This is a genomic window from Frateuria sp. Soil773, assembly GCF_001428405.1.
Lineage (GTDB): Bacteria > Pseudomonadota > Gammaproteobacteria > Xanthomonadales > Rhodanobacteraceae > LMSL01.
The window spans coordinates 66481-179125 of the sequence record NZ_LMSL01000041.1; the positions used below are offsets into that span (position 1 = coordinate 66481).

The 112645-nt window shown below is 70.1% G+C and carries 107 protein-coding genes and 1 pseudogene (1 of these 108 cut by a window edge); 55 read left to right on the forward strand and 53 right to left on the reverse strand.

The genetic code is table 11. The annotated features are described in order from the left end of the window. Positions 1-250: 250 nt before the first annotated feature. The 3 genes and pseudogenes from fghA to ASG87_RS21260 form a co-directional block, all read right to left on the reverse strand. Positions 251-1099 (reverse strand): S-formylglutathione hydrolase, encoded by an 849-nt coding sequence (fghA, locus tag ASG87_RS16115; protein ID WP_056007560.1) that lies wholly within the window; start codon positions 1097-1099, stop codon positions 251-253. Positions 1100-1140: 41 nt separating this feature from the next. Beyond that, the coding region (locus ASG87_RS16120; RefSeq protein ID WP_235499673.1) for an SDR family NAD(P)-dependent oxidoreductase at positions 1141-1774 on the reverse strand (634 nt) is incomplete at its 5' end. A 1-nt stretch (position 1775) separates the two neighbouring features. Continuing rightward, a pseudogene (locus ASG87_RS21260) lies at positions 1776-2007 on the reverse strand (SDR family NAD(P)-dependent oxidoreductase); the annotation flags it as partial. On the opposite strand from ASG87_RS21260, the gene ASG87_RS16125 reads away from it, so the two are divergent. From ASG87_RS16125 to ASG87_RS16140, 4 genes are all read left to right on the forward strand, one after another. After that, on the forward strand, positions 2006-3829 hold the full coding sequence (locus tag ASG87_RS16125; RefSeq protein WP_056007565.1) for a DEAD/DEAH box helicase: 1824 nt from the start codon (positions 2006-2008) through the stop codon (positions 3827-3829). The pseudogene ASG87_RS21260 and the gene ASG87_RS16125 overlap by 2 nt on opposite strands. 104 nt (positions 3830-3933) lie before the next feature. Continuing rightward, entirely contained in the window at positions 3934-4800 is an 867-nt protein-coding gene (gene tesB / locus ASG87_RS16130) for an acyl-CoA thioesterase II (protein ID WP_056007568.1), read from the forward strand. 33 nt (positions 4801-4833) lie between these two features. Then, positions 4834-5226: a DUF2007 domain-containing protein gene (locus ASG87_RS16135; protein ID WP_056007571.1), complete on the forward strand. Its 393-nt coding sequence runs from the start codon at positions 4834-4836 to the stop codon at positions 5224-5226. Between the two features lie 58 nt (positions 5227-5284). Continuing rightward, entirely contained in the window at positions 5285-5989 is a 705-nt protein-coding gene (locus ASG87_RS16140; protein WP_056007573.1) for an arginyltransferase, read from the forward strand. Between the two features lie 8 nt (positions 5990-5997). Here the strand turns inward: ASG87_RS16140 and ASG87_RS16145 are convergent, their stop codons facing one another. After that, entirely contained in the window at positions 5998-7527 is a 1530-nt protein-coding gene (locus ASG87_RS16145) for an FMN-binding glutamate synthase family protein (RefSeq protein ID WP_056007576.1), read from the reverse strand. A 75-nt stretch (positions 7528-7602) separates the two neighbouring features. Then, positions 7603-8784 carry a formate-dependent phosphoribosylglycinamide formyltransferase gene (purT, locus tag ASG87_RS16150; protein WP_056007579.1) on the reverse strand — a complete coding sequence of 394 codons (1182 nt, stop codon included), beginning with the start codon at positions 8782-8784 and terminating at the stop codon, positions 7603-7605. Between the two features lie 113 nt (positions 8785-8897). On the opposite strand from purT, the gene ASG87_RS16155 reads away from it, so the two are divergent. From ASG87_RS16155 to ASG87_RS16170, 4 genes are all read left to right on the forward strand, one after another. Then, positions 8898-10409, forward strand: a complete 1512-nt coding sequence (locus ASG87_RS16155; RefSeq protein WP_056007582.1) for a transglutaminase-like domain-containing protein — start codon at positions 8898-8900, stop codon at positions 10407-10409. A gap of 76 nt (positions 10410-10485) precedes the next feature. Continuing rightward, positions 10486-11349, forward strand: a complete 864-nt coding sequence (locus ASG87_RS16160; RefSeq protein WP_056007585.1) for an SPFH domain-containing protein — start codon at positions 10486-10488, stop codon at positions 11347-11349. A gap of 9 nt (positions 11350-11358) precedes the next feature. Continuing rightward, complete coding sequence (locus ASG87_RS16165; protein ID WP_056007588.1) at positions 11359-11550, forward strand: hypothetical protein; 192 nt, start codon at positions 11359-11361, stop codon at positions 11548-11550. 25 nt (positions 11551-11575) lie between these two features. Next, a complete protein-coding gene (locus tag ASG87_RS16170) occupies positions 11576-12361 on the forward strand; it encodes a CPBP family glutamic-type intramembrane protease (RefSeq protein ID WP_056007591.1) in 786 nt (261 codons plus the stop codon). A 125-nt stretch (positions 12362-12486) separates the two neighbouring features. Here the strand turns inward: ASG87_RS16170 and ASG87_RS16175 are convergent, their stop codons facing one another. Continuing rightward, positions 12487-12900, reverse strand: coding sequence for a hypothetical protein (locus ASG87_RS16175; RefSeq protein WP_200949134.1), 414 nt, complete (start codon positions 12898-12900; stop codon positions 12487-12489). Positions 12901-12949: 49 nt separating this feature from the next. Then, positions 12950-13327 carry a DUF423 domain-containing protein gene (locus ASG87_RS16180; RefSeq protein ID WP_056007594.1) on the reverse strand — a complete coding sequence of 126 codons (378 nt, stop codon included), beginning with the start codon at positions 13325-13327 and terminating at the stop codon, positions 12950-12952. A gap of 61 nt (positions 13328-13388) precedes the next feature. On the opposite strand from ASG87_RS16180, the gene ASG87_RS16185 reads away from it, so the two are divergent. Continuing rightward, positions 13389-14027, forward strand: a complete 639-nt coding sequence (locus ASG87_RS16185; protein ID WP_056008995.1) for an SCO family protein — start codon at positions 13389-13391, stop codon at positions 14025-14027. Next, positions 14024-14506, forward strand: coding sequence for a copper chaperone PCu(A)C (locus ASG87_RS16190; protein WP_056007596.1), 483 nt, complete (start codon positions 14024-14026; stop codon positions 14504-14506). The genes ASG87_RS16185 and ASG87_RS16190 overlap by 4 nt, the downstream gene beginning before the upstream one ends. A 32-nt stretch (positions 14507-14538) precedes the next feature. On the opposite strand, the gene ASG87_RS16195 is transcribed toward ASG87_RS16190, so the two are convergent. From ASG87_RS16195 to ASG87_RS16225, 8 genes are all read right to left on the reverse strand, one after another. Next, on the reverse strand, positions 14539-15405 hold the full coding sequence (locus ASG87_RS16195) for a cytochrome c oxidase assembly protein (protein ID WP_056008998.1): 867 nt from the start codon (positions 15403-15405) through the stop codon (positions 14539-14541). Positions 15406-15532: 127 nt separating this feature from the next. Beyond that, entirely contained in the window at positions 15533-17437 is a 1905-nt protein-coding gene (locus ASG87_RS16200) for a Gldg family protein (RefSeq protein ID WP_056007598.1), read from the reverse strand. Then, positions 17434-18168, reverse strand: coding sequence for an ABC transporter permease subunit (locus ASG87_RS16205; protein WP_056007602.1), 735 nt, complete (start codon positions 18166-18168; stop codon positions 17434-17436). Before ASG87_RS16205 ends, ASG87_RS16200 begins: the two co-directional genes overlap by 4 nt. Beyond that, a complete protein-coding gene (locus ASG87_RS16210; RefSeq protein WP_056007605.1) occupies positions 18165-19106 on the reverse strand; it encodes an ABC transporter ATP-binding protein in 942 nt (313 codons plus the stop codon). Before ASG87_RS16210 ends, ASG87_RS16205 begins: the two co-directional genes overlap by 4 nt. A gap of 25 nt (positions 19107-19131) precedes the next feature. Next, a complete protein-coding gene (locus ASG87_RS20290) occupies positions 19132-19368 on the reverse strand; it encodes a hypothetical protein (protein ID WP_157511133.1) in 237 nt (78 codons plus the stop codon). 233 nt (positions 19369-19601) lie between these two features. Beyond that, positions 19602-20990 (reverse strand): hypothetical protein, encoded by a 1389-nt coding sequence (locus ASG87_RS16215; protein WP_056007608.1) that lies wholly within the window; start codon positions 20988-20990, stop codon positions 19602-19604. Positions 20991-21285: 295 nt separating this feature from the next. Then, positions 21286-21927, reverse strand: a complete 642-nt coding sequence (locus ASG87_RS16220; RefSeq protein WP_046970578.1) for a response regulator transcription factor — start codon at positions 21925-21927, stop codon at positions 21286-21288. Between the two features lie 130 nt (positions 21928-22057). Beyond that, a complete protein-coding gene (locus ASG87_RS16225; protein WP_056009001.1) occupies positions 22058-23281 on the reverse strand; it encodes a sensor histidine kinase in 1224 nt (407 codons plus the stop codon). A 218-nt stretch (positions 23282-23499) separates the two neighbouring features. On the opposite strand from ASG87_RS16225, the gene ASG87_RS16230 reads away from it, so the two are divergent. The 5 genes from ASG87_RS16230 to ASG87_RS16250 are packed head-to-tail and all read left to right on the forward strand — an operon-like array spanning position 23500 to position 26556. Further along, positions 23500-24120 carry a GNAT family N-acetyltransferase gene (locus ASG87_RS16230; protein WP_056007611.1) on the forward strand — a complete coding sequence of 207 codons (621 nt, stop codon included), beginning with the start codon at positions 23500-23502 and terminating at the stop codon, positions 24118-24120. Continuing rightward, positions 24117-24896 (forward strand): septum site-determining protein MinC, encoded by a 780-nt coding sequence (gene minC / locus ASG87_RS16235; RefSeq protein WP_056007614.1) that lies wholly within the window; start codon positions 24117-24119, stop codon positions 24894-24896. The genes ASG87_RS16230 and minC overlap by 4 nt, the downstream gene beginning before the upstream one ends. Positions 24897-24937: 41 nt before the next feature. After that, positions 24938-25753: a septum site-determining protein MinD gene (gene minD / locus ASG87_RS16240; protein WP_056007616.1), complete on the forward strand. Its 816-nt coding sequence runs from the start codon at positions 24938-24940 to the stop codon at positions 25751-25753. Positions 25754-25758: 5 nt separating this feature from the next. Continuing rightward, complete coding sequence (gene minE / locus ASG87_RS16245) at positions 25759-26034, forward strand: cell division topological specificity factor MinE (protein WP_056009003.1); 276 nt, start codon at positions 25759-25761, stop codon at positions 26032-26034. Positions 26035-26073: 39 nt separating this feature from the next. Next, the gene (locus tag ASG87_RS16250; RefSeq protein WP_056009006.1) at positions 26074-26556 is read left to right on the forward strand and encodes a hypothetical protein; all 483 of its coding nucleotides are present in this window, start codon (positions 26074-26076) and stop codon (positions 26554-26556) included. Between the two features lie 44 nt (positions 26557-26600). Here ASG87_RS16250 and ASG87_RS20295 read toward each other — a convergent pair whose 3' ends face one another. From ASG87_RS20295 to ASG87_RS16260, 3 genes are all read right to left on the reverse strand, one after another. Beyond that, positions 26601-26927 carry a hypothetical protein gene (locus tag ASG87_RS20295; RefSeq protein ID WP_157511135.1) on the reverse strand — a complete coding sequence of 109 codons (327 nt, stop codon included), beginning with the start codon at positions 26925-26927 and terminating at the stop codon, positions 26601-26603. 255 nt (positions 26928-27182) lie between these two features. Next, positions 27183-27926: an RHS repeat-associated core domain-containing protein gene (locus ASG87_RS19645; protein WP_162258384.1), complete on the reverse strand. Its 744-nt coding sequence runs from the start codon at positions 27924-27926 to the stop codon at positions 27183-27185. Positions 27927-28153: 227 nt separating this feature from the next. Then, positions 28154-29017, reverse strand: a complete 864-nt coding sequence (locus ASG87_RS16260; protein WP_056007622.1) for a neutral zinc metallopeptidase — start codon at positions 29015-29017, stop codon at positions 28154-28156. A gap of 119 nt (positions 29018-29136) precedes the next feature. Between ASG87_RS16260 and ASG87_RS16265 the strand changes: the two genes are divergently transcribed. Next, positions 29137-29532 carry an MAPEG family protein gene (locus ASG87_RS16265; RefSeq protein ID WP_056007625.1) on the forward strand — a complete coding sequence of 132 codons (396 nt, stop codon included), beginning with the start codon at positions 29137-29139 and terminating at the stop codon, positions 29530-29532. A gap of 13 nt (positions 29533-29545) precedes the next feature. On the opposite strand, the gene ASG87_RS16270 is transcribed toward ASG87_RS16265, so the two are convergent. Then, positions 29546-31093 (reverse strand): TerC family protein, encoded by a 1548-nt coding sequence (locus tag ASG87_RS16270; RefSeq protein ID WP_056007628.1) that lies wholly within the window; start codon positions 31091-31093, stop codon positions 29546-29548. A gap of 165 nt (positions 31094-31258) precedes the next feature. Between ASG87_RS16270 and ASG87_RS16275 the strand changes: the two genes are divergently transcribed. Next, positions 31259-32065, forward strand: coding sequence for a CPBP family intramembrane glutamic endopeptidase (locus ASG87_RS16275; RefSeq protein WP_056007631.1), 807 nt, complete (start codon positions 31259-31261; stop codon positions 32063-32065). A 43-nt stretch (positions 32066-32108) separates the two neighbouring features. Here the strand turns inward: ASG87_RS16275 and ASG87_RS16280 are convergent, their stop codons facing one another. From ASG87_RS16280 to ASG87_RS16310, 7 genes are all read right to left on the reverse strand, one after another. Next, positions 32109-32678: a Maf family protein gene (locus ASG87_RS16280; RefSeq protein WP_056007634.1), complete on the reverse strand. Its 570-nt coding sequence runs from the start codon at positions 32676-32678 to the stop codon at positions 32109-32111. A gap of 46 nt (positions 32679-32724) precedes the next feature. After that, on the reverse strand, positions 32725-33174 hold the full coding sequence (locus tag ASG87_RS16285; RefSeq protein WP_056007636.1) for a GNAT family N-acetyltransferase: 450 nt from the start codon (positions 33172-33174) through the stop codon (positions 32725-32727). A 73-nt stretch (positions 33175-33247) separates the two neighbouring features. Further along, positions 33248-33718, reverse strand: coding sequence for a 23S rRNA (pseudouridine(1915)-N(3))-methyltransferase RlmH (gene rlmH / locus ASG87_RS16290; RefSeq protein WP_056007637.1), 471 nt, complete (start codon positions 33716-33718; stop codon positions 33248-33250). 205 nt (positions 33719-33923) lie between these two features. Next, positions 33924-34310, reverse strand: a complete 387-nt coding sequence (gene rsfS / locus ASG87_RS16295; protein WP_056007640.1) for a ribosome silencing factor — start codon at positions 34308-34310, stop codon at positions 33924-33926. Positions 34311-34428: 118 nt separating this feature from the next. Continuing rightward, positions 34429-35511: a nitronate monooxygenase gene (locus tag ASG87_RS16300; protein ID WP_056007643.1), complete on the reverse strand. Its 1083-nt coding sequence runs from the start codon at positions 35509-35511 to the stop codon at positions 34429-34431. Positions 35512-35709: 198 nt separating this feature from the next. Beyond that, on the reverse strand, positions 35710-38775 hold the full coding sequence (locus ASG87_RS16305) for a TonB-dependent receptor (protein ID WP_056007646.1): 3066 nt from the start codon (positions 38773-38775) through the stop codon (positions 35710-35712). A 340-nt stretch (positions 38776-39115) separates the two neighbouring features. Next, positions 39116-39829 carry an AraC family transcriptional regulator gene (locus ASG87_RS16310; RefSeq protein WP_056007648.1) on the reverse strand — a complete coding sequence of 238 codons (714 nt, stop codon included), beginning with the start codon at positions 39827-39829 and terminating at the stop codon, positions 39116-39118. Between the two features lie 152 nt (positions 39830-39981). Here ASG87_RS16310 and ASG87_RS16315 point away from each other — a divergent pair, with 152 nt between their 5' ends. The 9 genes from ASG87_RS16315 to ASG87_RS16355 all read left to right on the forward strand — a co-directional run bounded on the left by ASG87_RS16315 (position 39982) and on the right by ASG87_RS16355 (position 50665). Next, the gene (locus ASG87_RS16315) at positions 39982-40923 is read left to right on the forward strand and encodes a proline racemase family protein (RefSeq protein WP_056007651.1); all 942 of its coding nucleotides are present in this window, start codon (positions 39982-39984) and stop codon (positions 40921-40923) included. Then, on the forward strand, positions 40920-42020 hold the full coding sequence (locus tag ASG87_RS16320) for an FAD-dependent oxidoreductase (protein ID WP_056007654.1): 1101 nt from the start codon (positions 40920-40922) through the stop codon (positions 42018-42020). Before ASG87_RS16315 ends, ASG87_RS16320 begins: the two co-directional genes overlap by 4 nt. Then, positions 42017-42268, forward strand: a complete 252-nt coding sequence (locus ASG87_RS16325) for a (2Fe-2S)-binding protein (protein ID WP_056007657.1) — start codon at positions 42017-42019, stop codon at positions 42266-42268. Before ASG87_RS16320 ends, ASG87_RS16325 begins: the two co-directional genes overlap by 4 nt. Beyond that, positions 42261-43559, forward strand: a complete 1299-nt coding sequence (locus ASG87_RS16330) for an FAD-dependent oxidoreductase (RefSeq protein ID WP_056007660.1) — start codon at positions 42261-42263, stop codon at positions 43557-43559. The genes ASG87_RS16325 and ASG87_RS16330 overlap by 8 nt, the downstream gene beginning before the upstream one ends. A gap of 21 nt (positions 43560-43580) precedes the next feature. Beyond that, on the forward strand, positions 43581-44486 hold the full coding sequence (locus tag ASG87_RS16335; protein ID WP_056007663.1) for a dihydrodipicolinate synthase family protein: 906 nt from the start codon (positions 43581-43583) through the stop codon (positions 44484-44486). A 1-nt stretch (position 44487) separates the two neighbouring features. After that, the gene (locus tag ASG87_RS16340) at positions 44488-46086 is read left to right on the forward strand and encodes an aldehyde dehydrogenase family protein (protein ID WP_056007666.1); all 1599 of its coding nucleotides are present in this window, start codon (positions 44488-44490) and stop codon (positions 46084-46086) included. After that, positions 46083-47300 (forward strand): Xaa-Pro peptidase family protein, encoded by a 1218-nt coding sequence (locus ASG87_RS16345; RefSeq protein WP_056009009.1) that lies wholly within the window; start codon positions 46083-46085, stop codon positions 47298-47300. Before ASG87_RS16340 ends, ASG87_RS16345 begins: the two co-directional genes overlap by 4 nt. Before the next feature lie 19 nt (positions 47301-47319). Continuing rightward, positions 47320-49083: a DUF885 family protein gene (locus ASG87_RS16350; RefSeq protein ID WP_056007669.1), complete on the forward strand. Its 1764-nt coding sequence runs from the start codon at positions 47320-47322 to the stop codon at positions 49081-49083. 169 nt (positions 49084-49252) lie between these two features. Further along, positions 49253-50665: an amino acid permease gene (locus ASG87_RS16355; RefSeq protein ID WP_056007673.1), complete on the forward strand. Its 1413-nt coding sequence runs from the start codon at positions 49253-49255 to the stop codon at positions 50663-50665. A 215-nt stretch (positions 50666-50880) separates the two neighbouring features. Here the strand turns inward: ASG87_RS16355 and ASG87_RS16360 are convergent, their stop codons facing one another. Beyond that, complete coding sequence (locus ASG87_RS16360) at positions 50881-51627, reverse strand: helix-turn-helix domain-containing protein (protein ID WP_056007676.1); 747 nt, start codon at positions 51625-51627, stop codon at positions 50881-50883. Between the two features lie 328 nt (positions 51628-51955). On the opposite strand from ASG87_RS16360, the gene ASG87_RS16365 reads away from it, so the two are divergent. Further along, entirely contained in the window at positions 51956-54094 is a 2139-nt protein-coding gene (locus tag ASG87_RS16365; protein WP_056007679.1) for a M9 family metallopeptidase, read from the forward strand. A 95-nt stretch (positions 54095-54189) separates the two neighbouring features. On the opposite strand, the gene ASG87_RS19650 is transcribed toward ASG87_RS16365, so the two are convergent. The 3 genes from ASG87_RS19650 to ASG87_RS16380 all read right to left on the reverse strand — a co-directional run bounded on the left by ASG87_RS19650 (position 54190) and on the right by ASG87_RS16380 (position 56212). After that, positions 54190-54570, reverse strand: coding sequence for a pentapeptide MXKDX repeat protein (locus ASG87_RS19650; protein ID WP_082583042.1), 381 nt, complete (start codon positions 54568-54570; stop codon positions 54190-54192). Positions 54571-54893: 323 nt separating this feature from the next. Continuing rightward, the gene (locus ASG87_RS16375; RefSeq protein ID WP_056007684.1) at positions 54894-55547 is read right to left on the reverse strand and encodes an NrsF family protein; all 654 of its coding nucleotides are present in this window, start codon (positions 55545-55547) and stop codon (positions 54894-54896) included. Between the two features lie 5 nt (positions 55548-55552). After that, positions 55553-56212: a sigma-70 family RNA polymerase sigma factor gene (locus ASG87_RS16380; protein WP_082583043.1), complete on the reverse strand. Its 660-nt coding sequence runs from the start codon at positions 56210-56212 to the stop codon at positions 55553-55555. 138 nt (positions 56213-56350) lie between these two features. Between ASG87_RS16380 and ASG87_RS16385 the strand changes: the two genes are divergently transcribed. From ASG87_RS16385 to ASG87_RS16395, 3 genes are all read left to right on the forward strand, one after another. Continuing rightward, entirely contained in the window at positions 56351-58075 is a 1725-nt protein-coding gene (locus tag ASG87_RS16385; protein ID WP_056007687.1) for a cytochrome c biogenesis protein DipZ, read from the forward strand. Positions 58076-58114: 39 nt separating this feature from the next. Then, positions 58115-58729, forward strand: coding sequence for a peptide-methionine (R)-S-oxide reductase MsrB (gene msrB, locus ASG87_RS16390; RefSeq protein ID WP_056007690.1), 615 nt, complete (start codon positions 58115-58117; stop codon positions 58727-58729). A gap of 273 nt (positions 58730-59002) precedes the next feature. Continuing rightward, positions 59003-59878: a hypothetical protein gene (locus ASG87_RS16395; RefSeq protein WP_056007692.1), complete on the forward strand. Its 876-nt coding sequence runs from the start codon at positions 59003-59005 to the stop codon at positions 59876-59878. A gap of 193 nt (positions 59879-60071) precedes the next feature. Here the strand turns inward: ASG87_RS16395 and ASG87_RS16400 are convergent, their stop codons facing one another. After that, positions 60072-60440 (reverse strand): nuclear transport factor 2 family protein, encoded by a 369-nt coding sequence (locus ASG87_RS16400; RefSeq protein WP_056007695.1) that lies wholly within the window; start codon positions 60438-60440, stop codon positions 60072-60074. Positions 60441-60628: 188 nt separating this feature from the next. Here ASG87_RS16400 and ASG87_RS16405 point away from each other — a divergent pair, with 188 nt between their 5' ends. Then, entirely contained in the window at positions 60629-61510 is an 882-nt protein-coding gene (locus tag ASG87_RS16405) for a LysR family transcriptional regulator (RefSeq protein WP_056007697.1), read from the forward strand. Between the two features lie 288 nt (positions 61511-61798). Then, positions 61799-62749: a PD40 domain-containing protein gene (locus ASG87_RS16410; protein ID WP_162258389.1), complete on the forward strand. Its 951-nt coding sequence runs from the start codon at positions 61799-61801 to the stop codon at positions 62747-62749. Between the two features lie 99 nt (positions 62750-62848). Here ASG87_RS16410 and ASG87_RS21265 read toward each other — a convergent pair whose 3' ends face one another. Continuing rightward, positions 62849-63178: a M24 family metallopeptidase gene (locus tag ASG87_RS21265; RefSeq protein ID WP_326937905.1), complete on the reverse strand. Its 330-nt coding sequence runs from the start codon at positions 63176-63178 to the stop codon at positions 62849-62851. A gap of 407 nt (positions 63179-63585) precedes the next feature. Between ASG87_RS21265 and ASG87_RS20305 the strand changes: the two genes are divergently transcribed. Together ASG87_RS20305 and ASG87_RS20310 are read left to right on the forward strand one after the other, a co-directional pair. Then, positions 63586-64107 carry a hypothetical protein gene (locus tag ASG87_RS20305; RefSeq protein WP_157511137.1) on the forward strand — a complete coding sequence of 174 codons (522 nt, stop codon included), beginning with the start codon at positions 63586-63588 and terminating at the stop codon, positions 64105-64107. A gap of 4 nt (positions 64108-64111) precedes the next feature. Next, complete coding sequence (locus ASG87_RS20310) at positions 64112-64447, forward strand: hypothetical protein (RefSeq protein WP_157511138.1); 336 nt, start codon at positions 64112-64114, stop codon at positions 64445-64447. A gap of 586 nt (positions 64448-65033) precedes the next feature. Here the strand turns inward: ASG87_RS20310 and nadD are convergent. The 8 genes from nadD to ASG87_RS16455 all read right to left on the reverse strand — a co-directional run bounded on the left by nadD (position 65034) and on the right by ASG87_RS16455 (position 73804). Continuing rightward, complete coding sequence (nadD, locus tag ASG87_RS16420; RefSeq protein ID WP_056007707.1) at positions 65034-65669, reverse strand: nicotinate-nucleotide adenylyltransferase; 636 nt, start codon at positions 65667-65669, stop codon at positions 65034-65036. Beyond that, positions 65666-66676 carry a DNA polymerase III subunit delta gene (gene holA, locus ASG87_RS16425; protein WP_056007711.1) on the reverse strand — a complete coding sequence of 337 codons (1011 nt, stop codon included), beginning with the start codon at positions 66674-66676 and terminating at the stop codon, positions 65666-65668. Before holA ends, nadD begins: the two co-directional genes overlap by 4 nt. A 3-nt stretch (positions 66677-66679) precedes the next feature. Continuing rightward, on the reverse strand, positions 66680-67219 hold the full coding sequence (gene lptE, locus ASG87_RS16430; protein WP_056007714.1) for an LPS assembly lipoprotein LptE: 540 nt from the start codon (positions 67217-67219) through the stop codon (positions 66680-66682). Between the two features lie 4 nt (positions 67220-67223). Beyond that, the gene (gene leuS, locus ASG87_RS16435) at positions 67224-69983 is read right to left on the reverse strand and encodes a leucine--tRNA ligase (RefSeq protein ID WP_056007717.1); all 2760 of its coding nucleotides are present in this window, start codon (positions 69981-69983) and stop codon (positions 67224-67226) included. 267 nt (positions 69984-70250) lie between these two features. Then, positions 70251-70865, reverse strand: coding sequence for a PqiC family protein (locus ASG87_RS16440; protein WP_056007720.1), 615 nt, complete (start codon positions 70863-70865; stop codon positions 70251-70253). Continuing rightward, the gene (locus ASG87_RS16445) at positions 70862-72529 is read right to left on the reverse strand and encodes an MlaD family protein (protein WP_056007723.1); all 1668 of its coding nucleotides are present in this window, start codon (positions 72527-72529) and stop codon (positions 70862-70864) included. Before ASG87_RS16445 ends, ASG87_RS16440 begins: the two co-directional genes overlap by 4 nt. Next, positions 72522-73145: a paraquat-inducible protein A gene (locus ASG87_RS16450; protein ID WP_056007726.1), complete on the reverse strand. Its 624-nt coding sequence runs from the start codon at positions 73143-73145 to the stop codon at positions 72522-72524. Before ASG87_RS16450 ends, ASG87_RS16445 begins: the two co-directional genes overlap by 8 nt. Further along, entirely contained in the window at positions 73142-73804 is a 663-nt protein-coding gene (locus ASG87_RS16455; RefSeq protein WP_082583045.1) for a paraquat-inducible protein A, read from the reverse strand. Before ASG87_RS16455 ends, ASG87_RS16450 begins: the two co-directional genes overlap by 4 nt. A gap of 119 nt (positions 73805-73923) precedes the next feature. Between ASG87_RS16455 and ASG87_RS16460 the strand changes: the two genes are divergently transcribed. Beyond that, positions 73924-74799, forward strand: a complete 876-nt coding sequence (locus ASG87_RS16460; protein ID WP_056007729.1) for a tetratricopeptide repeat protein — start codon at positions 73924-73926, stop codon at positions 74797-74799. 122 nt (positions 74800-74921) lie between these two features. Next, positions 74922-75377, forward strand: a complete 456-nt coding sequence (locus tag ASG87_RS16465; protein WP_056007732.1) for a DUF4442 domain-containing protein — start codon at positions 74922-74924, stop codon at positions 75375-75377. 339 nt (positions 75378-75716) lie between these two features. Here ASG87_RS16465 and ASG87_RS16470 read toward each other — a convergent pair whose 3' ends face one another. Next, positions 75717-76379, reverse strand: a complete 663-nt coding sequence (locus ASG87_RS16470; protein WP_056007735.1) for a hypothetical protein — start codon at positions 76377-76379, stop codon at positions 75717-75719. A 2-nt stretch (positions 76380-76381) separates the two neighbouring features. After that, a complete protein-coding gene (locus tag ASG87_RS16475) occupies positions 76382-76915 on the reverse strand; it encodes a sigma-70 family RNA polymerase sigma factor (protein ID WP_056007737.1) in 534 nt (177 codons plus the stop codon). A gap of 131 nt (positions 76916-77046) precedes the next feature. Here ASG87_RS16475 and ASG87_RS16480 point away from each other — a divergent pair, with 131 nt between their 5' ends. From ASG87_RS16480 to rapA, 5 genes are all read left to right on the forward strand, one after another. Continuing rightward, on the forward strand, positions 77047-77709 hold the full coding sequence (locus ASG87_RS16480) for a DUF502 domain-containing protein (protein WP_082583046.1): 663 nt from the start codon (positions 77047-77049) through the stop codon (positions 77707-77709). 454 nt (positions 77710-78163) lie between these two features. Next, positions 78164-80290: a M13 family metallopeptidase gene (locus ASG87_RS16485; RefSeq protein WP_056007743.1), complete on the forward strand. Its 2127-nt coding sequence runs from the start codon at positions 78164-78166 to the stop codon at positions 80288-80290. Between the two features lie 314 nt (positions 80291-80604). Next, entirely contained in the window at positions 80605-82923 is a 2319-nt protein-coding gene (locus ASG87_RS16490; protein WP_056007746.1) for a catecholate siderophore receptor Fiu, read from the forward strand. A 74-nt stretch (positions 82924-82997) separates the two neighbouring features. Then, the gene (locus ASG87_RS16495) at positions 82998-83675 is read left to right on the forward strand and encodes a Fe2+-dependent dioxygenase (protein WP_056007748.1); all 678 of its coding nucleotides are present in this window, start codon (positions 82998-83000) and stop codon (positions 83673-83675) included. A gap of 74 nt (positions 83676-83749) precedes the next feature. Then, entirely contained in the window at positions 83750-86590 is a 2841-nt protein-coding gene (gene rapA / locus ASG87_RS16500) for an RNA polymerase-associated protein RapA (protein ID WP_056007751.1), read from the forward strand. Between the two features lie 317 nt (positions 86591-86907). Here the strand turns inward: rapA and ASG87_RS16505 are convergent, their stop codons facing one another. Beyond that, entirely contained in the window at positions 86908-88275 is a 1368-nt protein-coding gene (locus ASG87_RS16505) for an amino acid permease (protein ID WP_056007754.1), read from the reverse strand. A 27-nt stretch (positions 88276-88302) separates the two neighbouring features. Continuing rightward, positions 88303-88953, reverse strand: coding sequence for a rhomboid family intramembrane serine protease (locus ASG87_RS16510; protein WP_056007757.1), 651 nt, complete (start codon positions 88951-88953; stop codon positions 88303-88305). Positions 88954-89628: 675 nt separating this feature from the next. Here ASG87_RS16510 and ASG87_RS16515 point away from each other — a divergent pair. Next, complete coding sequence (locus tag ASG87_RS16515) at positions 89629-89808, forward strand: hypothetical protein (protein ID WP_056007760.1); 180 nt, start codon at positions 89629-89631, stop codon at positions 89806-89808. 143 nt (positions 89809-89951) lie between these two features. Then, the gene (locus ASG87_RS16520; protein WP_082583047.1) at positions 89952-92744 is read left to right on the forward strand and encodes a TonB-dependent receptor; all 2793 of its coding nucleotides are present in this window, start codon (positions 89952-89954) and stop codon (positions 92742-92744) included. Between the two features lie 98 nt (positions 92745-92842). On the opposite strand, the gene ASG87_RS16525 is transcribed toward ASG87_RS16520, so the two are convergent. The 3 genes from ASG87_RS16525 to ASG87_RS16535 all read right to left on the reverse strand — a co-directional run bounded on the left by ASG87_RS16525 (position 92843) and on the right by ASG87_RS16535 (position 96312). Continuing rightward, positions 92843-93469, reverse strand: coding sequence for a C40 family peptidase (locus ASG87_RS16525; RefSeq protein ID WP_056009020.1), 627 nt, complete (start codon positions 93467-93469; stop codon positions 92843-92845). Positions 93470-93948: 479 nt separating this feature from the next. Then, complete coding sequence (locus tag ASG87_RS16530; RefSeq protein ID WP_056007763.1) at positions 93949-94656, reverse strand: YggS family pyridoxal phosphate-dependent enzyme; 708 nt, start codon at positions 94654-94656, stop codon at positions 93949-93951. 231 nt (positions 94657-94887) lie between these two features. After that, complete coding sequence (locus tag ASG87_RS16535; RefSeq protein ID WP_056007766.1) at positions 94888-96312, reverse strand: M20 family metallopeptidase; 1425 nt, start codon at positions 96310-96312, stop codon at positions 94888-94890. A 221-nt stretch (positions 96313-96533) separates the two neighbouring features. Here ASG87_RS16535 and ASG87_RS16540 point away from each other — a divergent pair, with 221 nt between their 5' ends. From ASG87_RS16540 to ASG87_RS16555, 4 genes are all read left to right on the forward strand, one after another. Next, on the forward strand, positions 96534-96890 hold the full coding sequence (locus tag ASG87_RS16540; RefSeq protein WP_056007769.1) for a ComEA family DNA-binding protein: 357 nt from the start codon (positions 96534-96536) through the stop codon (positions 96888-96890). Between the two features lie 84 nt (positions 96891-96974). Continuing rightward, the gene (locus ASG87_RS16545; RefSeq protein WP_056007772.1) at positions 96975-97436 is read left to right on the forward strand and encodes an SET domain-containing protein; all 462 of its coding nucleotides are present in this window, start codon (positions 96975-96977) and stop codon (positions 97434-97436) included. Between the two features lie 12 nt (positions 97437-97448). Further along, a complete protein-coding gene (locus tag ASG87_RS16550; RefSeq protein ID WP_056007774.1) occupies positions 97449-97988 on the forward strand; it encodes a GNAT family N-acetyltransferase in 540 nt (179 codons plus the stop codon). Further along, positions 97985-98551 (forward strand): HutD family protein, encoded by a 567-nt coding sequence (locus ASG87_RS16555; RefSeq protein WP_056007777.1) that lies wholly within the window; start codon positions 97985-97987, stop codon positions 98549-98551. The genes ASG87_RS16550 and ASG87_RS16555 overlap by 4 nt, the downstream gene beginning before the upstream one ends. 24 nt (positions 98552-98575) lie before the next feature. Here the strand turns inward: ASG87_RS16555 and ASG87_RS16560 are convergent, their stop codons facing one another. From ASG87_RS16560 to ASG87_RS16585, 6 genes are all read right to left on the reverse strand, one after another. Then, positions 98576-99493: a hypothetical protein gene (locus ASG87_RS16560; protein WP_056007779.1), complete on the reverse strand. Its 918-nt coding sequence runs from the start codon at positions 99491-99493 to the stop codon at positions 98576-98578. Further along, a complete protein-coding gene (locus ASG87_RS16565) occupies positions 99493-101721 on the reverse strand; it encodes a M1 family metallopeptidase (RefSeq protein ID WP_157511140.1) in 2229 nt (742 codons plus the stop codon). Before ASG87_RS16565 ends, ASG87_RS16560 begins: the two co-directional genes overlap by 1 nt. A 66-nt stretch (positions 101722-101787) precedes the next feature. Then, the gene (locus tag ASG87_RS16570; protein ID WP_082583083.1) at positions 101788-102750 is read right to left on the reverse strand and encodes an FAD:protein FMN transferase; all 963 of its coding nucleotides are present in this window, start codon (positions 102748-102750) and stop codon (positions 101788-101790) included. 107 nt (positions 102751-102857) lie between these two features. Continuing rightward, complete coding sequence (locus ASG87_RS16575; RefSeq protein ID WP_056007782.1) at positions 102858-103670, reverse strand: DUF4198 domain-containing protein; 813 nt, start codon at positions 103668-103670, stop codon at positions 102858-102860. 9 nt (positions 103671-103679) lie between these two features. Continuing rightward, the gene (locus ASG87_RS16580) at positions 103680-104201 is read right to left on the reverse strand and encodes a DUF2271 domain-containing protein (RefSeq protein WP_056009030.1); all 522 of its coding nucleotides are present in this window, start codon (positions 104199-104201) and stop codon (positions 103680-103682) included. Positions 104202-104212: 11 nt separating this feature from the next. After that, positions 104213-104863, reverse strand: a complete 651-nt coding sequence (locus tag ASG87_RS16585) for a PepSY-associated TM helix domain-containing protein (RefSeq protein WP_056007785.1) — start codon at positions 104861-104863, stop codon at positions 104213-104215. Positions 104864-105070: 207 nt separating this feature from the next. Between ASG87_RS16585 and ASG87_RS16590 the strand changes: the two genes are divergently transcribed. From ASG87_RS16590 to ASG87_RS16625, 8 genes are all read left to right on the forward strand, one after another. Beyond that, positions 105071-105745 (forward strand): response regulator transcription factor, encoded by a 675-nt coding sequence (locus tag ASG87_RS16590; RefSeq protein WP_056007787.1) that lies wholly within the window; start codon positions 105071-105073, stop codon positions 105743-105745. Then, positions 105738-107132 (forward strand): sensor histidine kinase, encoded by a 1395-nt coding sequence (locus ASG87_RS16595; RefSeq protein ID WP_056007790.1) that lies wholly within the window; start codon positions 105738-105740, stop codon positions 107130-107132. The genes ASG87_RS16590 and ASG87_RS16595 overlap by 8 nt, the downstream gene beginning before the upstream one ends. Before the next feature lie 124 nt (positions 107133-107256). Beyond that, the gene (locus ASG87_RS16600) at positions 107257-108660 is read left to right on the forward strand and encodes a TolC family protein (RefSeq protein ID WP_056007793.1); all 1404 of its coding nucleotides are present in this window, start codon (positions 107257-107259) and stop codon (positions 108658-108660) included. Further along, the gene (locus ASG87_RS16605) at positions 108660-109793 is read left to right on the forward strand and encodes an ABC transporter permease (protein WP_056007796.1); all 1134 of its coding nucleotides are present in this window, start codon (positions 108660-108662) and stop codon (positions 109791-109793) included. Before ASG87_RS16600 ends, ASG87_RS16605 begins: the two co-directional genes overlap by 1 nt. A gap of 20 nt (positions 109794-109813) precedes the next feature. Then, positions 109814-110554 (forward strand): ABC transporter ATP-binding protein, encoded by a 741-nt coding sequence (locus ASG87_RS16610; protein ID WP_056007799.1) that lies wholly within the window; start codon positions 109814-109816, stop codon positions 110552-110554. Then, on the forward strand, positions 110551-111483 hold the full coding sequence (locus tag ASG87_RS16615; RefSeq protein WP_056007801.1) for an HlyD family efflux transporter periplasmic adaptor subunit: 933 nt from the start codon (positions 110551-110553) through the stop codon (positions 111481-111483). Before ASG87_RS16610 ends, ASG87_RS16615 begins: the two co-directional genes overlap by 4 nt. Positions 111484-111544: 61 nt before the next feature. After that, entirely contained in the window at positions 111545-112381 is an 837-nt protein-coding gene (locus tag ASG87_RS16620) for an alpha/beta fold hydrolase (protein WP_056007804.1), read from the forward strand. 5 nt (positions 112382-112386) lie between these two features. Further along, positions 112387-112645, forward strand: the 5' portion of a protein-coding gene (locus ASG87_RS16625; protein WP_056007806.1) for an EamA family transporter. Its footprint extends 101 nt past the window's final position; 259 of the gene's 360 nt are visible here — the first part of the coding sequence; it begins with the start codon at positions 112387-112389; its stop codon lies off the right edge, out of view.

The following is a 112645-nucleotide window of genomic DNA, read 5'->3' on the forward strand; positions in this document are numbered from 1 at the left end:
CCAAGGCGCTGGACCCCGGCCTTCGCTGGGTGACGGCATGGTCGGCTGGAGGTTACGGTCTGGAATCCCGCGCGGACAGCGCGGGCAACTCGCATCGCCCCTCCGCCACCCGTCATTCCTGCGAAAGCAGGAATCCAGTNNTGCCGCGAAGGCATCGGCCCCGAAGGCGCTGGACCCCAGCTTCCGCCGGGGTGACGGCATGGTTGGCCCTGGTTCGCGGCGACGGTGATCCGGAAGGCGATCCTGAATATCACGCCAGGCCCAGCGCCCGCGCGTGATGGCGCAGGTGGTCGTCGATGAAGCTGGCGATGAAGTAGTAGCTGTGGTCGTAGCCGGCATGGCGGCGCAGCAGCAGCGGCTGCCCGGCCTCCGCGCAGGCCTGGTCGAACAGTTCCGGCTTGAGCTGGGCGTCGAGGAAGCGGTCGGCTTCGCCCTGGTCGACCAGGATGGTGCCGGGGAACGTGCCCTGCCGCACCAGCTCGCAGGCGTCGTGGCGGGCCCATGCGGCCTCGTCGTCGCCAAGGTAGCGCGGCAGCGCCTTGCGTCCCCACGGCACCTGGCTCGGCGCCACGATCGGCGCGAACGCCGACACCGAGCGGTAGCGCCGCGGATGCTTCAGGGCCAGCGTGAGGGCGCCGTGGCCACCCATCGAATGCCCGCAAATGCCGCTGCGCGACACGTCCACCGGGAAATGCGCGGCCAGCAGCGCGGGCAGTTCGTCCGCCACGTAGCTTTCCATGCGGAAGCGCGCCGACCACGGCGCCTGCGTGGCGTCGAGGTAGAAACCCGCGCCCTCGCCGAATTCCCAGTCGCCGGTGGCGCCGTCGATGCCGGTGTCGCGCGGGCTGGTGTCGGGCATCGCCAGCGCCAGGCCCAGCTCCGCGGCGAGGCGCTGCGCGCCGGCCTTGATGGTGGCGGTTTCCTCGGTGCAGGTGAGCCCGGCGAGGAAATACAGCAGCGGGCACGGGCCCGCCGCGGCCTGCGGCGGCAGGTACAGCGCGAAGCGCATCGGACCGCCGCAGGCGCCGGACTCGTGCCGGTAGAAACCCTGCACGCCGCCGAAGCAGCGTTGTTCGGAAACCGTCTCGATCGCGCCCATGGTCGCTCCCATTGCCTGCGGGGGCGCCAATGATAGCCCGCTCAACGTTCCTGGTCGGTCGGACGCATCAGCACTTCGTTCACGTTGACGTGCGGCGGCCGGCTTACGCAGAAGGCGATCGCCTCGGCCACGTCCTGGCTCTGCAACTGGCGCATGCCGCCGGCCCAGGCATTCAGCGCATCCTTCGTCGCGGCATGGCCGATGTGGTCGCGCAGCTCGGTCTCGACCACGCCCGGCTCGATCACGCTGACCCGGATGTTGTCCTTGTAGACCTCGCGGCGCAACGCCTCGGAGAACGCCACCACGCCGAACTTGGTAGCCGAATAGGCAGCCGCGTTCGGGTTGGCCACGCGCCCGGCGGTGGAGGCGATGTTGACGATGTGGCCGTCGCGCCGCGCGCGCATGCCGGCCAGCGCGGCCTGGGTGGAGGCGATCAGGCCGAGCACGTTCAGCTCCAGCATGTGCCGCCAGCGGCCGAGGTCGGCCTCGGCGACCGGCTCCAGGTACATCACGCCGGCATTGTTCACCAGGATGTCCAGACGTCCGAAGTGCGCCTCGGCCTCCTTCACGACGCGCTGCGCGGCGGCCTCGTCGGCGAGGTCGGCGGCCAGCACCAGCGGCTCGGCGCCGAGTCCGGCCAGCCGCTCCGCAAGCGCCTGCAGCCGCTCATGGCGGNGCGCGGCAACCGCCACCTTCGCGCCCTGCCGCGCCAGTTCCAGCGCGGTGGCCTCGCCGATGCCCGAGGAGGCGCCGGTCACCAGCGCGATGCGGCCGTTCAGTCGGTTCGACATGGTTGCTCCTTCGTGAAAGGGTATGGAACCCAGGGAGGGTGGGGGCGCCGCAAGCTGATACAATGGCCGCCACGATCCCGCACGCCGCTGCGCGTGCCACCCGAGGTTCTCCCCCATGTCCGCCCCCTCTCCCGACCACGTCCCGGCTGCCGCCGGCTTCGCCGCGCTTGCCCTTTCGCCGGAGGTATCGCGCGCGCTGGCCGACGTCGGCTACGAGTCGCCCTCGCCGATCCAGGCCGCTACCATCCCGCCGCTGCTGGAGGGACGCGACGTGCTGGGCCAGGCGCAGACCGGCACCGGCAAGACCGCCGCGTTCGCGCTGCCGATCCTGTCGCGCATCGACCTCAAGCCCGGCAAGCCGCAGGCGCTGGTGCTGGCACCGACGCGCGAGCTGGCGATCCAGGTGGCCGAGGCGTTCCAGCGCTACGCCGCGCACCTGCCCGGACTGCAGGTGCTGCCGATCTACGGCGGGCAGAGCTACGGCCCGCAGTTGCACGCGCTGCGCCGCGGCGTGCACGTCGTGGTCGGCACGCCGGGCCGGGTGATCGATCACCTGGACAAGGGCACGCTCGACCTGTCGGAGCTGAAGTACCTGGTGCTCGACGAGGCCGACGAGATGCTGCGGATGGGCTTCATCGACGACGTCGAGAAGGTGCTGGAAGCCACCCCGCCGACCCGCCAGGTGGCGCTGTTCTCCGCCACCATGCCGGCGCCGATCCGCAAGATCGCGCAGAAGCATCTCAAGGAGCCGGTGGAGGTCACCATCAAGGCGGCCACCACCACGGCGGCGAACATCCGCCAGCGCTACTGGTTCGTCAGCGGCCTGCACAAGCTCGACGCGATGACGCGCATCCTGGAAGCCGAACCGTTCGACGCGATGATCATCTTCGCGCGCACCAAGCAGGCCACCGAGGAGCTGGCCGAGAAGCTGCAGGCGCGCGGCCTGGCCGCCGCGGCGATCAACGGCGACATCGCCCAGCCGCAGCGCGAGCGGGTGATCCAGCAGCTCAAGGACGGCAAGCTCGACATCCTGGTCGCCACCGACGTCGCCGCGCGCGGCCTCGACGTGGAGCGGATCAGCCACGTGATGAACTACGACATCCCGTACGACACCGAAAGCTACGTGCACCGCATCGGCCGCACCGGCCGCGCCGGCCGCAGCGGCGAGGCGATCCTGTTCGTCACGCCGCGCGAGAAGGGCATGCTTCGCGCGATCGAGCGCGCCACCCGCCAGCCGATCGAGGAGATGAAGCTGCCGACCGTGGAAGCGGTCAACGACGTGCGCATCAACAAGTTCAAGCAGCGCATCAGCGACACCCTGGCGGTGGGCGAGCTTGGCCTGTTCCAGCAGTTGATCGAGCAGTACGAGCAGGAGCACAACATCCCCGCCATCGAGATCGCCGCCGCGCTGGCGCGCATCGCGCAGGGCGACCAGCCGCTGCTGCTGACGCCGCCGCCGAAGCGCGAGTTCGCGCCGCGCGAACCGGCCGCGCGCGAGCGCCATGCCTCGCCCGGCCGCGACGAGCGCCGTGCGCCGCGCGAGCACGCCCCGCGCGACGTCCCGCCGCCGCGCCCGGTGCGCGCGCACGCCACCGAGGAAGGCAAGCGCACCTACCGCATCGAGGTCGGCCATGACCATGGCGTGAAGCCGGGCAACATCATCGGCGCCATTGCCAACGAAGCCGGCCTGGAGAGCGGCTTCATCGGCCGGCTCAGCATCCGTGGCGAGTACAGCCTGATCGATCTGCCAGACGGCATGCCGAAGGAAGTGTTCGACCACCTGAAGAAGGTGTGGGTGAGCCAGCAGCAATTGCGCATCAGCGAATGGGACGGCAATGACAGCGGCGCGGGCAGCGCGCCGCCGCCGCGCAAGCCGGGCCACCGCCCCGGCGGCTTCAAGCCGCGCCCCGGTGGCGGCAAGCCGCCGCGCCGCAAGTAGGCCACGGCCTCTTCCAGGGCGACCGGCGCCGCCCGCGCGTCGGGGCGGGGCTGCCGTCCCGCGCCGTTATACTCGCGCCCACCATTACGCGCTGGATCACCGCCATGAGGGAAGAACACGTCAGCGAACTGGTCGAGCTGCTGCAGCTCGAACGGCTGGAGGACAACCTGTTCCGCGGCCAGAGCCGCGACATCGGCACGCGCTTCGTGTTCGGCGGCCAGGTGCTCGGGCAGGCGCTGGCGGCGGCCCAGCAGACGGTCGATCCCTCGCGCGAGGCGCATTCGCTGCACGCGTACTTCCTGCGCGCCGGCGACATCGAGGCGCCGATCGTGTACAGCGTGGAGCGCGCGCGCGACGGCGGCACGTTCTCCTCGCGCCGGGTACTGGCGATCCAGCACGGCCAGCCGATCCTCAACGGCTCGATCTCGTTCCAGGAACCGGAAAAGGGCTTCGAGCACCAGACCGCGATGCCCGAGGTGCCGGCGCCGGAAGACGTGGAGCCGATGCGCCACCTGCCGCCCGACGAACTGGCCCGGCTGCCGGTGAAGCTGCAACGCTGGCTGGGCATCGACGGCCCGTTCGAGTTCCGCCAGGTGTGGCCGCGCGACGAACTGCACCCGGTGAAGCGCCCGCCGATCCAGCACATCTGGTTCCGCCTGACCGCGCCGATCGGCGACTCGGCGATCCTGCACCGCGCCCTGCTCGCCTACGCCTCGGACTTCCACCTGATCGGCACCGCCACCCTGCCGCACGGCATCTCGTACATGACCCACAACGTGCAGATGGCCAGCCTCGACCATGCGCTTTGGTTCCACCGGCCGTTCCGCGTCGACGAATGGCTGCTGTACTCGTTCGACAGCCCGACCGCGCAGGGCGGCCGCGGCCTGGCGCGCGGGCAGATCTTCAGTCGCGACGGCCGCCTGGTCGCTTCCACCGCGCAGGAAGGCCTGATCCGCCTGCGCGAAGGCTGAGCGGCGCAAGGGCCGAACGGTTAGACTCGTCGCATGCGCCAGCTCTACACCTCGCCCCGCCAGGACAACATCGACCGCGTCGCCGCGCTGCTGGCCGAACACGGCATCGCGACCACGATCACCAACCGCTCCAACTGGAACCGGCCCAGCTACCAGCGCTTCAGCTACTCGCAGCGCCGGGAGAACCGCGAGGGCTGGCCGCAGGTGTGGGTCAACAGCGCCGACGACTACAGCCGCGCACGCGCCCTGCTGCGCGAGATCGGCATCGAGCCTGTGGTGCGCCACGGCGAGGAGCTGGCGCTGGCGCGCAATCCGTCGCCGGAGCTGCGCCGGCAGAGCGTGGCGGTGCGGGTGCGCCGCATCGTGCTGCTGGCGGTGGCCGGCGCCTTCGTGCTCCTGATGCTGCGCTACATGGGCGTGATCTGACGGCCTGGCCGCCCGGCCGACTTGCCATCGCGGCCGGCGCCGGTCATAGAATCGGTCCATGCGCTCCGACCGCGTCCGCCTGTTCCAGACCTTGCCGCACGCCTGCGGCTACTACGCCGAACGCACGGCGCAGAACCTGGTGATCGACCCGGCCGCGCCGCAGCTCGACCAGCTCTACGGCCCGGCGCTCGAACGCGGCTTCCGCCGCGCCGGCGGCCATCTGTACTTTCCGCACTGCCCGCAATGCCGCGCCTGCACGCCCTGCCGCATCGACGTGGCCAACTTCCGGCCGGACCGCTCGCAGCGGCGCTGCCTGAAGCGCAACGCCGACCTCGCCGTGAGCGAGTCGATGGCCGGCTACAACACCGAGCGCCACGCCCTGTACGAGCGCTACCTGCGCACCCGCCACGCCGGCGGCGGCATGGACGAGGCCGACGCCAGCGACTTCCGGCGCTTCCTCACCGCGCCGTGGAGCCCCACCCTGTTCCTGGAATTCCGGCTGGGCGCGCGCCTGCTCGGCGTCGCGGTGACCGACGTGTGCCTGCACGGCCTTTCGGCCGTCTATACCTTCTTCGACCCGGACGAGGCCGCCCGCGGCCTGGGCACCTTCGCCATCCTGCAGCAGGTGGAACTGGCGCGCCGCCGCGGCCTGCCCTGGCTCTACCTCGGATTCTGGATCGAGGGCCATCCCAAGATGGACTACAAGCGCCGCTTCCGGCCGCTCCAGGTGCGCACGACCGAGGGCTGGCAGGCCCTGGCCTGACCCGCCGCTCAGGCCGTGGCCGGCCGCTCCGGCACCGTTCCGGGCTGCGGGTACGGGAACAGCTTCACCAGCGGCACCGAGATGCCGTCGTCGCCCACCACGCGGCAATGCGTGCGGTCGAGCTGACGCGGGTCGTCCACGCCGCAACTGTGCGCGATGATGCCCACCTCGTGCATCACGTTGACGGCGTAGTGGTACACCTTCTCGCTCTTGTCGGTGACCACGAGGCCGCGCTGCAGCTTCGGGTTCTGCGTGGTGATGCCGGTGGGGCAGGTATTGCGGTTGCACTGCAGCGACTGGATGCAGCCCAGCGCCAGCATGAAGCCGCGCGCGGAATTGACGAAGTCCGCGCCCATCGACAGCGCCCAGGCCACGTCGTAGGCGGTGATCCGCTTGCCCGAGCAGACCACCTTGATGCGCTCGCGCAGGCCGCGCGCGATCAGCGTGTTGACCAGCGCCGGCAGGGCTTCGTGGAGCGGCAGGCCGACGCCTTCCATCAGGGTCTGCGGCGCCGCGCCGGTGCCGCCTTCCGAGCCGTCGACGATGATGAAGTCCGGCGCGCTCTCGATGCCGCGGCGGGCGACTTCGCTGCACAGGTCCTCGATCCACTCCATGTCGCCGAACACCGCCTTGAAGCCGGTCGGCTTGCCGGTGAGGTCGCGGATGTGGTTCACGCTGTCCAGCAGCTGCGACACGTTGGCGATGTCCAGGTGGCGGTTCGGGCTCTGCGAATCCTGCCCCACCGGGATGCCGCGGATCGCCGCGATCTCCGGCGTCACCTTGGCCGCCGGCAGCAGGCCGCCCATGCCCGGCTTGGCGCCCTGGCCGAGCTTGATGCTGACCATCTTCACCTGCTTGTGCGCGCAGATCGCCAGCAGCTTCTGGTCGTCGAGCCGGCCGTCCGGCGTGCGCACGCCGTACTTGGCGGTGCCGATCTCGAAGACGATGTCGCAGCCGCCTTCCAGGTGGTACGGCGCCAGCCCGCCCTCGCCGGTGTCCATCCAGATGCCGGCCTTGGCCGCGCCGATCGACAGCGCGCGCACCGCCGGCGCCGACAGCGCGCCGAAGCTCATCGCGGAGATGTTGAAGAACGCGGCATGATCGTACGGCTCGCGCGCGTACGGCCCGATACGCACCGGGCTCGGATCGACATGGTGCTCACCCAGCGAGGGGAACGCGGCGTTGACGAAGAACGGCACGCCCTCGGCGCGCAGGTCGCGGGTGGAGCCGAAGGCGTTGGTGTTCTCCGCGTTCTTGGCGGCGCGGTACACCCAGACGCGCTGGGCGCGGTTGAACGGCATCTCTTCGCGGTCGCTGGCGAACAGGTACTGCCGGAAGAACTCGCCCAGGCGCAGGAAGCCGTAGCGGAAATGGCCGATCACCGGGAAGTTGCGCAGCACCGAGTTGGACGTCTGGCTGCGGTCCACCAGCCACACCACCAGCACCATCGCCACCGCGATCGCCAGCAGCAACAGGAACAACCCGGCGAAAACCTCCACCAGCACGACCAGCCAATGCGAGAAACCCGACGCTTCCATAGTTCCCTCCGTCCGAAAGCCGGCGGGCGCCGCGCCGCGCCCGCCTCCGACCCCAAGCCTAGCCGATCGCCGCCGTCACAGCTCCACGCGCAGCTTCTGCGCCGCGCGCACCGCCCTGGCCCGCGCGGCGTCGAGGTCTTCGCCGCGCGCCAGCGTCACCGCCATGCGCCGGCGCCCCTTCACCTCCGGCTTGCCGAACAGGCGCAGTTGGGTATCCGGCTCGGCCAGCGCCTCGGCCACGCCGTGGTAGCGCGGCGCGCGGCCGTCGCCATCCACCAGCACGGCGCAGGAGGCGGCGGGACCGTACTGGCGGATCACCGGGATCGGCAGGCCGAGGATCGCCCGCGCATGCAGCGCGAACTCGGACAGCTCCTGCGAGATCAGGGTGACCAGCCCGGTGTCGTGCGGGCGGGGGCTGACCTCGGAAAAGATCACCGCGTCGCCCTTCACGAAGAACTCCATGCCGAACACGCCCCACCCACCCAGTGCGGCGGACACCGCGGCAGCCTGGCGCTGCGCCTCGGCCAGCGCCGCCGCGCTCATCGGCTGCGGCTGCCAGGATTCGCGGTAATCGCCATCCTCCTGCCGGTGCCCGATTGGCGCGCAGAAGCTGGTGCCGCCCTGATGGCGCACGGTGAGCAGGGTGATCTCGTAGTCGAAATCGACGAAGCCCTCGACGATCACCCGGCCCTGCCCGGCGCGGCCGCCGGACTGCGCGTAGTCCCACGCATGCTGCAGCCCGGAAGCATCGCGCACCGTGCTCTGGCCCTTGCCCGACGAGCTCATCACCGGCTTGATCACGAACGGCAGGCCGATCGCCGCGACCGCCTCGCGGTATTCGGCTTCGGTATCGCAGAAACGGTACGGCGAGGTCGGCAGGCCCAGTTCCTCGGCGGCCAGCCGGCGGATGCCTTCGCGGTCCATCGTCAGCCAGGCGGCGCGGGCGGTCGGGATCACCCGCAGCCCTTCCTTTTCCAGTTCCACCAGGGTCGGCGTGTGGATCGCCTCGATCTCGGGCACCACCAGGTCGGGCCGTTCCCGCTCGATCACGGCGCGCAGCGCGGCGCCGTCGAGCATGTCGATCACGTGGCTGCGGTGGGCCACCTGCATGGCCGGCGCATCGGCGTAGCGGTCCACCGCGATCACCTCGACCGCATAGCGCTGCAGCTCGATCGCCACCTCCTTGCCCAGCTCGCCGGAACCCAGCAGCAGCACCCGCAGGGCATGGTCGGAATAAGGCGTGCCGAACGGTTTCATCGGGTTCTCCGCGGGAGGCAAGCCGGCATTGTAAGTCACGCTGCAGTGCGGATTGACGCTAGGCCCGGGTTGGGATTCCACTGTGCGCGTCATCCCTTCCCCAGGATCGACCCATGCGCCGCCTGACCGCCCTGCTCGTGCTGGTGCCGACGCTTTGCCTTGCCTGGCCCGCAGGCCACGCCGGCGAAACGGCGGCGGACACTATCTGGATGAGCGTACTGCTCGGCGGCCGCAAGATCGGCTACCTCCAGGTGGAGCGCCGCTACGACGCCGACCGCATCACCACCGTCCAGACGCTGGCGCTGGAACTCAACCGCACCGGCAGGCCGCTGAAGCTGGGCAGCACGAGCCGCAGCGTGGAAAGCCTCGACGCCGAGCCGCTAGGCTTCGGCGCCAGCACCCGCCTGTCCGCGATCGACAGCACGGTCGACGGCCGGCGCCTGGAGGACGGCCGCTTCCAGGTGGACAGTTCGGTCGGCGGCCAGGACCGGCAGGAAATGCTCGAATGGCCGCGGGGCGCGCTGCTTGCCGAAGGGCAGCGCCGCGCCATGGCGGCGGCCAGCCGCAAGGCCGGCAGCAGCTACACGATGCGCGAATTCGATCCCGCCAGCCGCCACGTGATGGAGGTGCGGATGGACGTGCTCGGCGACGAGAAGGTCGTCCTGCCCGACGGCGTGCGCACCCTCAGCCACCAGCGTCAGGTGCTCGGCCTGGCCCACGGCGACCAGGTCATCGACCTGTGGCTGGACGAGCGCGGCATCCCGCGCAAGGGCCTGCTGAGCCTGGTCGGCCGGCCGCTGGAGATGCTCGCCTGCAGCCGCGAATGCGCACTGGCGCCGAACCAGGACGTGGACATGTTCCGCGCCGCCATGGTCGACTCGCCGCGCCGGCTGCCGGCCAACTGGCGGGCCACGCCGCTGCGCTACCGGGTACGCATCCTCGGCCCGGGCGACGACCGCCTGTTCATCGACACCGGCGAGCAGCGGGTGACCGCCCTGGGCAAGGGGCAGTGGCTGGTCGACGTCGGCGGCGCCCGCCCAGGCGGTCAGGCACCGCCCCAGCCGGAGGACAGCAAGGCCAATGCCTGGCTGCAGTCGGACGCGCCGGCGATCCGCCAGCTCGCCGCCCGCGTGGTCGGCAATGCGGGCAGCGACCGCGCCAAGATGCGCCGCCTGCGCAGCTTCGTCAGCGACTACATCACCGATCATGGGCTGGACGTCGGCTATGCCTCCGCGCTGGAGGTGCTGCACAGCCGCCAGGGCGATTGCACCGAGTACGCCGTGCTGCTGGCCGCGCTCGCCCGCGCCGAGGGCATCCCGGCGCGCATCGTCAGCGGCATGGTCTACGCCGACCGCTACGCCGGCATCTCGCGGGTGTTCGTGCCGCACGAATGGGTGCAGGCATGGGTGGGAGATCACTGGGAAAGCTACGACGCCGCCCTGCGCCGCTTCGACGCGACGCACCTGGCGCTGTCCAGCAGCGACGGCGACCCGTGGCACTTCTTCGCCGCCAGCCGACTGTTCGGCCGGATCCGCATCGATACCGCCATGTCGGGCTCCGACCTGATCGACACCCCCGCTCCCCTGGGGCCCATCGCACCGGCGACCGCGGGCGGGGAGCGCTGATCCAGGGCTGCCACCGGGGGTATTTACATTGATATCTTTTTGATATCTAATTCTCCCACCTCTGGGAGACAACGCCATGAACGAACGCAAGGGCTTTTCGGTCGCCGGCATTCCATTTGTCGGCGTGTGCCTGGTACTGGCGGCCATCGGTGTCGGCCTGCTGGTCACCGCCGATCCGTCGCGGTCAGGCAGCCAGTTCTTCGCCGGCATCGTAGTGATCGTCGTCACCGCCTTCCTGCTCAAGGGCTTCTTCCAGGTCGCCCCGAACGAAGGCCAGGTGATGCAGCTCTTCGGCAAGTACGCCGGCACCGTGCGCGCCGAGGGCCTGCGCTGGACCAACCCCTTCTATACCAAGCAGCGCCTGTCGCTGCGCGTGCGCAACTTCGAGAGCGGCAAGCTCAAGGTCAACGACAACGACGGCAACCCGATCGAGATCGGCGCCGTGGTGGTGTGGCAGGTGCTGGACACGGCCGAGGCGGTGTTCTGCGTGGACGACTACGAGAACTTCGTGCACATCCAGAGCGAGTCCGCCCTGCGGCAGATGGCGCAGAGCTACCCGTACGACGCGCACGACGACGGCAAGCCCTCGCTGCGCAGCCACGGCGAGGTGATCAACAACCACCTGCGCGACGAGATCCAGGCGCGGCTGGAAAAGGCCGGCGTGCAGGTGATCGAGGCGCGCATCAGCCACCTCGCCTACGCCCAGGAGATCGCCCAGGCGATGCTGCAGCGCCAGCAGGCAGGCGCCATCATCGCCGCCCGCACCAGGATCGTGGAAGGCGCGGTGAGCATGGTCGAGATGGCGCTGGCCCAGCTCAGCCAGCGCGGCGTGGTGGAGCTGGACGAGGAACGCAAGGCGGCCATGGTCAGCAACCTGCTGGTGGTGCTGTGCGGCGAGCGCGGCACCCAGCCGGTGGTCAATACCGGCACGCTGTACTGACGCGTCGCGATGGCCGGCGAGAAAAAAGCCTACCCCCTGCGCATCAGCGCCACCGTACTCGATGCGATGCAGCGCTGGTCGGACGACGACCTGCGCAGCCTCAACGCACAGATCGAGTACGTGCTGCGCGAGGCGCTGCGCAAGGCCGGCCGCCTGAAGGCCGGCCCGATCCAGCCGGCGGCCGACGACGAAACGAGCTGAACCATCCGCCATGGGACACACACGCATGTCCGCCTATCCGTCACAGCCTTATTTCCTCCTGCCATCCAGCGGCCCGCACCTGAAGCTCGCCGCCTGGCTCGGCGTGGCCGGCGCCCTGGCCATGCTGGCGCTGGTGCCGTACCTGATGCAGTTGATGCCGCAGAAATTCGCCGCGCATTCGTTGCCTTTGCCCATCGGCATACTGGCAACGGTGGCGCAGACCGGCGTGCTGTGCTGGCTGCTGGGCTGGATCGGCCTGTCCCTGGGCGCGCCCTACGGCCTCGATGCTCCCTGGCTGCGCGCCTGGGCCTATCGGCGCCCGCGCGACCCCGCGCGACCGTCGCGCTGGTGGCTCGCCGCCGTGCTTGGCGTGCTGGTGGGGCTGCTGGTGGTGGGCCTGTCGCTGCTCGGTCCGAACCCGGACGCCGGCAATGCCCCCATCGCGGCGTGGCGCGGCGCGCTGGCCTCGCCCTACGGCGGCATCGTGGAGGAAATCATGTGCCGGCTGCTGCCGATCAGCGCGCTGGTATGGCTGCTGGCACGCTGCAACCGGCGCGTGGCGCGACCGTGGATGTTCGTGCTGGCGATCGTGCTGGCCGCGCTGCTGTTCGGCGCCAGCCACCTGCCCGCCGCGCAGGCCGCCGGCCTGCTCGGCTCGCCGCTGCTGGTCGCGCGCATCGTGCTGCTCAACGCCGCGGTCGGCGTCGTCTCCGGCGGCCTGTTCTGGAAGTACGGGCTGGAGCACGCGATGCTGGCGCACTTCTGCGCCGACCTGATGCTGCACGTGGCGGCGCCGCTGGTCGGTTCTTAGAGTCTGTCCTAAGTCTCTCTGTCGGGCTGGAATCCCCTCACGCTCCCCGCTCGTTATTCCTGCGGCCGTTGAGAGCTGCTGGGATGACGCTTCGTAGGGATACCTGGGAGACTTTGAACAGGTCCTCAGCGGTCCGCCACGGCCACGGCGCGCAATTCCGGCAGCTTCAGCCAAAGCATCTGCGGCTGCCGCCCGCCCCGCACGAACAGCCACGATCCCTGCCGCGCGATCGACTGCACGTCCGGCAGGCCGTCGTCCGCCCCGAGCCGCTCCAGCGGGCGGCCGTCGGTGGCGTCGTAGACCACCAGCTCGCGGGTCGCGGGATCGACCACCATCAGCCAGTCGTGCTTCGCGTCCTGCCAGTGCACGAGCTGCTGGGCCAACGGCGGCTCGGTCGCGCGCTCCGCATTTCGTCCGCTGTCCCGCAGCAGGCCCGCCGACAGCACCGCCAGCAGCACGGCAAGGGACACGCCGCGGAAAAAGCGGCCCGGCGGCCACGCCGCGGCAGGCCGATGGCGAAGGGCGATCTGCGCGTTCATGCCGGCACCATCGCAACCGGCCATGACCGCGCGATGACGCGCGCAAGAACTATCCGTTACGCGCGCGCAGCGCCCAGCCGAGCGCGAGCCAGCCGGCCATGAAGGCCAGCCCGCCGAACGGCGTGACGATCCCGACCCAGCGCGGCGCGCCCAGCGCCAACGCATACAGGCTGCCGCTGAACAGCACGATGCCCAGCGCGAACGCGATCATCGCGCGCCGCTGCCAGCGCCCCGCCCCGGCGAACGCCGCCAGGGCCAGCGCCAGGGCATGCCAGAAGTGGTATTGCACGGCGGTATGCCACAGCTCGCTGGCCTGCGTATCGAGCACGCCGCGCAGGGCGTGCGCGCCGAAGGCGCCCAGCAGCACGGCGCTGGCGCCGGCCAGGCCGACCGGCAGCGCCGCGGGGGTATGGACAGGTTGTCGCATCGGAACGGTTTCCTCGCCGCGGCGGGCCGCGCCACACCGGCGGTGTCGTATGCTGGACGGCATGAGCCTTGGGAATTCTTGCACGAAGCCGGCCCGCCTCGCCCGCCTCTGCCTATGGCCGCTGCTGCTGGCGGGCATCCTGCTGCTGGCCGCCTGCCAGCGCGACGCCGCCATGCCCTGGCGGCTGACCGATATCGGCGGGCACATGCCCGACCTCGATTTTTCGCTGACCGACGACCACGGCAAGCCGGTGACCGGCGCCGACTACCGCGGCAAGGTGGTGCTGCTGTACTTCGGCTACACCCATTGCCCGGACGTCTGCCCGCTCACCCTGGCGCAGTTGCACGTGGTGATGCAACGGCTGGGGCCGCTCGCCGACGGCGCGCGCATCCTGTTCGTCAGCGTCGACCCGGCCCGCGACACGCCGCAGGTGATGCATGCCTACGTCAACGCCTTCGATCCGCGCGCGGTCGGCCTGAGCGGCACGCCGCGCGCCGTCGAGGCACTGAGCAAGCGCTACCGCTCGGCCTTCACCCGCGAGCCGGACAAGGGCGACGGCCAGTACGAAGTCAGCCACAGCTCGGCGATCTACCTGTTCGACCGCACCGGCAAGGCGCGCCTGCTGGCCACCCCGGCCACCTCGCAGGACGACCTCGTCCACGACCTGCACCTGCTGCTCGATCCCGGAATCCAGCCATGAAGCCACGCCTGCCGACCCTTTCCGCCCTGCTCGCCGGCCTGCTGCTCGCCGGCGGCCTGCACGCCACCGAAGCGGCCCGGGTGCACGCCAGCCAGGCGTGGATCCGCGTGCTGCCGGGCGACCTGCCCGCCGGCGGCTACGTCACGCTGGCCAACGGCGGCGACGAGCCGGCGACGTTGAACGGCGCCGCCAGCACGACCTACGCCGAGGTGATGCTGCATCGGAGTTCGCGCGAAACCGGCATGAGCCGGATGACCATGGTCGACACGCTGGCGATTCCCGCGCACGGCTCGGTGACGCTGGCTCCTGGCGGCTACCACCTCATGCTGATGCACGCGACGCATCCGGTGAAGGCCGGCGACACGGTGAAGATCGAGCTGCGCTTCGCCGACGGCAGCGCGCTCCCGGTCGACTTCCTCGCCCGCCCCGCCAACACGCTCGCCCCCGGAGACGCCGGCGGCATGCACCACGGCCACTGAGCCGCCGACGGCGGCGCCGCCACCGCCGTTCTTCAGTCCTGCATCAACGGCCGCACCGCCGCCTGCGCGGTGCGCGCACGGCGCCGGATCCGTCCGCTGCGCGACAGCCGCAGCCACTGGCGCAGCGCCAGCAACGCGCCGATCGATTCGATCAGCGCCGCCGGCACCCACATGATCACGCCGCCGACCAACTGGCCGGTCAGCACGTTGAAGGTGAAGGCGCGGCCGCACAGTTCGAAGATCGGATACAAGTCGGTCTTGGAGAACGTGACGATGGCGCCGGCGAGGATCTGCGGCGTCATCGTCACCGCCGGCGACAGCACGCGGGCGCCCGGCGTCATCCGCCCCGGCGGGCGCGGGCGATGGTCGAGCACCAGCCACCAGTAGACGAAGCCGCTGGCCAGCATCGACCAGTTCATGAAGCGGTAGATGCGCCAGTCCAGCATCGCCAGCGTCTGCATGTGCGGCACCAGCCAGATCAGGATGAAGCCGACGAAGACGATGGTCGCCACCGCCGGGTTCAGCAGCACGCCCGCGCACAGCCGCCAGGGCCACGAGCGCAGCGCGGGACGCAGCGCCCGCGCGCGCCACGACAGCGGCAGGCCGGCGCGCAGCACGCTGCCCGGATACGAGGCGACGATCAGCAGCGGCGCCAGGTGATGCAGCAGCACCTGCTGGATGCGGTGCATGAAGAACTCGTGCTCCGCGTAGTAATCGAGGTAGGTGTGCAGGGTGAGGTAGATCATCACCATGCCGATCCAGAACGTCAGCCGCCGGCCGAAGCTGACCCTAAGCTTGCGGCAGCCGCGCCAGTACAGGACGCAGGCCAGCAGGAAGGTCGCGAGGAATACCCACGAGAACTCCCACGGCACCACCCATTTCAGCAACAACGCCATCATCGATCCGTTCCGCGCCAGGCCGCCCGGGGCCACTCCTGCATCGGCAAGCCCAAGCCACGATACGCCAGCATAGCGGGCGGGCGGAGCCCGGCGGGCCGATGCGGCAGATTGCCGCCCCGGCCGCGCCCTACGTCGGGCGCATGCGGCTGCGCCGGGTACGCCGCCAGCCGTAGAGCAGGCCGGCCAGGGTCACCAGCGCCGGCACCAGCACGATGTTGATGAACTTCAGGCGCAGCCCGAGCGCGTCGATCTCGGCATTGAGCTGGTGCTGCACGTCGCGCAACTCCTTGTTGATCGCCAGCCGGCGCTGCTGGAACTGCTCCACCTCGCTCTTCTGCTCGGCGCTGGCGGCGGAGGAGCGGCCGCCCTTGGCCGGCTGCAGCTCGTCCAGGCGCCGGCGCGTCTCGGCCAGCTCGCGCTCCAGCTCCTGCTTCTTCAGCAGGAACTTTTGGTCGGCGGCGTTCTGCAGCGCGCGCACGCGGGTGAACGGACGCTGCGAGGTGGAGCGGCCGCGGATCGACAGCAGCGCCGAGGAGCCGCTGAGGTTGTCGGCGAGGTTGGTGATGAAGTCGCCGTTGTTGGCGAACGCGCTCAAGGCGGTCTGGCCGAGGAAATTCTGCGATTCCACCCACAGCCGGTCGCTGAGCAGGTCGGTATCGGCGATCAGGATCACCTCCGCGTTCGGCGCCGAATGCGCGAGGTGGCCGGGCTGGCCGGCACGCTGCGGGAAGGCGCTGGCGAACTCGCCGTGCAGCCGCGCGGCCAGCACGTAGTGGGTGCCGTCGGGCTTGTAGTTCTGCAGCAGCAGGCTCGGATCGCTGGCCGCTTCCAGCACGCGCTGGGCGGGCACGCGCTGGGCCTCGGCGGTGCTCTGCAGCAGCGGCTCCAGCCGGGTGCGGGCATCCGGCTTGAGGTCGAAGCTGCCGGCGGTGGATACGTTGATGCGCTGCAGGCTGGCGGTCACCACGTCGCTGTGGTTCAGCTCCTGCGTGCCCAGCCCGAGCATCGCCGGATGGTTGAGGGAACTGCCGCCCAGCTCGATCTGCAGCGCGCGCGAGCGGTCGAGCACGATCTGCCGCGGGTCGTAGTCCACGCCCCAGGCAGCGAACAGCGCCGGCAGGTTGGAGTCGTGGTCGTCGGTGACGCCGTTGCTGTCGACGTACGGCGTGGTGTCCAGCTCCGCGTCCGGATCGACGAAGACCACCAGGTGCCCGCCGCGCAGCACGTACTGGTCGATCGCGTACTGCGCGTCCGGCGGCAGCCGCTTCGGATGGATCAGCAGCAGCACCTGGATGTCGCCGTCGATGCGCACCAGCCCGGCCGGGTCGATCGTCTTCAGCTCGAACAACTGCTCCAACTGGCGGATCGCCGCCCAGGCCGGCTCGCCGATCACCGGGTTGCCGCTCACCGGCAGCGAGCTGATCACCCCGATGTGCGGCTTGTTCGGCTCATTCAGTTCGTACAGCAGCTTGGCGATGTCGTATTCGAGGAAGGTCTCCCGGCTCGGGTCGAAGAAGGGGATCGACAGCACGCGCTCCGTCCCCCGCTCGTCCGCCTCCGGTTCCGGCTCGCCCTCGCCCGCCGCCGGCACGACGTTGCCGACCAGGCCGAAGAACACCCGCTCGCCGTTGCTGCCGCCGTTGGCCGCGGTCAACCCGGCGCCCTCGGCGCTGGCCTCGTCGTCGGAATACGGCACCGGATCGATCATCTGCAGGCGGATGTGCCCGCGCGATCGGGCCACCATCTCCTGCAGCATTTCGCGCACGCGCTGCTGGTAGCTGCGCAGCTGCGGCAGGTCGCGCGTGGCGTGCTCGGAGAAATACAGCGTGAGCTTGATCGGGCGCCGCAGCCCATCGACGATGTGCACGGTGCCCGGCGCCAGGGTATAGAGCTTGTCCGCGGTGAGGTCCACCCGCGCCACCTGCAGCCAGCGGCTGCTGGCCAGGGCCAGCGCGGTGAACAGCAGGACCAGCAGGGCCAGCGCCGCGAACAGGCCCCGTCGCCGGGTCAGGTGGAATCGCCGGCGCATCATCGGGTCCGCTTCAGGTCGAGCACCAGCACGCCGGCGGCGAGCCAGGCGAGGATGGTGAGCAGGAAATACAGCAGGTCGCGCGCGTCCAGCACGCCGCGCGCGATCGCCTCGAAATGCCGCAGCATGCTCAGGTGCGCGACGCCGTTGATCAGCTTGCGCGGCAGCGCGCCCTGGAAGAAGTCCAGCACCTGCGGCTGGCCGGCCAGGATCAGCAGCACGCAGATCAGCGCGGTGAGGATGAACGCGACCACCTGGCTGCGCGTGAGGGTGGACAGGCAGGCGCCGATCGCCAGGAAGGCGCCCGCCATCAGCCAGCTGCCCAGGTAGCCGGCGAGGATCACGCCGTTGTCCGGCGAGCCGAGATAGTTCACGGTGATCCACAGCGGCGCCGTCAGCGCCAGCGCCAGGCCGAGGAACAGCCAGGCCGCGAAGAACTTGCCCAGCATCGCCTGGCGCAGGGTCAGCGGCAGGGTCAGCAGCAGCTCCAGCGTGCCGCCCTTCTCCTCCTCCGCCCACAGGCGCATCGACACCGCCGGCACCAGGATCAGGTACAGCCACGGGTGCATGGTGAAGAACGGTTGCAGGTCGGCCTGGCCGCGCTCGTAGAAGTCGCCGGTGTAGAACGTGAGGATGCCGGCCAACACCAGGAAGATCACCAGGAACACGTAGGCCACCGGCGTCACGAAGTAACTGCGCAGCTCGCGCCGCATCACCGCCATCGTCGGACTCATGCGGTGCGCTCCGCCGCCCCGGCGCCGGTGGTGATGTGCCGGAACACCTCGTCCAGCCGGCCGCGTTCGAGCTGGATCTCGGACACCTCCAGCCCCTGCTGGCGCAGCAGTTCCTCGACCGGCTCGAGGATGCGGACGCCGGGCTTCGGGAACACCGTGATGCGGCCGTCCAGCGGGTCCACCTCGATCGAGGCGACCTGCGGCAGCCGGCCCAGCATCTCCTGCGAGACGCCGCTGCCCGGCGCGCTGAACGACACCGCGCCGTGGTAGCGCGAACGCTGCTCGAGCTCCGCCGGCGTCGCGTCCGCCAGCAGCCGGCCGCGGGCGATGATCACCACGCGGTTGCACAGCGCATGCACTTCTTCGAGCAGGTGGGTGGAAATCAGGATGGTGCGCTCGCGTGCCATCGCATCGATCAACTGGCGCACGGCGTGCTTCTGGTTGGGGTCGAGGCCGTCGGTCGGCTCGTCCAGCATCAGCACCGGCGGATCGTGCAGGATCGCCTGGGCCAGCCCGACGCGCCGGCGCAGGCCCTTGGACAGGGTGTCGATGCATTGTTCGAGCACGTCTTCCAGTTGCAGCCGGCCCACCACCTCCTCGAAACGGCGGTAGCCCACCTCGGCGCGCAGGCCGCGCACGCGGGCGATGAAGACCAGGAACTCGCGTACGGTCATCTCGCCGTAGCTGGGCGCACCCTCCGGCAGGTAGCCCAGCGCGCGCTTCGCCCGCAGCGGCTCGCGCCGCACGTCGTGGCCGCAGACCCGCGCGGTGCCCGAGGTGGGCGCGAGGAAGCCGGCGATCATCCGCATCGCGGTGGACTTGCCGGCCCCGTTGGGCCCGAGCAGCCCGAGTACCTGGCCCGGCTCGGCGCGGATGCTCAGGGCATCCACCGCGGTCAGGTGGCCGTAGCGGCGGGTGAGCTGGTCGGTTTCGATCATGGTCGGTGAAACGGCATCGGCGGCGTCACGCCAGGCGACCGGCGCGGATGACAAACGCCTGCAATGTACCGCACGGCGCCGGGAAAAGTTCCTCAGCCGTGGCGATGGCACGGGGAAAAGCAGCGAAGAAGCGGCCGCGAAAGCGGCCATGCTCCCATGCCACTTGCGCCATTCCTGCGCCGCCCCCGTCATCCCTGCGGCTTTCAACGACCGCAGGGCCGGTCGGGCAGGAGGCGCTTTTCAACAGCCGAAGGCTGGTCATCCGGCGACTCCGAGCCGGCGAAGCCAAAGGCACCGCCCCCCGGCCCCCGGCCCCCGGCTCCCGCTCCCGTCCGGCGTCCGCCGGGATGACGGCAGAAGCTGAGCGATGCGGTACGCGCGGACCGGCCACGCCCAACCGCCAGGCACCGGCCGCCCCGGCGCTCCCGATACAGCACGCAAAAAACCCCGCCCGCTTGCGCGGACGGGGTTCGATGGAGCTGGCCGGACGTCGGCTTACTGGGCCGCGCTTTCGGCGCTGGCCGGGGCCGCCGCCGTGCCGGCCGCGGCCGGCGCGGAGGCCGACGAGGCCGGCGCCGCCTCGAGCGACGGCGGCTGGATGCCGGCCGCCTGTTCCGGCGTCTGCTCCGGTGCGTCGGTGACCGGCAGGTAGACGTCGAACTTGGCGTAGGTGGTGACGTTGCCGCCGGCGTCCTTCACTTCCGGCTGCACCTGGATGTCGTACAGGCGGTTGACCACCTCGTCGAACTTGTAGCCGTGGGTCTGCGCATAGGCCTTGAGCATGTCGCGGGTCTGCGGCACGCCGGCGGCGGTGCCGGACCAGGAGGCCTTCAGTGCCGGGCCGCCGAAGACCAGCGCGCCGCGCACGCTGCCGTCGACGACCAGGCGGCCGAAGCGGTCGCGGCTGCCCGGCGCGGTGGCGTCGGCAGGCGCCGCGCTGCTGCCGGCGCTGGCAGGAGCGGCGGTGCTGGCCGCGTCGGCCGGCTGGCCGGCGGCATCGAGCTTCGGCGGCTGCGGCGCGGTCAGTTCCTGGCTCTGGCCGGCCACGGTCAGGCTGGTGGCATCGATCGGCATGGCCACGTCGAAGGTGTAGTTCTGGTCGCCGTAGTTGGTGGTGAAGATGATGCGCGGGCCGACCACGTTCACGCCCAGCTTCTTGGCGGCGGCCTGGATTTCCTTCTCGGCGTTGGCCGTGGCCTCGTCGAGGCCGGCCAGACCCTCGCTGCGGGCGATCGAGCTGGACACCAGCAGCACCGGGGTGGGCTTGGTCTGCTCGATGTACGGGATCAGCTTGCCGTAGTCGATGTTCGGCACGGTGGCCAGCACGTTCTGCAGGCTGTTCAGGCTGAACTGGATGAACGCGTCCGGGTCGCCGTGGATGTAGAGGTTGGAATAGCGGTCGATCAGGTTGAAGCCGTAGGCGACGTCGTACGCCCAGGTCACCTTGGTCAACTGGCCGCGGCTGCCCTGGCGCTCGAGGTCGAGGGTGAAGTGCTTGTCCTGGCCGCGCCAGTTGTTGTCGAGGTTCCAGACGATCTTGGCGCTCTTGGCGGTGCTGTCGACCTTGTCGAACTCCGGCTCGGTGCTGGCGATGGTCAGCTTGCCGTCGCCGACCTTGTCGGCATTGCCGGTCCAGCTCAGCTCGGCGCCCGCGCCGTAGGCCTTGCCCGAGAAGCTGTACTTCACCTGCGGGTCGTACGAGCCCAGCACGGAGTACTCGGGGAAGCGGCGGAAGTTGGCCAGCACGTCGTAGACCTGGCGCATGTCCTTGCCGATGACGAGGGACCGTTCCACGTGGCCGCTGCCAGGCATGATCACGCCCACCACCACGCCGACGACGGCGACGATGACCAGGGCCACAATGAATTCAAGAACACGCATCATTACCAGGGTTCTCCGAGCGTTTTTAACGCAGCGCCAAGGGTTTCAGCCGTCGCTCCCGGTGCCGCGGGCAAGGCCCGAGGGATCGCACTTGGGAAGGGGCGGCACACCGAAGCTTCGGATGGTACTTGCTCGGGCGGTGGAACGCCATCGGCTGCGCAACATGCCCTGCGCACCGCCGCAAAGGGCGCCGTGGCGCCCTTTGCGGCCCGTCCGGCGCTGGCCGTAGGGACGGCCATACGCGCCGCGGGCGCCCGCCCGGACGGCCGCCGCCGGGTCCTGGCGGCCCGGCGGGAGATCAGACGATGCCCAGCTCCAGCGCCTTGAGCACGGCCCGGGTGCGGTCGCGCACGCCGAGCTTGGAGAGGATGTTGGACACATGGTTCTTCACCGTGCCCTCCGCCACCTTCAGCGAGTTGGCGATCTCCTTGTTGCTGTAGCCGCCGGACAGCAGGCGCAGGATCTCGGTCTCGCGCTCGGTCAGCGGGTCGGGCTGCTCCAGGCTGGTGAACTGGTTCTGCATGCGGCCGACGCCGGCGAGCAGGCGCTGGGTCACCATCGGCGCCACCAGCGAGCCGCCCGCGGCCACCGTGCGCACCGCCTCCACCAGTTGCTCCAGCGAGACGTCCTTCAGCAGGTAGCCGCGCGCGCCGGCCTTCAGGCCCTGCAGCACCAGCTGGTCGTCGTCGAAGGTGGTCAGGATGATCGTCGGCGGCAGCTCGTTGCGCGCGGACAGCGCCTGCAGCACCTCCAGCCCGCTCATGTTGGGCATGCGCAGGTCGAGCAGCACCACGTCGGGGCGGATCCGCGGGATGTCCTGCACCGCCTGCGCGCCGTCGGCGCATTCGGCCACCACGCGGATGTCCTCGGCCAGATCGAGCAGCGAGCGGACACCCTGGCGCACCAGGTTCTGGTCGTCGACGAGACAGACGGAAATCATCGCGGATCCTCGAAACGGTAAATGATCTTGCCCACCCGGCGCGCCGCATCCCAGGCACGCCAAGACATCCATTCTTGCACGCGCGTGCGGGTGCGCGGGAAGCCGGCCCGCCGACGCACGGCACGCATGCTCACGACACGCTCAACGCCGGCGGCTCCAGCCGGGACGGCGCGTGCGCCAGGGCCATCTCCTCGCCCAGCGGCAGCCGCACGGTGAGCGCGAAACCCTGGCTCGCACCGGACTCGATGGTGACCGTGCCGCCGAACTCGGACAGCCGCTCGCGCATCCCCGACAGGCCGTTGCCCGGCTTGAACTGCGCCGCGCCGCGCCCATCGTCGCGCGCATGCAGCCCGATCCGGTTGGCGTCGGCATAGGCGAAGGTGAGCCAGAGCTGGCGCGCGCCGGCATGGCGCGCGGTGTTGGTGATGATCTCCTGCGCGCAGCGCAGCAGCACCTGGGCGCGGCGCGGGTCTTCCACGCTGAAGCGCGGCGGCATGTCCACATGCACCTTCAGGCTCGGCACTCCCTCGATGAGGCTTTGCAAGGCCTGGGTCAGATCGATGGCATCGTCCTGGCGCAGCTCGCTCACCGCCTCGCGCACGTCCGACAGCAGATGCCTGGCAGTCGCCTGGGCCTTGTGCACGTGCACCGCGGCGGCCTCGTTGGTCAAATGGCTCGCCACCTCCAGGTTGAGGCTCAGCGCCGTCAAATGATGGCCGATCAGATCGTGCAGTTCGCGAGCGATGCGCATGCGCTCGGCGATACGGGTGGATTCGGCCAGCAGGGCGCGGGTGGCCCGCAGTTCCGAATTGAGCCGCCGCTGGATCTCGCGCTGCTCCGCCTGCTGACTCGCCACCAGCGAAGCCACGAAGGCGATCGCGGCAAAGCCGATATAGATGCTGGTCTGCATCAGCGCCAGCATCATGCTGTAATTGAACTCGGGAAAGGTCGCGAAGATCGGCGCCAGCGCCAGGTTGGACAGCACAAGCCACAGCACGCTCGGCCAGAAGGGCACCAGCCACGGCAACACCATCGCCATGACCGTGATCAGCATGGCCGAAAGCCCGCTGTGGCTGTACCAGCCGATGGCTATGGCGGCGCCACTCATCATCAGCAGGCCCACCAGCCGCAACGTCAAATAGCGACGCGAGCCCAGGTCCGTCGTCACCGCCCAATACAGCAGGCCGAAGAACAGATAGAACAACGTCCACAGCAACAACGCGAAATTGGGCTGGTTGAGCAGGCTCAGACGCGCCCTGGCCCACTCCGTCAGCAGCGGCATGCCGACGCAGAGATAGGTGAACAGCCCCGCATAGCGCAGCAGTCCGATATGGCTGGTATTCGTCCTCGACATGAAGCGCATCATAGGCGAGCCCGGCTTTCGCACAAATGCGCGAGAAGTCACCCCTCGCTTTACCGCGCCACCGTGCCAAAAGCCATGCTTTACCGCGTTTTACAAAGGTTTTACATGGCGCGGCGCGGGATGTACGGCCCGCGGCCCCATGCCATAATGCGCCATCACGCGGGCTGCCTGTCGGCCCATGGCCCCCGAACCACCATGCGGAGCAACGAATGGCCCTAGCCATCCGCGACGTGCGCGAGCACGACCTGGATGCCGTACTGGCGCTCAACAACGCCGCCGGCCGCTCCATCCTCGCCCTGGACGCCGCGCAGTTGCGCTACTTCTACGAGCACGCGGACTACTTCCGCGTGGCCGAGATCGACGGCCACATCGCGGGCTTCCTGATCGCCCTGCGCGAAGGCGGCGACTACGTCAGCACCAACTACCGCTGGTTCAATGCGCACTACCCCGCGTTCGTCTACATCGACCGCATCGTGATCGCCAACGCCTACCGCCGCCACGGCCTGGGCCGGATCTTCTATTGCGACGTGAACAGCTACGCCGAGGTGCGCGTGCCGCTGCTCACCTGCGAGGTGTTCCTGGAGCCGCGCGACGACGTGGTGGTGCTGTTCCACGGCACCTACGGCTTCCAGGAAGTGGGACAGCAGCGCATGGACGACAAGGGCCCCCAGGTCAGCCTGCTGGCCAAGGACCTGCCCAGCTACGCCTACGTGCGCGACACCTACCTCGACCACGGCGGCCTGCCCGCCGAGCCGTGGCTGGCCGAGCGCCAGCGCCCTTTCCACGATGACTCCTCCCAGCGCCGCCTCGCCGGAGAGCGGCGCCCATGAATGCAAAGATGGATACCACCGACGCCTGCGACCTGCGCTTCGGCCAGGTCGGCATTGCCTGCGTGCGCGTGCGCCGCGTCGACGCCGCCGCCCTCTGCGACGAGCTGGAGCGCCGCGTGCGCGCCGCGCCGCAACTGTTTTCCCGCGCCGCCGTGGTGCTGGACCTGAGCCACCTGCTCGACCTACCCGACGACGGCGCCGTCGACGCGCTGCTCGAAGCCGTGCGCAGCGCCGGCATGCTGCCGGTGGGCCTGGCCTACGGCACCAGCGCCACCGAGGCGCTGGCCCAGCGCATGGGGCTGCCGCTGATCGCCAAGTTCCGCGCCGCCTACGAGCCGGCCGACGGCGGCAGCATCGCACCGCCCGCACCCGCACCGGCCGCCCCGCCGGCACCGCGCGCGGCGCCCGCGCCCGAGCCGATCCTGTCCGCGCCTGCATCCGGCCAGCCGCTCGGCGCCCAGCGCCAGGACAGCCCGGTGCGCTCCGGCCAACAGATCTACGCGCGCGACCGCGACCTGGTGGTCACCGGCGCGATCGCCAACGGCGCCGAGGTGATCGCCGACGGCAGCATCCACGTCTACGGCAGCCTGCGCGGCCGCGCCATGGCCGGCGCGCAGGGCGACCTGAAGGCGCGCATCTTCGTATCCGACTTCCGCGCCGAACTGGTGGCCATCGCCGGCCACTACCGCGTGTTCGAACAGATTCCCAAAGACCTCGAAGGCCAGTCCGTGCAATGCTGGCTCGACGGGGAAAAACTGCTGATCGCCAAGCTGTGACGATCGCCCATTACAAGAAAATATAAAGTGGAGATGAGCCCTTGACTGCTGAGATTATCGTTGTCACCTCCGGCAAAGGCGGCGTCGGCAAGACGACGACCAGCGCCTCGCTCGCGACCGGCCTGGCCATCGCCGGCAAGAAAGTCGCGGTGATCGACTTCGACGTCGGCCTGCGCAACCTCGACCTGATCATGGGCTGCGAGCGCCGCGTGGTGTACGACTTCGTCAACGTCGTGCACGGCGAGGCCACGCTGAAGCAGGCGCTGATCAAGGACAAGCGCCACGAGAACCTCTACGTGCTCGCCGCCAGCCAGACCCGCGACAAGGACGCGCTGACCCAGGAAGGCGTGGAGAAGGTGCTCGACGGTATGTCCGAGGACGGCTTCGACTACGTCGTCTGCGACTCGCCCGCCGGCATCGAGAAGGGCGCCCACCTGGCGATGTACTTCGCCGACCACGCGGTGGTGGTGGTCAACCCGGAAGTGTCCTCGGTGCGCGACTCCGACCGCATCCTCGGCCTGCTCGCCAGCAAGACCCGCCGCGCCGAGCGCGGCGACGGCGCGATCAAGCAGCACCTGCTGCTGACCCGCTACAACCCGGCCCGCGTCGCCAACGGCGACATGCTCAGCGTGAAGGACGTCGAGGAGATCCTCGGCATCGACGTGGTCGGCGTCATCCCCGAGTCGGAGCAGGTGCTGGCCGCCTCCAACTCCGGCGTGCCGGTGATTCTGGACGCCGAATCGCCGGCCGGCCAGGCCTACAGCGACACCGTGGCGCGCATCCTCGGCGAGGAACGGCCGCTGCGCTTCACCGACGTAGCCAAGAAGGGCTTCTTCCAGCGCGTGTTCGGAGGTTGATCACGATGGGTATTCTCGATTTCCTGAAGCGCAAACCGGAGCCGACCGCGACCGTCGCCAAGGAACGCCTGCGCATCATCGTGGCGCAGGAGCGCTCCACCCGCGGCGCGCCGGACTACCTGCCGATGATGCGCAACGAGCTGCTCGAAGTGATCAAGAAATACGTCCACGTCGACATCGAGGCGATCAACATCAACGTCGAGCGCGACAGCGGCCACGAGGTGCTGGAGCTGTCGGTGGCGCTGCCGGACGGCAAGCCGGCGGCCACGCCGGCCACCTGAGCGACGCCGTTCCGGCCCGCCGGAATGGCGCATGCGCCCATGCAGGACCCCACGCCCGCCCCCAGCGTGCTGCGCCTGGCCGACATCGGCTACGACGCACCCGCCGCCCTGCTCGCCCGCTATGGGCTGCAACTGCACCGCGTCGCCGGCGACGAGCCGATCCCCGGCAGCTTCTGGGGCGACGAGGAAGCCGGCATCATCGGCACCGCGGTCTACGCCCGCGCCGACACCCCCGTGCACTCGCTGCTGCACGAGGCCGGCCACCTGATCGTGCTGCCGCCGGAACGGCGCCTGGCCGTCCACACCGACGCGACCGACTCGATCGAGGAAGAAGACGCCACCTGCTACCTGCAGATCGTGCTGGCCGACGCACTGCCCGGCGTCGGCCGCGACCGCCTGATGGCCGACATGGACGCTTGGGGCTACTCCTTCCGGCTCGGCTCCACCCGCGCCTGGTTCGAGCAGGATGCGGGCAATGCGAGGCAGTGGCTGCAAGAGCGCGGGCTACTGCCGCCCGGCTGACTCCGGCAAAGGGGGAAGGGAACGACCAAGAACGTTCCCAAGCATCAATCCGTCTGAAGAGTCTCGATCAAGGCCATAGCCCCGGCCTCGGTCAAGGCACCGTTTATTTCCGGATTGGCCAGCTCGAACAGCACGTTGTTGATGACGACATCTCCCGGCCCGTCGACGTTGACGCGTTCATTCATTTCAAGGGCATTCGCCAGATCGACCACGCTTTCAGTGGAAACCTGCCCAGCAAGATAACGCTGTAGCATGGCAACCAACGCGCATCGATCCAGCTTAAAAACCCACTCCGGATTAAATAGCCTCGCACACAAATCTGCAAAATCTTCTTTTCCTGAAATTGCCTGCAACCGCACTTTACTGGTCATGGGGAATGGTCACGTTATTAATTTTGTCTTTAATGTGAACGACAGAACCATCTGGCGCAAACATCGTCTTAAGATAACCTGTTGTTTGTCCCGCACTGTCCACTGTTTTCTGATAGACAGCCGATGAGCCAGGCACCTTTCCTGGAACTGTCGCCGAGAAAACAACCCCGCCTCCTAGGCTATCGACCTTTACCCCCAAGTTTCCAACAGGCACCCTTCTCTCAAAACGCGCCAAATTCGAGGATTGACTCGCAGTCAAAGAAACATCCGCTCCCAACGTCGTAGACAACGTTGACATGGGGCATTGACCCCATTAGCTGCCGCAACGCCTTCAGCTACCAATGCGCCACTTGTGACTACCGCTTGGCCATTCGCCATTACACCCGCAGCAAGGCTCCCTGCAGCAAGCGAGTCAGATGCGACAGCTATTGCAGTCTGCGCTACAAACCCTGCCGCAGGAGACGCTCCTGCAGCAGCAAGAGAGGTTGCAACAACCCGAGCTTGAGCAGCATTCTGTTCATTAAGATGCTGTACCTGCTGAGGACTCTGTTGGGCCATTACAGCCTGACCTGCCCACCACCCGGCACTCATCGTACTCTGCCGTCCATCCGGATCGACATTTGCAATCGGATTATTATTGGCGTAATCGTATCGATTGAATGCAAACAGATTACTCGCCACCGGCCCCAATGGATCCAAGGAAATAAACCGCCCCACCTCCGGGTCGTAATACCGAGCCTGCATATACACGAGCCCGGTATCCGGGTCGTTCACATGCCCCGTATAGCCTGGCCCCGTCGGGGGTGTCCCCAAGGCCAGAGCCCCATACGGCGCGTAATCGAACCGCGCTGTGATGTTGCCTTGTGCGTCCGCCTCCGCAAGCACGGTCCCCTGCGGGTCTGTATACACATAGGTAACTGTTCCCGCCTTGGCAGCACTCCATGCCAAGAGCAGGAATGCGCACACCCCCAGGAACTTCATCTTTCGTATCGCACGCATCCCAGCTCTCCGTTTGCGATTGGCGACTGTGTCGCGCGTCCTTTGGCAACTTGCCTGTATGCGTGAAACGCAACGCGAAAGCCCCGAGCTTTCATAACGCGCCATGCACCCGGCTTTACACCACATACCGATGGCAGGACTGTCCTATACCGACACAAACGGTTCCGTACCGTCGATATCACCCCAGCAACGACTATGACAGGAGAGGCCGGCTAGAAACGGAATCCTCAAGGCGTACCGGCAAACGTGTTGCACTGGTTGACGTCGCCGCCCTGGAAGCCGGTCTTGAACCACTTCACGCGCTGGGCCGAGGTGCCGTGGGTGAAGGAGTCGGGCACCACCGTGCCGCGCGCTTCGCGCTGCAGGGTGTCGTCGCCGATCTGGCTGGCGGCGTTGAGCGCGGATTCCACGTCGCCGTCCTGCAGCCATTGCAGGCGCTGCTGGCTGTGGTTGGCCCAGACGCCGGCGAAGCAATCGGCCTGCAGCTCCTGGCGCACCGACAGGCCGTTCGCGCCTTCCATCTCGGCACCCTGGCGGCGGGCCTGCTCGACCTTGTCGAACACGCCGAGCAGCTTCTGCACGTGGTGGCCGACCTCGTGGCCGATCACGTAGGCGCGGGCGAAGTCGCCCGCCGCGTGGAAGCGGGTCTGCAGCTCCTGGAAGAAGTCCAGGTCCAGGTAGACCTTCTGGTCGCCCGGACAGTAGAACGGGCCCACCGCGGTGGAGGCCGCGCCGCAGGCGGTGTCGACGCTGCCGCTGAACAGGTGCAGCTTGGGCTCGACGTAGGTCCGGCCGGCGGCGGCGAAAAGCTCGCCCCAGGTCTGCTCGGTGGAATGCAGGATCGCGCTGACGAACTGCTTCTGCTGCGGGTCCACCTGCACCGGCTGGCCGCTCGGCGCGGGGGCGCCGACCTGGCCGCCGCCCTGGTCGAGCAGGGCCATCGGGTTCTTGAAGAACACCCAGCCCAGGATCGCCATGATGATGATGCCGCCGATGCCCATGCCGCGGCCGCCGCCGAAGCGCATGCCGCCACCGCCGCGGCCGCTGTCGACTTCGACGTTGTCGCTGCTGCCGCCTTTCTGCCAGTCCATGCCCGCCTCGCCGACCGATGCACCGCCGCCGGTGCCGCCCGGCGACGATAACCCCTCGCGCCCGATCCCGCCACGGTCCGCTGCCGCTACAGTAGGCCACCTTTCAGCGAGAACCCGCCATGTCCCAGCACCTGCCCGCCCTGGTCGTTTTGCTCACCGTTCTGCTGCAGTTCGGCACCGCCATCGCGGTGGGCCGGGCCCGCTCGAAGTACGGCATCAAGGCGCCGGCGACCAGCGGCCATCCCGCGTTCGACCGGGCGTTCCGGGTGCAGATGAACACGCTCGAATCGACCCTGATGTTCCTGCCGTCGCTGTGGCTGGCGGCGCACTACGGCTTCGCCGCCTGGGCTGGAATCACCGGCCTGGTCTGGGTCGCTGGCCGCGCCTGGTATGCGGCGGCCTACCTGCAGGATGCCGCCAGGCGCGAAGGCGGTTTCGCGCTGGGCAGCATCGGCTGGCTGGCCACGCTCGCGCTGGGCGTGTACGGATTGATCCGGGCCTTCGTGCTCAGTTGAAGAAGCGCGCCACTCAGGCGGCGGCCGGCACGACGCGCAGCCGCTCGATGCGCGCGCCGTCCATCGCGACCACCTCGAAGCGCAGCCCGTCGCCGTCGAACGCATCGCCGACCGCGGGCAGCCGGCCCAGCCGCTGCAGCACGTAGCCGGCCAGGGTCGCGAAACTGTCGTCGCCGTTGAGCCGGATGCCGAGCAGGTGCTCGATGCGGCGCAGGTCGAGGCTGGCGTCGAGCAGCCAGGCGCCGTCGCTCTCGCGCACCGCGGAGGGATCGCCGCTCAGCTCGTCGGGGAATTCGCCGGCGATCACCTCGAGCACGTCGGTCGGCGTGACCATGCCGAGCACGCTGCCGTATTCGTCCACCACCAGGGCCACCTGCAGCGGCGCGCGGCGGAATTCGTCGATCAGGCGCAGCACGCTCAGCGATTCGAGCACGGTCATCGGCTTGCGCACCACGCTGTCGACGTCGATGCGGCCGTGTTCGAGTAGGCTCGCCAGCAGGTCGCGCGAGGAGGCCACGCCGATCAACTGGTCCAGGTCGTCGCCGGCCACCGGCAGCCACTGGTGCGGCGAGGCGGCGACTTCCGCGCGCAGCGCGTCCGCGCTCTCGCGCGGGTCGATCCAACTGATTCCCGGCCGCGGCGTCATGATCGAGCGCACGGGGCGCTGCGCCAGGTCGAGCACGCCCTGCACCATCGCCAGTTCGTCGCGGCCGAACACCGCCACGCCCTCCTCGGCGGCGCCGCCGGGCGCGTCGATCTCGTCCTCGCCGCCGGCGCCCAGCAGCCGCAGCACCGCCTGCGCGGTGCGGTCGCGCAGGTGGCGCGCGCTGCCGAGCAGGCTGCGCCGCCGGTTGCGCCGCATGGTCTGGTTGAACGCCTCGATCATGATCGAGAAGCCGATCGCGGCGTACAGATAGCCCTTCGGGATATGGAAGCCCAGGCCCTCGGCCACCAGGCTGAAGCCGATCATCAGCAGGAACGACAGGCACAGCACGATCACCGTCGGCCGCGCGTTGACGAAGGCGGTGAGCGGCTTGCTGGCGCTGATCATCAGCACCATCGCCACCACCACGGCGATCGTCATCACCGACAACTGCTCGACCATGCCGACCGCGGTGATCACCGAGTCGAGCGAGAACACCGCGTCGAGCACCACGATCTGCGCCACCACCAGCCAGAAGCGGGCCGGCGCCCGGCTGCCGGCGGCGTGGTCGTCGCCCGCCTCCAGCCGCTCGTGCAGCTCCAGCGTGGCCTTGAACAGCAGGAAGGCGCCGCCGAGCAGCAGGATGATGTCGCGCCAGGACAGCGACAGCGCATGCCAGGTGACGATCGGCGCGGTCAGCCGCACCAGCCAACTCATCGCGCCGAGCAGGCCCAGCCGCATCAGCAGCGCCAGCGTCAGGCCGAGGATGCGCGCGCGGTCGCGCTGCGCGGGCGGCAGCTTGTCGGCGAGGATGGCGACGAACACCAGGTTGTCGATGCCCAGCACGATCTCCAGCACCACCAGGGTGAGGAGTCCGGCCCAGGCGGTGGGGTCGGCAAGCCAATCGAAGACGAACATGGGTGGGCGCGCGGCGCCTCGGATCCTCCGTGCAGGGCCGCCCCACTATACAGGCAGCCCCGCCCCCGGCGCCCTGCGGGATTGCCTTGCCCGCGCCCGCCCGCTAGCGTGGGCGCGCCGGGCGATGGGCGTTCTGGCTCAGCCACCCCGTACCGCAGGCACGCCATGGAAGAATCCTCCGCCAGCACGTTCCCGCCACGCCACGTCCGCGTCCCGGGAATCGGCGGCGCGCTGTGCCTGATCCTGCTCTACTTCCTGCTGCAACTGGTGGTCAGCGGCCTGCTCGGCCTGCTCCTCGGGCTGGCGGTCGGGCTGTACCGGGGCAACCTCGGCACGGCCGGTTTCCAGGCGCAATTGCAGGCCGAGCTGTCCCGCCCGGATACCGGCGTGGTGCTGGTCATCCTGACCCTGCTCGTCGCGGCCACGCTGACCCTGTGGCTGGCGCGGCGCTGCTGGCCGGGGCCATGGGCGATGGCCGCGCCGCCCGGCTTCGGCCTGAACCGCCGCGGCCCGCCGGCGTACTACGCGCTGGCCGTGCTGTTCGGCCTGGCGATGCCGGTGCTGGGCGGCTGGCTGACCCAGTGGCTGGCGCACGGCCACCAGGTGACGCAGGACGTCAAGCAGCTCGGCGGCGCCAGTTCGCTGGCCCTACGCATCCCGCTGGCGCTGCTGGTGGTGAGCGCCGGGCCGCTGGTGGAGGAATTGCTGTTCCGCGGCGTGCTGCTGTCGGCGCTGCTGCGGCGGATGCCGGCCGGCGGCGCGATGGCGGTCAGTTCGCTGCTGTTCGCCGCGGTGCACCTGCCCGACCTCAACTACCTGTGGTACGCGGTGCCGAACCTGGCCCTGCTCGCCGCGGTGCTGGCCTGGCTGCGCCTGCGCTCGGGCTCGCTGTGGCCGTCGGTGCTGGCGCACGGCGTGAACAACCTGCTGGCGGTGGCGGCATGGTTCGTCGCGCTGCCGCCCGGCCACTGAGCCGGCGTCCGGCCGGCGCAATCGCCGGAGCCCGGGCAGGCGCTCAGGCTGGCAGGCCGAATCCGCGCAGCAGCCGCGCCGTCTCGAACAGCGGCAGCCCCATCACGCCGGAATAGCTGCCTTCCAGGTGCTCCACCAGGATCGCGCCGCGCCCCTGGATGGCATAGGCGCCGGCCTTGCCGAACGGTTCGCCGGTGGCGACGTAGGCGGCGATGGCGGCCTCGTCCAGCGGCGCGAAGCGCACCTTGGAAACGCACAGCTCGTGCCGCTCCCGCGCGGCGCCGACGCACCACACCGCCGACACCACGTCGTGCGTGCGGCCGGACAGCCGCCGCAGCATGGCCGCCGCATCGGCCGCATCGGCCGGCTTGCCGAACACTTCGTCGTCCAGCACCACCTCGGTGTCCGAGCCGAGCACCAGGGCGCCGGCGGCGCCGTCGAGCGCGGCCAGGCCGGCCTTCGCCTTGTCGCGCGCGACGCGGACCACATAGTCCTGCGGCGACTCGCCCGCCGCCCGCCGCTCCGGCACGTCCACGTCGAGCGCGGCGAACGGAATCCCGAACCGTTGCAGCAGCTCGCGCCGGCGCGGCGATTGCGAGGCGAGGTAGAGCATCGGTCTGCCCGTGGAAACGAAAGCGTCCTGCATAGCCAATGCGCGCTCAGAGCGCCAGGCTGTATTCGCAGAACTGGCGGTCGCGCTGCCAGCCGCGTCCTTCGTACAGCGCCTGTGCCGGCGCGTTGTCCAGCGCGGTCGACAGCGACAGGCTCGCCGCGCCCAGGCGCCGCGCCTGCTCGACGGCGGCGTCCAGCAGGGCGGTCGCCACGCCGCGGCGACGCGCGGCGGCGGCCACGAACAGGTCGTTCAGCAGGAAGGTGCGCACGGTGCGCACCGAGGAGAACAGCGGATACAACTGGGTGAAACCCAGCCCTTCGCCCGCGGCGTCGCGCGCCAGCAGGATCTGCGACTCGTGATGGACGAGGCGGTCGGACAGGAAGTCGCGCGCGCGCCCCAGGTCCGCGGGCTGCCCGTAGAACTGGCGGTAGCCGTCGAACAGCGGCGCCAGCGTGTCGAGGTCGTGGATCGTGGCCGGCAGGATCTGGAAGGGCATGGGCATCACGCAGTGGTCTGGACGGCCGCCACGCTACCCGGAGCGCGCCGGTGCCGGCAACCCGCCGCGCGGCTCAGGCGCGGTGGTAGGGATGCCCGGCCAGCAGGGTGGTGGCGCGGTACAACTGCTCGGCCAGCACCAGCCGCACCAGCATGTGCGGCAGCGTCAGCGGCCCCAGCGACCACGACTGGTCGGCGCGCGCCAGCACCTCGGCCGCGTGGCCGTCCGGCCCCCCGATCAGGAACGCCAGGTCGCGGCCGGCCATGCGCCATTTCGCCAATTGCTCGGCCAGTTGCTCGCTGGACCAGGTCTTGCCGCGCCCGTCGAGCGCGACGACATGGATGTCGCGGGGCAAGGCCGCGAGGATCGCGGCGCCTTCGTCGTGCATCGCGCGCGCGTCGTCGCGGCCCTTGCCGCGCACGCCGGGCTTCAGCTCGACCAGTTCCAGCGGCAGCTCGTGCGAAAGCCGCTTGCGGTATTCGGCGAAGCCTTCAGCCACCCATGCGGGCATGCGCTCGCCGACGGCGATCAGGCGCGCGCGCATCGTCGCCGCCCAAGGACGAAAGACGACGTACGGCATCCGCTTCCCTTCCCCTTCGGCGAGAGGGCCGGGGCGAGCGGCCGGGGCCTGCGGGAGCGCATGTCGGAGTGGCGTCCTGCTTCGTCGATCCCATGCCGCGGGGCCGGCCCCCGGTCCTCTCCCCGGAGGGGAGAAGGGGAAGAGCCGGACGTCGCGCGCGGATCGCGGCTCACCCGGCGCTCGCGGCGCCGACATCCTGTTCGTGGTCGCCTACCGTCCACAGCCTTTCCAGGCCGTAGAACTCGCGGATGCGCGGCAGCATCACGTGGACGATCACGTCGCCCAGGTCGACCAGCACCCACTCGGCCTCCTGCTCGCCTTCCACGCCCAGCGGCATCACGCCCGCCTTCTTGGCGAACTTCACCACTTCGTCGGCGATGGATTTGACGTGGCGCGCGGAGGTGCCGGAAGCGATCACCAGCAGGTCGGCGATGGAGGTCTTGCCACGGACGTCGATCTCGCGGACGTCCTTGGCCTTCAGTTCGTCCAGCGCGTCGATGACGGACTTGCGCAGGGCGGCCGTGGTAACGGCCTTGTTCGTACGGGCAGTGCTCAAGCGGGAGGGCCTCGGTGCGGTATCGCCGCGCGGGATGGCGCGGGCCGCAGTATAGCGTCCCTGCCGCAAGGGCACGTCAAGGCCGGCCGCGGCGGTCGCCGGCGCCCTTCCCGGCCGCTCATTCCAGCGCGCGCGCCGCCGCGCCGTATTCGTCCATCAGCACCGCCACCAGTTCGGCGGCTGGCAGGTCGCGGACGAGCGCGGCCGCCTGGCCGCACCATTCCGACAGCAGGTCGCCGCGGCCGGCCTGGGCGGCGGCGCGGCGCAGCGGCGCGGTGAGCGCATTGAGCGCGGGATAGCCGGGCAGCTCCGCCATGGCGCCCTCCATCGCCTCCACGTAGCGGTTGCGCAGGCCGCGCGCCGCGCGGCCCGAGAAGCTGCGGATGGTCGTGACGCGGTGGTCCTCGGCGGCCGGCAGGTCCCGTTTCCACGCCGCCGCGGCCGCGCTCTCGGGGCAGCCCAGGAAAGCCGTGCCGAGCTGGCTGGCCGCCGCGCCGAGCACCTCGGCGGCGAGCATGGCGCGCCCGTCCATGATCCCGCCGGCGGCGATCACCGGCATGTCCGGCGCGCATTCCGCGGCCGCGCGCAGGGCCAGCGGCAGCAGCGCGAACAGGCCGACCATCGCCTCGTCCGGCGCATGCAGGAAGGTGCCGCGATGGCCGCCGGCCTCGGCGCCCTGCACGCACACCGCATCCGCTCCCAGCTCGGCCCAGGCGCGCGTTTCCGCCGCCGTGGTCGCGGTGCCGACCACCACGATGCCCAGCGCCTGCAGCTCGCGCAGTTGCGCCGGCGAAAGCAGGCCGAAGGCGAAGCTCGCCACCGCCGGCCGCGCCTCGCGCAGCGCCGCCAACTGGTCGCTGAAGCGCGGTGCCCAGCGCGCGGGCAACTGCGTGCGCGCCTCGATGCCCTCGCGCTCCATCAGCGCGTCCAGCCGCGCACGCGCACGCGCCACCGCGGCCATGTCCGGCTCGAAGTCGTCGGGCAGCACGAACAGGTTGACGCCGAACGGGCGGCGGGTGAGCGCCCGCGTGTCAGCCGCCTGCGCCAGGATCGCCTCCGGTTCGAGGTAGCCGGCCCCCAGCGAGCCGAGGCCGCCGGCCTCGGATACCGCGGCGGCGAGCGCGGGCGTGGTGGCGCCGGCCATGGGCGCCTGGATCAGGGGATGGACGATGCCGACCCGGCGGACGAACGAGGCATGCATGGGCTACTCCGGAACCGTTCCGGCCCCCAGTATCCATCGATCCCGTTGCAGGGGAAAAACGCCTCCCGGCCCCGGGGCAAAAAAAGGCCGCCGTCTCACGGGCGGCGCAAGCCGGGGAGGCAAAAAGGTACCGCCCGGGCGATGCGCGTTGCGCGCACCGCCCGGTCATTCGGGCCGATCGACGGCCTTGCGGCCGCGTCAGAAGTCGTAGGTCACGCCGAAGCGGACGTAGCGCGGCTGCGACTGGGTGACAGGGATCCGGTAGGACGGGTACTCGCCGCCGGTCGAGCCGTAGAACGGGTCGGTCTGCGTCGTGACCCGGTTGTTGAGCACGTTGTAGACCATCACGTTGATGCCCAGCTTCTTGCCGGCCCACTCCGGGCGGTACTCGGCGCTCAGGCTGACGATGTACTGCCACGGGTTGTGGCCGGCGTCGCCCGGGCGCGACACCTTGCCGCCGCACCAGTGGTAGTAGCCGCCGCTGTAGCCGAGCCCGGGGTTGGTCTCGCCCGGGCCGTAGTAGCCGAGGCAACTGCGCGGCGCGCCGGAGAGGATCGCCACGTTGCCCGAGAGCAGCCATTCCGGCGCGATCTGGTAGGAGCCGTACGCCTTGAGCTGGTGCCGCCGGCTGTTGGACAGCTCGCCGTTGGCGTACTCCATGACCTGCGCGTAGTCCCAGTCCACCGTGGCGGACACGTCTTCCTGGCCGATGTCGGAACGCACCTGGCCTTCGCTGTTGCCGTAGCTGCGCGAGAACAGGTAGTCGATCTTGCCGGACCAGGTGCCGTCGAACGGATGCTCCAGGAACAGGTTCAGCCCGTAGTAGTGCCGCTTGATGCCCGAGGAGAAGCCGAAGTCCGCCGTGGTCATCGGCACCGAGTAGTAGCTGCCGTCGTACTTCTGCACCTTGAGGATGTTGGTGCGGCCGGGGTTGAACAGGTAGGCGCCGGAGATCTGGTCGGCGTCGTAGGTGCTGCGGTCGATGCCCATGCGGTCCATCTTGGCGGCGACGGCGCCGGAGTCGCCGAAGTCGTCGATCGCGGTGCGCAGGTTGCGGTAGGTCGCCTTGGCGCCGTACACCCAGTCGTTGCCCAGCTTCTTGTCGAAGCCGAGGATGAACTCGTCCTGGTACTCCGACTTCAGGTTGGTGGCGGTGACCATCTTCGGATCGTGCGACTGGCCGTATTCGCGGTTGTCCGAGATCGGCGCGCCGACGCCGCGGCTGGTATCGACCGGGGTGAGCCCGGTGGGCTGGCCGTTCGAATCGATGCCGGTGTAGGTGAAGTACTCGCGCGTATACAGCGGCGCGCCGGCCTGGCGCATCGCCACCGTGGACGGCAGGGCCAGAAAGTAGCGCCCGGCGTTGCCGTAGATCTTGAAGCTGGAGTCGCCGTTGACGTCCCAGCTGAAGCCCACGCGCGGCGCCCACTGCGGCTTGGTCAGGCGCAGGTAGGACTGGCCGTTGGGGTTGTAGTTGGTGAACTGGTCGTTGCGCAGGCCGAGCTTGAGCAGCCAGCGGTCGTTGACCTGCCAGCTATCCTCGACGTACTGCGCGCGCTGTTCCACGCGCACGCTGCCGCCGCCGTAGCGGCGGTACTTGGCGACGTAGTAGCCGGTCTCGCCGCCGGCATAGCCGCCCGGCGCGGCGACGTAGTTCGCGTCGCCCGGCGCGCCCTTGATCGGGGTGCTTGGGTTGCCCACGTTGTATTCCCAGGCATAGCCGGGATCGGCCATCCGGGTGCCGTCGTTCATGTCCTTGATGGTCTGGTTGTCGATACCGGCGGAGAGCGTGTGGTCGCCCAGCCGGTAGCTCAAGTCGATGCGCAGGTTGGTGTTGCGCGAGGTGTGGGTGGGATCGGCGATCTCGCCGAGGGTCTGCGGGCTGACGATCGGGCTGCCGCCGTTGAGCGCGGGGTTCTGCTTGTTCGTGCTGTACAGCCGCCCGATGTCCGGATAGCGGTTGGTGACCTGGTTGTAGTAGGTGCCGTCCATGCGGCCGTACAACGCCGACAGGGTCAGGTCGTCGGTGATGTAGCTGGTGAACTTGGCGACGTACATGTCGGCGCCGGCCTTGGTCGGCACCGCCGGGCTGGCGGGAGCGCCGGACCTGCCGGTGTCGTAGTCGTAGTTGAAGCGGTCGGCCGAGTAGGAGCGCTTGGAGGACGCGCCGGTCACCTCGAGGATGTTGCTTTCGGTGATGTTCCAGTCCAGCTTCGCGTACCACTTCGGGTAGTCGTTGCGGTAGTTGGTCTTGTACGGCGAGTCGGTCGACCCGATGCTGCTGCCTTCGCGCCGCTCGGCCTCGGCCGAGGCGAACAGGAATAGCTTGTCCTTGATCAGCGGGCCGCCGGCGTAGGCGCTGACCACCGTGGTCCACGAACGGTCCCGCGAGTTGCGGTCGTACAGCGTGCCGCGGTCGGCGCCGCTGACGTAGTGGATGTCGCGCTGCTCGCCGCGGGCGAACGCCGGCGTCCACAGCACCTGGCCGCCGAAATGCCACTCGTTGGTGCCGCGCTTGCCGACCTGGCTGATCACGCCGCCGTCGGAACGGCCGTACGCCGCGCCGTAGCCGCCGCTGAGGATTTCCTGCTGGTCGATCGAGCCGTACGGCAGCGTGAAGCCGCCGAAGTTGCTCAGCGGGTCGGTGGTGTTGAAGCCGTTGATGTAGTACGCGTTCTCGGTGACCGAGGAGCCGCCGAAGGAGACCACCGTGCCGCCGGTGGGGCCGCCGAAGTAGCCGCTGCCCTCGACCACGCCCGGCGCCAGCAGGGCGATCGCCTCGGCGCTGCGCGCCAGCGGCAGGCGGGCCAGTTGCTCGGAGGTGATGACGGTGCGCGAGTCCACGCCGGTGACGTCGATGGCGGGCAGCGCGCTCGCCGTCACCTCGACCGCCGACAGGTCCTTCGCCTGCCCGGCATCGGCCGCGGCGACGAACGAGACCTCGGTGCCCGCGCCCACGCGCAGGGTGACGTTGCTGCGCGAATCGACTTCCTTGCCGTCGCGCAGCAGGCTGACGGTGTAGGTGCCCAGCGGGAGCGCGGCGATCGAGTAGCGGCCCTGCGCGTCCACCGCCACCTGGCGGGTGATGCCGGAGGAGTTCCTGATCGCGACCGTGTCGCCGCTGCCGGCCGGCGCCTGGCCGAAGATGGTGCCGGTCGTCGCCTGGCCATGCACCAGGCCGGCCGTGCCCAGCCCCGCCACCAGCGCAGCCGTCAGCAGGTTGCGTCGAAGCGGTGTTCCCCGGAACAGGGAATGATTGTTCATCGGTGTTCTCTCCAGATCTTTATGGATTGGAACCGGCGTGCGTACCGCTGGCGCGCCGGTTGAGCTATCGGGGCATCTGGAGTTCTGCCGCGTCCCTCCCCCGCCTCGCTCCGTCCCCAACGGAGCAGGCTTGCCGCATGCCTGCGAGAACATCGACCTGTGCCTGCGGCGCCACGGCATCGTGAAACGCAACGCAAGACCGGGACAAAATCGCAGAACTCCGGCACATGGTGAAATGCGCCGCATCGATGCGTCTTGTCGGATTCTTGCGGAATGGGTGCGGTGTTCCGCACAAGTTCTTGCGCCCGGAGCGCGCGCATCCGCGCAGTGGGAATGCCGCTCAGATCCTCGCGCCGGCATACAGCCCGCGGTACTCCCGCGGCGTCATCCCGACGGTGGCCTTGAACTGCCGCGCGAACGCGCTCTGGTCGGTGAAGCCGCAGGCCAGGCCGATGTCCGCGACGCTGTCGCGCCCCAGCAGCAGCCGCATCGCCGCCTCGATGCGCACCTTGGTCAGCGCCTGCTGCGGGGTCAGCTGGAACACCCTGCGGAAATGCCGCTCCAACTGCGCCACCGACACCTCGGCCAGGCCGGCCAGGGTGCCCACGCGCACGCTTTCCGCATAGTGGTCCTGCAGGTAGTCCATCACGCGGATCAACCGCGGATAGGTCGGGTGCTTCCCGTCCGGCTTGTTCAGGTCGCGCGAAATGCCGACCACTCCGCAGATTTCCGCACGCGAGCGCAGCGGATACTTGCAGGTCAGGCACCAGCCCGGCGCTCGGTTGGGCAGGATATGCACCTCGAGCTGGTTCTCGATCGATTCGCCGAGCAGCGCGCGGCGGTCCTGCGACGCATACGAGGTGCCCAGCGTGCTGGGAAACAGCTCGGTGACGCTGCGGCCGAGCACGTCCTCCCGGCGCTTCAGCCCGAGCCGGCGCACCAGCGTAAGGTTGGCATGGGTATAGCGTCCGGCGCGGTCCTTCACGAAGAACACGACGTCCGGCAGCGCGTCGAACAGAAGCTGCAATTCACCTGCTGAAATCTTCACGTCCATACGGCCTCCCCCGGAATCGTCAACCGAGCTGCACGGCACGCCCCGACAGTAACAAGGCCCGTGGGCGGCAAACAGCAACTATGCCGAATTCCGCATCCGGCAGGGGCAAGCTTGCCTAGACGCCAAAACGCCCCCGGCAGGAACATGGCGGCATGCATACCGTCCATGTCATCGACTCGCACACCGGCGGCGAGCCCACCCGCGTCGTCCTCGGCGGCCTGCCCGACCTGGGCGACGTCTCCCTCGCCGAGCAGCGCCAGCGTTTCCGCGACCGGCACGACGCCTGGCGCAGCGCGATCACCTGCGAGCCGCGGGGATCGAGCGCCATGGTCGGCGCCCTGTTGCGGCCGGCGCGCAGCCCGGGCGCCTGCACCGGGGTGATCTTCTTCAACAACGTGGGCTACCTGGGCATGTGCGGGCACGGCACCATCGGCGTGATCCGCACCCTGGCGCACCTTGGCCGGCTCGCGCCGGGCCGGCACAGCGTGGACACCCCGGTGGGCACCGTGGGGGTGAAGCTGCATGCCGACGGGCGCGTCTCGGTCGACAACGTGGAAAGCTACCGGCTCGAGGCCGGCATGGAGATCGACGTGCCGGGCTACGGCCGCGTGCGCGGCGACATCGCCTGGGGCGGCAACTGGTTCTTCATCACCGACGACGCCCCGCTGCCGCTGGACATCGTCCACCGGCGCGAGCTGACCGCCTATACCGAGGCGATCAGATACGCCCTGACCGACGCCGGCATCCGCGGCGACGACGGCGGCGAGATCGACCATATCGAGGTCAACGCCAGGTCCGCCTCGCCCGATGCCGACGCGCGCAATTTCGTGCTCTGCCCCGGCATGGCCTACGACCGCTCGCCCTGCGGCACCGGCACCAGCGCCAAGCTGGCCTGCCTCGCCGCCGACGGCAAGCTGGCGCCGGGCGCCGTCTGGCGGCAGGAGAGCATCCTGGGCAGCGTGTTCGAGGCGCGCTACGTGAACGGCGCGCGCGGCGTGCTGCCGCAGATCACCGGTACCGCGCACGTCACCGCGCAGGCCACGCTGCTGATCGACGACGACGATCCGTTCGCCTGGGGCAGCGGCGGGGAATGAACGGCTACGACCTCATCGTGGTGGGCGCCGGCATCGTCGGCGCCAGTTGCGCCGATGAGGCGGCCGCCGCCGGGCTGCGCGTCGCGATCGTCGAGCCCGGCCCGATCGGCGGCGGCGCCACCGCCTGCGCGATGGGGCACCTGGTGGCGATGGACGACGACCCGGCGGAACTGGCGCTGGCGCGCCATTCGCTGCACCGCTGGGAGGAGTTCGCCGACCTCGCCGAGGCCGAGTTCAGCCGCTGCGGCACCTTGTGGGTCGCCCGCAACGAAGCGGAGGCCGCAGGCATCGCGCAGCGCGTCGCGCGGCTGGAAGCCTCCGGCGGCGAGGCGCACGCCGTCGACGCGCAGGCGCTGTACCGGCTCGAACCGGCGCTGGCCCCCGGGCTGTGCGGCGGCATGCTGGTGCCGCGCGAGGCCGTGGTATATCCGCCGCGGATGGCGCTGCACCTGGTCCGCCGCGCGCGGCAACGCGGCGCGGTGCTGTACGCCGGCCGCGCCGCGCGCCGGCTGGGCAGGGCCGCGGTGACCCTGGACGACGGCACCGTGCTGGCCGGCCCCACCCTGGTCGCCACCGGCTGCGCATTGCCCGAACTGCTGCCGCAATTGCCGCTGCGCCCGCGCAAGGGACACCTGCTCATCACCGACCGCTACCCGGGGCTGCTGCATCACCAGGTGCTCGAACTGGGCTACGCCGACAGCGCGCACGGCCACGCCGGCAGCAGCGTCGCCTTCAACGTGCAGCCGCGCCCGACCGGGCAGATCCTGATCGGCTCCTCGCGCGAATTCGACGTGGCCGATCCGTCGGTTTCCGCGCCGATGCTGCAACGCATGCTGCAGCGCGCCTTCGACTTCATGCCGGCCCTGCGCGGGCTGCGCGCGATCCGCGCCTGGACCGGGTTCCGCCCCGCCACGCCGGACGGGCGTCCCTATCTCGGCGCCGTTCCCGGCCGCGCCGACCTGTGGGTCGCCGCGGGCCACGAGGGGCTGGGCGTCACCACCGCGCTGGGCAGCGCCCAGTTGATGCTCGACCTGCTGCTGGGGCGCACCCCGGCGATCGACCCTGCGCCCTACGCGCCGGCGAGGGCGCTCGCATGAACGCGGCCGGCGTCGTGCGGCTCAGCGTGGACGGCGAGCCGGTCGCCGTGCCGGCCGGCAGCAGCGTGGCCGCCGCGGTCGCCAGGGTGACGACCCGCTTCCGCCGCTCGGTGCGCGGCGAGCCGCGCGCGCCGGTGTGCGGCATGGGCGTGTGCTTCGAATGCCGCGTGCGGATCGACGGCGTACCCCACCAGCGCGCATGCATCACGCCGGCGCGCGACGGCATGCAGGTGAACACCGATGACTGAGCGCTACGACGTACTGGTCGTCGGCGCCGGCCCGGCGGGACTGGCCGCGGCGCAGGCCGCCGCCAGCCACGGCGCGCGGGTCGGCCTGCTCGATGCGCAGGCCCGCCACGGCGGCCAGGTCTGGCGCCACGACGTGCGCCGGGGCGCGCCGCGCGCCGCGCGAAAAGCCCTGGACGCGCTCGCGCGCCGGCGCGTGGAATGGCTGCCGCAGCACCAGATCGTCGCGGCCGGACGTCGCACGCTGCTGGCGGAAACGCCGCAGACCGCGGTGCGGCTCGTCTTCGGCGCCCTGGTGCTGGCTACCGGCGCGCGCGAACTGCTGCTGCCCTTCCCCGGCTGGACGCTGCCCGGCGTGACCGGCGCCGGCGGCCTGCAGGCGCTCGCCAAGCAGGGCTGGCCGGTCGCCGGCAAGCGCGTGGCGGTGGCCGGCAGCGGCCCGCTGCTGCTGGCCGCCGCCGCCACGCTGCGCCGGCATGGCGCGCACGTGCTGGGCATCCACGAGCAGGCGCCTGCCACGGCCGTCTCGGCGTTCGCGCGGCAGTTGTGGCGCTGGCCCGCGCGCGTCGCGCAGGCCGCGGCGCTGCGCGCGACGCTGGCCGGGGTGCCCTACCGCTTCGGCTCGTTCGTGCGCGCGGCGCACGGCATCGACGCGCTGGAAGGCATCGACATCGAAGACGCGCACGGCTCGCGGCGGATCGCCTGCGACATGCTCGCCGTCGGCTACGGCCTGGTGCCGAACGTCGAGCTGGCCGCCCTGCTCGGCTGCGCCACCGACGACGCCGGCACGCATCCGCGCGTGCAGGTGGACCGCATGCTGCGCACCAGCGTCGCCAACATCTACGCCGCCGGCGAGCTGTGCGGCGTGGGCGGCCTCGCCGCCGCCCGCATCGAAGGCGCCATCGCCGGGCACGTCGCCGCCGGCGCCATCGCCGCCGCGACCGATCTGCTTCCCGCGCGCGAGCGCGAGCGCCGCTTCGCCCGCCTGCTCGCGCGGCACTTCGCGCTCGACGCGCGCCTGCGCGCGCTGGCCGACGGCGACACCGTCGTCTGCCGCTGCGAGGACGTCGCGCTGGCCGCGCTGGACGGGTTCGACGACGCCCGCGCCGCCAAGCTCGCCACGCGCTGCGGCATGGGCGCGTGCCAGGGCCGCGTCTGCGGCAGCGCGCTGGCCGAGCTCGGCCGCTTTCCGCGCGGCGGCTTCCGTCCGCCGCTGTTTCCCGCGCGGCTGGCCTCGCTGGCCGCCGCCGACCTGTCCCTCCCCGACTCGTCCATTCCCGACCTGTCTACCTGACGACCAACGAGGCTTATCCGCATGAGCAAGCAGTCCATCTGGCGCGGCGTCATTCCTGCCATCACCACTCCCTTCACCGACGACGGCAAGGTCGATCATGCGTTCCTCGCCAGGCACGCCCGCATCATGCTCGACGCCGGCTGCACCGGCATCGTGCCGCTGGGCTCGCTGGGCGAAGGCGCCACGCTGGGCTTCGACGAGAAGGTCGCGATCATGCGCACCCTGGTCGAGGCGCTGGACGGCGCGCCGGTCATCCCCGGCATCGCCGCGCTGTCCACCGACGAGGCCGTGCGGCTGGCGCGCGCGGCCAAGGCGGTCGGCTGCGCCGGCCTGATGGTGCTGCCGCCTTACGTGTATTCCACCGACTGGCGCGAAATGGGCGCGCACGTCTCGGCGGTGATCGCCGCCACCGACCTGCCGTGCATGCTCTACAACAACCCGCTGGCCTACAAGACCGACTTCTCGCCCGGGCAGTTGGCGGCGCTGGCGGCCGAATACCCCAACGTGCAGGCGGTGAAGGAATCCTCCGGCGACGTGCGCCGCATCGCCGGCCTAAAGGCGCTGATCGGCGACCGGCTGGAGATCCTGGTCGGCGTGGACGACATCATCGTGGAGAGCCTGCAGATGGGCGCCACCGGCTGGATCGCCGGCATGGTCAACGCCTTCCCGAAGGAATCGGTGGAGCTGTTCGAGCGCGCCAGCCAGCCGGGCGGCGTCGAGGCCACCGCCGAGCTCTACGCCTGGTTCCTGCCAACGCTGCGCATGGACACCGTGCCCAAGTTCGTGCAGCTCATCAAGCTGGCGCAGGAAGTGGCGGGCCTGGGCAGCGAGCGCGTGCGCGCGCCGCGCCTGGTGCTGGAAGGCGCCGAGCGGGAAGCCGCGCTGCGCGAGATCCGCGCCGCCGTCGCCAACCGCCCGGGGCGCTGAGATGGACGTCCAGCCGTTGCTGATCGCCGGCGAATGGCGCGCCGCGCCGGCATCCTGCAAGCGCCTGCGCGCCGTCGATCCGGCCACCGGCGAAGCGATCGGGCCGGACTTCCCGGTCAGCGGCGAAGCCGACGTGGAAGCGGCGCTGGCCAGCGCCAGCGCCGCGGCCGACGAACTCGCGGCGGCGCCGCCGTCGCGCATCGCCGGCTTCCTCGACGGCTACGCCCAGGCGATCGACGACGACGCGGCGGCGCTGGTCGCGCTGGCGCACGCGGAGACCGCGCTGCCGGCGGACACCCGGCTGGCCAAGGTGGAGCTGCCGCGCACCAGCCGGCAGTTGCGGCTGGCCGCGCAGGCGGTGCGCGACTACGCCTGGACGCAGCCGGTGATCGACACCGCCGCCGACCTGCGCTCGCACTACGCGCCGCTGCACAAGCCGGTGCTGGTGTTCGGCCCGAACAATTTCCCGTTCGCCTTCAACGCCGCCGCCGGCAGCGACTTCGCCTCGGCCATCGCGGCGCGCAACCCGGTGATCGCCAAGGCGCACCCGTCGCACCCGGCGACCAGCCAGCGGCTGGCCGAGCTGGCGCACCGCGCCCTGCTGCAGGCCGGCCTGCCCGCCGCGTCGATGCAACTGCTCTACCAGTTCGACCGTCGCCTCGGCCTGGAGCTTGCCGGCGACGCGCGGCTGGGCGCGATCGGCTTCACCGGCAGCCGCAGCGGCGGCCTCGCGCTGAAGGCCGCCGCCGACCAGGCCGGCATCCCGATGTACGCGGAACTGTCCAGCGTCAACCCGGTGTTCCTGCTGCCCGGCGCGCTGGCCGAGCGCGGCGCCGCGCTGGCGCAGGAATTCTTCGCCTCGTGCACGATGGGCAGCGGCCAGTTCTGCACCAACCCCGGCCTCGTCGTGGTGCCTGAGGGCGACGCCGGCGACGCTTTCGTCAACGCCGCCATCGCGCTGTTCAACGCCGCGCCACCGGGCGTGCTGTTCTCCCGCGGCGTGCGCGACCAGTTGGAGCAGGCGGTGACCGCACTGCGCGACTGGGGCGCGGTCTGCCTCGCCGGCGGCACTTCCGCCGGCCCGGGCTTCCGCTTCCGCGCCACCCTGCTGCAGGTCGGCGCGCGGGCGTTCCTCAAGCACCCGCTCGAACTGCAGCGCGAGGCGTTCGGCCCGGCCAGCCTGCTGGTGCGCGCACGCGACCTCGACGACATGCTGGCGGTGACCGCCGGCCTCGAAGGCAACCTCACCGGCACGCTGTACGGCGCCACCGACGGCGGCGACGACGAGGCCATGGCGCGGCTGGCGCAGCGCCTGCGCCCGCGCGTCGGCCGGCTGATCGCCAACCGCATGCCGACCGGCGTGGCGGTGAGCGCGGCGATGAACCACGGCGGCCCGTACCCGAGCACCGGCCACCCCGGCTTCACCGCCGTCGGCATGCCCGCGGCGATCCGCCGCTTCGCCGCGCTGCACTGCTACGACAACGTCGCCGACCACCTGCTGCCGCCGGAGCTGCGCGACCGCAATCCCGGCGGCGTCGCGCGGCAGGTGGACGGCCAGTGGCGCAGCGACGACCTCCCGCCGCCGAGCCCCGCGCCGTGACCGCGCCGCGCAGCGACCGCCAGATCGGCGGCCTCGACCTCGACCGGGCGCGCGCCGGCCTGAGCCGCTGGCCGGCGACCGCCGCGCCGATCGGCAAGGACGAATACCGGCAGCGCCTGCAGCGCGCGCGGACGCTGATGCGGGAATCGGGCGTCGATGCGCTGCTGGTCACCGCCGGCGCCTCGCTGCGCTATTTCAGCGGTATAGGCTGGGGCGCCAGCGAGCGGCTGGTCGGCCTGCTGCTGACCGCGCAGGGCGAGCCCGTCGTGGTCTGCCCGGCGTTCGAGACCGGCTCGCTGGAACATGTGCTGCAGATCGACGCCGACGTGCGCACCTGGGAAGAGCACGAAAGCCCGCACGCGCTGGTGGCCGCCGCGCTGCGCGAGCGCCACGCCCGTAGCCTCGCGCTCGACCCGGCCGCCGCGTACACCGTCGCCGTGCGGCTGCGCGAGGCCCTGGGCGGGCAGCCGCTCGCCGACGCCAGCCCGATCATCGACGGCTGCCGCATGTGCAAGTCGGCCGCCGAACTGGCGCTGATGCAGCAGGCCACCGCGATGACCCTGCAGGTGCACCGGCTGGCCGCCGGCGTGCTGCGCGAGGGCATCGGCAACCGCGAGCTGGTGCGCTTCATCGACGAGGCGCACCGCGCGCTGGGCGCCGACAACGGCTCCACCTTCTGCATCGTGCAGTTCGGCCAGGCCACCGCCTACCCGCACGGCATCCCCGGCGAGCAGCACCTGGCCGCGGACGAGCTGGTGCTGATCGACACCGGCTGCTCGGTGCAGGGCTACAACTCCGACATCACGCGCAGCTACGTGTTCGGACGTCCGAACGCCGAGCAGGCGCGCATCTGGGAACTGGAGCACGCCGCGCAGCGCGCCGCGTTCGAGGCGGTGCGCCCCGGCGTGCCGTGCGAGGCGGTGGACGCCGCCGCGCGCGCGGTGGTGGAACGCGCCGGCCTGGGCCCGGACTACCGCCTGCCCGGCATCCCGCACCGCACCGGCCACGGCTGCGGCCTGAGCATCCACGAGACGCCCTACCTGGTGCGCGGCGACGCCACCGCGCTGCAGCCCGGCATGTGCTGCAGCAACGAGCCGATGATCGTGCTGCCCGACCGCTTCGGCATCCGCCTGGAAGACCACTTCCACGTCACCGCCGACGGCGCGGCGTGGTTCACCGAACCCTCGCCCGCCATCGACCAGCCCTTCGCCTGACCGCCACCGGAGCGCCGCCATGTCCACGCTGATCGCCCGCCTCTGCCTCGCCGCCTGCCTGGGCGCTTCCTTCGCCGCCTCTGCCGCCTCCGCAGACAGCGACGCCGCGCAGCGCTTCCGCGCGATCTACACGCAGGAATGGGACTGGCGCCAGCAGCAATTCGCCGGCGCCGACGACGAGGACACCCAGGCGCTGCCGGCCGACCACCTACCGCGCGTCGACGCCGCCACCCAGGCCATGCGCGAGCGCTACTGGGCCGACGTGCTGGAGCGGCTCGACGCCATCCCGGCCGACGCCCTGCACGGCGACGAGCGGGTGAGCTACGAGGTCTACCGCAACCAGGTCGAGGCGCTGCTGGCCGACCAGCGCTTCCGCACCTGGCAGATGCCGTTCAACAGCGACACCTCGTTCTGGGGCAACCTCGGCTTCACCGCGCGCCGGCCGCTGCGCAACGCCGCCGACTACCGCCGCTACATCGGCCTGCTGCGCGACGTCCCGCGCTATTTCGACGAGCAGATCGCCAACATGCGCGCCGGCCTCGCGCGCGGTTTCAGCGTGCCGCGCGCGACGCTCGCCGGGCGCGACCAGTCGATCGCCAACGTGGCCCGCGCCAAGGACGCCGACAGCCTGTTCTACGAACCGTTCCGGCAGATGCCCGCGAGCATCCCGGCCGGCCAGCAGGCCCTCCTGCGCGCCGATGGCCTCGCCGCGATCCGCGACGCGGTCGCGCCGGCCCACGCGCGGCTGCTCGACTTCATCCGCAACGTCTACATGAAGCAGGCGCGCGACAGCCTGGCCGCCGAGGCGATGCCGGACGGCAAGGCGTTCTACCGCGCGCAGATCCGCAAGTTCACCACGCTGGACATGAGCCCCGACGCGATCCACGCGCTGGGCCTGAAGGAAGTCGCGCGGCTGCACGCGGACATGGAGCGCACCATCGGCGAGACCGGCTTCAAGGGCAGCTTCGCCGCGTTCCTGCACTACCTGCGCACCGACCCGAAGTTCTATCCCAGGAGCGCCGACGAGTTGCTCAAGCAGGCCGCCTGGATCGCCAACCGGGTCAACGGCAAGCTCGGCCAGTACGTCGGCCGGCTGCCGCGCCAGCGCTTCGTGATCGAGCCGGTGCCGGCGGAGCTGGCGCCGTTCTACACCGGCGGGCGCGGCGGCGCCGGCTACTACATGGTCAACACCTACGACCTGCCCTCGCGCCCGCTGTACGCGCTCACCGCGCTGACCCTGCACGAGTCCGCGCCCGGCCACGCGCTGCAGATGCCGCTGGCGGCCGAACACGAGGGGCTGCCGGATTTCCGCCGCAACACCTACATCTCCGCCTTCGGCGAAGGCTGGGCGCTGTACTCGGAACGGCTGGGCCTGGAGATGGGCCTGTACGACACGCCGTACGACCGCTTCGGCTACCTCGGCTACCAGATGTGGCGCGCCTGCCGGCTGGTGGTCGATACCGGCATCCACCACCTGGGCTGGAGCCGCGCGCAGGCCATCGCCTACATGCGCGAGAACACCGCGCTGGGCGAGCACGAGATCGAGACCGAGGTGGACCGCTACATCGCCTGGCCCGGCCAGGCGCTGGCCTACTACCTCGGCGAGATGGCCATCGTGCAGGCGCGCGAGCGCGCCGAGAAGGCGCTGGGCGAGCGCTTCGACCTGCGCGCCTTCCACGACGCCGTGCTGGCGCTGGGCTCGGTGCCGCTGCCGGTGCTGCAGCAGCAGATCGACCGCTTCATCGCGGACGGAGGGAAATCCCCTTACGACGAGAAACGCTGACCGGGCCGCGGGCCGCCGGGGGGCGGACCGCGGACGCCGGCACACACCGTGCGTGCCGCCATGCCGGCGCATGCGGGCACACATAAGACAAGGTTCCGGTCTACGCCGGGACGACGAAAACCACGGTCGTCGACGGCGTTCCAGCGACGCGCTCTAGGGGGAGAAACCGATGGGACTGATCCACGAACTGGCCCGGCGCAAGTCGGTGGAATCGCTGCAGGACGAGGCGTCCACGCGCGGCAGCGGCCTGCGCCGCGTGCTCGGGCTGGGGCACCTCACCGCGATCGGCCTGGGCGGCATCATCGGCGTGGGCATCTTCGTGCTGTCCGGCACGGTGGCCGCCACCCATGCCGGGCCAGCGGTGGTGCTGTCGTTCCTGATCGCCGGCATCGCCAGCGCGGCCGCCGCGCTGTGCTATGCCGAGTTCGCCGGGCTGATCCCGGTCTCCGGCAGCGCCTACACCTACGGCTACGCCGTGCTCGGCGAGTTCGCCGGCTGGATCATCGGCTGGGACCTCCTGCTGGAGTACGCGCTGATCGCCGCGGTGGTGGCGGTGGGCTGGTCCGGCTACGTGCAGGCGCTGCTGGACGCCGCCGGCCTGCCGCTGCCGGCGTGGGCGCAGGGTGCCTGGGGCAGTGCGCCCGGCCGGGTGGTGAACCTGCCGGCCATCGTGGTCTCGCTGGCGATCACCGCCCTGCTGGCGGCGCGCATGGAATGGGGCGCGCGCTTCAACACGCTGATCGTGGCGATCAAGATCGCCGGCGCGGCGCTGATCGTGATCGTCGGCGCCGCCTGGGTGAAGCCGGAACGCTGGCATCCGTTCATGCCGTTCGGCATGCACGGCGTGGTGACCGGCGCGGCGGTGGTGTTCTTCGCCGTGTTCGGCTACGACATGCTGACCACCGCCGCCGAGGAGTCGAAGAACCCGCAGCGCGACCTGCCGCGCGCGGTGCTGCTGTCGCTGGGCATCGCGATGCTGCTGTACTTCGCGATCTGCCTGGTGCTCACCGGCATCGTGCCGTACACCACGCTGGACAACGCCGCGCCGGTGGCCGGCGCGTTCACCCGGATCGGGCTGCCGTGGGCGATGGTGGTGATCTCGCTGGCGTCGGTGTGCGGCATCACCAGCGTGATCTTCGCCAACCTGCTGGCCGGCGCACGGATCGGCTTCAGCCTCGGCCGCGACGGCCTGCTGCCGGCATGGTTCGCCAGCGTGCATCCGCGCTGGCGCACGCCGCACCGCTCCACCGTGCTGCTGGGCGCGGTGACCACCGCGGCGGCCGGGCTGTTCCCGCTCGACGAGCTGGCCAAGCTGGTGAACATCGGCGTGCTCAGCGCCTTCATCGTGATCTGCGCCGCCGTGGTCGTGCTGCGCCTGCGCCGGCCGGACCTGCACCGCCCGTTCCGCACGCCGCTGATGCCCTGGGTGCCGCTGGTCGGCGTGGGCTTCTCGTGCTGGCTGATCTGGGGGCTGCCCGCGATCACCTACGCACGCTTCGCGGTGTGGCTGGCGATCGGCTGCGCGGTGTACTTCGGCTACGGCCGCCGGCACAGCCGGCTGGCTGTCGCCCCGCCCGGCTGAGGCGCGCTCAAGGCCGGTTCAAAGCATCCCAGTTGGATTGGAATCTCCTCACGCTCCCCGCTCGTCATTCCTGCGAGGCGCTTTTCAACAGCCGCATGGCTGGTCAAGCAGGAATCCAGTGACTTTTCCCATCCTCAAAACCCAAAGGCACTGGATCCCAGCTTTCGCTGGGATGACGCTTCGTAGGAGATATTTAGGAGACTTTGAACAAGCTCTCAGGACCGGGCCAGCCGGCGGTAGTGGCGCGGCGTCAGGCCGGTCAACTGGCGAAACTGGCGCGACAGGCTGCTCTGGTCGCAGAAGCCGGCGAGCTGCGCGACCTGCGCGATCGGCGCGGTGCCGTCGGCGAGCAGCTTGGCGGCCCGGTCGATGCGGATCTTCTGCAGGTACTGCCCGGTGGAAAGCTGGAACAGCTTCTTCATGCGCCGGTCGAACTGCGCGCCGGTCAGCCCGGAGCGCCGCGCCAGTTCGTCCACCCGCAGCGGCATCGCCAGGTGGGCGTGCATGTAGTCGATCGCCTCGGCGAATCCCTCGTCGACCATGCCCGTGCGGCTGGGCTCGACCAGGTCCTTCGAGACGCAGGCCAGGCCGATCACCTGGCCCGCCGCGTCGCGCAGCGGCTCCTTGGTGGTGAGGCACCAGCCGGTGCTGCGGTCCGGGTACAGGGTGAGGTCGAGGCTGTCGATCAGCGGCTGGCCGGTGCGGAAGAGCTGGTCGTCCTGGCGCCGGTAGCGCTCGGCCATCGGCTCCGGGAACAGGTCGAAGGCGGTCAGCCCCACCGCGACCTGCCGGCTCGCCAGGCCGCAGCGCGCCACGCAGGTCTCGCTCATCCACACGTAGCGGCCGTGCCGGTCCTTTACCGAGAAAACGATGTCCGCCAGCCGGTCGAACAGGGCGGTGACGAACAGTCCCTGGCCGAGCTGGTGCATGAACGACGCCTGCCACTCCCGCTTGTCCGTCATCGGCCGATGCCTCGCTCCGGCGGATTTGTCTCCATTCCACGGCCAGGCGCCGCTTGGCGCCAAGACGCCCCCCGCCCTCCTTCCTAGGATGCCCCGACCGTGCTGCCGGAGCAGGCCCCAGGGGCCATCCGCTGCGCGGCGGACCACAGGGGGTCATCACATGGGAGGGATCATGAACAACTGCACGAGAACCATGCCGCTGCGCGGCATGCTGCCCGCCGTCCTGCTGCTTGCCAGCATGGCCGGCCATGCCAGCCAAGCGCCGCAGTCCAGTTTGCCACCGCCGCACGCCGAAGCTTTGCGGCTCGCGTCACCTCTTGCAACACCAGTGAAACATCAGCAGAGCCGCCGCCTGACGCCGGCCGAGCGGCCGCCGCAATCGGCCTCGCGCGAGCACCTGCGCGCCGACTACGACCGGCCCTCCCGCGGCACCGCCCGCGCCAGCCTGATGCGGCTGGCGGCGACCGCCTGCACCCCGCAGGCCTTCGCCTCGGCCAGCGGCAGCCAACTGGTCTCGCTGGTGCGCGGCGCCGACGTCGATACCTGCATCAACACCCTGTTCGGCGTCACCGGCGCCACCGCGGGGCAGATCTTCGCCGAGAGCAAGATGGCCACCATCGCCGACGCGCTGCGCAACGATGCCGCCAGCTACGCGGGAAGCAACGCCAACGGCGCCCTGCAGCTGATCCTGTTCCTGCGCGCCGGCTACTACGTGCAGTACTACGACCCGGCCGACGTCGGCAGCTACGGCACGTTGCTGCGCAACGCGATCCGTCCGGCGCTCGACGCCTTCGTCGCCAACCCGCACTTCCGCGACGTCAACGACAGCCACGGGGCAGTGCTGGCGGAGTTCGTCACGCTGATCGACAGCTCGGGCGAGAACGCGCACCAGTTGCCCACGCTGAAGGGGCTGCTCGACCGCTACGGCAGCAGCTACCACGGCTACTGGTACATGATGGCGGCGGTGAACAACGTGTTCACCGTGCTGTTCCGCGGCCACTACAACGCCGACTTCGTCGCCGCCGTGCAGGCCGACGCCTCCATCACCACCTCGCTGTCCGGCTTCGTCGACCGCAACGCCGCCGAGGCCGGCACCGACAACGAATACCTGCTGTCCAACGCGGGGCGCGAACTGGCCCGCTTCCTCCAGTACGCATCGCTGCAGTCCACGGTGCGGCCGAAGGTCAAGAGCATCCTGGACCGCTACGCGATGACCGGGGCCGGCGCCTCGATCTGGGTGGGCACCGCGGACACCGCGGACTACTACGACCACGCCAGTTGCGGCTACTACGGCATCTGCGACTTCCGCACCCAGCTTGCGCAGGCGGTGCTGCCGGTCGACTACCAGTGCAGCGCCGACCTGCACCTGCGCGCGCAGGCGCTGACCCCGGCGCAGGTCAGCGAGACCTGCAGCAAGGTGATCAACGAGGAGGGCTTCTTCCACCAGAAGCTGCAGGACGGCAACACGCCGGTCGCCGACGACGACAACCACTCGCTCGAACTGGTGATCTTCCACAGCAGCAGCGATTACCAGACCTATTCCGGCGTGCTGTTCGGCAACGACACCAACAACGGCGGCATCTACCTCGAAGGCGACCCGTCGGCCCCCGGCAACCAGGCGCGTTTCCTCGCCTACGAGGCCGAGTGGCTGCGTCCCAGCTTCGAGATCTGGAACCTCACCCACGAGTACGTGCACTACCTCGACGGCCGCTTCGACATGTACGGCGACTTCAACGCCGCCATGTCCACGCCGACCGTGTGGTGGGTGGAGGGCCTGGCCGAGTACATCTCCTACAGCTACCGCGGGCTTGCCTACCCGGAGGCGATCGAGGACGCCGGCACCCAGCAGTACCCGCTCAGCACCATCCTGGCCAACGACTACAACAGCGGCACGGAACGGGTCTACCGCTGGGGCTACCTCGGCGTGCGCTACATGTTCGAGAACCATCCCAGCGAGGTGACCAGCATCCTGGGCTACTTCCGGCCGGGCAACTACAGCGGCTACGCCAGCTACCTCGGCTCCATCGGCACCAGCCACGACAGCGACTGGAACACCTGGCTAGGCTGCCTCAACGCGCACGACGGCGACACGTCCACCTGCAGTTCCGGCACCGGCAACCCGCCCCTGCCCGGCTGCACCGGCAGCGACCCGCGCATGCTCGACAACGGCTGCGAGCGCACCGTGCCGACCACCTCGCGCGCCGGCGACCTGCAGTACTTCTACGTGTACGTGCCCGGCGGCACGCAGCAGCTCACCGTGCGCACCAGCGGCGGCAGCGGCAACGGCGACCTCTACGTCAGCACGCACGGCTGGCCGTCCACGTCGAGCTACGACGCCAGGTCGGCCACCTCGGGCAACACCGAGAGCGTCACCCTCAACCGGCCGCCCGCGGGCTATGCCTACATCGCCGTGTCCGCCACCACGCCGATCAGCGGCATGCGGATCAGCCTGACGATGACGCCGTAACCGTCAGGGCATGAACGGACCGGCCCGGCCGCTTCGGCCGGGCCGGTTTTTCCGCGCGCGGCGACATCCGCCATGCAGGCGGACGGCCTGCCGGCTCAGCCGCCGGACTTCATCGCCCCGCCATCCTTCGGCATCGCGCCGCCGTGCTCCATGCCGTCCTTCTTCATCGCATGCTTCATCGCCTTGTGCGGCTTGCCCTTGGACATGCCGTCCATCGCGCCGCCCTTGTTCATCGCGGCATCGCCCTGCATGGCGTCGTGCTTCGTCGTGCCTTGTTTCATGGCGTCGTTCCGCATGGCGCCATGCCGCATGGCGTCCTGCTTCATCGCATCGTTCTTCATCGCATCGTGCTGCATGGCATCGTGCTGCATGGCATCGCCGCTGCCGCCGGATCGGGGCATGGCATCCTGCGCCAGCGTGGGCAGGCCGATCACGGCGCCCATGAGGGCGGCGGCGAGTACGAGAGTGCGGTTCATGCGTATCTCCTGGACAAGAAAGGAAGCGGCCATCGCCGCACCTTTTCCTTCGCCGTCCATCGTCGTGCGGTTACCTCCTAGAGCCTATCCACGATCTTCAGGCGTTCCCTCCATGAAACGTCATCCCAGCGGCTCTCAACGGCCGCAGGAATGACGGGGGAGAAGGTTGGGCCGACGGATAGATCGTGAACGGCTTCCTGGAGCCTTGGCCAAAACCCTTGCGCACCCGTTCCATCCGCCATTTCCGGGACTTTCAACGGCCGCAGGGTCGATCGGGCAGGAAGCGCCTCAATGAAAGATGCCCGGGAGCTTCGAGCAAGCTCTCAACGCGGCGCGAGCAGCCGGCCGCCCATCGCGGCGTTCGCCGCCACCACCAGGCCCACCGCGACCGCGTGCATCAGCAGGTCGGTGGCGGCCGCGTCGAACGCGTGGCAGATCTCCAGCAAGGCGGCCGAGGCGCCCGCGCTGGCCAGGCCGATCATTGCCGCGGTGAGCACCGGCCGCAGCGGGCAGGCGCGCCGCAGCAGCACGATCAGCAGCGCGGACAGCGGCACCGAGAAGCCGACGATGAACAGCAGGCAGTCGCTGGACTCGTGCATGCTGGCGACGTGGGTCTGCGGCGCGATCCATTCGCGCAGGCAGCCGAGCCCGCTGGCTCCGATCCACAGCAGCGCGCCCGGCAGCGGCAGCCACGCCCACGCGCGGCGCCGTCCCGGCACGCCCAGCGAGAACGCCGCCCAGGCCGCGCCGACCGCGGTGAGCAGCGCACCGATGCCGGCCCAGGCCAGGTCCGGCGCGCCGCGCCAGCGGTGCTGCATGTCCGCCACGCCGTAGTGCGCCAGCAGCGCCGCGGCGATCAGCGCCACCGCCAGCAGCCAGCCCGCCGCGCGCCGCCACGGTGGCGGCAGCCGGCGCACCGGCGCCAGTTCCGTGCTCAGCGCGTCGATCAACGCATCGTGGCGGCGTGGCTCGGACATGGTGCTCAATCGTCTCCGTGGAAGCGGCCGCGCAGGGCCTTCAAGGCGCGATGCAGGTTCACCTTCAGCGCCGTGGTGGAGCGGCCGGTGCGCTCGGCCGCCTCGGCCAGCGAGCGTTCCTTCAGGCCCAACTGCTCCACCGCCTCGCGCTGGCCCGGCGGCAGGGCGGCGATCGCCGCGCGCAGGCGTTCGGCCTGCTGCGCGCGCTCGGCCTGGCCGGTGGTGTCGTCGGCGGCGGGATGGCTGGCCATCGCCCGTTCGTCGCTCAGTTCGCGGCGCTCGCGGCGGCCGCCCTTGCGCAGGCCGTCGATGGCGCGCCGGGCGGCGATCGCCGCCAGCCAGGCGTCGTAGGAACGCGACGGATCGTAGGTATGGCGTACGCGGTGCACGGTCAGCAAGGTCTCCTGCACCACGTCGTCGAGCTGGTCGTGCGCGACGCCCTGGCGGTGCGCCACCGCGCGGATCAGCGCCACCGAATCGGCCAGCACGCGCTCGTAGGCGCGCTTGTCGCCGGCCTGCGCCGCCGCCATCCAGGCGGCGCGGCGCCGCTCGGTGGCATCGCTGGCATTGGCCGGTTCCACGCTCACGTCGACGTCGCCGCCCGTCCACAGGGAAAGGCCGCTATCTAGAACCATCGGACCATCGGCGGTCAAGGCAGGCGACATGCTCGCTCCGTGCGGGGGTTGCCCGGGGGTTCGCCGCACCCGCGCGCCGGGTTACCTCGTATAACCTCGGCGGCGCGAGGTAACCGCCACGCCGCCGCCGGCGAATAGCCCGGCGAACCCACTACGGAACATGCCTCCATGCTCGTGCTGATCCTCGCCTACCTGGGCGGTGTGCTGACCATCCTCAGCCCCTGCATCCTGCCGGTACTGCCGTTCGTGTTCGCACGCTCGGACCGGCCGTTCCTGCGCAACGGCCTGCCGATGCTGCTGGGCATGGCGCTCACCTTCGCCCTGGTCGCCACGCTGGCGGCGGTCGGCGGCGGCTGGGCGGTGCACGCGAACCAGTACGGCCGCATCGCCGCGCTGGTGGTGCTGGCCTTCCTCGGCCTTACCCTGCTGTCGACCCGCCTGGCCGAGTGGCTGACGCGGCCGTTCGTGGCGCTGGGCAACCGGCTGTCGCAGCGCCAGGCCGGCGACGAGGGCGGCTCGGTGTGGTCGGCCGTCGGCCTGGGCATCGCCACCGGCCTGCTGTGGGCGCCGTGCGCCGGACCGATCCTCGGCCTGCTGCTGACCGGCGCCGCGCTCAACGGCGCCAGCGTGCAGACCACCCTGCTGCTGCTCACCTACGCGGCCGGCGCGGCCACCTCGCTGGCGCTGGCCCTGCTGATCGGCGGCAAGGTGTTCGCCCTGATGAAGCGCTCGCTCGGCGCCGGCGAATGGGTGCGCCGCGCGCTCGGCGTGCTGGTGCTGTGCGGCGTGGCGGCGATCGCGCTGGGTCTGGATACCGGCCTGCTGACCCGCGTATCGCTGGCCAGCACCGGCGGCATCGAGCAGAAGCTGGTCGATGCGGTGCGCCCGGCGCCCAGGCCCGAGCCGGCGCGCCCGGCCGGCGCGCCGCTGCCGGTGGAAGGCGAGCTGCCGTCGCTGGCCGGTGCCACGCAATGGCTCAACTCGCCGGCACTGACGCCGCAATCGCTGCGCGGCAAGGTCGTGCTGGTCGATTTCTGGACCTACTCCTGCATCAACTGCCTGCGCTCGCTGCCCTACGTCGAAGCCTGGCACGACAAGTACAAGGACCACGGCCTGGTGGTGATCGGCGTGCACGCGCCGGAATTCGCCTTCGAGAAGCAACCGGCCAACGTGGCGAAGGCTGTGCGCGAACTCGGCGTGCGCTATCCGGTCGCGCTCGACAACGACTACGCGATCTGGAAGGGCTTCGACAACGAGTACTGGCCCGCGCACTACTTCGTCGACGCGAAGGGGAACATCCGCGCCCACCACTTCGGCGAAGGCGAGTACGCGCAGAGCGAGGACACCATCCGCCAGCTGCTGGCCGAGGCGGGCTACAAAGACCTTCCCGGCGGCTACGTGCAGCCCGGCGCGAAGGGCGCGCAGGCGGCCGGTTCGGGCGACGGCGGCCGCTCGCCGGAAACCTACGTCGGCTACGCGCGCAGCGCGAACTTCGCCGGCGGGCGGATCGCCCACGACGACAGCTGGGCCTACCGCGCGCCTGCCACGCTGATGGCGAACCAGTGGGCGCTCGACGGCCAGTGGAGCATCCACGACGAGAACGCCAGGCTCGATCGTGCCGGCGGCCGCATCGTCTACCGCTTCCGCGGCCGCGACCTGCACCTGGTGCTCGGCCCCGGCAGCGACGGCAAACCGGTGCGCTTCCGCGTCGCCATCGACGGCAAGCCGCCGGGCGCCGACCACGGCATGGACACCGATGCCGACGGCAACGGCACGGTGAGCGAGCAGCGCCTGTACCAGCTGGTGCGCCAGGCCCACGGCAGCGGCGAGCGGCTGTTCGAGATCACCTTCCTCGACCCCGGCGTGCAGGCGTACGCCTTCACCTTCGGCTGAGCCGGGGCCGCCCCGTCGTTCTCTCCACGGAGACAAGCCATGTCACGCATCGATGAAACCCTCGCCATGGACCGCCGCCGCTTCCTGCGCGCCGCGCTCGCCGGCGGCGCGGTCGCGGTGGCCGGCGGCAGCCTGCTGGCGCCGCGCCTGTTCGCGCGCGGCACCGCCGCGGCCATCCCGGCCGGCACCGCCGCGGGCGGCGACGTCCTGCTCGAATGCTTCGCCGACGACGGCCACCGGCTCGGTCCCTGCCACGTGCGCAAGCTGGTGCTCACCGATGCGCAATGGCACCAGCGTCTGTCCGACGACGCGTTCTACGTGATGCGCCGCAACGGCACCGAGCGCGCCTTCAGCGGCCCGCACGAACGCCCCGGCCCGGGCCTGTACCGCTGCGCCGGCTGCGACACCGCGCTGTACGACGCCGCCACCCAGTACGACTCCGGCACCGGCTGGCCCAGCTTCTGGCAGCCGATCGCCAGGGCGAACGTCGTCGAAAGCCGCGACCGCGCCTTCGGCTGGGAACGCACCGCGATCAGTTGCGCCGGCTGCGACAGCCACCTCGGCCACGTCTTCGACGACGGCCCGCGCCCCACCGGCCTGCGCTACTGCATGAACTCGGTGGCGCTGCGCTTCGTGGCGGCGACGAGCGGGTAGGCGCTGCGGACCGACGACTCGACCCGGCACGAAACCGCGGTCGCCGGCCGACCGTGCCACCCGCCATGCACCGCCCTCCCGCGCGCAGGCGCGGCATTGACGCAGCGCCGCCGGCCCAGTGAGACTAGCCGGGCATCGTCCACCCGATGCCCAACCGTTGCGCGTGGGCTGCTGCCGCACGACCGAAGCCGAGGGCGCTTCGACGGACCCGGTCCGTCGCGCCCGGCTCCGGTCCATCGGACAAGGGCGCCCTCCACTGCCGGAGGACCCGCCATGCCCCATGCCGTTACCCACCGCCTCGCCATCGCCACGTCCTCGATGGTCCCGGGCATCCATCCGGACGACGCCCACCTGGCGGCCACGTTGCGCAGCCTCGGCATCGAGACGGTCGCCCGCGTCTGGAACGACCCTGGCGTGGACTGGTCGCGGCACGACGCCGTGTTGATGCGTTCGACCTGGGACTACTTCAAGCACTACGCCGCTTTCGCGGCATGGCTGGAACACCTGCCCGTCCCGACGATCAACGACCGAAGGCTGCTGCGCTGGAACGGCAACAAGCGCTACCTGCTCGAACTGGCGGCGCAGGGCATCGACATCATTCCCACGCAGATCGCATCGGCCGCTGACCTGCGGCAGACGCTGGCCGGCATGCCCGGCCGGGAAGTGGTCGTCAAGCCGACGATCAGCGGCACGGCCTGGCATACGGCGCGCGGCACGGTCGGCGATGCGGCCTTCGACCGGAAAGTCGCGCAGTTGCCGGAGGCGTTCGACTACCTGGTGCAGCCATTCGTACCCGAAGTCGTCAGCGAGGGCGAATGGTCGCTGCTGTTCTTCGACGGCGACTACAGCCACGCCGTGATCAAGCGCCCGACGGCCGGCGATTACCGCGTGCAATCCGAATTCGGAGGCTCCGCCGAGGTCGTCGATCCCGGCGCGACGCTCATCGCCAGCGCGAAGCGGGCCCTCTCGGCCGTGGCCGCGCTCGGCCATCCCGACGTCGCCTATGCGCGCGTGGACGGCGTGGTCTCGCAGGGCCGCTTCCTGCTGATGGAGCTGGAAATGATCGAACCCTTCCTGCACCTCGGCGCCCGCCCGGAAGCCGCGGAACGCTTCGCCCGGAACCTGCACAAGCGATTGGCGGCCTACTAGCCCGCCCGGCAGCCACCGGGACGCCTTTGCCGCGATGGAAAGCGGTACGGCGACCTGCGGATGGTCGCTCCGGGCCGAACGCAGGGTCCCTTTTCAATTTCAGAACCCGGCGTTCCGGTCGCAGAGCCCGCGTTCGAACCCTTGATCCAAATGCAGACGGGCCACATCGCCGCCATCGTTCGCCTGGGGCTCGTTACGCGTTCGAGATCATCACCTTCTGAACGATCTTCCACGTCCCATGGACCTTCAGGCAGGACAGCATATCCGTGAAGACACGCGGCGGGACCTGCAACTTCACCTTCAAGACCGCGAGATCTTTCTCGACATCTATCGACAGGACCTGGTCGTCTCGCTCGAAGCCCTGTTGTTTCGGAGCCATCATGTTGCGCACGGCGGCCAGCCACGTCGCAATCGGCGTCACGCTCGCGTTGCCGTCCTCGCCGATCTTTGTCACGGAACTCGATGGATGAAACAGGGATGCAAATTTTTCAGCATCCATTTCATAAGCGGCGTCGAAATAAGTCTGAGCGATCGACCGCAAAGCGGAAACATCCGGATCCATAGCTGCCCTCGAAGGTTGTCACGCCGAGCCGATTCAGGCGGCCCGGCAATTCCGTGCCAAGCGACAGGCGCCTGTGCATCGGCCGAAAAGTCCTGGCGTTACGTTGCTGCCGAGCAAGCGTAGGGCAGAGTGACTTATGAGACCATATCGTTTTCCAATGATAGCGTCATGAGCAATATTCATAATTCATGAGAAACGAACTGAACGAACTCGCTACTTTCGCGATGGTCGCCCGGGAACGAAGCTTCACTCGTGCCGCGGCGAAGCTGGGCGTTTCCCAGTCAGCGCTCAGCCATGCGATCCGCGGGCTCGAAGAGCGGCTCGATCTGCATCTTCTCGCTCGGACAACGAAGAGCGTCGCGCCAACCGCCGCCGGGGCCGCTCTCTTGAAAGACTTGTCTCCGGCGCTTGAGCAAATAGCCCAGGCCCTGGACAGGGCGCGAAGCGTCCGTCGTCGCCCCGCGGGCCGCCTTCGAATCGTGATGTCGCGCTCGGCCGCCGTAATGGTATTGCTGCCGCGGCTCACGGCATTCGCCGAGGCCTATCCCGACATCGTTCTCGACGTTGTCACCGTGACGGGTCCCGTAGACCTCGTCGCAGGCGAGTTCGACGCCGGCATCCAGCTCGGCGAGTACATCCAGAAGGACATGGTCGCGGTGCGCGTCACGCCGGAATTGCGACTGGCCGTCGTGGGATCGCCTGGCTATTTCTCGTCGCGAAGCATTCCGCAAAAGCCAAAGGATCTCAGCGATCATCGATGCATAACACTGCGCCTTCCGGGCGGTCCCTATCGATGGGAGTTCGAGCGCGGGCGAAAGTCGGTCACGATCAGCGTGAACGGGCCGCTCATCATCGACGATACCCACTTGGTGATCCAGGCGGCGCTCGCCGGGGCGGGGCTCGGTTTCGTCTATGAGGAGCAGGTCGCACAGGACATCGCTGAGCGGCGGCTCATCCGTGCCCTGGAGGATTGGACGCCGCCGATTCCCGGCTTCTTCATGTACTACCCCAGCCGTCAGCATCAGCCTTCCGCGCTGTCTGCGCTGGTGGACGCCCTGCGACTCCCGTGACAAGAGTCAAGGTGCCGCGGGCCATGGTGTTCCGGTCGTGCATACTCCTGGGACGCCTCATCGCCATGCACCGCGCATCGAGGTCCGGGCATCGGGTTGGCCTCCCTTCGCAAAAGCCCCTTCGCCGGTCTTTTCCGACAACGGGAACCTGCGACGATGGCGGCGGTCGATCACGACTCTTCCACTACCCGAGGCATGCCCATGGCAGTTCGCGTTCTTCCGTTTTCGCTCGGCGCCGGATTCGCGCTCTGGGCAGCCGCCGCATGTGCCGGCGCACCGGAGGGCGCGATGCCTCCCGCACCACCGGTGTCGGTGTTCGCGCCCGGCGTGGTCTCGGGGCCGGCGCACGATTCGGCGCCGGCCTTCTCGCCGGACGGGAACACGGTGTATTTCGGGCGCAGCAGCCCGGTGCAATCGGCGATCTACGTGGCGCATCGACGCGGCAATACCTGGTCCGAGCCGGAGGTCGCACCGTTCTCGGGCGCCTGGAACGACATGGAACCGGCCTTCGCTCCGGACGGCTCCTGGCTCGTCTTCGTTTCCAACCGCCCGGCGCGGGCCGGCGGGCCGCCGATCGAGGCGACCTACAACGGCAACACGCAGAAGGGCGGCAACCTGTGGCGCGTCGACCGGCGCGGCGACGGCTGGGGCGAGCCGGTGCGGCTGCCCGACACGGTCAACACGAATCCGTCCACGTTCGCGCCGAGCGTCGCCGCCGACGGCAGCCTGTGGTTCATGACGACGGACGCGGCTAGCGGCAAGTTCCGCCTCTACCGCTCGCAGTTCCGCAACGGGCGCTACGAAACCGCGCAACCGCTGCCGTTCAGCGATGGCCGCGCCACCGACGTCGATCCGGCGGTCGCGCCGGACGAGTCCTTCGTCGTGTTCGGTTCCGGCCGCCTGCCCAAGCGCGGCATCGACCTGTTCATCGCGTTCCGCGACGGCGGCAAGTGGAGCGAGCCGGTATGGTTCGGCGATATGGTCAACAGCCCCGGCTCGGATGCCGAGCCGCGCCTCGGCGCGGACCTGAAGACGCTCTACTTCAGCAGCGAGCGCGCCGTGCCGGTCGCGTTCCCGCGCAGCCAGGCGCAGGCGCGGGAAGACACCGCCCGCATGCTGGCCTGGGACAACGGCAACTACAACATCTGGTCCACGCCGCTGCAGCCGTGGCTCGACGCGCATAGGCATGCCGATGCGCAAGGCACGGCCTCGCCGGCGAAGCACGGGCATCGCGGCTGATTCCGGCCGCCGCGAGCGGCAGGACAACACGGCACGACAGCCGATGCGAACCGCTGGCCGAAGCCGCCCATCCGACGGATAGGCCGTCCCGCCGCCCCGTCAGTGCAGGGTGACGACGATCGGCCGATCCCTGGTGATGATCGTGTCCGTATTGCACGGACAGGCTGCCGCGTGCTCCAGCCAAGGCCTCGGCCGTCGGCCATCTCCGTCGCCGCGCGGCTCTTCGCCGAAATGAATGAAAGGCTCGATGGTGATGACCATGCCCTCCTCCAGAAGCCGATCGTTGGCTTGATCGAGGCATCCGGAGACACGCTCGGGTGCCTCGGGGAGGGCATGACCGATCCCCCACAAGGTTCTCGATGGCCCAAACCGCACGTCTTTGCGGCCCGCTGGGCCACCGCACCGATACGTTGATGGACTGGACCGCATGGGCTCGCCTCATCGCTTCCGCAGGAGACGTGTGGAATGGCGTGGCATAGGTACGCCCTCTGCGGATTAGTCAGGGGTACGGCCCGCGCCTCTCTCGTATCGCCGGAATAGCCGCCCAGCCCAGCCGAGACATCGGCGTTCGACCAGTCGCCTGCCGTCGGAAGTTGGCTAAATAATCCAATGTCACCCTTGCAGCAACCCATGTAAGAAAAGCCTGAAAAAGATGTAGTCCCAAGATCAAAGTGACCGACGCCATATGCGTCAGAAAAATGCGCAGTTAATATCCGTGCAACGAAACGCAATCATTAGCTCAACCTTTCAGAGTGGACAAAGCGCTACAGCGTTCGTTGCCAAGCCCATCCGTACAAGACCACTCCCCAATCACTTGAGCACGCAAGGGAGTCACAATGCGCATGCGTAGACCAATTGCGGCCGTTATGGCCGGAATTGCACTAAGTACTTTCACAGCAGAAGCCGCAGCCAAATCATCCACAAGCATTTCCATAACAATCAATGGAGATCCCAAACCCGGAAACACCGTAATCGTTCGCGCAACGCTCACCGGCTCTCATATCGTCACCGGACCTTATCCGACTTATCCGGGCGCCCCGAATTATTTCCCATCTGGCAGCATAGTCATCGCCGCCAACGGCGTGACCATGACCTCCCAACTTGCAGGCCTATGGAATTCCTACGCCAGCTGCGAACCACTCCTTTATACGCCTCCATTCGACACGATCTGCCATGGCCCATTAACCATCGTTGATTTTGCCTATGCCATACCAAAAGGCACCTCAAGCAGGATATTTGCCGCAGCATTTTTGGGCGACCCCGACAGCCACGGCTCGACCTCGACTCCTGTCGAAGTTAACGCAAGTTACCCAAGCATCACGCCAGTGCTCGACCTCCTTCTAAAACCAGGACAGTAATCCCATGAGAAAAGCCATATCTTTCGCACTCATCTCCGCAATGACCTTCAGCACCGCCGCATTCGCCCAAACCAATACGGGCCCTGTATCCATCCAAACGATATCCACTGGCTGGCTCAATGATTCCTTTGGCGTCGTCCCGACCACGACCACGGTCAACCCAGCTGGATGCGCAAATCCGGGAATCTACAATACGAAATCATCCCTTCCCGGCTACACCACCGTTTACGCAGCAGTACTGACCGCATACAACACCGACAGCAAAATCACTTTAATCATCAGCAACACCGAATGCGCAAATGGCTACCCCGAAATCATGGGCGTGGACATTTCCAAGTAAACAGCTCGAAAGCCAAGCAAGGGCCCCCTCTTGCTTGGCTTCATCCATTCCGCTAACGCCTTCACTTACTCCGGCCGGATATTCATAGGGCCGCACCCTGCAGGCACGGTTGAAAATTCGCAAGCAAAAAGTCCTGTCGGCAAAAATTCCTCTCTGACAACAAGAGAACCGGGTATAGGTTGCTATGGCCCGCGTCTAGGCCGACATGTGCATCGTCGCGTACATCTCGATCTCTGCCACCTTCGTCGCTGTGCAATGGCTGCCGCCGCTGGACGTCCGCATCGGCTGGTGGGTGGTCGCGGGCGGGCACTGGGCGTGTTTCGCCAGATGAGCGCTGTGCGCCGCATGGACCTTATGGCGCTCACACGCGCGCTGCGCGGGAACGGTTGCGATTGGTTGGCGCGCAGTAGCTCCAACGGCAAGTGACCCACAGCGCCATGGCCGGCCCCAGAGCTGCGCTCGGCGTCGACGTAGTTGCGCAGGCGCTGGCACGCGCCGCCGTACGGCGTGTACGGCATGCGGCCCTGTCTGCCGGAAACCGTCCGCTGACGCGGGATCGATATGCCCCCACAGGGGATGCGGTAGGTCAGCGCTTCCGGTAAGGCCCCAACAGCGCCGGATCGTCGAACAGCCCACAAGGCAGCAGGTAGCGCGGGTCGCGGCCGGCGGCGAGCAGTTCGCGGATGCGGGTCGCGGAGATCTCCAGGGAGGTGACGGCGAGGTCGAGCACCCTGCCCGCCGGCCGGTCGCGCAGGTCGGCGGCGTCGGTGCCGCGGCGGCCGGCGATCTCGCGTTGCAGTTCGCCGGGCAGCAGCGCTTCCACGCCGGGCCGGCTCAGTACGCCCAGGTGCGCCACCTCGAACAGTTCGCGCCAGCGGTGCCAGGAGGGCAGGCCGGCGAAGGCATCCGCGCCCAGCAGCAGCACGAGCGGACGGTCGCCCTGCTCCGCGCGCAGTTCATGCAGCGTGTCGATGGTGTAGGAAGGGCCGCTGCGGTCGAGTTCGCGCGTATCGAGCGTGAGCCGCGCCTGCCCTCGCAGGGCGGCGCGCAGCATCGCCGTGCGCTGCGCGGCACCGGCGATCGGCGGCGGGCGGTGCGGCGGCACGCTGGCCGGCAGCAGGCGCACTTCGGCATCGAGCAGTTCGGAGGCTTCCCAGGCCACGCTGAGGTGGCCGAGGTGGACCGGGTCGAAGGTGCCGCCGAAGAGTGCGAGCGGCTTCATGCCAGCGCGGCGGCGGCCCGCGGTTCGGCGATCGCCGCGATCAGGCGTTCGGCTTCCAGCCACGGCTCGCCCTGTTCGCGGCCCTTGGCCATGCGGTCGATCCGCGCGGCGCGGGCCAGGCACTGCAGCCAGTGCTCGCGCGGCGCGCGGCGCAGCGCCTTGCGGAACAACTGCTCGCGCGCCGGCCACAGCCGCTCGACCTTCGCCTGCGCGGCGAGGTCGCGCGCGTTGGCCAGGCGCAGCGCGAGCTGCAGCTGGTTGACCAGCCAGCCCATCAGCGCGATCAGCTCGTCGCCCTCGGCGCGCAGCCCGGCCAGGATGTGCAGCGCGCGGCCGCCGTCGCCGGCGAACGCGGCGTCGGTGAGCTTGAAGGCGTCGTAGCGTGCGCTGTCGGCGACCAGATGTTCCATCTCGGCCGCATCGATGCGGCCCTGGCCGTGCAGCACCACCAGCTTGTCGATCTCCTGCGCGGCGGCGAGCAGGTTGCCCTCGACGCGCTCGGCCAGCAGCGCGGCCGCATCCGGCGTGGCGCTCAGCCCGCGTGCGGCCAGCCGCGCGCCGATCCAGGAGGCCCACTCATGCGGCTTCGGCGCGTTGAACACCACCATCGTGCCGCTGGCGTCGAGCTTCTTGCTCCACGCGCCGTCGTGCTTGCTGCTCCACTCCATCGCGGTGATAAGCAGGGTGACGTCGGGCGGCGGGTCGGCGCAGAACTCGTTGATCGCCTTGGCGCCCTCGGTGCCGGGACGGCCGGTGGGCAGGCGCAGGTCGAGCAGGCGGCGCGTGGCGAACAGCGACATGCCGGCCGCGGCGCGGGCCAGGTCGTCCCAGTCGAAATGGTTGCCGACCTCCAGCACCTGGCGCTCGGCGTAGCCGAGCCTGCGCGCCTGCGCGCGCAGCGCGTCGGCGGCCTCCAGCACCAGCAGTTCCTCGCCGGCGAGCAGGTAGACCGGGCGCAGGCTGTCCGCGCCCAGCGCCTTCTGCCATTGGGCAGGGGTGAGCGGCATGGTTCAGGGTGTCGGGGTCGAGCCGGCGGCGGCCGGCGCCGCCGCTTCGTGCCTGCCGGCAGCCTGCAGGCGGAACAGGATCGCCTGCACCATGTCGTCGTTGAGGCTGTTCTGGATCGCCTCGACCTGCGCGGTGCTGCCGACCGTGTTGGTGGCGTCGTAGCTGTACTCGCGCGACATGTCGATGCGCTGCAGCGGCACCAGCACCTGGCCCGTCGCGTCGGCGACCTCGAACTGCACGTTGTAGTGCACGGCGTACTCGGTGATGCGCGCCGTGCCGCTGATGCTCAGCGTGTCGTTGCTGAACTGCGCCATCGGCACCTTGAGTTCGGCGATGCCGGGGCCACCCTGGTCCTCCACCGTCGCGCCGGAGCTTTCCAGCGCCCGCGCCAGGTGGCGCTGAAGATCGCGCCCGCCGTTGACGGTGAGGTGCAGGCGCTGCATCGAGGCGGGCAGCGCGGCGCTCTGGCGCAGGTGGAAGCCGCAGGCGGTCAACGCGAAACCGGCCATCAGCACCAGCGAAACCTTGAGCATGCGGGTCATGAATTCATCCTGCGACGATGTTGACGATCTTGCCGGGCACCACGATGACCTTGCGCACCGCCAGCCCTTCCATGAAGGCGACCACGTTCGGATGGGCCCGTGCCAGCGCCTCGACCTCCTCTTTCGAGGCGCCGGCGGCGACCTCGATGGTAGCGCGCAATTTGCCGTTGACCTGAACCGCCAGCGTCAGCGAGTCGCGCACCAGCGCGGCGGCGTCCGCCTGCGGCCAGGGCTGGTCTTCCAGCACCGTCTCGGCGTGGCCCAGCACCTGCCACAGCGCGTGGCTCAGGTGGGGCACCACCGGGTTGAGCAGCAGCACCATGGTTTCCAGCGCCTCGTGCCGCACCGCGCGGCCCTGGTCGCCCATGTCGCCGAACTTGCCCAGGGCGTTGAGCAGTTCCATCAGCGCGGCGATCGCGGTGTTGAAGGAGTGGCGGCGGCCCAGGTCGTCGCTGACCTTCTGGATGGTCTCGTGCACCTGCCGGCGCAGCGCCTTCTGGCCCGCGTCCAGCGCCGACGGATCGACCGCCGGATGGTCCGGCTGCGCCGCGTGCGTGGTCACCTCGCGCCAGAACCGGCGCAGGAAGCGCGACATGCCTTCCACGCCCGCCTCGCTCCACTCCAGCGACTGCTCCGGCGGCGCGGCGAACATCGAGAACAGGCGCACGGTGTCGGCGCCGAACCGCTCCACCATCACCTGCGGGTCGACGCCGTTGTTCTTCGACTTGGACATCTTCTCGGTGCCGCCGATCTTCACCGGCTGGCCGTCCGCCTTCAGCGTCGCGCCGACCACGCGCGCCTTGTCGTCGCGCCGGATCTCCACCGCGGCCGGGTTGATCCAGTCCTTCGAGCCGTCGGCGTTGTCGCGGTAGAAGGTCTCGGCGATCACCATGCCCTGGCACAAGAGGTTGGTGGCCGGCTCGTCCGACGCCACCAGCCCCGCGTCGCGCAGCAGCTTGTGATAGAAGCGGAAGTACAGCAGGTGCAGGATCGCGTGCTCGATGCCGCCGATGTACTGGTCCACCGGCAGCCAGTAGTTGGCGCGTTCGTCCACCTGGCCGTTCGCGCCGGGGCTGGTGTAGCGCGCGTAGTACCAGCTCGACTCCATGAAGGTGTCGAAGGTGTCGGTCTCGCGCTCGGCCGGGCCGCCGCACTGCGGGCAGGTGGTCTTGCGCCATTCCGGATCGGCCTTGATCGGCGACTGCACGCCGGAGAACGCCACGTCCTCGGGCAGCACCACCGGCAATTGTTCCTCCGGCACCGGCACGGCGTCGCACGCGGGGCAGTAGATCACCGGGATCGGGCAGCCCCAGTAGCGCTGGCGGCTCACGCCCCAGTCGCGCAGGCGCCAGTTCACCCGGCGCACGCCCTTGCCCTCGCGCTCGAAGCGCGCGGCCATCGCCTCGAAGGCCTGGCCGTAGTCCATGCCGTCGAACTCGCCGGAGTTCACCAGGTAGCCGCGCTCGGTATAGGCGCCGTCCTGCTGGATGGCGCGCTCGAAGTTCTCGATCACCTGCACTGCCGCGGCGGCGCCGTAGGCGTCGGTGCTGCCGCCGCGCAGCGCGGCGCGGACCGGATCGGCGCCCACGCCCTTGGACAGGTCGTGGTCGATCTCGGCCACCGCGTCGAGCACGGCGCGGTCGACCACCACCATCCTGATCGGCAGGCTGTATTTCTGGGCGAACTCCCAGTCGCGCTGGTCGTGGCCGGGCACCGCCATCACCGCGCCGGTGCCGTAGCCCCACAGCACGAAGTTGGCCACGAACACCGGGATCTTCTCGCCGGTGAGCGGATGGACGGCCTCGATGCCGGTGTCCATGCCGCGCTTTTCCTGCGTCTCCAGCTCGGCCTCGGACACGCCGCCGTGCTTGAGCTCCTCCAGGAAGGCGGCCAGCCGCGGGTTGCCCTGCGCCGCCTTCAGCGCCAGCGGATGCTCGCCGGCGATGGAGACGAAGGTGACGCCCATCAGGGTGTCGGGACGCGTGGTGAACACGGTGAGCGGCTCGCTTTCGCCTTCCACCGCGAAATGGATCTCCAGCCCCTCGGAGCGGCCGATCCAGTTGCGCTGCATGGTCTTCACCGCGTCGGGCCAGCCCGGCAGCGTGTCCAGGCCGTCCAGCAGCTCCTGCGCGTAGTCGGTGATCTTGAGGAACCACTGCGGGATCTCGCGCTTCTCCACCAGCGCGCCGGAACGCCAGCCGCGGCCGTCCACCACCTGCTCGTTGGCGAGCACGGTCTGGTCCACCGGGTCCCAGTTCACCACCGCGTTCCTGCGGTAGGCCAGGCCCTTCTTCATCAGCCGGGTGAACATCAACTGTTCCCAGCGGTAGTAGTCCGGGCGGCAGGTGGCGAACTCGCGGGTCCAGTCGTAGGCGAAGCCCATGCGCTTGAACTGGACGCGCATGTGCTCGATGTTCTGGTAGGTCCACTTGGCCGGCGCGGTGTCGTTCTTGATCGCGGCGTTCTCGGCGGGCAGGCCGAACGCGTCCCAGCCCATCGGCTGCAGCACGTTGCGGCCGTTCATGCGCTGGTAGCGGCTGATCACGTCGCCGATGGTGTAGTTGCGCACGTGGCCCATGTGCAGGGCGCCGGACGGGTACGGCAGCATCGAGAGGCAGAAGAACTTGGGCCGCGAAGGGTCTTCCTTCACTTCATAGGCGCGCTGCGCGTTCCAGTACTGCTGCGCGGCGGTTTCCACCGCCTGCGGCCGGTAGCCGGCCTCGCTGCCCTGTTCGTTCGAACCCTGCTCTTGGATGTCCTGCATGTTTCCGGTGCCGTTATGCCTGGTTTTTGGCAGCGATCACCGGCGAAACCGATGGCTGCATGGAACCCGGCAGCCTAGCCCAGCGCCGTCCCGGCGCCAAGTCCGCGTCCGGTTTGCCCCCCGCCGGACGCGCGCGGGTGGGATACCGCCCAGCCTTGGCCGGGCTGCCTGTCCCGGCCGCGCCGCAGGAGCGGCTTCGGCCACGACGCCAGCCACAGGAGCCGGCGCGACCTTGGCCGCACCCGCGAGGCTGCCCGGGGCGTACTCCTAGGGACAGCTTGCGGGCTGGCCCGCGGCGACCGGGCCGGCAACGGCGGCGATCTGCGCGGCGAGCCGGGCCAGCGCCTGCTGGTGGCCCTGCACCAGGGCGTCGTAGCCGGGGCCGACCGACTCGCGGATGCGGCTGGTGCAGGCCAGCACGGCGCCGCCCTTGGGCTGGCGCACGCTCCAGGCCGCATCGATCAGGGCGTACTCGCCCGGCTGCGAGTCGAAGCGGCGCAGGTCCAGCTTGATCCGCAGCACCGGCTTGCTGCCGGCCGGCAGGCCGGTGACGTCCTGCGTGTTCAAGGCATGGGCGAGGTCGGCCGACAGCGCGCCGCGCACCTCGTCGGCGAGCGGCGCGATCCAGCGCTCGCCGTTCAGCGGCGCCACGCCCTGCCCGCCCTGGCGGACCACCAGTTGCGGCTGGTCGACCTGGGCCGGCACGCCCACCGGCAGCAGCTCGAACTGGAACGCCGCCGGCGCCCCGGCGGGCGCCTCCGCGGCCGGCGGCACCAGGGTGTAGTAGTGCAGCGGCGCCGAGCTGCAGGCGGCCAGCGCCAGCGCCAGGGCGCTGCCGGCCAGGTAACGGACGCCGCCGGTCAGGTATCGCAGACGGATCATGGCTTGCTTCCTTGTTTCGGTGCCTGCGCCGGGGCCGGCCGGGCCTGGGGCGGGTCGGCCGGGCGGCCGCGGATCAGCGCCTCCGGATGCACGCCCAGGTAATCGGTGAGCACGCGCAGCGAGCGCGCCATGCGCTGCAACTGCTTCAGCGTGTCGCCCAGGTTCTGCTGCAGCGGCGAATCGTTCGACAGGGCCTGGTCGGCCGTGCCCAGGGTCTGCTGCGCGCCCTTGAGCGTGTTCCTGAACTCGGGCAGCACTTCGCCGTTGACCTGCTTCAGCGTGCGGTTCAGCTCGCCCAGGGTCTGGTCGAGGTTGCGCCCGATGCTGTCGAACGGGATCTTCTGCAGCTTGTCCACGATCTCGGCCATCTGCTCCTGCAGCTTGTCGAAGCTGCCCGGCGCGGTCGGGATCTCCAGCGGCTTGCCGGCCGGGTCGAAATCCGCCTTCGGCGCGTTCGGGATGAAGTCCATCGCGATGTAGAGTTGGCCGGTGAGCAGGTTGCCGGTGCGCGCCTGCGCGCGCAGGCCGTGCTCGATCAGGCGGCCGAGCATGATCGACAGGTCGGGCTCGCCGCGGGCCTTGGCCAACTCGGACAGCTTGTCGTAGGCGCGGCCGAGCCGCTGCGGATAGACCACCGCGCCGACGGTCACCGGGAAGCGCTGCTTCTTGTCGTCGTAGTCGAGGTTGATCGATACCACGCGGCCGATGTTGATGCCGAGGAACTCCACCGGCGCGTCCACCACCAGGCCGCGCAGCGATTGCTCGAAGCGCATGCGGATGTAGTGCGGCTCGCCGTCCGGCGGCGCCATCGCCGTGACCTGGTCGCCGAACAGCTTGTAGCTGGCGCCTTCCGCCGCCGGCGTGCTGTCGTGCGGGCCGCGCGGGTCCTGGAAGGCCACGCCGCCGGCCAGCACGGTGGCCAGCGACTGGGTGTTGAGCTTGAGCCCGTTGGCGCCCAGCGAGACGTCCACGCCGCTGGCGTTCCAGAAGCGCGTCGAGGTGGTGACGAAGCGGTCGTTGGGACCGTCCACGAAGATCTGCAGCGAGACGCCCTTGCCGTCCTTGTCCAACTGGTAGGACACCACGCGGCCGACCTGGATGCGCCGGAAGTACACGGGCGAGCCGATGTCCAGCGAGCCCAGGTCGTCGCTGTGCAGGCTGAAGCTCTTGCCCGGCGCGCCGTGCGGCACCGCCGGCGGGATCTCCAGGCCGGTGAACTCGTTGCGGTACTCCTGCGAATCGCCGGTGTCGGCGCCGATGAAGGCGCCCGACAGCAGCGTGTCCACGCCCGACACGCCGCCCAGCCCGATCCGCGGCCGCACCACCCAGTAGCGCGTGCCGGCGGTGGCGAAGCTCTCGGCGCTCTTCTCCAGCGCCACCCGCACCCGCACCTTGCTGCGGTCGCGGGTCAGATCGATGCGGTTGACCTTGCCGATCACCACGTTCTTGTACTTCACCGGCGTCTTGCCGGCTTCCAGCCCCTCGGCGGTCTGGAAGGTGATGGTGATGTTGGGCCCGGCCTGCATCCAGCCGTGCACCACCAGCGACAGGCCGACCAGCGCGGCCAGCGCCGGCACCAGCCAGATCAGCGAGGCGTTGAAGCGGCGGCGCTGCACCACTGGTTCGGGCAGTTCGTCGCGCGATGGCGTGGGGTTGTCAGTCATCGTTGGTCCTGCCGTCCCAGATCAGGCGGGGGTCGAAGCTCATGGAAGCGAGCATGGTAAGTACCACGGTCAGCCCGAAGAACACCACGCCAGGCAGCGGCTCCACCCGGCTGAGGAAATTGAAGCGCACCAGCGCGGTCAGCAGCGCCACCACGAACACGTCGAGCATCGACCAGTAGCCGATGAACTCGACCAGCCGGTACAGCCGGGCGCGCTGCCGCTGCGCCCAGTCGGTGCCACTGCGCGCGCTCAGCAGCAAGGTGGCGAGCACCAGGAACTTCAGCATCGGCACCACGATGCTGGCGGTGAACACGATCACCGCCAGGTCGGGCGATCCCTTCACCCACAGCTCGATCACGCCGCTCAGGATGGTGTTGTCGTCGACGTCGCCCAGGCTCACCGTGCGCATGATCGGCAGCAGGTTGGCCGGCAGGTACAGGATGAAGGCGGCGATCAGCAGCGCCCAGGTGCGCGCCAGGCTGGCGGTCTTGCGCCGGTGCAGCGCCGAGCCGCAGCGCGGGCAGGCGGCATCGTGCCGGCCGACGTCGCGGCACACCAGACCGCAGACGTGGCAGCCGATCAGGCCCAGGTCGCGCGCGCGCGGCAGCGCGCTCATGCGGCCGGCCCCGGTTCCGGCGCCAGGTCCCACAACTGGCGCAGGTCGATGCCCGAGAACAGCGTGATCAGCAGCATCAGCCCCGCATAGGCGTAGATGCCCGGGTTGGCCACCACGTCGAAATAGTTGTGCGCCTTGACGATCGCCACCAGCGCGCCGAGCACGAACACCTCGCTCATCGTCCAGGGTTGCACGTAGTGCAGCGCCACCATCGCCGGGGTGAAGCCCGGCGCGCGGCGGCCGCTGCGCGCGTGCCACAGCACCCAGCCAAGCAGCAGCATCTTGCCCAGCGGGAAGAAGAACAGCGTGGCCGCGGCCAGCACCGACACCACCTGCGACTGCTGCTGCCACATCACCACGATCATGCCCCACAGCGTGGTGCTGATCTGCTGCGCACCCAGCCCCAGCGTCACCACCGGCCAGACGTTGGCGATCAGGAACACGATCAGCGCCGTCAGCACCAGCGCCAGCATGCTGTCCACCCCGAACACCTGGTGGCGTTCGAGCACCGCCTGGCAACGGGCGCAGCGCGCCACCTCGCCGTAGCCCAGCGTGCGCCGCCGGTACACCGTGTCGCAATGCTCGCAGACCAGCAGCGCCGACCGCGCCGCGGGCGATGGCGCGCGCCTGGATGGAAGACTCGATGCCGGCGTGGTCATGCGCGGATTCTCGCATGCTGCGCCGTGAAGGCGACATGCCGCGCGCCTGCCCGGCCGCCGCCTCTTGATATGCTCGGCGGCGCCCTGATCTGTTGGCGATCTGCCGCCGGAGAGTTCCCGTGAGTCCCGACCTCGACACCGCCCAAGCACCCGCCCACGTATTCGACGTCAGCCAGGACGGCTTCGAGGCCGACGTGCTCGAAGCCTCGCTCGCCACGCCGGTGCTGCTCGACTTCTGGGCCGACTGGTGCGAGCCGTGCAAGACCCTCGGGCCGCTGCTGGAAAAGCTCGCCGGCGAATACAACGGCGCGTTCCGGCTCGGCAAGGTGGACGTCGAGCAGAACCCGCAGTTGGCCGGCATGTTCGGCATCCGCAGCATTCCCACGGTGATCCTGGTCAAGGACGGCCAGCCGCTCGACGGCTTCGCCGGCGCGCTGCCGGAAGGCCAGTTGCGCGAATTCCTTTCGCGCCACGTGCAGCCGCTGGCGGCCGCCGCCGAGGCCGCGATCGAGGAAACGCCCGAATCCCCGGCCGAGGCGATCGACCGCCTGCGGCAGGCCATCGCGGCCGAGCCGGACCGGCCGGAGCTGAAGCTCGACCTCGCCCTTGCGCTCATGCGCGCCGGCCAGGTCGAGCCGGCCCGCGCCGAACTCGACGCGCTGCCGGCCAACCTCGCCACCGATGCCCGCGCCGTGCGCCTGCGCAGCCAGTTGGACCTGGCCGCCGCGCTGGCCGGCGCGCCGGCCCTGGACGAACTGCGCCGGCGCGTCGATGCCGACGCCGGCGACTGGGCCGCGCGCGACCTGCTCGGCGTGCGCCTGCTGCTGGAAGGCGACGCCGCGGCCGGCCTCGACCAGTTCCTCGCCATCCTCGAACGCGCCCGCGACTGGAACGACGGCGCCGCGAAGAAGCGCCTGCTCGCCGCCTTCGCCACCCTGGACGACGCCGAGCTGGTCGGCCGCTACCGCCGCCGGATGGCCTCGCTGCTGTTCTAGCCAGTAAGGCGATCAGGCCAAGGCGATAAACAGCCGCCTTCCCCCGGGCAAGGCGGCCATCATTCCATACGCACAAGTATGTTCGGGTATGCTGGCGCCTCCGCCCAGCTACCCGGCCTCCCATGCGCGCATCCACCTTCCGTCGCCTGTTCAACCTGTGGCCGCCGTTCCTGCTCAACAGCATGCGGCTGCAGCGGCTCAACGACGACTGGAGCGAGGCGCGGGTGGTGCTGCGGCTGCGCCCGTGGAACCGCAACTACGTGCGCACCCAGTTCGGCGGCAACCTGTTCGCGATGACCGACCCGTTCTGGATGCTGATGGTGATGCACCAGCTCGGCAGCGACTACTACGTATGGGACAAGGCCGGCGCGATCGACTTCGTCGCCCCCGGCCGCGAGGACGTCTACGCGCACTTCAGGCTCGAGCCCGCCGTGGTCGAGGAACTGCGCAACGCCGCCGCCAGCGGCGACAAGGTGCTGCGCTGGTTCGAGACCGAGGTGACCACCGCCGCCGGCGAGGTGATCGCCCGCGTGCGCAAGCAGCTCTACGTGCGATTGAAGCCGAAGGTGCGCAGTTGATGCCGAAGGTGTGTTGACCGCTTCCGGGAAGGTGCGCCGACCGCTTCCGGCTCCTTGGCCTGCCCCTTGCCTGTTCCTTGCCGCCTTCGTCCTTGGCACCTCGGCTCCTCGCAGCCCCGGGTTCATCACAGCCTCTTGTTTCTCCTGCTCTCCGCAGCCCCAACCTCCCTCACCGTCATTCCGGCGAAGGCCGGAATCCAGTCAGGCCACTTCTGCGCAGCAGGCAAAACGGCTTTGTGTGCTACGCATGGCCTTTTCACTGGATTCCGGCCTTCGCCGGAATGACGGGGTGGCGGGTTGGAGTGGTGGGCACGAACGCGGCATTACAGGCCAGGGACTTCACTCCCGCTCGAAGCGGGCGATCTCCTCCAGCATCACTTCCGCTTTGCGCACGCTGCTGCCGGCGAAGTTGTTCTCCAGCCAGCGACGATGCCCCGCCCGGCGGATCAGCCCGTACGCCAGCAGTGCCAGTGCCAGCGAAACGGCACCGCTGAATACCAGATAGGTGGCCAGCCACGGTGCATGCGACCGATAGTCGCCATTCCACGGGTCGAAGGCATACTGGATCAGCATGAGTACCGCGGGTACCCAGATGACGCTGCCCAGCAAGGCGAACACCGGCGCCTCCACTCGCACGCGCCAGGCGCGCAGCCGAGCGAGACGGCGTTGGATCTCCAACACAGGCGCGGCGTAGTCGATAGCCTGCAGTTGGTGCAGCAGTTGTCCGGCGAAAGCGACTATCAGGGTACCGAATACCTGCATCGCGATGCCGCATGCCATCTGATGCGCCACGCCCAGGTGCGTGGCCCAGAACGAAATGCCCCACAGCATCGCGGCGACGCCGAAAGCGATCTGCACCGCCTGCCCCCATACCAGTGGGCGCAGGCCGCGCCGCAGCTTGTCGAGCCGTCCGTCGCGGAACAGTTGCAGGTTCAGCGCGTACTGTTGCTCCAGCCGATGGTCGAATGCCTGCCAGGCCTGCTTGAAGTCGTCGAGTTCCATGGTCATGCCCTTGCGGTGGACGTGGGCGCGGCCGTCATGCGGCCGCGCAGGGTCTGCTTGACGCGGCCGATCTTGGTCGCCACGTTGGTCTCGCTGATGCCGAGGATCTCGGCGATCTCGGCGTAGCTGCGGTCTTCCAGGTACAGCAGGATCAAGGCGCGGTTGAGCGCGTCGAGCTCACCGATGAAGGCGTACAGCGCGGCGAGGCGCTCGTCCTGCTCGGCGATCGGCTCGCCGCCGCCGACGGTTTCCAGGTGGCGCTCGTCCAGCGGCTCGGTGCGGTGCGCCAGCGAGCCTTTCTCGCGCCGCCGCTGCGAGATCGCCACGTTCAGCGCGATGCGGTACAGCCAGGTGGAGAACTTCGCGCGCCGCTCGTCGTAGCCGCCGAACGAGCGCCACAACTGCACGCTGATCTCCTGCGCCAGGTCGTTGCGGTCCTCCGCCTCGCTGGCGTAGACCGAGGCCACCTTGAAGATGATCCTGCGATGCTCGCGCAGCAGCGCCTCGAACCGTTGCTGGTGTTGTCTGTCGGTCATGCCGCCGGAATCCCCGTTGTCCGATCCATGATTCGCACGGGCGCGGAAAAAATCACGGCCATGGCGCTTCGGCCCGGCAACGCCGCGCCGGCACGCCTACAATGGGCGGCCATTCCCCCCACGGTATGCCCATGCCGCCCCTGCGACTCAAGCGCTATCTGCTGACCGGCCTGCTCACCTTCATCCCGCTGTGGGTGACCTGGGCGGTGTTCAAGTTCGTGCTGGGCCTGCTGGCCGGCATCGGCGCGCCGCTGGTGGCCGCGCTGCTGGGCGCGATCGCGCTGGCGGCGCCGCGCACGGCGGCCTCGCTGAACAGCGAGTGGCTGGTCTTCGTGCTCGCCCTGCTTATCACCCTGGGCGCGCTGTACCTGCTGGGCGCGCTGGCGCACCGGGTGATCGGCCGGCGCATCCTCGACGCCTTCGACGGCCTGCTGGCGCGCATCCCGCTGGTGCAGACGATCTACGGCGGTACCAAGAAGCTGATGGCGGTGCTGCAGCAGAAGCCGTCCGGGGTGCAGCGCGTGGTGCTGGTCGATTTCCCGCGCCAGGGCATGAAGGTGGTCGGCTTCGTCACCCGCGTGATGACCGAGGAAGGCAGCGGCCGCGAGATGGCGGCGGTATACATCCCGACCACGCCCAACCCCACCGGCGGCTACCTCGAAGTGGTGCCGCTGGACGAGCTGACCCCGACCGACTGGACGATGGACCAGGCGATGGCCTTCATCATCTCCGGCGGCGCGGTGGCGCCCGACACGCTGCCCGCCTCGCCCGGCCTGCCCGCCTCCAGGCCGTAGAGGCGCGTTCCGTGCGCGATGTGGCTGGCTGCATCGCACGCACGCCGCCGTGCTTCCGCAACCGGCCCGCCCAGGATTTCCCTGCTCCGCCCGATGCCGCACCGCTTCACCCAGGCCGTGCCCGAGATCCAGCCGCCGGCCGACCCGGCGACCGGCCACTGCGCCAGCACACCGCTGGCACGGCGACCGTGCCGCAGGCGTCCGCCCGCTGCCGCCGCGCTTGAGCACACCCGGCAGGCCCGCCGCCCCACCCTTCCTGAACTGGTCGCATCATGCGCCCTGCCGGCCCGGAAACAGTCCGGCCGCCACGCTATCCTGCCCCGGCCACCCCTGACCTTTGACACTGTCTGGCCCATGACTCATGGCATAGCGTGAAAAGTCATGGCCGCGCCGGGGGAGACGCCGCCATACCCATACCATCCGCCTACGGGCACTTCTTCACAGAGGGATATCCATGTCCAAGCCGTATCTGAAGCCGCTTGCGCTCGCCGTGAGCCTGGCCCTGTCGCTGACCGCCTGCGGCAAGCACGACGCCGAGCAGGCCGCGCCGGCCGCCAGCAGCACTGCCCCTGCAGCCGCCGGCACCGCCGCGACGGCCGCGGCCGCACCGAAGAGCGTGTTCGACGTCAGCGAACTGGACAAGGGCATCGACGCCTGCCAGGACTTCAACGGCTTCGTCAACGCCAAGTGGGTCGCCGCCAACCCGATCCCGTCCGATCGCACCCGCTGGGGCGCCTTCGACCAGCTCGCCGAGAACAGCCTGAATACCCAGCACGACATCGTCGAGGCGGCCGCCAAGGGCGCCGCGCAGGCCCCGGCCGGCTCGGTCGAGCAGAAGATCGGCTACCTGTACCAGTCCGGCATGAACGAGGACGCCATCGAGAAGGCCGGCTTCGAGCCGATCAAGCCCAAGCTCGACGCCATCGCCGGCCTGAAGAACGGCGCCGACGTGGCCGACTACCTCGACAAGAGCTTCGCCGGCGGCGACCTGCAGGTGTTCTCCTTCGGCTCGGGCGCCGACTTCAAGCACGCCGACATGCAGATCGCCTACGTCAACCAGAGCGGCCTGGGCCTGCCGACCAAGGACTACTACCTCGACCCGAAGCATGCCGAGGAGCGCAAGGCTTACCTGGCCTACATCGCCAAGGCGCTGCAGTTGACCGGCGTCTCCGAGGCCGACGCGAAGAAGCAGGCCGACCAGGTGCTGGCGTTCGAGACCGAACTGGCCAAGGCCTCGCTGGCGCCGGTGGAAGAGCGCGACCCGGCCAACCAGTACCACTTCGTCAGCGTCAAGGACGCCGACAAGGTCACCCCGCACTTCAGCTGGGAGAAGTTCTTCGCCGCGCAGGGCGTGACCGTCGACAAGGGCTTCTCGCTGTCGCAGCCGAAGTTCTTCGCCGAGTTCGACAAGCTGCTCGCCAGCGCGCCGATCGACCAGTGGCAGGCCTACCTGCGCTTCCACGTCATCGACGACGCCTCGAACTACCTGAGCAAGGGCTTCCAGGACAACAAGTTCGACTTCTACAGCAAGACCCTGGCCGGCCAGCCCGAGCAGAAGCCGCGCTGGAAGCGCGTGCTGGGCGCGGTGAACGGCTCCATGGGCGAGGCGCTGGGCAAGCTGTACGTCGACAAGATGTTCAAGCCCGAAGCCAAGCAGCGCGCGCAGGAGCTGGTCGACAACGTGCGCAACGCGCTGAAGGCGCGCATCCAGAACCTCGACTGGATGAGCGACGAGACCAAGGCCAAGGCGATCGCCAAGTGGGACACCTTCCTGCCCAAGATCGGCTACCCGGACAAGTGGCGCGACTGGTCGGGCCTGACCGTCGGCCCCGACAGCTACTACGGCAACGTGATGGCGGCGGCGAAGTTCAACTACGACTACGACATCGCCAAGATCGGCAAGCCGACCGACCGCAAGGAATGGGGCATGACCCCGCAGACGGTCAACGCCTACTACAACCCGACCGACAACACGATCAACTTCCCGGCCGCGATCCTGCAGCCGCCGTTCTTCGACGCCAGCGCCGACGATGCGATCAACTACGGCGGCATCGGCGCGGTGATCGGCCACGAGGCCAGCCACGGCTTCGACGACGAGGGCAGCCAGTTCGACGGCGCCGGCAACAACGTGAACTGGTGGACCAAGGAAGACCGCGCCAAGTTCGACGCGCGCACCGACAAGCTGGTGCAGCAGTTCAACGACTACACGCCGATCAAGGACAAGCCGGACGCGCACGTCAACGGCAAGCTGACCCTGGGCGAGAACATCGCCGACCTGGGCGGCCTGAACGTCGCGTACGACGCCCTGCAGGCGGCGCTGAAGCAGCATCCGGAAGAGGCCGGCAAGCAGATCGACGGCTATACGCCCGACCAGCGATTCTTCCTGAACTGGGCCCGCGTATGGCGCGGCAGCGTGCGCGAGAAGCAGGCGCTGCTGTACCTCAACACCGATCCGCACGCGCCGGCCTCGCTGCGCGCGATCGGCGCGCCGTCGAACATGGAAGCCTTCGCCACGGCGTTCCAGTGCAAGCCGGGCAGCGCCATGGTCCGCCCGGCCGACAAGCAGGTGAAGATCTGGTAAGCCCTGCCCGCTGAACCGCCGCGGCCCGGCCGCGGCATGACGCGAAGGCCCCGCATGCGAATGCGGGGCCTTTTCGTTGGCGCATGCATTGGGCACCGCGCCTCGCCATTACGAATTTATTGCAAATCATTCTCATTAAAATTACTATGGGGAGATCGCCCCAGCCCGCGCCCCGGCGCGGATGCCGGTGCGCCGTTTTTTCCGGACACGACGAACCCGATGGCGCAAGCGGCGGGCGGCGCCTGCTGCGCGGGTCGCCGGCATGCCTTCGAGGCGCCCGGAAGCACGTATCGCAACGCTAAGGAACTCCAGCAATGGCCTTCATCAAGAGCCGCAAGCATGCCGTCAACCGTCGCCAGTCCCTGGGCGCCGCCACCGCCGCCACCCTGCTGACCAGCTTCGCGCTGGCGCACCCGGCCCTGGCGGCGGACACCGGCACCACCGCGCAGGTGTCCGACACCAAGAACCTGCCCGGCGTGAAGGTGGAGGCGAACCGCGGCGCGGATTACCACGTCGACAAGGTGTCGTCGCCGAAATTCACCCAGCCGCTGCTGGATACCCCGCAGACCATCAGCGTCATCTCCAAGGACCTCATCCAGGACCAGGGCGCCACCACGCTGACCGAGGCGCTGCGCAACAGCCCCGGCGTGGGCACCTTCTACGTCGGCGAGAACGGCAGCACCTCGACCGGCGACGCGGTCTACATGCGCGGCTTCGACGCGTCGAGCAGCATCTTCGTCGACGGCGTGCGCGACATGGGCTCGATCTCCCGCGACGTGTTCAACATCGAGCAGGTCGAGGTCGAGAAGGGCCCCGCCGGCACCGACAACGGCCGCACCTCGGCCGGCGGCGCGATCAACCTGGTCAGCAAGCAGCCGCAGTTGATGAACGCCGTGTCCGGCTCGGTCTCCTACGGCAACGCCAACCGCAAGCGCGCCACCGCCGACTGGAACCAGGCGATCGGCGAGCACAGCGCCTTCCGCCTGAACGTGCTGGGCCAGAAGGCCGGCGTGGCCGGCCGCAACGACGTGGAGAACAACCGCTGGGGCGTCGCGCCCTCGCTGGCCTTCGGCCTCGGCACGCCGACCCGGCTCTACATCGACCTGCTGCACGTGAAGCAGAACAACGTGCCCGACGGCGGCGTGGCCACCATCGGCCTGCCCAGCTACCGCAGCCCCGACCCGACCCGCCCGTGGCTGAACGGCGCGCCGCGCGCCGACCAGGACAAGTTCTACGGCACCGATGCCGACCACGACCACGTCAAGGCCGACATGGCCACGGTGCGCGTCGAGCACGACTTCGCCAACGGCGCCGTGCTGCGCAACACCACGCGCTGGGGCAAGACGCACCAGGACTACCTGCTCACCTCGTTCATGTACAGCGCGGCCAACCTGGTCACGCCGGATCCCGCCGACCCGTCCACCTGGACCGTCGCGCGCAGCAATCCGACGTTCAAGGACAACACCAACAAGATCGTCACCAACCAGACCAACTTCACCACGTCGTTCCATACCGGCAGCGTCGAGCACAGCCTCAGCACCGGCATCGAGCTGACCCAGGAGAAGCTGTCCACCGTGGGCGTGGCCGCGCTCAACGGCAGCAAGTGGACGCCGGCCAGCGTGTACCACCCGAACCCGGACAGCGCCACCGGACTGGTCTGGGGCCGCAACGGCACCGGCAGCGAAGGCAAGACCACCACCGAGGCGGCCTATGCGTTCGACACCCTGAAGTTCGGCGAGCAGTGGCTGGTCACCGGCGGCGTGCGCCTGGACCACTACAAGACCGAGTTCGACAGCACGGTGGCCTGCGGCGGCCGCGGCGCACCGGCCTGCGGCGCTTCGCCCACCGGCACCGTCGTCCCGGGCGTGGACGCCACCAAGTCGGACAACCTGCTGAACTGGAAGATCGGCGTGGTCTACAAGCCCGCCGCCAACGGCAGCGTCTATGCCGACTACGCCGTCTCCGCGCAGCCGCCGGGCGGCGCCCAGCTGCAACTGAGCTCCTCGGCCAACAGCGCGGACAACCCCGCGTTCGATCCGCAGAAGGCGCGCACCGCCGAGCTGGGCACGAAGTGGAACCTGTTCGGCGACGACCTGCTGCTCACCGCCGCGGTCTACCGCACCGAGGTTAGCAACGACATCGCCCAGGGCGACGACGGCCTCTACTACCAGACCGGCAAGAAGCGCGTCAGCGGCGTGGAGCTCAGCGCCGTGGGCAAGCTGAGCGACCGCTGGTCGGTCAGCTCGGGCTTCACCACGATGGACACCAAGGTCATCAGGGGCACGGTGGTCTCGCAGGACGGCTCCAGCGACCTGGCCTACACGCCCAAGTACGCCTTCACCGCATGGACGACCTACCAGCTCCCGTTCGGCCTGACCATCGGCGGCGGCGCGCGCTATGCCGGCGAGATGAAGCGCGGCAAGGACGGCGCCGTGGGCACGCCGGACTACACCAAGTCCTACATGGTGTTCGACGCCATGGCGACCTACGCCGTCAACAAGCATTTCGACCTGCAGTTGAACGTCTACAACCTGGCCGACAAGAAATACGTATCGGCCATCAACAAGAGCGGCTACCGCTACACGCCGGGCACGCCGCGCTCGGCCCTGCTGACGGCCAACTTCCGCTTCTGATCCGTCGCCTTACTAGGGCACACTCAAGGCCTTCCCCCGCCGGGGAAGGCCTTGGCTTTTGAGGAACCCGGACCATGCTCCTGCACCTTCCCGACGTCCTGACTCCCGACCAGGTGGCGCAGTGCCGGCAGGCGCTGGACGCGGCCGACTGGACCGACGGCCGCGAGACCGTCGGCGCCCAGGGCGCGAAGGTCAAGCGCAACCTGCAACTGCCGGATGCCTCGCCGCTGCGAGCGCAACTGGGGCAACTGGTACTGGCGGCGCTGGCGCGCCATCCGCTCTATCACGCGGCGGTGCTGCCGCTGCGCACCCTGACGCCGCGCTTCAACCGCTACGAAGGCGGCGGCCATTACGGCTTCCACGTCGACGGCGCGGTGATGGCCCTGCCCGACGCCGGCCAGCTGCGCAGCGACGTCTCCTGCACGCTGTTCCTCAGCGACCCGGACAGCTACGACGGCGGCGAGCTGATCGTCAGCGACACCTACGGCGAGCACGAGGTGAAGCTGCCGGCCGGCGACGCCATCGTCTACCCCTCCAGCAGCCTGCACCGGGTGCAGCCGGTGACGCGCGGCGCCCGCCTGGCCTCGTTCTTCTGGGTGCAGAGCCTGGTCCGCGACGACGGCCAGCGCCGCCTGCTGTTCGAGCTGGACAACTCGATCCAGCAGCTCACCGCGACGGGCGCCGATGCCGCCGCCGTGCTGCAGTTGACCGGCGTGTACCACAACCTGCTGCGACGCTGGTCGGAGACCTGATCGCTCCGGCCTGTTCCCACCGCGCGGCGAGCGGCGGATAATCGGCGCCCTTCTGAAACGACGCGGCAGCGCAAATGTTCGTACCTGGTCAACGCTGGATCTCCACCGCCGAACCCGAACTGGGGCTGGGCACCGTCCTTCGCGTGGAGGGCCGCGGCGTGCAGGTGCTGTTCGCCAAGGCCGGCGTGCTGCGCCCCTACGCGATCGACTCCGCGCCGCTGGTGCGCGCCGAATTCCGCGCCGGCCAGCGCGTGGCGGGCAAGGGCATCGCCTTCCTGGTCGAGCGCGTGGAGGTCAAGGACGACCTGCTGATCTACCGCGGCGAGGGCCGCGAGCTGCACGAGGGCCAGCTCGACGACGAGCAGAGCGTGAGCCAGGCCGACGACCGGCTGATCGGCGGCCGCACCGACCCGGTCGCGCACTTCGAGCTTCGCATGGACGGGCTGAAGCGCCGCGCCGAAGCGCGCCGCTCGCCCTCGTGGGGGCTCGGCGCGGCGCGCATCGGGCTGGTGCCGCACCAGTTGCGCGTCGCCGGCATCGCCTCGGCGCGGCGGCCGCCGCGCGTGCTGCTGGCCGACGAGGTGGGCCTGGGCAAGACCATCGAGGCGGGCATGATCGTGGCGCGCCAGCTCGCCACCGGCCGCGCCTCGCGCGTGCTGGTGCTGCTGCCGGATACGCTGGTGTACCAGTGGTTCGTCGAGCTGCTGCGCCGCTTCAATCTCAGCTTCGCGATCTACGACGAGGAACGCTGCGAGGCGCTGGAGCAGTCCGGCGACGCCGGCAACCCGTTCGAGGACGAGCAACTGGTGATCGCCGACTTCGGCTTCCTGGAGCAGTCGCCCAAGCGCGCGCAGCAGTTGCTTGACGCGCCGTGGGACCTGCTGGTGGTGGACGAGGCGCACCACCTCGCCTGGACGCCGGAGGCGGCCAGCCCGCGCTACGCGCTGGTGGAGCGGCTGGCCGCCGCGACCCCGGGCGTGATCCTGCTCACCGCCACGCCCGAGCAACTGGGCCGCAGCGGCCACTTCGCGCGCCTGCGCCTGCTCGACCCGCAGCGCTACCACGATCTGGACGCCTACCTGGCCGAGGCCGACCGCTTCCAGGAACTGTCGCGGATCGCCGACCGGCTGCTCGCCGGCGAGCCGCTGGAGGACGCGCAACTGGCTACCCTGCACGGCGCCTTCGCCGGCGACGAGGCCCTGCAGGCGCGGCTGGCCGAGCCCGCCAAGGCAGACAACGCGCATGCGATCCTCGCCGCGCTGATCGACCGCCACGGCACCGGGCGCGCGATGTTCCGCAACCGCCGCGCCGGCATCGGCGGCTTCCCGCAGCGCCTGCCGGTATGGCACCTGATCGACGCAGGGCAGCTCGACGACAGCGCGCGCCAGGCGCTGCTGGCCGAATTCCACGCCGACCTGCAGCAGCCGCCTCCCGCGCTGGAGCTGGACTATGCCGGCGACCCGCGCCTGGACGCGCTGGTCGCCCTGCTCGAACAGCATCCGCGCGACAAGTTCCTGCTGATCTGCCGCAGCCAGGCCAAGGTGCTGGCGCTGGAAGAAGCCCTGCGCACCCGCAGCGGCGTGGGCGTGGCGCGCTTCCACGAAGGCCTGGGCATCGTGCAGCGCGACCGCAACGCGGCCTACTTCGCGCAGCCCGACGGCGCGCGCCTGCTGCTGTGCTCGGAGATCGGCTCGGAAGGCCGCAACTTCCAGTTCGCGCACCGGCTGGTGCTGTGGGACCTGCCGCTGGACCCGGACCTGCTCGAACAGCGCATCGGCCGGCTCGACCGCATCGGCCAGACGCACGACATCAGCATCCACATCCTCGCCGTCGCCGACAGCGCGCAGCACGTGCTGGCGCGCTGGTACGACGAAGGCATCGACGCGTTCCGCGCCAGCCCCGCCGACGGCCGCGAGCTGCTGCGCCGCTATGGCGAGCCGTTGGCGCGGCTGGCCGACGAGCACGCGCGCGGCGACGACAACCGCGACCAGGAGCTGGACGTGCTGCTGGCCGAGACCCGCGCCAGCCACGAGCAGATGGCCGAGCTGATCCGCGCCGGCCGCGACCATCTGCTCGAACTGGCCGCCAGCCGCGACCTGCATGCCGACGAATTGCAGCAGGCCTTCATCCGCGACGACCACGACCCGTCACGCGACGCCTTCGTGCAACGCCTGCTCGAAGCCTTCGGCATCCACGCCGAGGAGCTCGGCGGCCAGGTGCTGCTGCTCGATCCGCAATACCTCTCCACCGACGCCCTACCCGGCTTCGCCGACGGCCCGCAGTCGGTGACGTTCTCGCGCGAGGTGGCGCTGGCGCGCGAGGAGCTGCCGCTGCTTCGGCTCGACCATCCGCTGGTGGCCGGCGCGCTGGACCTGGCGCTGTCCGGCGAGCAGGGCAACGCCGCCTTCATGGTCGACGACGTGCTGCCGCCGCGCAGCGCGCTGCTGCAGGCGGTGTTCCTGCTCGAATGCGTGGCCGACCGCTCGCTCGACGCGGAACGCTTCCTGCCGACGCTGCCGATCGTCGTCACCATCGACACGAAGCTCGCCGAGCGCGCCGACTTCCAGCCCAGCGAGACCGGCCTGCGCAAGGCCGCCGACCGCACCATCGAGGTGGCTCGCTACCGCAAGTTCCTCAACAAGCTGGTGCCGCCGATGCTCGAGCGCGCCGAGGCGGTCGCCGCGCTGCGCGCGCAGGCCAGCATCGCCGAGGCGGTGGCCCAGGCCACCGATACGCTCGACGCCGAGCTGTCGCGCCTGCTCGCGCTGCGCGGGGTGAACCCGTCGATCAGCGAAAACGAGATCGCCGCCGTCGGCGCCGAACGCCGCGCCCTGCTCGATGCGCTGCCGCAATCGCGGCTGCGGCTGGACGCGGTACGCTTCGTGGTCAGCGCGGACTTCCTCGCACTGCGCTGACGGGCCCGCCGGCACCGCCCCGACTGGAACGGACTCGTTCGCGGCACCGCCCGCCGGGCCTGCCGCGACGGGCGTCCGCATCCACTCGGGGACCCGTTCCAAGTCTGCCTATCTGACTGGAATTCCCCACGTTCCCCCGCTCGTCATTCCTGCGAAGGCGGGAGGTGCTTTTCAACAGCCGAAGGGCTGGTCATCCAGCGACTTTCCCCTTCCCTAAAACTAAAGGCACTGGATCCCAGCTTGACCGGCCCCGCGGCCGTTGAGAGTCGCCGGGATGACGCTTCGCAAGGGATACCCGGGAGCCTTTGAACGGGCTCTCAGGGCAGCGGCGACGCGTCCGCCAGCGCCATCCGCTGCCGGACCCCGGACAACTGGTAGGCCAGGCTCAGCAGGCCGAGCCATGCCACGCCCACGTACAGCGCCACGCGGGTGTCGGCGCTGTAGCCGAGCATCACCAGCACGAAGGCGAGGAAGGCCAGGCAGACCACGCTGCTCAGCGGGAACAGGCGCAGGCGGAACGGCAACGGCGTGGCCTGCTTGCGGCGGAAGCGCCAGTGCGCGACCAGCACCATGCCCCAGGTCCATACCGTGTTGAAGGCGAGGATCGACATGATCATGCCGAAGATGCGCTCGGGCACCAGGTAGTTCAGCAGCACGCCCACCATCAGGCACGCCAGGGTCACCAGCACGCCGCGCACCGGCACGCCCTGGCGGCTCAGCCGCCGCATCGCGGCCGGCGCCTGGCCCTTGTCCGACAGGCTGTACAGCATGCGGCTGCCGCTGAAGGTGGTGGAGTTGAAGCTCGACAGCGCCGCGGTGATCACCACGAAGTTGATCAGGCCCGCCGCCTGCGGGATGCCCAGCTTGTCGAAGGTGGTGACGAACGGGCTGCCCTGCGTGCCCAGCTCGTTCCACGGGTAGATCGCCATGATCACGAACAGCGCGCCGACATAGAAGATCAGGATGCGCCAGATCACCGAGTTCACCGCGCGCGGGATCGTGCGCTCCGGCTGCGCGGCCTCGGCCGCGGCCATGCCGATCGTCTCGATGCCGCCGAAGGAGAACACCAGCACCGGCAGCGCCAGCACCATGCCGGTGAACCCGTTGGGGAACCAGCCGCCGTGCGTCCACAGGTTCGACAGCCCTACCGGCTTCCCGCCGTTGCCCCAGCCGAGCCAGATGATCGCGGCGCCGCCGGCGATCATCAGCACCACCGTCAGCACCTTGATCAGCGCGAACCAGAACTCCAGCTCGCCGTAGACCTTCACCGCCATCAGGTTCAGCCCGCCGATCATCGCCACGCTGCCGAACGCCCAGATCCACTGCGGCAGCTCGGGGAACCACTGCTTCATGTAGATGCCGACCGCGGTGCTCTCGGCGATGCCCACGCCCATCATCAGGATCCAGTAGTTCCAGCCGGTGAGGTAGCCGGCGAACGGGCCCAGGTACCTGTGCGCGTAGGTGCTGAACGAGCCGGCCACCGGGTCGTGCACCGCCATCTCGCCCAGCGCGCGCATGATGACGAAGATCATCGCGCCGCCGAACAGGTAGGCGAACAGCACCGAGGGGCCGGCCACCTTGATCGTGCTGGCGGAACCGAGGAACAGCCCCGCGCCGATGGCCATGCCCAGCGCCATGAAGGTGATGTGTCGTGGGGTAAGCCGGCGCTGCAGGTGCTCGGTCATGGAATCAGCCGTCGAGGGAAAGGAAGCTCAGCGCCGCAACTGGCGTTTCGGCTTGATCGGCAGCCGCCCGCGCCAGTACTCGATGAGCACGTAGCCTCCGAGCATACCGCCCAGGTGGGCGAAATGCGCCACCCCCGCCTGGGTGCCGGTGACGCCCATCACCAGCTCCACCACCGCGTAGCCGGTGACGAACAGCCAGGCCGGCATCGGGATCGGCAGGAAGATCAGCATCACCTTCTCGTGCGGGTACATCATGCCGAACGCCAGCAGCAGGCCGAAGATCGCACCGGAGGCGCCCAGGGTCGGGTAGAAACCGTGGGTGAAGTACTGCACCACCAGCAGTTGCGCCAGGGCGGCCACCACCAGGCAGACGAAGTAGTAGACGAGGAAGTTGCGCCCGCCGAACAGCCGCTCGATCGGCCCGCCGAACATGAACAGGGCCAGCATGTTGAACAGGATGTGGGTCAGGTCGCCGTGCATGAAGGCGTAGCTGACGACCTGCCACGGCCGGAACCCCACCGACGCCACCCCGTCGCTCGCCTGCGCAAGCTGGTCGGGGCCCCAGGGCCACAGCGCGAAGTGGATCAGCATCGTGTCGTGGAACAGCATCTGCAGCAGGTAGACGGCGATATTCGCGATCAGCAGGTTGCGGGTGACGGGCGGCAGATCGAAGGGCATTGCGGGCATTCCGGGATGCGGAAGCCCAAGCGTAGCGGCTGCGCCCCCGCCCCGCCACGGACCCGTCCCGACCGGCCGCCGGGTGCGCCGATGGCGCACTGCGACAATCCGCCGCACCGGCCACGGCACGACCTCCGACACGGGCGAAAAACCTTGCGAGGCACCGCGTTTGGACGTCCAAACGCCAAACATAGGCACAACGACCCCGAAGCCTACGGGTTGACACCCCTGCGGATCGATGCGCAAATGGACGTCCATACCGCCACGACCGGCGGCTTGCACGACGCACCAGGAAGCGAACCGCCCGTGAACATCCAGGTTTCCCGCATGGCCATCCACACCGCACACCGCCTCACGGCGATGTGTTGCGGCTGTTGATCGCCTGCCGGCCGAAACCCGCATTGCCGCGCCATCCCTCCCGCGACTTTCATCGGATGTTCCCATGCTTCGCCTGAGCCATAGCCCTTCGACCCGCCGCAACCCGACAGCCCACGGCTGTTGTCGTTGCCGCCGAATGCGCCGCACCGGCTGACCCCGCAGCCCCGGAGCGCCCGCGCGCTCCGCCACCGACGTCTCCCCCGACGCCCACAGGCCGCGCATGGCGCTGCCTGTCCCGCGATCCGTCCCCTCCGGCCCTGCGCCGGATCGGATCCATGCATCAGGAATCCCCGCATCATGCTCACGCCCACCCTGCTTCCGCTCGCCATCGGTTCGCCGCCGGCCGCCACCGTGCCGCACGCCGGGAACGCCGGCCCGGCCGTCCCGTGCGACGGCTCGAAACGGTCCTTCGACACCAGCCAGGCCGAAGCGCGCGGACGCTTCGCCGCCGTCCCCGGGATGACCCGCCGATCCTGAAAACCGCCTCCGGCACCCGCGCCGCCACGGCGGCGCATCGCCTCCCGCACGCCACGGCGTGCCTGCCAGGCATGGCGTGACTTCCACCGGCCGTCCCCACGCGCCGCACGCCGGCCACCCAACCCCCACGGAAACCCCGCTCCATGAACCATCGATCTCGCCGCGCAGCCGCCCTGCTGCGCTCCCCTCTCTGGCTGGCGCTGTTCGCGCTTCCCGCGGCGCACGCCGCCGAGCAGGACCAGGCCGCCCCCGAACCGGGCCGCACCGCGCCCACCCAGACCCTGGAACAGGTCACCGTCACCGGCTCGCGCATCCCGCGCGTAGACGTCGAAGGGCCGTCGCCGGTAATCACCATCAGCGCCAAGGACCTGGACGCCAAGGGCTTCCGCAGCGTGTTCGACGCGCTCAGCTCGCTGACCCAGAACACCGGCATGGCGCAGGGCGAGGACTACGGCAACACCTTCACCCCTGCGGCGAACACCATCAACCTGCGCGGCCTCGGGCCCAACCACACCCTGGTGCTGGTCAACGGCCGCCGGGTGGCGGACTACCCGATCGCGTACGACGGCTCGGTCAACTTCGTCAACCTGTCGAACATCCCCGCCGCGATGATCGAGCGCGTCGAGATCCTCAACGGCGGCGCCTCGGCGGTGTACGGCTCCGACGCCATCGCCGGCGTGGTCAACATCATCCTCAAGAGCAAGGCCGAGGGCCTGGACGTCAGCCTGCGCACCGGCGGCAGCCAGGGAGGCGGCGGTTCCAACCAGCGCCTGCAGCTCAGCGGCGGGCATAGCTGGGGCGGGCTCGACGCGGTCTACGGCGTGGAAGTGACCCGGCGCTCGCCGATCTGGGGCACCGACCGCCGCTTCATGGATTCGCTCGCCCGCGATCCGTCGCTGCATGGCGGCCCCACCATCCCCACTGCGGTGTTCTACCGCCGCGACCTCGACAGCGGCCGCTACGTCGACCCGGGCGAGGCCACCTGCGCCTCGCTGGGCGGCCTCTACGGCGGCACCGTGCGGCGCGCCTACGACCCCGGCCGCGGCTACTACTGCGGCAGCGACCGCGCGCCGCCGACGTTCTGGACCGTGCAGACGCGCCAGCGCAACGTCAACGCCTTCACCAGCCTGCACTACAAGCTCAGCGACGACACCGAGCTGTTCGGCGACTTCATGCTGGGCGTGGACAAGATCGACAACACCACCCGCGCGCCGAGCTGGACCTCGCTGGCCGCCGGCAGCAGCTATTTCATCGACGCCGGCAGCGGCACGCCCGAGCGCTGGTACCGGCGCCTCTCGCCGGAGGAGATCGGCGGCCGCACCAAGGCCGGTTCGAACTTCTTCGAGCGCTCATGGAACGCCACCCTGGGCGCGCGCGGCCATCTCGGCGACTGGCGCTACGAGGTCGCAGCCAACCGCTCCGAGTACGACAATACCACCCGCCGCAGCGCCTTCCTCTCGGGCCTGGACGAGTATTTCCTCGGCCCGCGCACCGGCACCGCCGCCGACGGCACGCCGATCTACGCGCCCGACCCGGCCCGCCTGTACCAGCCGCTGGACGCCGCCGACTGGAACCGGCTGACCGACACCACCAGCAGCCACAACCGCGCCTGGGTGCAGACGCTGAGCCTGAGCGTGAACCACGACGACCTGTTCGAGCTGCCCGGCGGTTCGGCCGGCTTCGCCGGCGTGCTCGAGGCGGGCAGCCAGGGCTTCCGCAACACGCCGGACCCGCGGCTCGCCGAAGGCGTGTTCTGGAACAACGCCGGCAGCCTGCCCGCCAGCGGCAAGCGCGACCGCTACGCCGCCGGCGCGGAACTGAGCCTGCCGCTGCACGACCGGCTGATCGCCACGCTGGCCGCGCGCTACGACAGCTACCGCTACGCCGGCCGCAGCGACGACAAGGCCACCTGGAGCGCCGGCCTGGAATACCGCCCGGCCGACTCCCTGCTGCTGCGCGCCAGCTACAACACCAGCTTCCGCGCGCCGGACATGAACTACATCTTCGCCAGCGAGACCAAGGGCTACATCCCCGGCCTCACCGACTACTACCGCTGCCGCCTCGCCGGCCAGCCGTTCGGCAGTTGCGAGTTCAACGACGAGAGCATCAACTACACCAGCTACGGCAGCCGCAGGCTGAAGGCCGAGAACGGCAAGTCGTACAGCTACGGCCTGGTGTGGTCGCCGAACGCGCAACTGGACCTGTCGCTGGACTACTACAAGGTCAGCATCGACGACGAGGTCACCAACCTCAGCGCGGACACCGTGCTGCGCGACGAGGCCGACTGCCGGCTCGGCCGCACCCAGGGCGGCCAGCCGGTCGACATCCTGTCGGCGCCATGCCAGGCGACGCTGGCGCGGGTACGGCGCAACCCCGCCGACGCGGTCGATCCGCTCACCGCCACGCGGGTGTTCATCAACCCGATCAACGCGGCCAGCGAGCGCACCAGCGGCATCGACGCCAGCGGCAACTACCGCTGGCACACGTCCGGCCTCGGCGACTTCGCCGTGCACGCGAACTACACCCTGGTGCTGAGCCACAAGTACCAGCAGTCGCCCGGCGGCCTCATCGTCAACCTGCGCGACGGCGGCGGGATGGGCGAATCCGGCGCCACCTACGAATGGCGCAGCAAGCTCAACGCGAGCGTGAGCTGGAACTACCGCGACGTCACCACCACGCTGTACGGCATCCGCTACGGCAGCCTGCCGAACGCGGACCTGAGCGGGCGCATCGCGCCCTACTTCCGCTACAACGCCAGCGTGGCGTACCGGATCAGCGACCGCGCGTCGATCTCGCTGGCCGTCAACAACCTGCTGGACAAGGCGCCGCCGCGCGACCGCACCGGCAGCGGCTGGCCGTTCTACCCGGTCGGCAACTACGACCCGTACGGGCGCCAGTGGTGGCTGGAGGCGAGCTACCACTTCGGCGCCAAGTGAGGCCATGCCCCGCGGCGGCCGCCCGGGCCGCCGCGGGGCATCGGGCAAAGAAAAAGGCCGCCTTGCGGCGGCCCTGGACTGACGGAAAGGGTTTTCGATCAACCGTTCTGCGCGATCCCCTCGGGACGGCGCGCGCCGGCGAAGCGCTTGGACCAGTACGCCTCGTCCAGGCTCGACACCTCGACGCTCTTGCCGCGCGAAGGCGAATGGATGAAGCGGCCGTTGTCGATATAGATGCCCACGTGCGAGATGCGCTTGCGGCCGCCGGTGCGGAAGAACACCAGGTCGCCCGGCTGCATGTCGCCGCGCTTCACCTTGAGCCCGGCGAGGAACTGGCTGGCCGAGTTGGTCGGCAGTTGCAGCCCAATCGCGTGGGCGAACACGTAGCGGACGAAGCCGCTGCAGTCGAAGCCGGTGGACGGGTCGCGGCCGCCGCGCACGTAGCGGATGTCGCGCAGCTTCATCGCCATGGCGATCAGCGTCTTGCGCAGGTCGCCCTGGTCGGCGGCATCCTCGGCATCGCTGCCGGCGGCCGGAACCGCCGCGCGCTCCTGCACCGGGCCGCGCCCGGCAGCGAACGACGGCACGGCGACGTAACGACCGACCGGGCCCGCCTTTGCGGCGACACCCGGCTGCGCCAGCAGCGGCGAGGCGGCGACGGCGGGCGATGCCAGGAGCGGATACACGGCCTTGGCCGGGACGGCGATGACCGGGGCGACGACCACCGCGGTGCGGTGCGTTTGGCCGGCCTTCGCCAGCGAATGGGACTTGCCGTGGAGGGTGCGCTTTGCGTGGGCCGTCTTATGGGCCGTCTTGGCGTGGGTCGCCTTGGCGTGAACCTGCTTGCTGTGCGTCGTGTGCGTCGCCTTCTTGGCGTGGACTGCTGCGGTACGGGCCTGGAGCGGAGCGGCAGCCAGCAGGAGCGAGGCCAGCGCGGCGGCAGCGGTCAATCGCTTGATCAGCATGCGGGGAAAAATCCCTTTGCGGTTCACAGGATTAGCCGTCCGCACAAGCTGACGACGTGACGAAGCGGTGAACTTAGCAAAGCGGACTAGGCCAAATGTTCTATCGGGGTTAACTGAACCCTGCCGTTCGGTTACCTGGCATGCGCCATGCTTGGCGCCCAATGCATTGAAATTTCACGAAATGACTACCGGCTCCGCACATTTGCGAGGCAATTGAAGAACCAATAAATCAGGATGGTTCAATAATTGCCTTCCCGCACGGTGCGCCGGCCGAAGATCGCCGTGCCGATCCGCACCTCGGTGGCGCCTTCGGCGATCGCCAGCGGGAAATCGCCGCTCATGCCCATCGAGAGCCGCGGCAACCTGTGCCCTTGCGCCTCGGCCTGGTCCCGCAACTGGCGCAAGCCGCGGAAACAGGCGCGTACGGCCTCCGCGTCGTCGGTATGGGTCGCCAGCGTCATCAATCCGCGCACGCGCAGGCCGTCGTAGCCGCGCAGGCGCTCCAGGAACGGCATCAGCTCGCCCGGCGGCAGGCCGTGCTTGCTCTCCTCCGGCGAGGTCTTTACCTGCACCAGCACGTCGATGGCCCGCTCCTCGGCCTGCAGCCGGCGCTGCAGCGCCTCGGCCAGCTCCAGCCGGTCCAGCGACTGCACCTCGCTGGCGAGCCGCGCGACGTCCTTCGCCTTGTTGGTCTGCAGGTGGCCGATCAGCACCCAGTCGATGCCGCAGCCGGCCAGGGCGGCCGACTTGTCGCGGATTTCCTGCACCTTGTTCTCGCCGAAGCGGGACAGCCCCAGCGCCAGCGCGGCGCGGACCACCTCGGCGCCGAAGGTCTTGCTGACCGGCAGGATCGACACCTCGGCGGGATCGCGCCCGGCGGCGCGGCAGGCCGCGTCGACGCGGCGGCGGATGTCGGCCCAGTTGGCGGCGAGATGGGAGTAGTCCATGAGTACGGCTCTTTGCGTTCGCCTCCTCTCCCCTGCGGGAGAGGATTGAGGTGAGGGGCGGGTGCCCGCGAAAACGCCTGTCCCCCGGCTCCTTCCCCCTCGGGGGAGAAGGTTGGGATGAGGGGCGGGTACTTGCAGGGAGCTTTCAAGCAAGCGAGCGCCCTTCGTTCCCTCCAAGCGCCCCGCAAGGCGGGCCATCTCCCCTCCGGAGAGAGGGGAGACAGGCGGAGGTCAGCCCTTCGCGCCCTGCGCGTAGTGCTTCGCCACCACCTCGGCCACCACCATGCTGACCTTCTTGCCGGTGGGGATGTGCAGGAACTCGTTCGGGCCGTGCGCGTTGGAGTGCGGGCCGAGCACGCCGGTGATCAGGAACTGCGCCTGCGGGAACTTCTCGCCCAGCATGCCCATGAACGGGATCGAGCCACCCTCGCCCATGTACGCGGCCGGCGCGCCGAAGTGGTTCTGCGAGGCCTCGGCCACGGTCCGCTCCAGCCACGGCGAGAGCTGCGGCGCGTTCCAGCCGCTGCCGTCCTTCTCCAGCTTGAAGGTGACCTTGGCGCCGTACGGCGGGTCCTTCTCCAGCAGTTGCTTGACGAACTGGCCGGCCTTGGCACCCGAGAGCGTGGGCGGCACGCGCAGGCTGAGCTTCACCGAGGTCTTCGGGCGCAGCACGTTGCCGGCGCTCTCCAGCGGCGGCATGCCGTCCACGCCGGTCACCGCCAGTTGCGGCCGCCAGGTGCGGTTGAGCACCAGCTCGACCAGGTCGTCGGTGACCGGCCGCATGCCTTCCACGAAGGGGAACTTGTCGTACACCGCGCTGCCGAGCACCTCGGTCGTCTTCTTCGCCTGCTCGATGCGCTGCGGCGGGATATCCACGTACAGCTCGGGCGGCAGGATCTTGCCGGTCTGCGGGTCTTCCAGCCGCGACAGCAGCTCGCGCAGGATGCGGAAGCTCGACGGCACCACGCCGGAGGCGTCGCCCGAATGCACGCCTTCCTCCAGCACCTGCACGGTCAGCTCGCCGCCGGTCATGCCGCGCAGCGAGGTGGTCAGCCACAGCTGGTCGTAGTTGCCGCAGCCGGAATCCAGGCATACCACCAGCGAGGGGTTGCCGATGCGCGGCGCCAGGTGGTCCACGTAGAACGGCAGGTCGTAGCTGCCCGATTCCTCGCAGGCCTCGATCATGATCACGCAGCGCGCGTGCGGGATGCCCTGCTCGTGCAGCGCCAGCAGCGCCGCCAGCGAGCCGAAGATCGCGTAGCCGTCGTCGGCCCCGCCGCGGCCGTACAGCTTGTCGCCCTTGATCACCGGCGTCCACGGGCCCAGGCCCTCGGCCCAGCCGGTCATCTCCGGCTGCTTGTCGAGGTGGCCGTACAGCACCACGGTGTCGTCGCCCTGCCCGGGCACCTCGATGTAGATCAGCGGCGTGCGCCCTTCCAGCCTCACCACGTCCAGCGTGGCGCCCGGCAGCGCGGCGAGCTTGGCGCCGGCCCAGTCGGACATCAGCTTCACCGCCTGGTCCATGTAGCCGTGCGCCACCCAATCCTTGTCGAACATCGGCGACTTGTTGGGAATACGGATGTACTCGACCAGTTGCGGCACGATCTCGGCATCCCACAGGCCGCTGACGAAACGGGAAAGGCGTGCGGTATCCATGGGCGACTCCACTCGATGCTCGAAAGAAGCCGATTGTACCAGCGCCCCGCCACCCTCCCCTCGCAGCCGCTGCCGACGCGCCGGTAAGCCATGGCCGACAGCGGCACGGGCCGGCCGTGGCCCGCAAACCATCCTGCACCGACTGCCGTGCCGGCGCCCGCTGCCGCACGATGGCTGCACGGCATCGGAATGCCGTCTTCGTCCACCACAAGGAGGTTCACATGGTTTCCAGGATCGCAGCCGCTTTCGCCCTCGCCCTGGCCCTCGCGCTGGCCATTGCCCAGCCGGCGCTGGCCGCCACGCCGGTCAACGTCAACAAGGCCGATGCCGCCACCATCGCCGAGGCGCTGGACGGGATCGGCCAGTCCAAGGCCGAGGCCATCGTCGCCTACCGCGACGCCCACGGCCCGTTCAAGAGCGTGGAGGAACTGGCCCAGGTCAAGGGCATCGGCCAGGCCACCCTGGAACGCAATCGCGCCGCCATCCTGTTCACGGGCGGCGGCAAGGCCGGCGACGGGGCGGCCGCCGCGGCCAAGGGCAAGGCCGGGAAGAAAGCCCGGCCGGCCGCCGCGGAATAGGCCCGGCCCCCGCAGCGGCGCGGCCCATGGCGGGCCGCGCCGCTTGCGCTACACTCGCCCGCCTGTTCCGCCGCCCGCGCCGCCATGATCCTTCCGCGTTACCGCATTGCCGCCTCCACCATCGGCGGCGCCGGCAAGGGCCTGTTCCTGGAGGAGCCCGTGGCCGCCGGGCAGGTCGTCACCGCGCCGGACGCGATCGACCGCACCTACCGCCGCGACGAGGTCGCCGCGCGCCCGGACCTGTTCCATGCCTGCGCGCGCTGGTTCGAGGATCGCTACACGCTGTCGCCGGACTGGCCCGACGAGTGCTACATCAACCACAGCTTCGAGCCCACCGGCCTGTGGCACCTGGGCTTCGTGTTCGCCGCCCGCGACCTGCCCGCCGGCACCGAGATCACCGTGGACTACCGCCACCTGCTGCCCCCCGGCGAGGCCGAGGACTTCCTTGACGCGGCCACTGGTGAGAAAATCATCGGCTTGCCCTGGGCCGAGAGCCTCGCCTCAAGTACCCGTACGCTGGGCCGATTGCTTGACCATGGTTGCTGAAACCGAGCTGTGATGTCCGACATTCCCACCCTCGAAACGGCGCGCCTGCGCCTGACCGCGCTGACCGAGCGCCACTTCGACGACTACGCCGCCATGCTGGCCGATCCGGAAAGCACGCGCTGGATCGGCGACGGCCAGCCGCTGGACCGCACCAACGCCTGGCGCTCGCTGGCGATGCTGCTCGGCCACTGGCAACTGCGCGGCTGCGGCATGTGGGCGCTGGAACTGAAGGACACCGGCGAGTTCGTCGGCCGTGCCGGCCTGATGCACCCCGAAGGCTGGCCGGACCTGGAACTGGGCTGGATGCTCAAGCCGGGGCACCGCCACCACGGCTACGCCACCGAGGCCGGCAACGCCGTGCTGGAATTCGCCTGGACCCAGTTGCACGCGCGGCGCGTCATCAGCCTGGTGCGGATCGGCAACGAGGCTTCCGACCGGGTCGCCGAGCGGCTGGGCGGCGAACATATCGAAGACATGGATTTCTACGGCAGCCACAACCACGTGTTCGCCTACTACCCGCCCTACCGCGAGCCGCGCCGCGCCTACGCATGAGCGTGCTGCACCCGCTGGCCGCCGACGCACCGCGGATCCAGCCGTGGGCCAATGGCCTGGGCAGCACCATCCAGCTCGCCTGCGGCCCGGACGACGCCCACTGGCGCTGGCGGCTGAGCGTCGCGCAGATCGGGCAAGCCTCCGCGTTCTCGCCCTTGCCGGGCGTGCGGCGCTGGATTGCCCCGCTGGACGCGCCGCTCGAACTGGCTTTCCCGGCAGGCGGCAAGCGCCTGCTGCCGCGGCTGGCCGTGCATGCCTTCGACGGCGCCGACGCGCCTTTTGCGGAGCTTCCCGAAGGCCCGGCCCGCGCCTTCAACCTGATGCTGCGCGGCGACGCCCGGGCCGAGCTGATCGCGCGCCCGTTGCACGGCGCGATGGTGTTGCCGGCAGCGGCCGGCGGGCGCTGGTTCGTGCACCTGCCGGCCGGCCAGGCCGAGGTGCGCGCCGACGCCGAGGCGGCGATGTTGGCGGCCGGCGGCAGCCTGTGGATCGATGCGCAGCCCGGCCAGCGGCTGCGCATCGAAGGCGGCGGCGAGATCGTGCTGGCGAAGCTGGCAGACTGAAGCCGCGCCAGGCTGGATCGGCAGCTAGAGCGCCGGCGGCAATCCGCCGGCATGCCGCGAGGCGACCAGCGAGCGGCTCACCTCGGCCAGCGCGAACAGCCGCGCGATGCGCGTCCAGCCCACCGCCAGCACGGCGAGCTGGGCCAGCAGCAGCGCCAGCAGGAAGCCGCCCAGGCCGAATGCCGTGGTATGCAGGCGGCCGAGCCCGAACGCCAGCGCGATCGCGTAGCCCACCGCACCGATCACCAGGTAGCTGAGCAAGGTGCTGGCCGGGCGGCGCAGCAATTGCACGAAACCGCGCCCCAGCGCGCGCGTCGCCGAGCGCAGGCCGGCATCGGCGATGAAGGCCGCCCGCGCCGACTCGACCACCGCGTGCGCCAGCACGAACAGCACCACCAGCACCCACTGCGCGACGTCGCGATACAGCTCGGCCTGGCTTTCCAGTACCGCCTGCCCGTCGCGCTTGTCGGCCACCCCGAACGCCAGCGCAGCGCCGCCGAAGGCGATCGCATACGGCAGCAGCGACCACAGCATCACGCGGAACATCCGCCCGTACTCGATCACCCCGCTCTGCAGCAACTGGCCCAGGCCCAGCGTGCGTCCGGCGCGCCCCGCGGCGACCGCCATGCCGGCCAGGAACGGCCCCATCAGCACCGCCAGCAGCAGGCCGAGCAGCGCGGAGCCGCGCAGCCCCGCGCCCTGCTCGCCGAGCGCGCCGATCACGTCGCCGAACAGCAGGCCGTCGAACCGCTGCGCCCAGGCGGCCGCGTGCACGGAATGGTCGAGCAGGCCGGCCAGGATCCGCCACAGCGGCAGCGCCACCACCGCCGTCGGCAGCAGGAGGAACACCAGCCACAGCAGCAGCAGGCGCCACTGCAGGGCTGCCACGGGAGCGCGAATCACCGCCCCCACGTCGACGCGACGCGCATTCTTGTAGGCCATCACAGGGTCACCACCAGGGAATAGAAAGCCTGCAGCAGGGCTGCGACGTCGGCGGTCCAGCGCCGCGAGGCCGAGCCGTCGGGCTCCTCGGTGCGGCTGTCGTCGAGCTTGTTCGCGTCCAGGTAGATCTGCCGCTGCGGATCGAGCTCGGCCGAGACCACCCGCGTGGGCCGGGTGAAATCGAAGCGCGCCCAGCGCCGGTCGTCGTTCCAGCGCACGTCCTCGTGGCTGCCGTCCTTGAACGTGACGCGCAGCAGCTGCGGCACCGGTGCGCCGGCGCGGAACACCGTCACCGTACTCTTCCAAGGGAACGGCCCGGTGCCCGGCTTCGCGTCCGGATGCGCCTTCTTCCAGTCCTCGCGCTGCTTGTCGATCCGCTTGTCCAGCGCCTTGGTGTCGCCGTCGCTGCGCTTGCCGCCGGCCAGCACGCTGCCGGCCAGCGGCAGCACTTCCTCGCTGTCGATGCTGCTGACGCGGTCGTCGATGTGCGCGGTGCCGTAGACGAACTGGTCGAACACCTGGTTGACGTTCTTCGCGTCGCCCGACACGTCGATCAGCGCGGCGCGCAGGTCGGCCACCGACGGGTGGCGGAAATGCCAGCGCCGGTAGTATTCGCGGAACGCGCGCTCGGTCACCTGCTTGCCCAGGCGCTCCTCCAGGTCGTGCATCGCGGTCGCCGTGCGCGAGTACACGCTGCCGTAGCTGCTGCTGGAAAAGCGGTCCCAGGCGTTGCCGCCGAGCGGGTCGGCCGGCTCCTTCAGGCCCGCGCCGATCCGCTCCATCTCGAACCCCGACAGCGACGGCGCGAAACCGATCGACTTCAGCAGCGGGCCGGCGAGGACGATGCCCTGCTTGCGCTCGCGCAGCATGCGCTGGTCCCAGTACTCGTTCAGGCCCTCGTCCAGCATCGGCTCCTCGAATTCGTTGGAGGCGAGCAGGCCGTAGAAATAACCGTGGCCGAATTCGTGGATGGTGACGAAGTCGGAGGCGTACTGGTTCAGCGTGCCCGGCTCGACCTTGGCGTAACCCTCGGTGGTGAAGAACGTCGGGTACTCCATGCCGCCCGCCTCGCTGGCGTTGTACGGCGGCACCACCACGGTCAGCGTGCGGTACGGGTACGGCCCGAGCGTGTCGGAGAAATAGGTCAGCGAATCGGTGCTCGCCTTGAGCTGCGGCTGCGCGCTACCGGCGTACTCGGGCGGATAGATCACCCGCACCGCCACCTTCGGGCTGCCCGGCCCCTGCCAGCTGCCGTCCAGCGTCTTGTAGCCCTTGGCCGCGACCCAGGCGAAATCGTGCACGTCGCCCTGGACGAAGCGGTAGGTGGTCTTGCCGTTGGCCGCCACCGGCTCGCCCTGCTGCTCGCCCACTGCGCCGACGGTGTAGTCGCTGGGCACGGTCATCTTGACGTCGTAGCTGCCGAAGTCGGCATAGAACTCGCTGTTGAAATGGAACTCGTGCACGTTCCAGCGCGGCGCGGTGGCGCCGCGCTCGCCCGGCAGCTCCAGCACGCCGATCTTCGGGAACCACTGCGCCACAAGGTTGAAATCGCCGAACCAGCCGGTGCGCTCGACCACGCGCGGCAGCTGGCTGAGGAAGTCGATGTCGAGCGTGAGCGTGCCGCCGGCCGGCACCGGCTGCGCAAGGTCGATGCGCACCACGGTCTGGTCGGTGTCCGGGCCGCCGTCGGGATGCACGAAGCGCCACTTCAGCGCGGCGTCGCCCTGCTTCACCTGCTTCAGGTCGATCCAGCCCCACTCGCCCTTCTTCAGTTGCGCCGCGCCGCGCGAGCGGCCGTGCGCGGTCAGCACCTTGCGCTCGGTGAAGAACGTGCTGCCCTCGTTCTGGAAGGCGTTGAGGTACAGGTGCAGGTAGACGCTGCCGACCGGCCGGTCGCTGCGGTTGCGCCAGCCCAATTGCTCCTTGCCGGTGACCGCGTGCGTGGCCGCGTCCAGCTCGGCTTCGATGCGGTAGCTCACCACGCGGTCGGACAGCGTCGGCTCGTTGCCGGTGCGCTCGCCGCCCCAGGCGTCCGGCGCGCTCGGTACGCTCACCGCCGCGGCGTGCGCCGGGGCGAAGGGAATCTCCGTCACTTCCGCCGGTGCCGCCACGGTCGCCGCGGCCGCCGCGGCCGCCGGCGCCTGGACCTGCGCCAGCACCGCGCCTGGCGACAGCGCGGCACACAACCACAAGGCGAGCCGCGGCCCGCGCCCCTTCGACAGCTTCATCGTCACCACTCCCCTAGCCATCCGCAGAGGGTGCGCCATGCCATGGGGCACGGCATAAGCCAGAGGTCATGGTAGGGAAGGCGCAGCTTCCTGCCGGTCCGCCGCCACGGCGGCGGCGAACGCGGGCGACATCCGCTGCACGAAGCCTTTCGCGGTGCGCAGCACCAGCAGCACCGCCAGGCCGTGCCGCCTGGCATACGCCATGCCCCGTTCCGGCCCCAGCACGCTCAGCGTGGTGCCGAGCGGATCGGCGGTCATGCAGTCGGCGGCCAGCACGCTCACCGAGGCCACTTCGTGCGGCACCGGCCAGCCGCTGCGCGGGTCGATGTGGTGCGAGTAGTAGCGGCCGTGATCCTCGTAGACGTGGCGGTAGTCGCCCGAGGTGGCGATCGCCTGGTCGCGCAGGCCGATCACGTCGACCAGTTCGTCGGCGCGGTCCGGGGCGCCGTCGGCCGCATCCGGGCGCTCGATGCCGACGCGCCACGGCGAGCCGTCCGGCTTGCGCCCGCGCGCCTTCAGCTCGCCGCCGACCTCGACCAGCCAGGCGGCCGCGCCGGCCCGGTCGAGATAGCGGCCGACCTGGTCGACGCCGTAGCCCTTCGCCACCGCCGACAGGTCAAGGGTGATCCCGCCGGGCTGGTAGGCCCGCCGCGTGGCCGGGTCCAGCTTCACCTTGGCCCAGCCGATGCGCGCGCGCGCCTGCGCAATCGCCTCGGCCGAGGGCGGTTCGCGCGGGCGGCGGTCCGGCCCGAAACCCCACAGGTTCACCAGCGGTCCCACGGTCGGGTCGTAGGCGCCGCCGCTGTCGCGCGCCACTTCCAGCGCGTAGCGCAGCACGGCGAAGAACTCCGGCGGCAGGACCTGCCAACTGCCGGCCGCCGCGCGGTTGTAGCGCGACAGCGCCGACTGCGGCTTGTAGGTGCTCATCTGGCCGTCGACCTTGTCCAACTCGGCCTGGATGCCCCGCTGCAGTTCGCCGGGCGAGATCCCGGCCGGCGGCACGACCCGGACCGACCAGGTCGTGCCCATGGTCCTGCCCTGCAGTTGCTGCAGCGCCGGCGCCGCGAACAGCGCCGACGCCTGCAGCCACGCGAGCAGCCCGGCGGCGAGCCACCCGCCGGCGCGCAGCGGACGCCTCACTCGGGCAGCACTTCCAGCGTGGCGCTGTAGGCCGCGCGGCGCCGGCTGGCCTGCTTCGCGTGGGGCTTGCCGCCTTCGACGCCGGCATTGACCCAGTACATGCCCGCATGCGGCCAGGTCAGGCTGAAGCCGCCGTCGGCGCCGGTGGTGGCGGTGATCTCTTCCTGCGCGTTGCGGTAGCGCGTGGCGCCGGCGATCGCGGTCACCTTGGCACCCGCCGCCGGCTTGCCGTCGAGCAGCAGCCGGAAGCTGGCCGGCTCGCCCGCCACCAGGTCGGTGACATGGGTCACCGGCACCAGTTCGAGCCCGACGCCGGTGGGCTTGAGCGCGGTGTCGTTCGGCTTGCCGTTGCTGACGAAGGTTTCCACCCGGTTGGCCGACTCGGTCACCACCACCTGCTTCGCCCCGGCCGGGATCGCCGTGGCCAGCGCGTCGGCGTCGCCGCGCCAGCGCCTCTTCTCGCCGTTCAATTCGTAGCTGGCGAACAGCCCCTGGCTGACCAGGGCCAGCTTCCAGGTGCCCGGCTGGGTCAGGTGGACGTCGAACACGCTGCGGTACTGGCCGGTGACGGCGTGCTCCGGTTTGGCCGTCTGGCCGTCCGGCGCGGTGATCACCAGGCTTTCCAGCGAGGCCGGGTGATGGTCGGGGTAGAACAGGTCGTTGGAGATCGCCGCGTCCACCGTCACCCACGGGTCGGTGCCGGCGACGTTGGTGGCCGAAGGCACCATCCACATCTTGTGGGCCTGCGCCGAGAGCGGCAACAGCAGCGCCAGCGCGAGCGTGGCGAGCGGCAGAGAAGGCTTGTGCATGTCGGTTCCTTACGGGTTGATGTCGAGGGTGATCGCGCCCAGCTCGCTGCCGCCCTGTGCGGAGAGGTGCTGCGGCGAAGCGGCCGGCCACGCGAACGGCAGGCGTACCGCCTCGCGTCCGCCGACCTCGCGCGCGGCCTCCACCACCAGCACGTACTTGCCGGGCGCGAGCGTGCCCAGCGGCGCCTGGCCGTCCTTGAAGCGCAACTGGTGCTGGCCGGCCGGGCGGGTCGCGCCGCTGACGCCGTCCACCGGCATCGACAGCTCGCGCCCGCCGCGCCGCCACCACTGGCGCAGTTCGGGCAGCCACTTGGTGCCGGCGCCCTCCTTGCTTTCCTTCTGCGCGTACCACACGGCCAACTGCGCGGCGACGCTGCGGTCTTCGCGCTCGATCCACACCGCGACGTAGGGCCGGTGCACCTCGGCCACCTGCGGCGCCGGGATCTGCACGGTGAGGTTCAGGTCCGCCGCCATCGCCGCCGCCGGCACGGCGGTCGTCAGCAGCAGCAAGGGAGTCAGCAGGTATCGCATCGGCATTCCCGTCAGTGGATGAAGATCAGGGCCAGCAGCAGGGGCAGCAGCAGTCCCAGGGCGACCAGCGGCCAGGTCATCGCCCGGCGCGCGGAGTGCAGCTTGAGCAGGAGCAGGCCGGTCAGCGCGAAGACCAGGCAGGCCACCGCGAACAGGTCGAGGAACCAGCTCCACGCCACGCCGGCGTTGCGGCCCTTGTGCAGGTCGTTGAGGTAGGCGATCCAGCCGCGGCGGGTCAGCTCGTACTCCACCTCGCCGCTGGCGCGGTCGATGCTGAGCCAGGCGTCGCCGCCGGGCCGCGGCAGCGAGAGGTAGATCTCGTCGGCGGACCATTCGCCGGTGCGCCCTTCGAGCCGCAGCGAAAGCTGCGCGTCGAGCCACGCGCCCACCGCCGCCGGCAGCGCGGCCGCCTTGCGCACGTCCTCGCCGCGCACCTGCGCCTGCAGGTCGGCGGGCAGCTCCAGCGTGCGGTGGGTGACCTGCGCCTGCGACTCGATCTGCCGCGCATGGTTGAGGGTGATGCCGGTGACCGCGAACAGCAGCATGCCGATCAGGCACAGCGCCGAGCTGATCCAGTGCCACTGGTGCAGTTGCTTCATCCAGAACGCGCGCCGCGACTGCTCGCGCTTCCGGCCTGCCGCCGTTGTTACCGCCTGGTCCATAACCACCCTGCATCGCATGAGAATTCGCGCCGGCCGGTGCAACTCCGGCCGCAGCCGCTTGTCTTGCAGGTGGCTCGTCCCGGTTAAGCTGCGTGCCGACTGGCGCGCGCCCCGCATCCGGGCGTAGATTTTGTCACAAATGAGAATCACTCACAATTTCCCGCGGTGCCCGACCCGCCCACCCGCCGCATCCCCACGGAAGCCGCCATGCGCATCCTGATCGCCGAAGACGATGCCTCGATCGCCGCGGGTCTCGCCGCCTCGCTGCGCCAGGGCGGCCACGCCACCGACCACGTCGCCGACGGCGCCAGCGCCGACGCAGCCCTGCGCGACACGCCGTTCGACCTGCTGATCCTGGACCTGGGCCTGCCCGCGCTGGACGGCAGCGAGGTGCTGCACCGCCTGCGCAAGCGCGGCGGCGAACTGCCGGTGCTGGTGGTCACCGCGCGCGAGGGCCTGCGCGAGCGGGTGCGCGTGCTCGATCTGGGCGCCGACGACTACCTGGTGAAACCGTTCGCGCTGGCCGAATTCGAGGCGCGCGTGCGCGCCCTGCTGCGCCGCCGGACCAGCAAGGGCACGCCGGAACTGCGCATCGGCCGCCTGCGCCTGGACCTGCCCGGCCAGCGCGCCTGGAACGGCGAAGCCCCGCTCGACCTGACCGCGCGCGAATTCGGCCTGCTCGCCGCGCTGGCCACGCGGCCGGAACGGATCACCAGCCGCGCGCAGTTGATCGAGGCCCTGTGCAGTTGGGACCAGGAGCTGACCGACAACGGCCTGGACATCGCGATCCACCGGCTGCGCCGCAAGCTGCGCGGCTGCGGCGCCGGCGTGCGCACCATCCGCGGACTCGGCTACACGCTGCAGGAGGAAGCCGATGGCTGAGCAGGCAGCCGGCGGTGCCCCGCCCAGCCTGCGCCGGCGGCTGCTGGTCTTCCTGCTGGTGCCGGTCGGCCTGCTGCTGCTGGTCGCCGCGCTGCTGACCTACGCCATCGCGCTGGGCTACGCCAACCGCGTGCACGACAACGACCTCAGCGACGACGTGCTCACGCTGGAACAGATGCTCAGCTCGGAGAAGCTCGACGGCGAGCTGTCGGAGCAGGCGCGCTTCCTGCTCGAATACGATCCGGACGGCCACAACTATTTCACCGTGGTCAGCCGCAAGCGCGGCCTGCTCGCCGGCAACGGCGAGTTCCCGCACGCGCCGTCGCCGCCGCCCGGCACCGCGCCGGTGCTCTACGACTCGCACCTGGGCAAGCACTCGCTGCGCGTGGCCGTCGCCAGCATGACCTCGCCGCACGATCCGGACGATCTCATCACCGTCACCATCGCCGAGACCCTGCGCGACCGCCACCAGCGCGCGCGCGAGATCCTGATGCTGGCCGTGCCGCTGCAGACGCTGCTGATCGTCAGCGTGCTGTCGCTGGTCTGGTTCGGCGTCAACTACGGCCTGCGCGTGCTGCAGCCGCTGACCCGGCGCCTGGCGGCGCGCGACGAGCTCAGCCCGATCGGCGACGTCGACGTGCCGCAGGAGATCCTGCCGCTGACGCGCACCATCGACGGCCTGTTCGCGCGGCTGCGCAGCGTGCTGGCGTTGCAGGAGCGCTTCATCGCCGACGCCGCGCACCAGCTCCGCACGCCGCTGGCGGGGCTCAGCCTGCACGTCGGGCGCGCGCTGGCCGACCAGCGGCCGGAGACGCTCCGCGATGCGCTCGAACACATCCGCCAGCTCACCGTGCGGACCGCGCGCACCTCGGCGCAGTTGCTGGCGCTGACCCGGGTGCAGTCGCCGCTGGCCGATCCGGCCGGCTTCCGCACGCTGGCGCTGACCGAGCTGGTGCCGCAGGCCGTCGGCCTGCGCGTGCACGAGGCGCTCGCTGCCGGCGTCGATCTCGGCTACCAGGGCAGCGAGGCGCCGCAGTACGTGTGCGGCGACGACGCCGGCCTGCAGGAGCTGCTGGACAACCTGATCGACAACGGCCTGCACTACGCCGGCCGCGGCAGCACGGTCACGGTGAGCGTGCTGGCCGCACCCGACGGCGGTAGCCTGCTGCAGGTCGAGGACGACGGCCCCGGCGTGCCCGCCGAACTGCTGCCGCGGCTGGGCGAACGCTTCTTCCGCGTGCCCAGCAACGGCGAGCCCGGCACCGGGCTCGGCCTGGCCATCGTGCAGCGCATCGCCGAACGCCACCGCGCGACCGTACACTACCGCACCGGCGCGCACCGCGGCCTGTGCGTGACCGTGCGATTCCCGCCCGAGAAAAGTTGCTGAAACCGAGTCCGCGGACACTGCGTGCCATGCTTTTGCCCCTCGATACGAACGCGACTCCCTCTTCCCCGGGCTTCCCTTCCTGCGCACGGTCCGCCGTCGCCGCCACGCCGCCGCGGATGCGCCGATGCGCCTGAACCGGGCCCTCGCCCGCATGTCGCTGGCCGTCCTGGTGGGCGGCCTCGGTGCCTGCGCCAGCACCCCGTTGCCGCCGCTGTCGCCGCCGCTGCCCGCGCAATGGCGGCATCCGCTGCCGACGTCGGGCACGGCGCCGGTCGACCTGCACGGCTGGTGGCGCGCGTTCGGCGACGCCGAACTCGACGCGCTGGTCGGGCAGGCGCTGGACGGCAACCTGGACGTCGCGCAGGCGCGCGAGCGGCTGCGCGCCGCGCGCACGCTGCGCAGCCACGCCTATGCGCGCTACCTGCCGAGCGTGCGTGCGCGCACGGAAGACGCGATCGACCCGGACGCCAGCGCCTCGTTCTTCGTGGCGGGCTTCGACTCCACCTGGGAACTGGGGTTGTTCGGGCGCGGCACCGCCAACCGGCGCATGGCGCAGGGCGACCTGGACGCCGGCGCGGCCGACCTGCGCGCGGCGCAGGTGTCGCTGGTCGCCGAGGTCGCCCGCGAATGGCTGGGGCTGCGCGCGGCCCAGCAGCGCGAACGGCTGCTCGCCACGGTGCGCGACGAGCGCCGCCGGCAATGCGACCTGCTGCAGGTCCGCCAGCGGCTGCAACTGGCCGCGCCGTCGGCGGTGGACCAGGCGCAGGCGGCGCTGGCCCAGGCCGAGGCGGCGCTGGCCGAGCCGCGCGGCGCGATCGACGCCGGCGCGCAGCGGCTGGCCGTCCTGCTCGGCCGCAACGAACCGGACCCGCAATGGACACGACCCGGCCCGCTGCCGGCCCTGGGCGACCAGCGCATCGATGCCGCGCCGGCCGACCTGCTGCGCACGCGCCCGGAGATCGCCCGCGCCGAGGCCGACGTGCTGCGCGCGGCCGGCGAAGCCGGCATGGCCCGCGCCGAGATGTACCCGAACATCGGCCTGGGCGGCTCGCTGGTGTGGTCGACCGACATCACCAGCCACCGCAACCACAGCGTGTCGCGTGCGATCGGCTCGGTCGGCCCGATCCTCGACATCCCGCTGTTCGACTGGGGCATGCGCGCCGCCGCCGCCCACGCCAGGGACCACCAGCTCAAGGCCAGCGTGCTGGCCTACCGCCAGGCCGTGCTGCAAGGCGTGGCCGAGGTGGAGACGGCGCTGGGCAACCTCGCCCTGCAGCGCCGGCGCGAACGGCAGGACGACGACGCGGTGCAGGCCCTGGAGCGGATCGACGCGGCCACCGGCAAGCGCGTGGCGCTGCACCTGGCCAGCCCGCTGGAGCGCGCCGACAGCGGCATCGCCCGCGCGCAGGCCGAACTCGAACGCACCGACGCGCGCGCCGCGCACGGGCTCGCCTACGTGGCGCTGTTCAAGGCTCTCGGCGGCGCGCCGCTGCCCGCCGCCGACGGGCACGCGCAGGAGCCGCGCTGATGGTCGCGCTCGCGCGCAAGACCCTGGTCTACGAATGGCGCCGCTTTCTGCCGGCGATCCTCGCGGTCGGCTTCGCCGGCCTGCTGCAATTGCTGCAGGCCGCGCTGGTGCTCGGCATCTTCGGCAGCGCCAGCGTGTACATCACCGGCTCGGCGGCCGACCTGTGGGTGGGCTACCCGGGCACGCAGAGCGTGAACCTCGGCCGGCCGATCGACCCCAACGTGGAGATGCGCCTGCTGATGGACCCGGCGGTGGCGCGGGTCGAGCCTTTCATCTGGCTGGACGCGGACTGGCGCGGCCAGGGCGAGACCGGCGGCGTGTCGGTGTTCGTCTCCGGCATCGACCCGCGCGCGGACGGGCTGATGTTCGCGCACGCGCTGCCGCCGGCGCTGCGCGCGCGGCTGAACGAGCCCGACGCGGTGATCGTCGACCGCGCCGACATCGACAAGCTCGGCGTCGGCGTGGGCGGAACCGCGGCGATCAACGGCCGCCGCGTGCGCGTGGTCGGGGTCAGCAGCGGCCTGCGCGCGCTCGGCGGGGTCAACGTGGTCAGCTCGCTGGACACCGCACGGCGGCTGGACAGCGACCCCACCGACGGCGACCGCCCGACCTACCTAGTCGCCCGCCTGCGCGACCCGGCACAGGCGCAGGCGGTGGCGCGACGCCTGCGCGGCGGCGGCGCCTTCGGCCCCTACGAGGTATGGACGGCCGACTCGTTCGCGCGCCGCTCGGTGATGTACTGGATGTTCGACACCGGCGCCGGCGCCGGCGTGCTGTTCCTGGCCGGCATCGTGTTCCTGGTCGGCGCGGTGATCACCAGCCAGACCCTGGTGGCCGCGGTGGCCGGCTCGGTGCGCGAGTACGCCACCCTCAACGCGCTCGGCGTCGGCGTCGCGGCGCTGCGCTGGGTGGTGCTGGAGCAGGCGTTCTGGGTCGGCGCGCTCGGCCTGCTCGGCGCCACCGTGCTCGGCGCCGGCCTGTTGCTGCTGGCGCGCAGCCAGGACGTGCCGGTGGTGCTGAACGCGACGGCCACCATCGCCTGCGTGGTGCTGGCGATGGGCCTGGCCGCCGTCTCCGGCCTGGCCGCGATGCGCAGCCTGCGCCGCGCCGACCCGGCGACCCTGCTGCGATGAGCGCGACGACGGATATGCCAATGAATGCGCCGACGCCCGCCGCCCCGATCCTGTATGCCGAAGGCATCGGCAAGGCCTTCGTCTCCGGCCGCGTGCGCACGCAGGTGCTCGACGGCCTCTCGCTCGGCATCGGGCCGGGCGAGCTGACCCTGATCTCCGGCCCGTCCGGCTGCGGCAAGAGCACCCTGCTGGCGATCCTCAGCGGCCTGCAGCGGGTGGACTCGGGCCGTGTCTTCGCGCTGGGCAGCGAGCTGGGCCTGCTCGACGGCCACGCGCTGGAACGCTTCCGCCTGCGGCACACCGGCTTCGTGTTCCAGGGCTTCAACCTGTTCCCCGCGCTGAGCGCGCTCGAACAGGTGGAACTGCCGCTGCACTACCTCGGCCTGCCGCGCGAGCAGGCGCGCGCGCGCGCCGCGCAGTCGCTGGACGAAGTGGGCCTGGCCCATCGCATGCGGCTGCGCCCGGCCGAGCTGTCCGGGGGCGAGAAGCAGCGCGTGGCGATCGCCCGCGCGCTGGCCAAGCAGCCGGAACTGCTGTTCGCCGACGAGCCGACCAGCGCGCTCGACGCCGCCAACGGCCAGACCGTCATCGACATCCTGCACCGCATCGCGCGCAGCCACGGCACCACCGTGCTGTGCGTCAGCCACGACCCGCGCCTGATCGGCCATGCCGACCGCGTGCTGGCGATGGAGGACGGCCGCATACTCAGCGACCGGCGCGCCGCGCCGCCCGCCGCAACGATCGAGGGAACCCCGCCATGACGTCGCCCCACGTCCCGTGCCGCCGGCCCGCGCGGCGCCTGCCCGCCCTGCTGCTCGCCGGCCTGCTGGCGGCCTGCTCGCGCGAAAATCCGCCTCCACCGGCCGCGCCCGACGCCGGCTACGCGGCGGTGGCGCGCGGCCGCATCGACGTGGAAGGCGGCCTGCTCAGCCTCGGCATGCCGCGCGACGGCGTGCTGGCCGAGGTGGACGTGCGCGAGGGCGACCAGGTACGGCGCGGCCAGCAGCTCGCGGCCCTCGACGGCGCGCCGGCGCGGCTCGCGGTCGAGGGCGCGCAGGCCGAGCTGGAACAGGCGCAGGCGCAGGCGAAGCTGCTGGCCGGCAAGCTCGCCGCCGCGCGGCAACGCGCGCAGCGGCTGGAGGCGGCGGCCAGGGCCGGCGCCGGCGACGGCCAGAGCGCCGACGACGCGCGCGCCGCGCTGGCCGAGCTGGACGGCCAGCAGCAGGTGGCCCGCGCCGCCGCCGCCATGGCGGCGCAGAAGCTCGCCGCCGCGCGCTACGAACTGGCCCAGCGCAGCCTGCGCGCGCCGATCGACGCCGACGTCGTGCGCGTCTCGGCCCAGCCCGGCGCCGCGGTGTCGCCGCAGGCCGCCGTGTTCACCCTGCTGCCGCGCACCCCGCGCATCGTCCGCGCCGAGCTGAGCGAAGCCTACGTCGGCGCGGTGAAGCCCGGCATGCCGGCCCAGGTCAGCGCCGAATCGGACGACGGCCACGCCTGGGGCGCCCACGTGCTGCGCGTCGGCCAGGTGGTCGGGCCCGCCTCGCTGGAGGACGACCCGCAACTGCGCGCGGATACCCGCACGGTCGAGTGCGTGCTCGGCTTCGACCAGCCGCAGGCGCTGCGCATCGGGCAGCGCGTACTGGTGCGCTTCGGCTCCCCGGCCCCGCCGCAACATCCTGCGAAAGGCTGATGAAACAGGCCCGTGCAAGGCTGTGCGCCCGTCCATCGACAACGGCACCCGCTCCGTCTCCATGATCCGGCAAACCGATTTCTTCCTCGAAGGCGACCGCCGCGGCGTCCTGCTCATCCACGGGCTCACCGGCACGCCGATGGAAATGCGCCTGCTCGGCAAGGGCCTCAACAGCGCCGGCTACACCGTGCACGGCATGCAACTGGCCGGCCATTGCGGCGACGTCGACGACCTGCTCGCCACCGGCTGGCGCGACTGGTACGCCAGCGTCGAGCAGGCTGCCGACGCGATGCTGGAGAAGGTCGACCACCTGTTCGTCGGCGGCCTGTCGATGGGCGCGTTGCTGGCGCTCAAGCTCGCCGCCGACCGGCCGCGGCAGGTGGCCGGCGTGGGCGTGTACGGCGCCACCTTCCGCTACGACGGCTGGAGCATCCCGTGGTCGGCGCGGCTGTCGTTCCTGCTGCCGCTGCTGAAGAAGATCGGCCTGGGCCGCTCGCGCGCCTTCCTCGAACAGCCGCCCTACGGCCTGCGCGACGAGCGCCTGCGCGCCCAGGTCAGCGCGGCCATGCGCAGCGGCGACAGCACCGTCGCCGGCCTGCTGGGCAACCCGTGGCATTCGCTGGCCGATCTCTACCAGTTGTCGGCGCAGGTGCGCCGCCAGTTGTCGCAGGTGACCTCGCCCTGCCTGGTCGCCCATGCCAGCGAGGACGACGTGGCCCACGTGCGCAACGCCGAGCTGGTGCTGCGCGAGGTCAACGCGCCGACCGAACTGCTGCTGCTGAAGGACAGCTACCACATGATCACCATCGACAAGGAGCGGCGCACGCTGATCCAGCGCTCGGCGCGCTTCTTCGACCGCATCGCCACCGGCCGCGCGCCGATCCGCGTGGCGGCCTGAGCCGCATGCCGCCGCTCACCTTCGGGCTGTGGCTGGCCAACGTGCTGCTCGACACCGGCGGCCAGCTCGCGTTCAAGGCCGCCGCCTCCGACCCCGCCGCCGGCGACGGGCTCGCCCGCTGGCTGCACATGGCGCGGCGGCCCTGGCTGTGGCTGGGCATCGGCTGCTACGTGCTGGAGTTCCTCGCGTGGATCGCCTTCCTGTCGCTGCTGCCGCTGTCGCGGGCGATCCTGCTCGGCTCGATCAACATCGTCGCGGTGATGG

Coding starts and splice junctions, on each gene's coding strand:
- fghA (WP_056007560.1), bottom strand. CDS start 1,099: ATGGGCGCGATCGAGACGGTTTCCGAACAACGCTGCTTCGGCGGCGTG.
- ASG87_RS16125 (WP_056007565.1), top strand. CDS start 2,006: ATGTCCGCCCCCTCTCCCGACCACGTCCCGGCTGCCGCCGGCTTCGCC.
- tesB (WP_056007568.1), top strand. CDS start 3,934: ATGAGGGAAGAACACGTCAGCGAACTGGTCGAGCTGCTGCAGCTCGAA.
- ASG87_RS16135 (WP_056007571.1), top strand. CDS start 4,834: ATGCGCCAGCTCTACACCTCGCCCCGCCAGGACAACATCGACCGCGTC.
- ASG87_RS16140 (WP_056007573.1), top strand. CDS start 5,285: ATGCGCTCCGACCGCGTCCGCCTGTTCCAGACCTTGCCGCACGCCTGC.
- ASG87_RS16145 (WP_056007576.1), bottom strand. CDS start 7,527: ATGGAAGCGTCGGGTTTCTCGCATTGGCTGGTCGTGCTGGTGGAGGTT.
- purT (WP_056007579.1), bottom strand. CDS start 8,784: ATGAAACCGTTCGGCACGCCTTATTCCGACCATGCCCTGCGGGTGCTG.
- ASG87_RS16155 (WP_056007582.1), top strand. CDS start 8,898: ATGCGCCGCCTGACCGCCCTGCTCGTGCTGGTGCCGACGCTTTGCCTT.
- ASG87_RS16160 (WP_056007585.1), top strand. CDS start 10,486: ATGAACGAACGCAAGGGCTTTTCGGTCGCCGGCATTCCATTTGTCGGC.
- ASG87_RS16165 (WP_056007588.1), top strand. CDS start 11,359: ATGGCCGGCGAGAAAAAAGCCTACCCCCTGCGCATCAGCGCCACCGTA.
- ASG87_RS16170 (WP_056007591.1), top strand. CDS start 11,576: ATGTCCGCCTATCCGTCACAGCCTTATTTCCTCCTGCCATCCAGCGGC.
- ASG87_RS16175 (WP_200949134.1), bottom strand. CDS start 12,900: ATGAACGCGCAGATCGCCCTTCGCCATCGGCCTGCCGCGGCGTGGCCG.
- ASG87_RS16180 (WP_056007594.1), bottom strand. CDS start 13,327: ATGCGACAACCTGTCCATACCCCCGCGGCGCTGCCGGTCGGCCTGGCC.
- ASG87_RS16185 (WP_056008995.1), top strand. CDS start 13,389: ATGAGCCTTGGGAATTCTTGCACGAAGCCGGCCCGCCTCGCCCGCCTC.
- ASG87_RS16190 (WP_056007596.1), top strand. CDS start 14,024: ATGAAGCCACGCCTGCCGACCCTTTCCGCCCTGCTCGCCGGCCTGCTG.
- ASG87_RS16195 (WP_056008998.1), bottom strand. CDS start 15,405: ATGATGGCGTTGTTGCTGAAATGGGTGGTGCCGTGGGAGTTCTCGTGG.
- ASG87_RS16200 (WP_056007598.1), bottom strand. CDS start 17,437: ATGATGCGCCGGCGATTCCACCTGACCCGGCGACGGGGCCTGTTCGCG.
- ASG87_RS16205 (WP_056007602.1), bottom strand. CDS start 18,168: ATGAGTCCGACGATGGCGGTGATGCGGCGCGAGCTGCGCAGTTACTTC.
- ASG87_RS16210 (WP_056007605.1), bottom strand. CDS start 19,106: ATGATCGAAACCGACCAGCTCACCCGCCGCTACGGCCACCTGACCGCG.
- ASG87_RS20290 (WP_157511133.1), bottom strand. CDS start 19,368: ATGACCAGCCTTCGGCTGTTGAAAAGCGCCTCCTGCCCGACCGGCCCT.
- ASG87_RS16215 (WP_056007608.1), bottom strand. CDS start 20,990: ATGATGCGTGTTCTTGAATTCATTGTGGCCCTGGTCATCGTCGCCGTC.
- ASG87_RS16220 (WP_046970578.1), bottom strand. CDS start 21,927: ATGATTTCCGTCTGTCTCGTCGACGACCAGAACCTGGTGCGCCAGGGT.
- ASG87_RS16225 (WP_056009001.1), bottom strand. CDS start 23,281: ATGTCGAGGACGAATACCAGCCATATCGGACTGCTGCGCTATGCGGGG.
- ASG87_RS16230 (WP_056007611.1), top strand. CDS start 23,500: ATGGCCCTAGCCATCCGCGACGTGCGCGAGCACGACCTGGATGCCGTA.
- minC (WP_056007614.1), top strand. CDS start 24,117: ATGAATGCAAAGATGGATACCACCGACGCCTGCGACCTGCGCTTCGGC.
- minE (WP_056009003.1), top strand. CDS start 25,759: ATGGGTATTCTCGATTTCCTGAAGCGCAAACCGGAGCCGACCGCGACC.
- ASG87_RS16250 (WP_056009006.1), top strand. CDS start 26,074: ATGCAGGACCCCACGCCCGCCCCCAGCGTGCTGCGCCTGGCCGACATC.
- ASG87_RS20295 (WP_157511135.1), bottom strand. CDS start 26,927: ATGACCAGTAAAGTGCGGTTGCAGGCAATTTCAGGAAAAGAAGATTTT.
- ASG87_RS19645 (WP_162258384.1), bottom strand. CDS start 27,926: ATGCGTGCGATACGAAAGATGAAGTTCCTGGGGGTGTGCGCATTCCTG.
- ASG87_RS16260 (WP_056007622.1), bottom strand. CDS start 29,017: ATGGACTGGCAGAAAGGCGGCAGCAGCGACAACGTCGAAGTCGACAGC.
- ASG87_RS16265 (WP_056007625.1), top strand. CDS start 29,137: ATGTCCCAGCACCTGCCCGCCCTGGTCGTTTTGCTCACCGTTCTGCTG.
- ASG87_RS16270 (WP_056007628.1), bottom strand. CDS start 31,093: ATGTTCGTCTTCGATTGGCTTGCCGACCCCACCGCCTGGGCCGGACTC.
- ASG87_RS16275 (WP_056007631.1), top strand. CDS start 31,259: ATGGAAGAATCCTCCGCCAGCACGTTCCCGCCACGCCACGTCCGCGTC.
- ASG87_RS16280 (WP_056007634.1), bottom strand. CDS start 32,678: ATGCTCTACCTCGCCTCGCAATCGCCGCGCCGGCGCGAGCTGCTGCAA.
- ASG87_RS16285 (WP_056007636.1), bottom strand. CDS start 33,174: ATGCCCTTCCAGATCCTGCCGGCCACGATCCACGACCTCGACACGCTG.
- rlmH (WP_056007637.1), bottom strand. CDS start 33,718: ATGCGCGCGCGCCTGATCGCCGTCGGCGAGCGCATGCCCGCATGGGTG.
- ASG87_RS16300 (WP_056007643.1), bottom strand. CDS start 35,511: ATGCATGCCTCGTTCGTCCGCCGGGTCGGCATCGTCCATCCCCTGATC.
- ASG87_RS16305 (WP_056007646.1), bottom strand. CDS start 38,775: ATGAACAATCATTCCCTGTTCCGGGGAACACCGCTTCGACGCAACCTG.
- ASG87_RS16310 (WP_056007648.1), bottom strand. CDS start 39,829: ATGGACGTGAAGATTTCAGCAGGTGAATTGCAGCTTCTGTTCGACGCG.
- ASG87_RS16315 (WP_056007651.1), top strand. CDS start 39,982: ATGCATACCGTCCATGTCATCGACTCGCACACCGGCGGCGAGCCCACC.
- ASG87_RS16320 (WP_056007654.1), top strand. CDS start 40,920: ATGAACGGCTACGACCTCATCGTGGTGGGCGCCGGCATCGTCGGCGCC.
- ASG87_RS16325 (WP_056007657.1), top strand. CDS start 42,017: ATGAACGCGGCCGGCGTCGTGCGGCTCAGCGTGGACGGCGAGCCGGTC.
- ASG87_RS16330 (WP_056007660.1), top strand. CDS start 42,261: ATGACTGAGCGCTACGACGTACTGGTCGTCGGCGCCGGCCCGGCGGGA.
- ASG87_RS16335 (WP_056007663.1), top strand. CDS start 43,581: ATGAGCAAGCAGTCCATCTGGCGCGGCGTCATTCCTGCCATCACCACT.
- ASG87_RS16340 (WP_056007666.1), top strand. CDS start 44,488: ATGGACGTCCAGCCGTTGCTGATCGCCGGCGAATGGCGCGCCGCGCCG.
- ASG87_RS16350 (WP_056007669.1), top strand. CDS start 47,320: ATGTCCACGCTGATCGCCCGCCTCTGCCTCGCCGCCTGCCTGGGCGCT.
- ASG87_RS16355 (WP_056007673.1), top strand. CDS start 49,253: ATGGGACTGATCCACGAACTGGCCCGGCGCAAGTCGGTGGAATCGCTG.
- ASG87_RS16360 (WP_056007676.1), bottom strand. CDS start 51,627: ATGACGGACAAGCGGGAGTGGCAGGCGTCGTTCATGCACCAGCTCGGC.
- ASG87_RS19650 (WP_082583042.1), bottom strand. CDS start 54,570: ATGAACCGCACTCTCGTACTCGCCGCCGCCCTCATGGGCGCCGTGATC.
- ASG87_RS16375 (WP_056007684.1), bottom strand. CDS start 55,547: ATGTCCGAGCCACGCCGCCACGATGCGTTGATCGACGCGCTGAGCACG.
- ASG87_RS16380 (WP_082583043.1), bottom strand. CDS start 56,212: ATGTCGCCTGCCTTGACCGCCGATGGTCCGATGGTTCTAGATAGCGGC.
- ASG87_RS16385 (WP_056007687.1), top strand. CDS start 56,351: ATGCTCGTGCTGATCCTCGCCTACCTGGGCGGTGTGCTGACCATCCTC.
- msrB (WP_056007690.1), top strand. CDS start 58,115: ATGTCACGCATCGATGAAACCCTCGCCATGGACCGCCGCCGCTTCCTG.
- ASG87_RS16395 (WP_056007692.1), top strand. CDS start 59,003: ATGCCCCATGCCGTTACCCACCGCCTCGCCATCGCCACGTCCTCGATG.
- ASG87_RS16400 (WP_056007695.1), bottom strand. CDS start 60,440: ATGGATCCGGATGTTTCCGCTTTGCGGTCGATCGCTCAGACTTATTTC.
- ASG87_RS16405 (WP_056007697.1), top strand. CDS start 60,629: ATGAGAAACGAACTGAACGAACTCGCTACTTTCGCGATGGTCGCCCGG.
- ASG87_RS16410 (WP_162258389.1), top strand. CDS start 61,799: ATGCCTCCCGCACCACCGGTGTCGGTGTTCGCGCCCGGCGTGGTCTCG.
- ASG87_RS21265 (WP_326937905.1), bottom strand. CDS start 63,178: ATGCGGTCCAGTCCATCAACGTATCGGTGCGGTGGCCCAGCGGGCCGC.
- ASG87_RS20305 (WP_157511137.1), top strand. CDS start 63,586: ATGCGCATGCGTAGACCAATTGCGGCCGTTATGGCCGGAATTGCACTA.
- ASG87_RS20310 (WP_157511138.1), top strand. CDS start 64,112: ATGAGAAAAGCCATATCTTTCGCACTCATCTCCGCAATGACCTTCAGC.
- nadD (WP_056007707.1), bottom strand. CDS start 65,669: ATGAAGCCGCTCGCACTCTTCGGCGGCACCTTCGACCCGGTCCACCTC.
- holA (WP_056007711.1), bottom strand. CDS start 66,676: ATGCCGCTCACCCCTGCCCAATGGCAGAAGGCGCTGGGCGCGGACAGC.
- lptE (WP_056007714.1), bottom strand. CDS start 67,219: ATGACCCGCATGCTCAAGGTTTCGCTGGTGCTGATGGCCGGTTTCGCG.
- leuS (WP_056007717.1), bottom strand. CDS start 69,983: ATGCAGGACATCCAAGAGCAGGGTTCGAACGAACAGGGCAGCGAGGCC.
- ASG87_RS16440 (WP_056007720.1), bottom strand. CDS start 70,865: ATGATCCGTCTGCGATACCTGACCGGCGGCGTCCGTTACCTGGCCGGC.
- ASG87_RS16445 (WP_056007723.1), bottom strand. CDS start 72,529: ATGACTGACAACCCCACGCCATCGCGCGACGAACTGCCCGAACCAGTG.
- ASG87_RS16450 (WP_056007726.1), bottom strand. CDS start 73,145: ATGAGCGCGCTGCCGCGCGCGCGCGACCTGGGCCTGATCGGCTGCCAC.
- ASG87_RS16455 (WP_082583045.1), bottom strand. CDS start 73,804: ATGACCACGCCGGCATCGAGTCTTCCATCCAGGCGCGCGCCATCGCCC.
- ASG87_RS16465 (WP_056007732.1), top strand. CDS start 74,922: ATGCGCGCATCCACCTTCCGTCGCCTGTTCAACCTGTGGCCGCCGTTC.
- ASG87_RS16470 (WP_056007735.1), bottom strand. CDS start 76,379: ATGGAACTCGACGACTTCAAGCAGGCCTGGCAGGCATTCGACCATCGG.
- ASG87_RS16475 (WP_056007737.1), bottom strand. CDS start 76,915: ATGACCGACAGACAACACCAGCAACGGTTCGAGGCGCTGCTGCGCGAG.
- ASG87_RS16480 (WP_082583046.1), top strand. CDS start 77,047: ATGCCGCCCCTGCGACTCAAGCGCTATCTGCTGACCGGCCTGCTCACC.
- ASG87_RS16485 (WP_056007743.1), top strand. CDS start 78,164: ATGTCCAAGCCGTATCTGAAGCCGCTTGCGCTCGCCGTGAGCCTGGCC.
- ASG87_RS16490 (WP_056007746.1), top strand. CDS start 80,605: ATGGCCTTCATCAAGAGCCGCAAGCATGCCGTCAACCGTCGCCAGTCC.
- ASG87_RS16495 (WP_056007748.1), top strand. CDS start 82,998: ATGCTCCTGCACCTTCCCGACGTCCTGACTCCCGACCAGGTGGCGCAG.
- rapA (WP_056007751.1), top strand. CDS start 83,750: ATGTTCGTACCTGGTCAACGCTGGATCTCCACCGCCGAACCCGAACTG.
- ASG87_RS16505 (WP_056007754.1), bottom strand. CDS start 88,275: ATGACCGAGCACCTGCAGCGCCGGCTTACCCCACGACACATCACCTTC.
- ASG87_RS16510 (WP_056007757.1), bottom strand. CDS start 88,953: ATGCCCTTCGATCTGCCGCCCGTCACCCGCAACCTGCTGATCGCGAAT.
- ASG87_RS16515 (WP_056007760.1), top strand. CDS start 89,629: ATGCTCACGCCCACCCTGCTTCCGCTCGCCATCGGTTCGCCGCCGGCC.
- ASG87_RS16520 (WP_082583047.1), top strand. CDS start 89,952: ATGAACCATCGATCTCGCCGCGCAGCCGCCCTGCTGCGCTCCCCTCTC.
- ASG87_RS16530 (WP_056007763.1), bottom strand. CDS start 94,656: ATGGACTACTCCCATCTCGCCGCCAACTGGGCCGACATCCGCCGCCGC.
- ASG87_RS16535 (WP_056007766.1), bottom strand. CDS start 96,312: ATGGATACCGCACGCCTTTCCCGTTTCGTCAGCGGCCTGTGGGATGCC.
- ASG87_RS16540 (WP_056007769.1), top strand. CDS start 96,534: ATGGTTTCCAGGATCGCAGCCGCTTTCGCCCTCGCCCTGGCCCTCGCG.
- ASG87_RS16545 (WP_056007772.1), top strand. CDS start 96,975: ATGATCCTTCCGCGTTACCGCATTGCCGCCTCCACCATCGGCGGCGCC.
- ASG87_RS16550 (WP_056007774.1), top strand. CDS start 97,449: ATGTCCGACATTCCCACCCTCGAAACGGCGCGCCTGCGCCTGACCGCG.
- ASG87_RS16555 (WP_056007777.1), top strand. CDS start 97,985: ATGAGCGTGCTGCACCCGCTGGCCGCCGACGCACCGCGGATCCAGCCG.
- ASG87_RS16560 (WP_056007779.1), bottom strand. CDS start 99,493: ATGGCCTACAAGAATGCGCGTCGCGTCGACGTGGGGGCGGTGATTCGC.
- ASG87_RS16565 (WP_157511140.1), bottom strand. CDS start 101,721: ATGAAGCTGTCGAAGGGGCGCGGGCCGCGGCTCGCCTTGTGGTTGTGT.
- ASG87_RS16570 (WP_082583083.1), bottom strand. CDS start 102,750: ATGGGCACGACCTGGTCGGTCCGGGTCGTGCCGCCGGCCGGGATCTCG.
- ASG87_RS16575 (WP_056007782.1), bottom strand. CDS start 103,670: ATGCACAAGCCTTCTCTGCCGCTCGCCACGCTCGCGCTGGCGCTGCTG.
- ASG87_RS16580 (WP_056009030.1), bottom strand. CDS start 104,201: ATGCGATACCTGCTGACTCCCTTGCTGCTGCTGACGACCGCCGTGCCG.
- ASG87_RS16585 (WP_056007785.1), bottom strand. CDS start 104,863: ATGGACCAGGCGGTAACAACGGCGGCAGGCCGGAAGCGCGAGCAGTCG.
- ASG87_RS16590 (WP_056007787.1), top strand. CDS start 105,071: ATGCGCATCCTGATCGCCGAAGACGATGCCTCGATCGCCGCGGGTCTC.
- ASG87_RS16595 (WP_056007790.1), top strand. CDS start 105,738: ATGGCTGAGCAGGCAGCCGGCGGTGCCCCGCCCAGCCTGCGCCGGCGG.
- ASG87_RS16600 (WP_056007793.1), top strand. CDS start 107,257: ATGCGCCTGAACCGGGCCCTCGCCCGCATGTCGCTGGCCGTCCTGGTG.
- ASG87_RS16605 (WP_056007796.1), top strand. CDS start 108,660: ATGGTCGCGCTCGCGCGCAAGACCCTGGTCTACGAATGGCGCCGCTTT.
- ASG87_RS16610 (WP_056007799.1), top strand. CDS start 109,814: ATGAATGCGCCGACGCCCGCCGCCCCGATCCTGTATGCCGAAGGCATC.
- ASG87_RS16615 (WP_056007801.1), top strand. CDS start 110,551: ATGACGTCGCCCCACGTCCCGTGCCGCCGGCCCGCGCGGCGCCTGCCC.
- ASG87_RS16620 (WP_056007804.1), top strand. CDS start 111,545: ATGATCCGGCAAACCGATTTCTTCCTCGAAGGCGACCGCCGCGGCGTC.